The following is a 114046-nucleotide window of genomic DNA, read 5'->3' as shown; positions in this document are numbered from 1 at the left end:
GATCTGAAGCTGCGCGGCGAAGGCGAAGTTCTCGGGACCCGTCAGTCAGGTACGCCGGGCTTTCGCATCGCCAGTCTCGAGGCGCATGCCGATCTCCTGGAGATCGCCCGCAAGGACGCGGCCTATCTGATCGAGCGCGATCCGGAATTGACGAGCGAACGCGGCGAGGCAGTGCGCACCCTGCTCTATCTCTTCCGTCGAGACGAAGCGATCCGGTTCCTCAGAGCCGGTTAGTCGACCTTGGATATCGCCTTCGGCTTGGGACGGACGACCGGCAAATGTTCCGGGGCGACGAGGCCGCCTGATATCAGGAATTTGGCGGCATCCTCCGGGTTCATGTCAAGCATAACGATCTTCTCGCGCGGCACGAAGATGAGAAAGCCCGCCGTCGGCACCGGTGTTGGCGGCAGGAAGACCGCGACCATATCCTCACCCATCGCGTTGAACTTCGAACCAATCTCGCCCTTGGCATCGGTGGCGATGAAGACGAGCGCCCAAAGGCCTGGGCCAGGATATTCGATCAGGCCGACCTTCTTGAAGGAATTCGACTGTTCCTTCAGCACCGTTTCGAAGATCTGCTTCACGCTTCTGTAGATAGTGCGCACCAGCGGCATGCGCTGAACGATAGATTCGCCGAAGCGGACGATGCTCTGACCGATGAGGTTCTTGCCGAGGAAGCCAACGATCGTGATGATAATCACCGCGGTCAACAGACCGAAGCCGGGAATGGCGAAATTTATGTAGCTTTCCGGATTCCAGCGCGCCGGGATATAGGGCCGCACCCAGCTGTCAGACCAGTGGATGAAGGTCCAGGTCAGCCAGATGGTGATCGCGATCGGGGCACAGATGATAAGGCCGGCGAGAAAATTATTCCTCAGCCGCATTGCGACCGGCACTCGGGGAGCCTTCTCGGTCATCTTTTCTGATGAACTCCGTTTCAGTCTTTAGACAGTCCGGTTCACCCGGCCCTCCCCCTGTGTCCGCAGGCACAAAACTGCCAGAATTCGGCTTATCATACAATATATTTCGGCCTCTCAGGACTTACTCCACAGTCACCGATTTTGCGAGGTTGCGCGGCTGGTCGACGTCCGTGCCCATGAAGACCGCCGTGTGGTAAGCGAGCAGCTGGATCGGCAGCGAGAAGATCATCGGCGAGATGATTTCATCGACATTCGGAAGCGTGATCGTCGCCATCGTCGGCAGTTTCGAAGCAGCCGCACCGTTCTCGTCGGTGATGAAGATGATTCGGCCGCCGCGGGCTGCGACTTCCTGCATGTTGGAGACCGTCTTCTCGAAGAAACGGTCATAGGGTGCGATGACGATGACGGGCATGTTTTCGTCGATCAGCGCGATCGGTCCATGCTTCAACTCGCCGGCGGCATAACCTTCGGCATGGATATAGGAGATTTCCTTGAGCTTCAGCGCGCCTTCCATGGCGAGCGGGAAGCTGGTGCCGCGGCCGAGATAGAGCACGTCCTTGCACTTTGAGAGTTCGCGGGACAGGCCTTCCATCTGCGGCTGGATGAGATTGAGGACGCGGCTCATGATGCGCGGCATTTCCGCAAGATGGCGTACCATCGCCTTCTCGTCGTCGGCGCTGATCGTGCCGCGCGCACGGCCGGCGCCGATTGCCAGCGAAGCAAGCACGGCAAGCTGGCAGGTGAAGGCCTTGGTGGAGGCAACGCCGATTTCCGGCCCGGCCATGATCGGGAAGACGGCGTCGGATTCGCGGGCGATGGTCGATTCCCGCACGTTGACGACGGCGCCGATCTTCAAACCGTTGTCTTTGCAGTAGCGGAGTGATGCCAGCGTATCGGCGGTCTCGCCCGACTGCGAAATGAAGAGGGCCGCCTGCGAAGGCTGCAGCGGCATTTCGCGGTAACGGAACTCCGAAGCGACATCGATTTCGACCGGCAGGCGCGCATAACGTTCGAACCAATATTTGCCGATCAGGCCAGCGAGATAGGCCGTGCCGCAGGCCGATATTGCAAGACCGGTCGCCGCCTTGAAGTCGATGGCGGATGCATTCGGGCTGATCGTGTTGGCAGCGAAATCCACATAGTGGCTGAGCGCATGGGAGATGACCTCGGGCTGCTCGTAGATTTCCTTTTCCATGAAGTGGCGGTGATTGCCCTTGTCAACCACATAAGCGGTCGCCTGGGAGATCTGCCGTGGACGCTTGACCACCTTGCCGGAGAAATCGAGTACGGTCGCGCCCTCGCGGTTGATGATCGCCCAGTCGCCATCGACGAGATAGGTGATCTCGTTGGTGAATGGCGATAGCGCAATGGCATCCGAGCCCAGGAACATTTCGCCCTTGCCGTAACCGATGGCCAGCGGCGGGCCGGAGCGGGCCGCCATGATCGTGCCGGGGTCATTCTTCAGCATGACCGCCAGCGCATAGGCGCCGGTGACGCGGTTCAGCATCTTCAGCATGGCTTCGCGCGGGGAAAGACCCTCGCGCAGATATTTCGCCATCAGGTGGGCGACGACTTCCGTATCGGTCTGGCTTTGAAAGGCCGCGCCCTCTTGGCTCAGCTCGTCGCGCAGCTCGGAGAAGTTCTCGATGATGCCATTGTGGACAACGGCGACGCCTTCGACGAAATGCGGATGGGCGTTGGTCTCGTTCGGCACACCATGGGTTGCCCAGCGCGTATGGGCGATGCCGGTCGTTCCGGGCAGCGGCTCGCTGTCGAGACGCTTTTCGAGATTGAAGAGCTTGCCCTCTGCGCGGCGGCGATCCATTACGCCTTCATGGATCGTGGCAACGCCGGCGGAATCGTAGCCGCGATATTCCAGCCGCTTCAGCGCATCGACGAGACGGCCCGCAACCGGCGCATTTCCGACGATCCCCACAATTCCGCACATGCAAACTTCCCCTCACGCCTCATTGGTGAGGCCAGTCCTAGCGATTCCCGCTTATTTCTCAATTGATATCGCGGTCACTTTCGATTTCCGCACGTTACGGAAGAAGGCTCAGCCCTTGGCCTTCTTCGCCGCCTTGATGGCGAGCGCCCGTTCACGCAGCAGCTTTGCCCGCTCGGGCTTGATCTCCTGGCGGGCACGACCGAAGGCGAGCGCGTCGGCCGGCACATCCGCCGTGATGACACTGCCCGAGGCGATATAGGCACTGTCGCCGATAGTCACCGGCGCGACGAGAGAGGAATTCGAGCCGATGAAGGCATCCTTGCCGATGACAGTCTCGAACTTGTTCACGCCGTCATAATTGCAGGTGATCGTGCCGGCACCGATATTGGTGCCGGAGCCGATGACGGCATCACCGATATAGGTCAGGTGATTGACCTTGGCGCCCTCGCCGATCTTGCCGTTCTTGACCTCGCAGAAATTGCCGACCTTGGAGCCAACAGAGAGATCGGCACCTGGCCGCAGACGCGCAAACGGACCGACCGTTGCACCTTCGCTGACATGGGCGCCCTCGATATGCGAGAAGGCATGAACGACCGCGCCGCTATCGATGACGGCGCCGGGACCGAAGACGACGTTCGGCTCGACCAAGGCATCCTGGCCGATGACCGTGTCGTAAGAGAGGAAGACCGTCTCCGGGGCGATCATCGTAACACCCGAGAGCATAAGCTCGTGGCGGCGGCGCTCCTGCCAGAAACGTTCGATTGCAGCGAGTTCAGCACGGTTGTTGCAGCCGGCCATCTCGACTTCAGGCGCATCGACGGCAGTGACGCGGCCACCGAGCGAGCGGGCGATCTCGACAAGATCCGTCAGATAATATTCGCCCTTGGCATTGCTGTTGCCGATGCGTGACAGAAGGTCGAGCGCCTTGCGGCCGTTGATCGCCATCAGGCCGCTATTGCACCACTTGACGGTGCGCTCGGCATCGGTCGCGTCCTTTTCCTCGCGGATGGCGATCAGTTCGCCGTCCTTGACGAGCAAGCGTCCGTATCCGGTCGGACGATCCGTATGGAAACCAATCACGACGATGTCACTGCCTTCGGCAATCGCCTTGCGAGCCTCGAGCAGCGGACCAGCCGTCTGAAGCGGCACATCACCGTAAGTCACAAGGATATCGTCATAGCCTTCGGCAATCGCCTCGCGGGCGGCGAGAACAGCGTGGCCGGTACCGAGACGCTGTTCCTGAATATAGGATTTGATCGTCACGCCGCCTATATCGGCGGCCCTCGCCACTTTCTCAGCATCGCGGCCGACGACGAGGGCCACGGATGAAACGCCTGTCGCGGCCACGGCATCGACGACATGGGCGATCATCGGCCGGCCGGCGACCTCATGAAGCACCTTCGACTTTGCGGATTTCATTCGCGTGCTGTCGCCGGCGGCGAGAATGACGGCAAGGCAGGTGCGTTCCATGGGCAGACTCCGAGAATCCATTGCTAGTCGGCTGTTCTGCCGCTCATAGCAGCAAGGCGAGGCTTCAAAAAGACGAAATCGGCAGGGAGACGATGGGCTCGGAGAGCGCGGAGAAGGCCTCGTGGACGTGATCCCTGCCCTCGACGATGACATCTTCCATCGCCTTGCGTGCCGCTGCGGCATTGCCTGCGGCGATGGCATCGACGATGCGCATGTGGGTTTCGGCGATGTTGGCGAAACCGTTCTGCGAGGGCGGCGTGCTCATGCGGAACATGCCGACAAGTGCCGCCTCGATGAGCCCACCGAGCGTGCGCATGAAGGGATTGTGAGATACCTCGGAAACGGCGAGATGGAAGCGCAGGTCGGCAAGTGCCAGACTGTCGGACGTGTGGCCGCTTGCGGCCATGTCGAGCGCCAGACCGCGCAGCAATTCGATATCGGCCGCGTTTGCGCGCTCGGCCACGAGACCGGCGGCAAATGGTTCGAAAGCCAGGCGGATATCGTAGAGCTGCAGGAGGAATTCTTCGCTCACACCGTTGGCGAAATGCCAGGAGATGATTTCGGTGTCGAACATGTTCCAGAAGTTCTTTTCCGTCACACGCGTGCCGACACGCGCCTTTGCAACGACCATGCCCTTGGCGGCAAGCGTCTTCATCGTTTCACGCAGCACCGTGCGTGAGACCTTGAAGCGCTGCGCCAGCTCTCCATCTCCAGGCAAAATCGTGCCGACAGGATAGATGCCGGCAACGATTGAACGGCCGAGTTCGTCGACGACATGCGCGTGGCTTGTTCGGGTTCTTCGCCCTGCCTTACGGGTTTCAAGCTGTCTGTTGCGCAATCCGTTACTCCTCCTAGCCATATCTCCTGTTCAGACTGGAAAGGAAAAGGATGGCCTTCTGCATTACCATGAATGCAAAAAGCAGCAGGCCAATCAGGATTTTCGTCCACCAGCTCGACAGCGTACCGTCGAAGGTGATGTAAGTCTGAATGAGCCCCTGGATCAGCAGACCGATGAAGGTCCCTGCCACGAATCCCGCTCCTCCTGTCAGCAGCGTCCCTCCGATGACGACTGCCGCGATGGCATCCAGTTCGACGCCCACCGCCGCAAGAGAATATCCGGCAGAGGTGTATAGGGAAAAAACGATTCCGGATAGGCCCGCCAGGAAACCCGACAATGCGTAGATCTGGATCGTCGTGCGCGCCACCGGAACGCCCATCAATTGCGCCGTCTGCACGCCGCCGCCCAGCGCATAGACATTGGTCCCGAAGCGGGTGCGGTGGGCGATGAAGATGCCGGTTGCGAAGACGACCAGCATGATGCCGCCGATCAGCGTCAGGCGTCCACCGCCCGGCAGACGGTAGTAGAGGCTGGTCAGCGTCGAATAATATTCGTGATCGATCGGAATGCTGTCGATCGACAGGACATAGGCCATGCCGCGAGCAAGGAACATCCCGGCAAGGGTCACGATGAAGGGTGGCATCTGCAGGAAGTGGATGATCATGCCCATGACCGCACCGAAGGCCGTGGTGATGATGAGAACGATTGCGAAGGCCGCCAGCGGATGAATGCTGGTGTTCTGCAGGACCACGGCCAGAAAGACGCCAGTGAAGGCGATGACGGACCCGATCGACAGATCGATGCCACCGGAGATGATGACGAAGGTCATGCCGACGGCGGCAATGCCGAGAAATGCGTTATCCGTCAGCAGGTTGCCGATGACGCGTGTCGACAGCATGTTCGGATATTGCAGCGTGCAGACCGCATAGGCGAGCACGAAGATGACGATCGTTGCAAGGAGCGGCAAATATTTGGAATTCATTTGTGCCCTCCTGCGTCCGTCCGGCGAGTGAAGAAGCTGGCGAGCGATTGCATGGCCGGCGACTGGATGACCAGGATGACAATGATGATGACCGCCTTGATGATGAGGTTGAACTCCGGCGGAAAGCCGGAAAGCAGGATACCGGTATTGACCGCCTGGATGATCATCGCGCCGATCAGCGAACCGATGATGCTGAAGCGGCCGCCGAGCAACGAATTGCCGCCGACGACCACGGCAAGGATGGCATCGAGCTCCAGCCAGAGGCCGGCATTGTTGGCGTCCGCCCCCTTGATGTCGGCGGCGACGATGATGCCGGCGATGGACGCGCAGAGGCCGCTCAGCATATAGACCGCCATCAGCAGCACCGGCGTCTGTACGCCTGAAAGCGTGCTCGCGCGCCTGTTGATGCCGACTGCCTCGATCAGCATGCCGAGCGCCGTGCGGCGAACCAGCAGGATGACCAGCAGGGCGGCGATCAGCCAGATGACGACGGGCATGGGCAGGAAGGCGAAGGAGCCGCTGCCGAGAAAGATCAGCCCGTCATCGTTGAAGGTCATGATGACACCTTCGGTGATGAGCTGGGCTATCCCGCGGCCGGCGACCATCAAAACAAGGGTCGCAATGATCGGCTGGATGTTGAGGACGGCAACGAGAAAGCCGTTCCAGAAGCCGCAGAGCAGGCCGATGATAACGGTAAGCGCCAGAGTATAGGCAAGCGAATTTCCTTCGACGATCGACGAGGCCGCGACGGCACCGCAGATCGCGATCACGGCGCCGACCGAAAGGTCGATGCCCTTGGTGGCGATGACGAGGGTCATGCCAATCGCCAGCAGCGCCACGGGCGCGCCGCGATTGAGCACATCGATGATGCTCCCATAGAGCCGGCCGTTTTGAACAATCACATCAAGAAACTGCGGGAAGAAGCTGAAATTCAAAAGAAGAACAACCAAAAGCGCAATCAATTGCGGCGCAAGACGAGAGCCCAGCACCTTCAGCGAGGCAGTCATGCATCCTCCGTTCGTTTGTCGGCGGCAGCAATGGCGTCGACGATGCCGGCGGCGGTAATGCGCTCACCGGTCAATTCAGCGATATGTTCGCGATCACGCAGCACGATGACGCGCGAACTGTAGGCGACCAGTTCCTCCAGTTCCGAGGAAATGACGATCAGCGACATGCCCCTGGCGCACAATTGCTCGATCAGTTTGATGATCTCGGCATGGGCGCCGACATCGATGCCGCGGGTCGGTTCGTCCAGGATCAGGAAATCCGGATTTGTGGCGAGCCAGCGGGCAAGGATCGCCTTCTGCTGATTGCCGCCCGACAGCAGCCGGATGGGTTTTTCGCGGTCGGTCGTGCGGATATCGAGCGCCTTGATATATTCGTCGGCAATCGCATTCTGTTCTGCGCGCGAAAGCGGCCGTGCCCAGCCTCGGCGGGCCTGGAGGGCAAGGGCGATGTTCTCGCGGATCGACAGGTCGCCGATGATCCCATCCGTCTTGCGGTCCTCCGGGCAAAAGCCGAAACCCTTGCCGATCGCCGCACGCGGGCTTGACAGCGTCACCGGCGATCCATCGATCCTGGCGACGCCGCTGTCGGCGCTTTCGATACCGAACATGAGTTCGGCGGTCTCTGTGCGCCCGGAGCCCAGAAGTCCGGCAATGCCGACGACTTCGCCGACACGGACCTCGAGATCGAAGGGCTTCACCTTGCCGCGTTTCCCAAAGCCCTCGAAAGTATATTTGACCTCGCCGGCGGCAATGGTGCGTTCTTTGGCGGCATGTTCCGTCTGCGCGAGTTCACGCCCGAGCATCATGGCGATCAGGTTCTGCCGTGGCAGTTCAGCTGCCTCGTGCGTACCGACGAGCCGGCCATTGCGCAGCACGGTGATGCGGTCGCTGACGGCATAAACCTGTTCAAGGAAATGGGTAATAAAGACAATGCCTAATCCGCGCTTCTTCAAGTCATTTATGACGCCAAAAAGCATTTCGACTTCATGCGTATCGAGACTTGCCGTTGGCTCATCGAGAATGAGTACCTTGCCGGAGAGGTCGACGGCCCGAGCGATCGCCACGATCTGCTGGACGGCGACCGAGAATCGGTCGAGCTGCGCGGTTACATCGATATCGAGGCCATAGCCTGCCAGAAGTTCGCGGGCATTCCGGTTCATGGTGCGGGCATCGATCATGCCGAAGCGCTTCGGCTGGCGGCCGAGGAAAAGGTTTTCCGCAACGCTGAGATTGGAAAGGAGGTTGACCTCCTGGTAGACGGTGCCGATGCCGAGCTTCTGGGCGGCCAGCGTATCGGCCGGATCGATCTCGTGACCTTCCAGCGTCAGGCTTCCGCCGTCGCGGCGATAGGCACCTGTAATGCACTTGATGAGCGTCGATTTGCCGGCGCCGTTTTCGCCGAGAAGCGCATGCACCTCGCCGCGGCGCAGCGTGAAATCCACCTTGTCCAGGGCAATGGCGCCGGGGAAGAATTTCGATATGCCGGAGGCTGCGAGAATATTCTCGAAATTGTGAACCATGAGGGTTGCTGTTTCCTGATATTGCGCCTTAAGCCTGTACCAAAAACGGGCATGACGCCCTGCTGATACCGGCAGTTCCGCACCGGTCCATGATGGACCGGTGCGGTTCCAGCTGCAATCAGTAACCCTGACCCTTCTTCTCTTCATAGACCTTCATCGGGTCGTCGGCAGGCGTGTAGAGCTTGGACTCGGTCTGGATCCACTTCGGCGGAGCCTTCTTGTCCTTCAGATAGGCATCGAGCGCATCGAAGGCCGGACCTGCCATGTTCGGCGTCAGCTCAACCGTGGCATTGGACTCACCCTCGGACATGGCCTTGAAGATATCCGGCACGGCGTCGATGGAGACGACGAGGATATCCTTGCCGGGCTTCAGGCCAGCTTCCTTGATCGCCTGGATGGCGCCGACGGCCATGTCGTCGTTATGGGCGTAGAGAGCGCAGATATCCTTGCCGCCATTTTCCGCCTTGAGGAAGCTTTCCATGACTTCCTTGCCCTTGGTGCGGGTGAAGTCACCGGTCTGGCTGCGAACGATCTTCAGGTTGTCGTGACCGGCAAGAGCCTCTTCGAAGCCCTTCTTGCGAGCGATGGCCGGCGACGAACCAGTCGTGCCCTGCAGCTCGACGACATTGCACTTCTTGTCGCCGACGGTCTTGACCAGGAAGTCGCCGGCGACCTTGCCTTCATGGACCAGGTCGGAAGTAACAGCTGTCAGATAGAGATCGTCGGGAGCCTTGATGGTACGGTCGAGAAGGATAACCGGAATCTTGGCTTCCTTGGCTTCCTTCAGAACGTCGTCCCAGCCGGTTTCGACGACAGGAGCAACGAGAATGGCATCGACGCCCTGTGCAATGAAGGAACGAAGAGCCTTGATCTGGTTTTCCTGTTTCTGCTGTGCATCGGCAAACTTGAGATCGATGCCGCGCTTTTTGGCCTGTTCCTTCGTCACGGTCGTTTCAGCCGCGCGCCAGCCCGATTCCGAGCCGATCTGCGAGAAGCCGACGGTCAAGCCGGCAGCCGAAGCCGAACCGAACATGCAGGCAGCCAAAATCGTGGCACTCAAAAGTGCAGTCTTCAATTTCATGATGTCCTCCCAATGCCGCGTCTCGCGGCGCAGGATCAAAAAATCATATAGTAATACTTTTGTAAATGAGCATTTTAGTATGCACTGCAGCAAAAAAGGCGCCCTTTTCAAGGCGCCTTTTCGCAACTGCGAGTTACAAACTCTGCTTATTGCGCCGGCAGCTTGTCGTCCACGCCTTCGATGTAGAAGTTCATGCCGAGCAGCGTGCCGTCATCGGCCTTCTCGCCGGCCTTCAGCCAGGGCGTGCCGTCCTGCTTGTTGATCGGACCGGTGAAGGGATGCAGTTCGCCGGACTTGATCTTGGCCTCGGTTTCCTCAGCCATCTTCTTTACGTCGTCAGGCATATTCGTGTAGGGCCCCATCTTGAGGATACCGTCCTTCAGGCCGTCCCAGCTCTGCTCGGACTTCCAGGTGCCATCCAGAAGCGCGTGAACACGCTTGGAGTAGTAGTTGCCCCAGGTATCGACGATTGCCGTCAGCTGCGCTTTCGGGCCGGCTGCGATCATGTCCGATGCCTGACCGAAAGCGTGGATGCCGCGTTCTTCGGCAACCTGCATTGGTGCGGTCGTGTCGGTATGCTGCGTCAGCACGTCGACACCCTGGTCGATCATGGCCTTGGCAGCGTCGGCTTCCTTGCCCGGGTCGAACCAGGTGTTGACCCAGATGACCTTGAGCTTGAAGCTCGGGTCGATCGACCTGGCGCCCTGCTCGAAGGAGTTGATGCCCATTACGACTTCCGGGATCGGGAAGGAGGCGATGTAGGCGGCGCCGTGGTTCTTCGAGGTTTTGGCAGCGATCTGGCCGAGGATGTAGCGACCTTCATAGAAACGCGAGTTGTAGGTCGCGAGATTCGGGCCGGATTTGTAACCGGTGCCGTGCTCGAACTTGACCTTCGGGAACTTGGCAGCGACCTTCACAGTCGCATCCATGAAGCCGAAAGACGTGGTGAAAATCAGCTGGCAGCCGGAGCGGGCAAGGCGCTCGATGGCGCGCTCGGCATCCGGGCCTTCCGGAACGTTTTCGAGATAAGGCGTCTCGATCTTGTCGCCGAATTCGGCCTGGACCTGCTGGCGGCCGACATCGTGCGCCTGCGAATAACCGCCGTCATTGTGTGCCCCTACATAGACGAAGCAGACCTTCGTCTTATCTGCTGCCGCGGCAGCAGAGGAAATGCCAATCACGGCTGCTGCCGATGCGGCAAGTGTGAGTGCGAACTTCTTCATGATGACCCCTGTTGGTTTGAAGTTATTCCGGAAACCCGTCCGTGTTCTTGTTTTATCGCTCCGGTACGAAAGCTTTTCCAAGCGACGCGGGCGTATTGATCAACGTCGTGCGTCGATTATGAGAAATGATGATGAGAACCACAATAGTCGCAGCATAGGGCAGCATCGAGAGGAACTGCGCGGGGATGCCGAGACCGAAGGCCTGCGCGTGAAGCTGCAGGATCGTGACCGCGCCGAACAGATAGCCACCGGCAAAAACCCGCCACGGACGCCAGGAGGCAAAGACGACAAGCGCCAACGTGATCCAGCCGCGGCCGGCCGACATGTTCTCCACCCATTGCGGCGTATAGACGAGCGAAAGCTGCGCACCGGCGAGACCCGCGCAGGCACCGCCGAACATGACGGCCAGATAGCGCGTGCGGATGACGTGAATGCCAAGCGCGTGGGCCGAGCCGTGACTATCGCCGATCGCCCGGAGCTTCAGGCCAGTTCGGCTCTTGAACAAGAACCAGCTGACGCCGAGGAGCAATGCGATCGACAGATAGAAGATAAGGTCCTGCTTGAAGAGCACCGGGCCGATAACCGGAATACCGGACAGGAGCGGAATGTCGATCTCCTCCAGCCGGATACCCGGTACGCTGACATAGGGCTCGCCGAGTTGGCCGGAGACGCCAAGGCCGAGAAGGGTCAGCGCCAGGCCGGTTGCCACTTGGTTTGCCACCAATGTCAGCGTCAGGAAGGCAAAGAGCAACGAAAACAGCCCGCCCGCGACGATGCCGCAGATGATGCCGACATAGGGAGAGCCCGAGATCTGCGCACCGGCGAAGGCGGCGACAGCGCCCATAATCATCATGCCCTCGACACCGAGATTGAGGACGCCGGAGCGCTCCGTCACGAGTTCGCCGAGTGCGGCGATGACGAGCGGCGTGGAGGCGGTAATGACCGTCAGAAGAATGGCTTCGAAGATGCTCATGCCACGCCACCCCTGACCCGCGACCAGACGATGCGGATTTTGTAATAGATCAGCGTGTCACAGGAGAGCACGAAGAAGAGGATCAGCCCCTGAAAGACACGCGTGACCTTGTCCGAAACACCGATCGAAAGCTGCGCCGCCTCACCACCCAGATAGGTCAATGCCAGCACCAGACCCGAAGCGATGATGCCGAGCGGATTGAGGCGGCCGAGGAAAGCGACGATGATGGCGGTGAAGCCATAGCCCGGCGAAATCGCCGGCTGCAGGTGGCCGATGGAACCCGAAACCTCGCAGATGCCGGCAAGGCCTGCCAGCGCGCCGGAAAAGAGGAAGCTGAACCAGATCATCTTCTTCGATGAGAAGCCTGCAAAGCGCCCTGCTCGTTCCGACTGGCCGAGCACGACGATCTCGAAGCCCTTCAGCGTAAAGCGCATCATGAACCAGACGAGCACCGCCGCAATAATGGCGAAGATGAAGGCCCAATGGGCGCGTCCCGATTCCTCCCAGATCGCCGGCACAATCGCTTCCGGCGCGAAATCGCGCGAGACAGGGAAGTTAAAGCCTTTGGGATCACGCCATGCGCCCCGGATCAGCCAGTCGAGAAACAGCTGGGCGATATAGACCAGCATCAGCGAGGTCAGGATCTCGTTGGTATTGAAATGCGCCTTCAGGAGCGCCGGAATGGCAGCAAACAGCGCGCCGCCGAGCGCGCCCAGGATCAGCATCAATGGCAGGACGAGCGGCGAATGCCAATCATAGAAGACGATCGGAATATATGAGCCGGTGATCGCGCCGATGGTGAACTGGCCTTCGGCGCCGATATTCCAGTTGTTGGAGCGATAACAGACCGCGAGACCGACGGCGATCAGGATCAGCGGTGCGGCCTTGACTGCCAATTCATGCAGCGACCACACTTCCAGAAGCGGCTCGAGGAAGAAGGCGTCGAGCGCTTCGACCGGATCCTTGCCGAGCATGGCGAACATGATAGCGCCAAATATCAGCGTCAGGATGAGAGCGAGAAGCGGTGAAACGAAGGCATAGAGTTTCGAGACCTGCGGGCGCTTTTCAAGCTCAATGCGCATGAGCAGCCTCCGCAGCATGCTTGCCTTCATGCAGCCCGCCCATCAGCAGACCGATCTTCTCGCGCGTGAGTTCACCAGCCGCATAAGGCTTCGAAAGACGTCCCTCGGAAATGACCGCGATATCAGTCGCGACTTCGAAGATCTCGTCGAGATCCTGGCTGATGACGACGACGGCCGAACCCGCCTTTGCCAGGTCCACCAATGCCTGACGGATGCGGCTTGCGGCACCAGCGTCCACGCCCCAGGTCGGCTGATTGACGACGAGAACGGAGGGCTGACGATCAAGCTCGCGGCCGACGATGAATTTCTGCAGGTTGCCGCCGGAGAGCGAGCCTGCGGCGGGGTCATCTCCGCTCTTGCGCACGTCCATGGCTTCCGAAATGCGACGTGCGGCAGATTTTACTGCGCCGTAGCGGATGATGCCGAGGATGCCGAGGAAGGCTTTGCGGTCGGACTGGCTGCGGGCCAGCACCAGATTATCGGAGAGTTTCATGGTGGAAACGGCCGCATGGCCATGCCGCTCTTCCGGCACGAAGCCGGCACCGAGCAGGCGGCGCGCGGTAATGCCCTGCGCTCCGACCGGCTTCTTGCGGATCACGATCGCTTCGGCCGAGCTGACAGGATATTCGCCTGACAGCGCATCGAAGAGTTCGCTCTGTCCATTGCCCGCAACGCCGGCGATCGCGAGGATCTCGCCCGACCGTACCGTCATGGAGACACCGCGCAGCGGCATGGCAAAGGGCGTGCGTGCAGCGACGGAAAGGTTCGAGACCGCAAGCTGCACATCACCCTTGTCACTGCGCTCGGGATGCGTGACGGAAGCTACCTCGCTGCCGACCATCATGCGGGCGAGAGAGGCTGGCGTCTCCTGCTTCGGATCGCAGGCGCCGGTTACGCGGCCATGACGCAGCACGGTGGCGCGATCACAGATGCGCTGCACTTCTTCCAGTCGGTGGCTGATATAGAGAACGGAGCGACCCTCGGCGCGCAGCTTGAAGAGGGTTTCGAAGAGCTTGTCGGCCTCCTGCGGCGTCAGCACCGATGTCGGCTCGTCGAGGATAATAAGCTTCGGGTTCTGCAGTAGAGCGCGAACGATCTCGATCCGCTGGCGCTCACCGACCGAGAGATCGGCGACATGGGCGTGCGGATCGAGCGGCAGGCCATAGGCCTGCGACAGCGCCCTCGCCTCTTCGGCGATCCTGCCGATCGGAATGCTGTCATCAAGCGAAAGCGCGATGTTTTCCGCAACGGTCAGCGCCTCAAACAGCGAGAAATGCTGGAAGACCATGCCAATGCCGAGCTTCCGGGCCTCGCCCGGCGAGGTGATCGTGACCGGCCTGCCCTCCCAGAGGATATGCCCGTCCGTCGGCTCCAGAACGCCGAACAGCATCTTGACCAGTGTCGATTTGCCTGCGCCATTTTCGCCGAGGAGCGCATGAATTTCGCCCGGCGCTATATCGAGATCGATTTCATTGCAGGCGGCAAAGCTACCGAAGAATTTCGTCAGCTTCTGGACCGATAATAACGTACCGGAAGCCGGCACATTCAATGGCGACACGTTCCCCTCATTTCTTCTGCCGACCGGTCCGTTCGGATCTCATGGAATCAGCAGCGTCGTTCCGGTTGTTCTTCTTGTTTCCAGATCTGCGTGGGCCCGCCCAACCTCACGCAGCGGATAGGTTTGGTTGATATTGATACGCACTTTGTTGCTGCGCACAACATCAAATAGATGGTTTGCACAATCGGTTAGCTCCTGACGTGAGGCGATATAGGTGAAGAGCGTCGGCCGCGTGGCATAGAGCGAGCCCCTCTGCGCGAGATGCGCCATGGTAAAATTCTCGATCGCGCCCGAGGATTGGCCAAACGACGCGAAGAGCCCGCGCGGCTTGAGGCAATCCAGTGATTGCGGGAAAGTGTCGCGGCCGATCGAGTCATAGACCACGTCGACACCCTTGCCACCGGTTATCTCTCGCACGCGCTCTGCGAAGTTCTCGGTCTTGTAATTGATGACATGATCATAGCCATGTTCGAGCGCCAGCTGAACCTTGTCGGCGGATCCTGCCGTGCCGATAACGGTCGCACCGAGCGCCTTCGCCCACTGGCCGGCGATGAGGCCGACGCCGCCGGCTGCGGCATGAAACAGTAGCACGGTCCCAGGGCTGACCTTGAAGGTTCGGTTCAACAGATATTCCGCCGTCATGCCCTTCAGCATCATGGCAGCGGCCGTTTCCAGGCTGATGCCGTCAGGCACCTTTACCAGATGTTTCGTCTCGATATTGCGTTCCGCGCTATAGGCGCCATCGGCACTGGCATAAGCGACGCGGTCGCCCAAGGCGAAATCGGCTGCGCCGGGGCCGACGGATGTGACGACGCCGGCGCCTTCCTTGCCGGTCACGAAGGGCAGATGCGGCGCCTTGTAGGTGCCGTCGCGGAAATAGACATCGATGAAATTCAGTCCGACCGCTTGCTGGCGGATCTGCACCTGCCCCTCAGAAGGCGGCGGCAGATCGATATCGACATATTCGAAAACCTCGGGACCACCGTTTCTGGAGAAAGAAACCGCTTTCGTCTTTGTCATCTCAGTCTACCTCATTTACGTCCAAGCGCCGGGAAGAATTGGAGCACGGCACCGATAACGTAAAGATAGATCCCGCTCACGATGAAGAGAACGACCGCCCATTGCGGCATGTCGAAATACTTCAGCAGCGAATAGGCACCGAGTGCCGACCACAGCAGAAAGACGCCGAGGTTCAAAGGGCGCAGACGCTGGACCCGTACGGGGTGCAGGAAGTTGATCGGCAGGAAAGTCAGGATCACGGAGACGGTGACGACGATAAAGGCGGTCATTTCGCTCGCATGCATGACGAAGAGCGTGAAGACCACCATATTCCAGACGACGGGGAAGCCCGAAAAGAAATACTCCTCCGTCTTCATGCCCATATCGGCATAATAGATGGCGCTGGAAACGACGATCATGCCGGCGGCGGCGAAGGACCAGGGCTCGCCGATCATGCCGCTCTGATAGAGCGCAAAGGCCGGCAGCAGCACATAGGTCACGTAATCGATGATATTGTCGAGTGTGTCACCGGACCAGTTGGGCAGGACTTCCTTGACGCGCACCTTTCGGGCGATCGGCCCATCGATGCCATCGACCAGGAGTGCCAGGCCCAGCCACCAGAACATATCGACGAAACGATGCTCGGCGGCGGCCACCACACCGAGAAAGGCAAGGAAGGAACCGGACGCCGTCAGTATATGGACGGAAAATGCGCGCATTTCCGCGTAAGGAACGCGCTTGTAATTGAAGATTTTCATGTTCCCCCGTGACCACCTGTCGCGCCCCGCGCCGCGGCGGGCGTCGTTTTTCGCCTAATATGCATCCTTTGAATAGCTTAGCCAGCGCAAAAGCGACAGTTCATCACAGGCCAAGAATCCTGACCGTGACATGCATATTTCGCTCCCCAGCCGTGCGATGGAATGGATTGCCTTTAATTCAGCGAGGTTTTGTAATATCTGCCTCGCATGCCGATGATCATCCTGCGAACGACGAGCCCGATATCGAAATGAACGCTCCTGCAAAGACCGAAGAATTCGCCTCCGCCATTCCCGCCGGCGTTTACGCCGAGACGGTGCTGAGCGTGACGCATTACACTGACCGGCTCTTCCGTTTCACGATGACTCGGCCAGATGGCTTCCGTTTCCGTTCGGGCGAATTCGCGATGATCGGCCTGATGGTCGAAGGCAAGCCGGTCTTCCGCGCCTATTCGATCGCAAGCCCGGCCTGGGCCGAGGAGCTGGAATTCTTCTCCATCAAGGTGCCGGATGGCCCACTGACCTCGCATCTGCAGCTCATCAAGCCGGGCGACCAGGTGCTGATGCGCAAGAAGCCGACGGGCACGCTGGTTCTCGACGCGCTCACCCCGGGCAAACGCCTCTACATGTTCTCGACCGGCACCGGCGTCGCACCGTTCGCGAGCCTCATCCGCGATCCGGAAACCTACGAGAAGTTTGACGAGGTCATCCTCACGCATACGACACGCGAGATTTCCGAGCTGAAATATGGCTTCGATCTCGTCCACGAGATCCAGAATGACGAGCTCCTTAAGGAAGTCGTCGGCGACAAGCTGCGCCACTATGCGACCGTCACCCGCGAAGATTTCGAATATCGCGGCCGCATCACCGACCTGATTTCCTCGGGCAAGCTCTTCACCGATCTCGGCGTGCCGCCGATCGATCCGGCAATCGACCGCGGCATGATCTGCGGTTCCTCCGCCATGCTGAAGGACACAAAGGAGCTTCTGGAAAAGGCCGGTCTCGAAGAAGGCGCCAACAGCAAGCCCGCCGAATTCGTGATCGAACGCGCCTTCGTCGGCTGAAGCCAGAAAATAGATTTCCAGGTAACGGCTCCAGAAACGGGGCCGTTTCTATTTCTGGCTCAGATAATCGATCAGATCGGCCATGGCCTCGCGCGCCTGCTCGACCTCACCCTGATGAATGGCCCTGATGACCGCGACGTGAAGGGAGATGGAGCGATCCATCCGTTCCGGATTGGCGGTCGCATACCACAGGCGGCGGGAATGGGTCTGGACCGGCCCCAATGCTGAAGTCATAAAACTGTTCGGGCAGGCATCCTCGAGGATCTCGTCAAAGGCCTTGTCCGCTGCGAAAAAGCGCGCCACATCGCCGCTGACAGCGCATTCCTCCATGGTGCGGGCACAGGCGGCAAGCCGGGTCCTCTGCTCCTCATTCGCAGCATCAGCAACAAGCGCTGCCGCGGCCGGCTCCAGCTTGCGGCGCACCTGCATGACATTGGCATGATCTTCAGTATGGATTTCGGCGATCTGCAGGCCGACGCGCGGCTTCACTACGATCAGCCCCTGCCAGGCAAGCTTCTGGATCGCTTCGCGGACCGGTGTGCGGCCATGGCCAGCAAGATCGATGAGCTGTTTTTCCGTTACCAATGCACCCGGCGCCAAAGCCAGTGTCACGATAGCGTGCTCCAGCGCCAGATAGGCGAGATGGCTGAGCGATTCCTGCATGCGGGCGAATCCCAGACTGATATATCAATACTGGCACGGTTAAATGTCAAAGACAAGTTATCCTGATATATCAAGGTCATGCAGTAGGCGAAAGCACTCCCTTATTCGTGACGCAGCGCCTCGATGGGATTGAGCCGTGCTGCACGTCTGGCCGGAAAGAAGCCGAAGATCATGCCGATCGCCGCCGAGAAGACGAAGGCAATGAAGATGATGAGCGGGCTGACCACGAAGGGCACATTAAGGAAGCTGACCGTACCGTATGCAAGTGTCAGCCCCAGCATGATGCCGGCTATGCCGCCGAAGAGTGACAGGGCGACGGCCTCGACGAGGAATTGCGTCAGCACCTGATTTTCAAGTGCGCCGATCGCAAGGCGGATACCGATCTCGCGCGTGCGCTCTGTCACCGATACCAGCATGATGTTCATGATGCCAATACCGCCGACAAGCAGGCTGACGGCGGCGACCGCGCCGAGCAGGCCGGTCAGCAACGTCGTCGTACCGGTCATGGCCTCGGCGATCTGCGTCATGTCATTGACGTTGAAATCATCCTGACGGCCGGGGATGATCTTGCGGCGTTCGCGCAACAGGTTTTCGACATCGGCTTGCACCTTTGATGTCGAGACGCCGTCACGCGCGGAGATGAGGATCGTCGGCACATTGGAGCTGCCGCTGATGCGTCGCTGGAACACCTTGACAGGCATGATGACGGCATCGTCCTGGTCGTTGCCCATGCCGGACTGGCCGCGCTTTGCCAGGACGCCGATGACCGGGCAGGAAACCTTGCCGACACGGATCAGCTGGCCGGTCGGATCGGCGGCGCCGAAAAGCTGCTCGCGCACGGTCTCGCCGATGATGCAGCGCGACTGGCCGCGCTCTTCTGCCGGCGTGAAATTGCGGCCAAGCGCCAGATCCCAGTCCTGTGCGATGAAATAGTCGTTGGTCGTGCCATAAACCGTGGTGGAATGGTTCTGCCCGCCGAAGATGACCGTCGCCGTCGACTGATTGGACGGCGCCACCGCCCGCAGACCGGAGACCTGATCGCGGATCGCCTCGACATCTTTCAGCGTGAAGCGCCGCGCCTCAGAGCTGGCGCGGCCGGGGCCAAACTGACCGGGGCGCACGAAGAGCATGTTGGTGCCGAGGCGTGAAAGCTCGGTCGAAACCTGCGCCGTCGTGCCATTGCCGATGGTGACAAGCGCGATGACGGCGGCAACGCCGATGACGACGCCGAGCACGGTCAGGAAGGAACGCAGAAGATTGCGGCTGATGGCGCGCAGCGCCAGCTTCAGCGTCTCAAAGAACATGTTCCGCCCTCCGCTGATGCTCGACCTCGGTTTCCAGCTTGCCGTCGACGAAGCGCAGCAGGCGTCCGGCATAGGCGGCGATGTCAGGCTCGTGCGTGACCATGACGATGGTAATGCCCTGTTCACGGTTCAGCCGCGTCATCAGATCCATGATCTCCATGCTGGTCTTGGTGTCGAGGTTGCCGGTCGGCTCGTCAGCAAGCAGCAGCGCTGGTTCGGTGACGATGGCGCGGGCGATCGCCACGCGCTGCTGCTGACCGCCGGAGAGTTCCTGCGTCTTGTGGTTTTCCCTGCCCGACAGGCCGACGAGGCCGAGCGCCTCCCTCGCCCGCCTGCGCCTCTCGCCGACCGCCATGCCGCGATAGATCAGCGGCAGTTCGACATTCTCGACTGCAGATGTGCGCGACAACAGGTTGAAGCCCTGGAAGACGAAGCCCAGCATATGGCGGCGCAGCAACGTTAGTTGGCTGCGGTCGAAGCCGCCTGTCGAAATGCCCTGGAAAACATAGTCGCCCGAGGTCGGGACATCGAGGCAGCCGAGAATATTCATCGCCGTCGACTTGCCGGAACCGGACGGTCCCATGATCGCGACGAATTCATGCTCGCGGATCGAAAGGTCTACGCGGTCGAGCGCGCGGATAGCCGCAGCGCCCTCACCGTAGATTTTCGAGACTTGCCTGAATTCGAGAAGCGGCGGGCATTCCATCATCGACCCCCGTCAATTCGTCCGTGCCGCGGCATCGGTGATGATTGCATCCTTTTCGGTGAGTTCGCCCGATGTGACCTGGGTGAACTGGCCATCGGAGGAGCCGACCTGGATCACGACGGGCGCGGGGTGGCCGCCGCGCAGCACCCAGACGCGGCGCTGCGTGCCGGTGAGCTTGGAATCACCACCGCCGCCACTGCGGGGCAGACGCGGCGGACGGAACAGGCTGAAGATGCCGCGACCACCGCGCCCTTCCACTTGCGGCGGCGCATAACGGAGGGCCGCATTCGGCACCATCAGGGTATCCTTGACGGCCTCGACGGTGATATCCGATGTCGCCGTCATGCCGGGGCGTAGCAGCAAGTCGGCATTGTCGACCGAGAGGACCGCCTTGTAGGTGACGACATTGTTGACCACTTCGGAAGCAAAGCGGATCTGCTCAATCACGGCCGGGAAGGTGCGGCCGGGATAGGCATCGACAGTGAAAGTCGCCTTCTGGCCGACGGCGATCTGGCCGACATCAGCCTCATCGACATCCACTTGCAACTCCATCTTCTTGAGATCGCCGGCAATTGTGAAAAGCACGGGCGCCGAAAGCGAGGCAGCAACGGTCGCACCCGGATCGACGGAGCGGGTGAGGATCACGCCATCGATCGGCGAGACGATCTTCGCCTTGCCGAGATTGACCTCGGCAAGCTGCAGGTCCGCCTCTGAGGCCAGGACCTCGGCCTCATTGATATCCTTGGCGGCGACTGCCGAGTCATATTTGTAGGTCGCATCGTCGAGGCTCTGCTGGGTGGAGACGTTACTTTTCACGAGGCTCTTCAGGCGGTCGAGCGAGGTCGCAGCCGATTCCAGATCTGCATTCGCCTTGACCACGTTGGCCTTTGCCGAGTTGAGCTTGGCACGCGAACTCTTCACATCGGCTTCCAGCTTGTTGGTATCGAGGACGGCCAGAACATCGCCTGCCTCGACGGTGCTGTTATAGTCGACATTGACGTCACGCATGGTACCCGACAATTCGCTCGATATATCAACCTGCTGGGTCGGCTGGACGGAACCGGTGGCGGTGACGAGCACTGTGAGGTCGCCGTGCTTGATCGGCTGGGTCGTGTAGGTGATTTCGGCACGGCCTCGGCCCGCATAGAAATAGGCGGCAGCGGCGGCAGCCAGGATCACGAGCACCAGAACGATCAGGCGTCCGCGCCAGCGACGGCCCTTGCTCTGCCGGCCGGCGACCAGCACGGCAGCCAGATCGGCATTTGCGCCTGTTACAGAACCGGTCTCTTTGCCAGCCTCCAAATTGTCCATCTAATCCTCGATGTATGCTTCGCCGTATCAGCCCCGCTTCAGGCCGAGATAATCATGCCGAAGATGAACCCAACATTACCGATGCCCTGACGATGGCACGGAAATGCGGCTGAATAACATGAAATATTCGTAAGGAAACAGCTGGATGGCGCAGTCAGCGAAAGCTGTTCGGCAACAAGCCCGCGGGCTCGACGCGAATAATTCAGGGTTGCATCTGGCGCAGCGATTTCGGTGCCGCTTTCGGTCAATCTAGAGTGATCCGCGGCTCTGGAAAGGCCACGGATCGTCCAAGCTCTAACGTGCAGGCAGAATTGCGGCGCCGCCTGCCGCCTGGACCGCGAGGCTGCCCATGGCAATACCTTCGCGCAGGCAGATATCGGCGCTCGCGCCGCCAAGCCAGGCATGGATGAGCCCGGCATTGAAGGCGTCCCCCGCACCGGTCGTATCCACGACGTTGACGGTGGGGGCATTCTGATGGAGGCGCAGATCTCCGGCCGCGAAATAAGCTCCGCCGGCGCCAGCCTTCAACGCCACCGCCGGGAAGCGCTCGGCGAGCCTATCCAGCGCTACGTCCGGATCGGAGTATCCGGTGATGGCAACGGCTTCCTCGACATTCGGAAGGAAGAGATCGACGCCCTCGCAGCGATCGAGGAAATCGTGCTGGTAGATCAGCGTCTCGTCCCAGCTCGGATCGAGCGATACGGTGAGACCGTTCTCCCTCGCCTTTGCGATCAGACCGGGGATTTCCGCCAACGTGGCAAATTCGGCGATGTGCAGATGACGCGCCTCGTTCCAGGCAAGCGCCTCACCGAGCGTAGCCGGCTCCGCGCCGCCGGCACGACGGGACAGAAAGGCCCGCTCCTCGCCATTGTTGATCGCGACCGTGACCTGTGGACCGGCATCAGCCGCCCGGTCGAGAAAGCGAAGGTCGACGCCGCTCGCTTGCAGTTCCGCGATCAGGCCGTTCGAAAGCCCATCGGTGCCGAGACGGGAGAGCAGAGCCGTCTTGCGGCCGATATGGGCTGAATAAGCGGCCATGATGAAAGCGCCACCGCCTGCTGCAATACGCAAGTCATCGGCAAAGAGCTCACGCCCGAGCACAGGCATGGTCTCCAGTCCTGTGAAGATCAGGTCGCAATAGATCCGGCCGATGCTGAGCACCGCGGATCGCATGTCATTATCAGATGTCATTGGCGCCCGAGGGCCTTTTCCGTTTTTGCATCGAAAACATAGAGAGCACCGGGGGCTGCATGGGCATTCACGGTGCTGCCGACGGCCGGTATCACCTTACCGGGGGCGGTTGCAATCACGGACGTGCCCGCCACATCGAAATGCACTAGCGTTTCGGCGCCGAGCGGCTCGACGGCCGTCACCATGCCTGAGAGCGAAAGGACGCCCGTGCCTTCGCTGATAACCAGATCATGCGGACGCACGCCGACCAGATGCGGACCGCCCTGCCCGATGCGCAAGCCATCGGCCGCAGCCGTGCCCGGCAGAAGGTTCATCGACGGGCTGCCGATGAAGCGTGCGGTAAACACGTCAGCAGGGTTCTCATAGATATCCATCGGCGTTCCCGCCTGCAGGATGTGGCCGTCTTTCATGACGACGATCCGGTCAGCCATGGTCATGGCCTCGACCTGATCATGGGTGACATAGACGATCGTCGTGCCCAAGCGCTGGTGCAAGCGTTTAATCTCGATGCGCATCTGGGTGCGCAGCTGGGCGTCGAGGTTTGACAACGGTTCGTCGAAAAGGAAGGCAGAGGGATTGCGCACCATAGCGCGGCCGATCGCGACACGCTGGCGCTGGCCGCCGGATAGTGCCGCCGGGCGACGGGCGAGATAATCCGTCAATCCGAGGATCTGCGCCGTCTCGTCGATGCGCTTGTCCTTATCCGCCTGCGAAAGCTTGGAGGTGTAGAGACCGAAGCCGATATTCTGGCGTACACTCATATGCGGATAGATGGCGTAATTCTGGAACACCATGGCGATGTTGCGCTGTTTCGGCTCGCGCTCGTTCACCACCTCACCGCCGATCTTCAGCGTGCCTCCGGAAATGTCTTCAAGGCCGGCGATCATGCGCAGCGTCGTCGACTTGCCGCAGCCGGACGGGCCGACGAAGACAACGAATTCACCGTCAGCGATCGCGAGATCAATCCCGTGAACGACATCCAGCTTGCCGTAGCGTTTGACGAGCCCCTGCAGTTCAATATTTGCCATCAGGCCGTCCCCATCAATGCCGTGAATCTGGTTTGAAGTTCCTGAGCAGCGGCGGCTTCGCGCGCTGCATTTTCCTGCGCTTGTCTGGCGAATGCGGCAGCCTTTTCCTGGTAGGCTGCAAGCGCATCCGCCATCGGTGCCGGCGCGGGACCGCCGAAGCGGGCGCGGACGGCAACGAAATGTTCCGGCGAGACGATCTCGGCAAATTGCGCCTTGGCGATACCCGGTTTGCGGCCGGCCAGTTCCTCGAAAGCTGCGAGGAAAGGCTCGTAACCGTCATCCGAAAGACCACCGCCCTTCGCGACCACCGCGCGGGCCACCGTTGCGGCAATTTCATGCGCCTGCCGGAAGGAGAGGCCTTCCAGACGCACCAGCGAATCCGCCAGTTCGGTAATGGTAATGCAGGAGCGGCGGATATTGTCTGCCACGCGCTCGGGATCGATGCTGATCTGGGCGACGAAGGCGGCGAGCAGGTCGAGCACGCGACCGGCGGAATGGAACGCTTCGTAGCCCATTCCCTGCGTCTCACCCTCGCTGTCGTTCATGTCGGTAAAGGGCGTGTTGTGCATAACGTCGAGCACCGTGCGGGCGCGGCCGAAGGTCTGGCTCGCCAGATGGCGCATATGCTCGATCGGCACCGGATTGCGCTTCTGCGGCATGATGGAGGAGATCTGCACCAGCGCGTTCGGCACATAGATCTGGCCGACCTCAAAACTCGTCCAGAACTGCAGGTCCTGGATCAGCCGGCCGAGATGCAGGAACATCAGCTCGATGGCGCTGTAGGTCGAAGTCGTATAGTCGACGGCTGCGATGCAGCTGTAGGAATTGCGTAGCGGCGCGGCAAAGCCGAGCAGTTCGGCGACGCGAGCGCGATCGATCGGGAAGCCCGACGTAGTGATCGCCGCAGCGCCCATGGGGCTGAGGTTGACGATCTCACGGGCTTCGGCAAAGCGCTCGATATCGCGGATCAGCACCTCAATCGCCGCCGAAAGATAATGGCCGAAGGTGGTCGGCTGTGCCGGCTGACCGTGGGTATAGGCGACAATCAGCGTCTCCTTCTCCCAATCGGCGGTCGCGATCATCGCATCGAGCAGCTTGCGTGCCTTGACCATTAGGGCGTCGATGCGCCCCTTCAGGCCGAGCTTGAACAGCGTATGGTCGATATCGTTGCGTGAGCGCGCCGTATGCAGGCGGCCGGCGACGTCGACGCCGATGCGGGCTTTCAGCTCCTTCTCGATCAGAAAGAAGAAGTCTTCCACCTCGCCGGTATAGACGAGCTTTTCCGGATCAATGTCGCGATCGATTGCTTCGAGTGCAGCGGCGATCTTGCTGGCCTGTTCGCGATCGAGAATGCCGGTCTCGACCAGCATGACGAGATGAGCACGGTCAATCCGGCGGAAGCCATCGACATGATGCGTCTTGGCGCCGTCGAAGAGCGGCTTCAGCACGGTTTCTTTATAGACCGGATCAGGAAAGACGCTCCTGTCGGCAAGGCGTGGATTGGTTTTGGTCATGTTCTATCCCTTCAGACCGGCCAGCATCACGCCGCGCACGATGTAGCGCTGCAGCACCAGGAAGACGAGCAGCGTCGGCAATGTCGCGAGTGCTGCACCGGTCATGATCATTTCCCATTGGATGGATTGCTCGACGGCAAAGCTCGAGAGGCCCACCGGCAGCGTGTAGAGTTCGCGGCTGGTGGTGACGATCAGCGGCCAGAAGAAGGCCGTCCAGTTGCCAAGGAAGGTGAAGATCGCGAGCGCCGAGAGGGCCGGTGTCACCAGCGGCATCGCCACTTTCCACCAGATCTGGAATTCGTTCAGGCCGTCGATACGGGCGGCTTCCAGAAAATCGTTCGGGACCGTCTCGAAGAACTGCTTCATCAGGAAGGTGCCAAAGGCAGTCATCATGCCCGGGAACATGATGCCCCAGTAGCTGTCCAGCCAGCCGAGTTGCGCCGACATCAGATACCAGGGAATGACGAGCATTTCCGTCGGGATCATCAGGGTCGAGAGGATCGCCAGGAAGATCAGGTAGCGACCACGGAATTCGAACTTGGCGAGCGTATAGCCGACAAGGCTGTCGAAGAAGACGTTCGAGAGCGTCACCGTGCAGGCAACGATCGTCGAGTTCAGGAACCAGCGCATGAAGCGGCCGTCCGAGAGAACGGTGATGTAGTTCTGCAGCGTCGGTTCGGCCGGGATGAGGCGCAGGTCGTAGACCTGGCCTGCTGTCTTCAGCGATGTCGAGAACATGAAGAGCAGCGGCGAGACCATGATCAGGCCACCGATGAAAAGCAGCGTCCAGATGAGGATGGCGCCGGGGCGGATATTGGCTTTCGGTAGCGGTGCCGTGGTGTTCGTGGTCACGGCACTCATTTGCGCTCCCTCAGGATCCAGAGCTGCAACAGGGATACACAGAGCAGGATGGCGAAAAGCACCACGGTTTGAGCTGCCGCATAACCCATGTTGTAGGATGAAAAGGCCGTCTGATAGATCATGAGAACCAGAGGCTTGGTCGATCCGAGCGGGCCGCCGGGATCGTTGGTTGTCATGTTGTAGACCTGGTCGAAGATGCGCAGGAAGCCGATCGAGGAGAAGACGACGAGGAAGACGGTCGTCGGCTTCAAAAGCGGCAGCGTGATCTTCCAGAGGATCGGCCATTCACCGAGACCATCGATCTTCGCAGCCTCGTAGAAGGTGCTCGGGATGGCGCGAAGTCCGGCCATGAAGATGATGATCTGGAAGCCGAGGCCGGCCCAGATCGAAGTCACCATGATCGAAGGCAGTGCTTGATCGACGGAGCGGATGAATTGCTGCTGCGGCAGGCCGATCATGCCGAGCACATCGTTGATGACGCCGATCGGAGCTGGCTGGTAGAACCAGCGCCATACCCAGGCCATGGCGGCTGCCGTCGTCAGAAACGGCAGGAAATAGAGCGCGCGGATCAGCCCGTGCAGGAAGCGCACGCGATCCAGGAAGAAGGCCACGACGAAGGCAACCACGAGGCTGACCGGCGTGCCGACGATAAGGTAGGTGAAGGTGTTGCGGAAAACCTTCCAGAACTGTGGGTCGTTATAAAGCTTCACATAATTGGTGACGCCGATGAATTTCGGCGGTTTCATCAGGTTCCAATTGGTGAAGGACAGGTAGAAGGCCTGCAGCGTCGGATAGAAGCGGATCACGCAGTAAAACAGGATCGGCAGGGCAAGGAAGGTCCAGACCCAGACGAGGCGCTTCTGGCGCATCGTCAGCCGATCCCAGAAAGATCCGGCGGGACGGCGCAAAGCCGCCCCTTCCGTATTTGCGGGTGCGGAGCTCATGGCCGTCCCTTATTTGCTCTTGGCATTGTCGATGATTTCCTGCTCGGCCGTTGCGGCCTGGGCAATGGAATCCTCGGGCGACTGTCCCTCGAGCAGAACGCGATTGACCATGTCGATGGCGTTCTGGCGCTGGCCGGCTTCATCCACGAAGAGCGAGGTATGCGAATAAGCGAGCGCCTTCAGGAACGGCGCGTAGATCGGGTTCTTGAGGTTTTCGTCGGTCAGTGCAGCTTCGCGGCGTGCCGGCAGTTCGCCAACCGTGCCGAGCCAGATCTTCATGGCTTCCGGCGAGGTCACGTAAGCCAGGAACTTCTTGGAAGCCTCAAGCTTTTCGCCCGAGACCTTGGCGCCAATACCGTTGGCGAAATAGCTCGCATAGTTGGAACGCAACCCGTCGGCATTGGCCGGAAGTTCGGTGACGCCCCATTCGAAATCCTTGATGCTGCCAAAGGAGCCGAGGCGGAAGGTGCCGTCGATCGTCATCGCCGCCTTGCCGCCGCGGAAGGCTGCCTGGCCTTCATCCATGAAACCGGTCTGGCCGACCTTTTTTTCGGTCTGCAGGCTGGTGTAGAATTTCAGCGCCTTGATGCCGGCATCGCTATTGTAGGTCACCTTGGAATAGTCGGCAGTATAGGGCTCGCCGCCAAACTGGCGGATCAGCACTTCACGCCACCACTGGTGATCCTGGCCGCCCATGTCGAGCGTCGTGCCTTCGACGGCAATGTTGCCGGCGGCATCGCGCTTGACGGTCTTTTCAGCGGCGGCGACGAATTCATCGATGGTCTGCGGCGGCTTGTTCGGGTCGAGACCAGCTTCCTGGAAGAGCTTCTTGTTATAGAAGAGCGCCAGCGAACGGACGGCGGTCGGCAGGCCGTAATAGTCGTCACCGCGCTTCATGGCTGATACGATCGGGAAGAAGTCCTTCTCGATCTGGTCATGCGGGAAAGCGTCTGTTGGCAGCGGCTGCAGTAGTCCACCGGCGATGAACTGGTCGAGCCAGCCATAGAAGAGCTGCATCACATCAGGACCATTGCCGGCGAGATTGGCGGCAACGACGCGCGTCTGGTAGTCAGCATAGGGGAAGGTCGTCTGCTTGACGGTAATGTCGGGATTGGCCTTCTCGAAATTGGCGATCAGCTGGTCCATCGCCTTGACGCGCGTATCGTAGACATACTGCCAATATTCGATTTCGACCGCCTGAGCGCTGTTAACCGCAACCATGCTGATGCCGGCAAAAAGCCCGGCCAATAAGATTCCGCGACGCATATTATCCCTCCATTGCCGAGCCGGCCTTCGAACCGCTCGCGCTCATTTGGTTCCCCAGGGCATCCCGCACATCGGCGGCGTCCCGATTTGATTGGCTCGGGAAGATGGAACTGAGGCTCCTCTTCCTCGGCATCGCACTGCGACCCTTTCAGGCTGGTTCGGGCGGAGGGTTTTGTCAATAAGATAATTTAGTTTAATTATTCTATTGCTCCTTTCATGATATCGGCGCTATCCATATCGGCAGAGACGAGGGCGGCGAGATGACACGGCAATCCGGCAAGCAGCAGATCGCGATGGGCAAGAACCCCGAGCGCAGCCGCGACCATAATCGCCGTGTCGTGCTCGATGTCGTGCGCATGCATGGTTCGCTCGGCCGCATGCATATCGCCAAGCTGACGCACCTGACTGCGCAGGCGGTGGCCAATATCGTCGACGAGCTCGTCAGCGAAGAGCTGCTGATGGAGATCGGCCGCTTGCGTTCCGGCCGCGGCCAGCCGCCGATCCAGTTTGCCGTCAACCCTGATGGAGCCGTCACGATCGGCGTCGAAATCGCTGCCGACCATATGGTTACGACGGTACTCGACCTTTCCGGCAAGGTGCGTTCCGAGACCATCATGCCGGTGGAGAATACGAGCCCGGAACATATCGTTCCGCTCTTTACCGGCGAGGTGAAGAAGGTCCGCAAGCACTTCCCGTCCAAGCTTCTCGGCATCGGTGTGGTCATGCCTGGCCCCTTCGAGATCGAAGGCATGAGCTCGGTCGGCCCGACCACCCTGCCCGGCTGGAGCAGCATCAATCCGGCTGCATTGCTCAGCGAAGCGAGCGGCGAGACCGTTATCGTCGAAAACGATGCGAATGCTGCCGCCGTCGGCGAGCGGCTGTTCGGTGCGGGCCGCGCCATTTCCAATTTCTGCATGATCTATTTCGGCGTCGGCGTCGGCCTCGGGCTGATCCATGACGGCGCACCTTTCCGTGGCGCCTTCGGTAATGCCGGCGAAATCGGCCATGTGGTCGTTGCCCCGCGCGGAAAACCTTGCCCGTGCGGCCAGCGCGGCTGCCTGGAACGTTATGCATCCCTGCATGCGCTGAAGGAGAAGCTCATCGAGGCGGGCTATGAGAATGCTGATTTTGCGGCGATCGAAGTGCTGCACCGGGACGGCAATCCCGTCGTGAAGGAGTGGATCGCGGAGACCGCTGACTATCTCTCGCCGATGGTGGCAATGCTGGAAAACGTTCTCGATCCGGAGACCGTCATCCTCGGCGGTGCGCTCCCCGATGCCGTCATCGATGAGATCGTCGCGGCCATGCAGACCCTTCCCGTTTCTGTTGCCAGTCGGCGCACGCGCGCCTTGCCGCGCGTCATTCGCGGCCAGACGGGCCAGTTGACGGCCGCACTTGGCGCAGCGGCGCTGCCGCTCTTCGAAGCCGTCACCCCCAAACTCGACATTTCACCGACCGCCGTCGCCGATAACGCAGCTTAAGATGCGCGCCGCCGGTCTGTCCCAATGGAGGAACCATGCTGACCGATCGAGATCGTATTGAGAAACAGAAGCGGAGCCTTTCGCTCACGCGGCTGCACCGGGCCCTGTCCCGCCTGACCTCGACCGTCACCATGATGAATACCGGCGCGCATCCCGATGACGAGCATAACGGCCTGCTCGCCTATCTGCGCCTCGGCCTCGGCATGCGCGTCATCGTCGCCTGCTCGACGCGCGGCGAAGGCGGGCAGAATGCGCTCGGACCGGAACGGCTCGGCGCGCTCGGCATCATGCGAAGCCGCGAGATGGAAGAGGCTGCCTACGAACTCGACGCCGATGTCCACTGGCTCGGCCACGGCCCTGATGATCCGATCCATGATTTCGGCTTTTCCAAGAATGGCGACTGGACATTCGACCGGTGGGGCGAAAAGCGCATCGTCGAGCGGCTAGTGCGGGCCTATCGCACGGAGCGTCCCGATATCGTGCTGCCGACCTTTCTCGACGTACCGGGTCAGCATGGGCACCACCGCGCGATGACGCGGGCGGCGGAAGCCGCTGTCGGACTTGCCGCTGATCCCTCGGCTTTTCCCGAACATTTCGACGAGGGTCTGTCGCCATGGCAGGTCGCGAAATTCTATCTGCCGGCATGGTCAGGCGGCGGGGATACCTATGATGACGAAGTGCCGCCGCCGGTTATGACATTGCCGCTCGAAGCCACTGATCTCGAACCTGTCAGCGGCGTCAGCTACGACCATATCGGCGAATGGTCGCGGTATTACCATGCCTCACAAGGCATGGGCCGCTGGTACGATATCGGCGATACCGAATGGCCACTGCATCTGAAGCTCAGCGCGCAGGGTTCCGTCGCGGAGGCGTCCACCCTTGATTCGCTTCCCTCGACACTCGCCGATCTCGCCCGCGAAACGGAGCTGCCGCAAAGTGTCGTCGATGCGGTGATGCGCGCGGATGGCGCAATCGGCAAGGCGATCGAGCGCTTTCCGGAACGATCCGCCATCGTCGATGCGCTGCTACAGGCGGCACATCAAGTTGAAAAGGCGCTTGAGGAAGCGCCTGACGCCTTCCTCGAAACGCACGGGCATCGTCTGCAGCGCAAGCTCGTGGAAATCGATGCCGCACTTTGCGAAGCCGAACAGGTCTTCGTCCGGGCGGTTGCCGAACCCGCCGCGCTTTCGCCTGGAGCAACCGGCACGCTGATCCTTCATCTCAGCGGCAATGCCGGAACCGCTGTTGTCGACGCCAGCATCAGATTGCCCGCAGGCATTTCGGCGAGCGTCAAGGAAACCTCGCCGAAGCAGATTGTGTATGCGCTGACAGCAACCGCGGATGCGCCGCTCACGCGGCAATATCAGCCGGGATGGTCGAGCCTCGGCGGCAACGGCAATGCCTTCGTCGAGGTAAGGGCACAGGTCGGAAGCCGTTCAGTCACGGTGACCGTCGATCTTGAGGAGCCGCTTACAGTCGCGCCGCAACACTCGCTGAACCTTCAGCCCAATGCTTTCATCATTCCCGTAGATGGCGAGAGGCCGGAGCTGGCGATCAAGGCTGCGTCTGCAGGACGTGTCAGCTTTTCCGCGCCGGCCGGCTGGGCGATCAAGGAGGCTGATGGCGCGCTTACGCTTTCCCCTCCTACCTCGATAAGGCCTGGCCTCTTCGCCATCACGCCGCTCGTGGACGGGCAGCCGGCGATGCGCATCTCGCCGATCGCCTATCCGCATATCGGCCGCACCAGCTTTCGCGAACCGGAACTGCTGCGCGTTTTGGCGCTCGACCTCAAACTGCCTGATGGCGCCAAGATCGGCTATGTCGGCGGCGGTGCCGATCGCGTCGGGCTCTGGCTTGGCCGCATGGGGCTCGATGTCACTGAACTCGATGCGCAGGCCCTGTCCGGCGATCTCTCGCGCTTTACGACCATCGTCGTCGGCATCTTCGCCTTCGGCAGCCGCAAGGATCTGGCAGCTGCAACCGCCCGCCTGCATCGCTTCGTGGAAGATGGCGGCCACCTGCTGACGCTCTATCATCGCCCGAGCGATGGCTGGCAGCCGGATGCCACGCCGCCGAAGCGGATCGATATCGGCTCGCCCTCCGTCCGTTGGCGCGTGACCGATCCGGCAGCAGAGGTGACCGTGCAGGAGCCGGAGCATCCACTACTTAAGGGGCCGAACAGGATCACATCCGTGGACTGGGATGGCTGGGACAAGGAGCGCGGCCTCTATTTCGCCGCCCGCTGGGACGAGGCCTATGTGCCGCTGCTTGCCATGCATGACCCCGAGGAACAACCACTCAAGGGCGCATTGATTTCGGCTGAAATCGGCAAGGGGCGGCATACACATACGAGCCTCGTGCTGCATCATCAGCTCGACAAGCTGACATCAGGTGCCTTCCGGCTGATCGCCAATCTCGTCCAGCCCGCCTGAGGCAACAGGAATGGATGCATCCATAGCAGCCAGGGACAGCCGCTTCGGCATTGTCTGGCTGCTTTCCGACACGACACTGGTGACCGGCATGACGGTGCTGGTCAAGATGCAGGGCGCGTCTTATCCGGCGATCCAGCTCGTCTTCATCCGCGCGCTGATCGGGCTCATACTCATCGCGCCGATGATCTGGCGGCATCGCCGGCAGCTTGCCAATTCCAGGGATCCGCTGCGAAACATCATGCGCATCAGCTGCAATGCCGTTGCGCTGACCAGTAACTTCGTCGCGCTCACCATGCTGCCGCTGGTGCTGGTCAATGCGCTCGGATTCACGCGGCCGCTGATTTCGATGCTGATGGCCGTCGTCATGCTCGGCGAAAGGGTCGGCCGGTGGCGATGGATCGGCGCTGTCGTCGCCTTTGTCGGCGTGCTGATCACGTTGGCGCCGGATACATTCGCCTGGAATCTCGGGCTGTTGGCAGTGCTCCTCTCGATCACCTTCGGGGCGTTGGCGACGATCCAGACTCGGATGCTGCATTACGAAAACACGACTGTGATGATGGTCTTCTATACGGCCGGCCTGACCCTCATCACCTTCATTCCGGCGCTTTTCGTCTGGCAACCGGTACGCAGTGAGGATTGGCCCGCCCTGCTCGGAATCGGCCTGCTGGCGCAGATCGGGCAATTCTGCTTCCTGCGCGCCTATCAGATCGCCAGCGCCAGTCTGCTTGCACCGTTCGGTTATCTGTCAATCGTCTTTGCAACGGCGAGCGGCTATGTCTTCTTTGGTGAGGTGCCCGAATTGCGCACGCTCATCGGCATAATCGTCATCATCGCAACCTTGCAGGCAGTCGCCTTCCTGGAACAGCGCCGAGGCTAACGCAGCGTCGACGGATAGGGAAAGCGTGGTGATGACGCTCACCGCAGCCGGCTCAGCATAATCCAAGGCACGGATTGGATATAATCTCGACCGCCATGGCAGTTTTTCGATGTTTTGGTTTATGTCCTCAAAGTCGCACGAAGTACCATATTCGCGAAGAACGCTTACCCACTCGCCTGATCAGATCGCGTGGATTGCTTCGGCAGGCGGTTTTGGGCAACATCGCATGCGCGCAAGAAATGCGCCAAAATGCACAAATAAGAAGATTTTTTCAGTTGACCGCGATAGGTCACCTGCATATGTTCCGCGCACTTCCGGCCGGGGTGCTTCGCACCGCGGAGAGTGAGAGCGTAGCTCAGCCGGTAGAGCAACTGACTTTTAATCAGTAGGTCTCGGGTTCGAACCCCGACGCTCTCACCATAATTTCCTAATGAAATCAAATCTGTAGAGATAGCAACCGGCACAGATTGTTGACGCCTATTGCCCAGTCTTTCCGGCACGTGGCGAGCGTTTACGGAATACGATTGGCGCAAGCCACATCGGGAATTTGCCGAGTTGGCAGGCGGTGGGCTGGCCGCCTTCCAGTCGAATCACGACGAATCCGCGACACTGCCGCTCGCTGTTTCATGCTCACGCCTAGGCCAGCAGCCGCTAACTCCTGTGATTTCTCTGAAAGTTTGGTCATGTCCTTCTCTCTGGCAACGCGGCACAGGCACGCCCGGTTGATGAACGGCTCGCTCTTCTCTGAGGCTAGGCGGGTTGCTTGGGCTTTCTTGACGTTCGCATACAAGGCAGGCATTCGCTGGCCAATCAAGCGGCGTCGGTGTAAAGCACGTGCCATGGCCCTAGATCCTCAGAAGGCATTTACAGATTACAGTGCGGCGGACTGCAGCGTGCAGTTCTGGACCGCCAACGCACCGGCCGTGCAATTCACCTCTCTGGAAGCCGCTGTCAGGTTCGCAAAAGACCATGGCGGCAGATGGGAAGAGATTGAGATAACTGTCCATCTGCCGCGTGAAGACATCGTCTTCGCCACCGGAAAGGTGCATCAGCTAATTGATGCTTTGCCAGGTGACGCCCGGGAAAAGCGGTAGCCAGGTCGATCAGTGGCAAATCGGAACCGTACTGCGCATGTACCGGCCGCGTTGTAGGGGCTGCCGAGGGGCACAAGTCCACTGATCCCATCTCCTCACAGCGAGGCGTTTTCATTGATTAATTTCGCTCACAATGATAATAAATCCCATCGACAGAGCGTATCGGGCGATATTTTCACAATGGGCAATTTTGATCATTTAACCGGCCGACAGTTGGCGGCCGCCCGTGTTTTACTGGGGATTGGTCAGGTTGAGCTGGCCAGCAGGTCAAATGTATCAGCACCGACCCTGCGACGCATGGAAGCCAGCGAGGGCGCTGTCGAGGGCATGCGCAATAACGTCGCTTCAGTCGTTGCGGTATTACAAGCCGCCGGCGTCACCTTTCTTGATGGGAACTATTCCGGTTCAGGCGGCCCAGGTGTGCGCCTGACGCAGCCTGCCGGTGCGTCGATCGACGTCAAAGAACGCGAGACTATTCAGTATCGCGAGTTTTATGAGAATGATGCACCTCCTGGTGCTGGAGGTTAAAATGGCGAAAACACCCAAAGAACCAAAGCTCGAGCATTCCGATTTCTCCGGCGAGTTCGAAGATGACGGCGTAACCGTGCTCGTCGATATACATCGGCCGGCGGGCACCAATGGCGATTGGACTCTCGAGGTCATTTCGCAAACCGAGGTCGTGACGACCTGGGAAGATGCATTCGCGACGGATCTGGAAGCTTGGGAAGAGTTCCTGGCCACCGCAGAACGAGATGGCGTGCGAAGCTTTCTCGATGAGGATGAGCCGCTGGTGCATTGATGGGATCGACCCGTTCCCTGGCCTCTCCTCGCGGCCTACCAATCCGTGCACTGCCACATTGAGGAGACCTTTAAGCTTCCGGCACTGGTGCCGGTAGCGAGTTTCTCAACGCGAATTCGCGATGCTCACCGTCAGTAGCTGCAGGAGCGACCATCCCTGGGCCTGAAGCCATCTGCACAGGCGCGATTCATCGAATCTCCCGGCACGTAGCCTGAAGCGGAGCCGTATGAATTCGGGGGAGTTGCGCACGCGGTGAGCAGCGAGATGCCGATCAGCGCTCCGGCTGCTACCAATGCCCGAAATCTGCTCATCAATATTTCTCCTCGGTGGATGTTCCGGCGTCAATCTCTCACGCTAGAGCGCCGTGCGTCTATTCGGACGTACAAAGGACGCTCTAACACTTTGAATCTACGCATCAGGCTTTCCGAAAATCGATTCCGATTTTCGGGCCGGATGCTGTAGCGCATACCAGCACCAAGCAGTCATCGCAACTAAACGACATCACAAGCTTGCTCTCGGCCGCCGTAGCCAACAGGCCGGATAGAGTAGCGAGAGATCCGGCGTCGGCCTCGTATGTCCGCCGGCCGGACCTCCCGGCATTCGCAGTGGGGTGCCTGCAAATGCCGGGCAATACCACCGGTCATGCCCGAGTCGATCCATTCACAGAGCCAAAGATGGTTTGCGCGCGGTTAATATCCACATGCCCTGTCCCGTGTTGGGATGGACGGAGCTGCGTCAAGGCCTGCGGCAATTTGGAGATCCTGCCGGCTGCGCTCAGCGCAAAAAGGTGATTGGCAATCACCCCTTTGCGGCGCTAGGAACATCGCTCAGACTGCTGCCGGAGAGAATGCGTGTCGATTGCCGATATTTCCCTTTGGAGCGCGCTGCTTGCCGGAGCGCTTTCCTTCCTGTCGCCTTGCGTGCTTCCACTCGTTCCGCCTTATCTCTGCTATATGGCGGGCATTTCGGTCGAGCAGTTCCGCGGCGGCGGCACGGTTGCCGCGGCACCGGATGTGCGGCGCGGCGTGCTCTTTTCGGCGCTTTTCTTCACGCTCGGCTTTGCGACCGTCTTCGTGGCGCTCGGCGCCGGCGCCTCGACCATCGGCATGGTGCTGCGCCAGCACCTCGATCTGCTTTCCAAGATCGGCGGCCTGATCATCATCGTCATGGGGCTGAATTTTCTCGGGCTTTTCCGAATCGGCCTCTTGGCGCGGGAAGCCCGTTTCCAGGGCAATGGCAAGCCGGCGACGCTGACAGGCGCCTATATCATGGGACTTGCCTTCGCGTTCGGCTGGACGCCCTGCATCGGGCCCGTGCTCGGGGCAATCCTCGGCGTTGCCGCATCGCGTGAAACGGTCGGCTCAGGTGCGGGTTTGCTTGCCGTCTATTCGCTCGGCCTTGCCGTGCCCTTCTGGATCGCTGCCGGCTTTTCCGGGGCCTTCATGCGCTTCCTGTCGCGCTTCCGCCGGCATCTCGGCACGGTGGAGAAGATCATGGGCGTCTTCCTTGTGCTGACGGGGCTTGCCTTCCTGCTTGGCTGGGTCAGCAATGTCGCGATCTGGTTCCAGCAGACCTTCCCAATCCTGATGCAAATCGGCTGAGCGCCAGGCTCAGCCGATACATTGCAACAAATCAGGCTTTCTTCCGGCTCAGCCGTTCCTTGATCGCATCCGGAATATCGCGGAGGCCGTGCCCCGGTTCGATGCCTTCGCGCATGACGATATTGCGCAGCGGCGGAATGGCTGAGAGGACATGCAGGCCTGCGGCGCGCAGAACCTGTACCGGCAAGAAATCGGAGAGCAGCGAACGATTCAGAAGATCGACGCTTGCGGTGCGCGTCATGATATCGGCACGGCGTTTACGGTCGAAGCTTGTGCCGGCATCGGCGGCGACAGGCAATTCCGCGCGCGCGCAGAGAAGATCGGTCAGCGCCATGATATCGCGAAGGCTGAGATTCAGGCCTTGGGCTCCGATCGGCGGGAAGACGTGTGCGGCCTCGCCGATCAGTGCGATCCGGCCCTTGCCGAAACGATGCGCCATCATGCCCGACAGCGGCCAGATCTGAACGCCCTCCTCGACAGTGACTTTGCCAAGTAGGGACTGCATGCGCTCTTCCACGACATTGCCGAGTTCGGCGAGCGACAGCTCGACGCGGGCTGCGGCATCCGAGGGATTCTGTACCCAGACGAGGCTGGAGCGGTTGCCCGGCAGCGGCACCTGGGTGAAGGGGCCGTGCTCCGTGTGGAACTCTGTGGAGATATTCTGGTGCGGCAGCGTGTGCGCGAAGTTCAGCACCATCGCCGATTGTGGGTAAGACCAAGTGCGCACATCGATGCCGGCCGTCTCCCGCAGCTTCGATTTGCGGCCATCAGCACCGATAGCAAAATCGGCACTGATCTCTTCTCCGCCTGCGAGCGTGATCGTTACAGATTCCGGAGCGATCCCGATCGTCTCGGCCATGTCGCTGAAACGGCTGATATTGCCCTCAGCGGCCACCGCAGCTTCGAGCACATCCATCAATGCCTTGTTCGGGAAATTATAGCCGAAGGCATCCAGCCCGACTTCGGCGGAGCGGAAGGTCGTCGGCGGCGCACGCAGCAGACGGTTGGTGCCGTCGATGATGCGCATGCTGGTGAGTGGTGCGGCTGCCGGGCGAAGCTTTTCCCAAAGTGTCAGGCGATCCAGAAAGCGAATCGACTGGTCCATCAACGCCGTCGTGCGGCGATCTTCCTTGGGGGATGGAGGGGCGACCAGCGCCACGTTGCGACCGCCGCGCGCCAGGGCGACTGCGGCGATCATGCCGGCGAGACCGCCGCCGATCACCGCCACTTCGAATTTACTCATGCTATCGTTCCGTCATCAAAAAGACGGCAGAACCGGCAGCCTCAGGCGGCCGGCTTTGCCTGACGGCGCCAACTATAGCCCTTGCCGGCTTCGGCGTCACGCACCGCCGGCTGATAATGATGCGGAATGGACGGCAGGCGCTTTTCCGACAGGCGGCAGATCGCCGTCTCGTTGGTAACGGCGAAACTATCGATGCCGACGCGCAGCATCAGCGGCACCTGGTCGATCAACACGTCGCCAACGGCGCGCAGCTCGTTGGTGTAACCGAGGCGCTGGCGCAGAAGCGAAGCATGGCTGAAGGCACGGCCATCGTTGAAGGCCGGGAATGCGACAGCCACGATCTCCAGACGATAAAGATAGGGTTCGAGCTTCAAGACATCGTCCGCCGGCCTGATGACCACGCCCAAGCCGACATCATTGCTCTCGTCAGCCTTGGCGATCAGCTCGTCGAGTGTCAGCAGCGGCTTCTGATTGCCCGCCGCCTTCACCTCGTCGGTCTCGATCACCCAGGGATCGTTCTCGATAAAACCGGTTTCTCTCCAGATCTTCGTCATCATCCCCTCCTTATGCCGCTTCCGCTGCCGAGCCGTAGAGCGCTTCCTTGAAAGGCTGCGGGCCGACGCGGCGGTAGGCGGTGAGGAAGATTTCCGAGGGATCGAGACGCAGGCGGAGATAGGTATCGACGATCGTTTCGATCGCATCCGTCACCTTGTCCGGCTCGAAGCCGCGGCCGATGATTTCGCCGATCGAGGTGTGCTCGTCGCCGGAACCGCCCAGCGTGATCTGGTAGAGTTCGGCACCCTTCTTTTCCACGCCCAGAAGGCCGATATGGCCGACATGGTGATGGCCACAGGCATTGATGCAGCCGGAGATCTTGATCTTCAGCTCGCCGATCTCAGCCTGACGCGCCGCATCGCCGAAGCGGCGGGAGATTTCCTGCGCGAGCGGAATGGAGCGCGCATTGGCGAGCGCGCAATAGTCGAGCCCCGGACAGGCAATGATATCGGTGATCAGGCCGGCATTGGCTTCAGCCAGATTAATCGCCACGAGCCCACGATAGACGGCTTCGAGGTCGGCGAGCGCCACATGCGGCAGGATGAGGTTCTGCTCGTGGCTGACGCGGATTTCGTCGAAAGCATATTCTTCGGCGATATCGGCGATCGCATCCATCTGCGAGTCCGACGCATCACCCGGAATGCCACCGATCGGCTTCAGCGAGATCGTCACCATGCCGTAATCGGGGTTCTTGTGCGGCTGGACATTCTGCTGAACCCAGCGGGCGAAAGCCGGATCGGCCTTCTTCCAGCGGGCAAGGTTTTCCCAACCCTCGGCACGTTGCGGCAGGGCCGGCGGCGCGAAATAGGCGGTGATGGCCTGCACGTCCTGTTCCGGCAGCTTCAGCTCGGAATCCTTCAGCTGTGCGAATTCGACTTCGACCTGACGGGCAAGCTCTTCTGCGCCGGTCTCGTGAACGAGGATCTTGATGCGGGCCTTGTACTTGTTGTCGCGGCGGCCATGCAGGTTATAAACGCGCATGACTGCGGTCGTGTAGGACAAGAGATCCTCTTCCGGCAGGAAGTCGCGGATCAGCTTGGCAACCATCGGCGTGCGGCCCTGACCGCCACCGACATAGACGGCAAAGCCGATTTCGCCCTTGTCGTTCTTCTTCAGATGCAGACCGATGTCGTGGACCTGGATGGCAGCGCGGTCGCGCTCGGCACCGGTGACGGCGATCTTGAACTTGCGCGGCAGGAAGGAGAATTCCGGATGAACGGAAGACCACTGGCGCAGGATTTCGGCATAGGGACGCGGATCGGCGACTTCATCGGCGGCGGCACCGGCAAAATGGTCGGCCGTCACGTTGCGGATGCAGTTGCCCGAGGTCTGCATGGCGTGCATTTCGACCGTCGCGAGCTCGGCCAGCACATCAGGCATATCCGACAGCTTCGGCCAGTTGAACTGCAGGTTCTGGCGCGTGGTGAAGTGGCCATAACCGCGGTCATAGGTGCGCGCGATATGGGCGAGCATACGCAGCTGGCGCGAGCTCAGCGTGCCATAGGGAATGGCGATGCGAAGCATGTAGGCATGAAGCTGCAGATAAACACCATTCATCAGGCGCAGCGGCTTGAATGCGTCCTCGGCCAGTTCGCCGGAAAGGCGGCGCTGAACCTGATCGCGAAACTGCTCGACGCGCTCGGCGACAAAGGCGTGGTCAAATTCGTCGTAACGGTACATCGTCTTCCTCAGACTGCAATGAATTCTGGATCGGCCGGCTTGTAGCCAGGCGCATATTCCATGGTCGGGCCTTGGGCGCGAATGCGCTCGCGCAGACGCAGCGGCCAGAGCTGGCCGTTGGTTTCCTGAACTTCGACGACAGCAACGTCAACGACCTTGTTGTCGGCATAGGATTTCTTGCCGATCTCCTCAAGGGCAGCGACGGCTTCGGCATGGCGGGCGACGAGCGCCTCCTGCAACGAGGTCACCCATTCGCCATTGGCGTTCAGCCAGACGGCAATGCCGTCGCCCAAGCGGTTGGCGGTCAGAACCTTGTCTACCATGTCAGCTCCTTGCAAGTTCATCGAACCGGATGCGTTCACGCACCAGCGGTTCGGACAGTTCGAAATTGGCGCCTGCGACCGCATCGCCGATAATGACCATGACCGGTCCCGTCAACTCGTCACGGTGCTGCAGGTCGGGAAGATCGCGCAGGATTCCGTGCAACAGGCGGCGATCCGGACGGCTGGCATTTTCGATGACAGCGACTGTGGTTTCCGACGGAATGCCGGCCTGCATCAGACGTTCGGCAACAGAGGCCGCGACGGTGCGGCCCATATAGACAGCGATCGTGGCGCCCGACACGGCAAGGCTCGCCCAATCCGGCAGAACGTCGCCGGTCAGATCATGTCCGGTCGTAAAGACCAGCGAAGAGGCAACGCCGCGCAGCGTCAGCGGCAGTTCGAAATCGGCAGCAGCGGCAAAGGCGGAGGTGATGCCGGGCACGATCTCATAGGAGATGCCGGCGGCGCGTAGCGCTGCCATCTCTTCCCCTGCCCGGCCATAGACCAGCGGATCGCCGCTCTTCAGGCGCACGACGCGTTTTCCCTGACGACCGAGATCGACCAAGAGATCGTTGATCTCTTCCTGGGACTTCGAATGGCAGCCCTTGCGCTTGCCGACCGAAAGACGCTCGGCATCGCGGCGGCCCATATCGACGATCGCCTGCGGCACGAGCGCGTCATAGACGATGACATCGGCCTCCATCATCACGCGCTGGGCGCGCAAGGTCAGGAGATCTTCGGCACCGGGACCGGCGCCGACCAGCCAAACATGGCCTTCAACGCGATCCAGCGAGCGCAACAGACCATTGGCGGCGCGGCGGGCCTGCGGCAGGTTGCCGTTGGCGACAGCATCGGCGACCGGGCCGGAAAAGAAACGACGCCAGAAGATGCGGCGGGAAACGCCCCGGGGAACGAGGTGTTCGACAGCCTTGCGATAGCTGGTCGCAAGAGCGGCGAGACGGCCGAGCGAGGGCGACAGGAGCTGATCGATCTGGGCGCGGATCATCTGCGCCAGCACCGGCCCTGCCCCTTCGGTACCGATCGCAACGGCAACAGGCGCACGATTAACGAGAGCGGGCGTGTAGAAATCGCAATAATCGGGCTGGTCGACGGCATTGGCCGGGATCTTCGCGGCGCGCGCGGCATCGACGATACGACGATCCTGTTCGGCGTCACCGGTTGCCGCAAACACCAATATGGCACCCTCGACCTGTTCGGGCGCAAAAGCTGCGCGGACAGTCTCGATGCCGTTGGCAATCAGAAAAGCGTGGTAATCGGCTTCAGGGCGATCCGCATGCGCGACAATGCGCGCCTGCGTGTTCAAGAGCAGGCGGACCTTGGCGAAAGCTTCGTCGCCATTGCCGAAAACGGCCGCAGTCCGACCTTCCACGCGAAAGAAGGCGGGAAATACCGAAAGCTGTTCAGTCCTGGGAGGCATTCTCAATCCACTTCGAAGTTCTCCGAATATGCATTCTCCGGACAGGCGAATGAAGAAACAGAATTCCAAAGGCCGGCCAGTCGCGTATTCTTTTACCCGCTTGATCAATGATTTGAGAAAACTGACCCGTGCGGCGCAAAAACCACATATCTTGAGCGGTTCGCGCAGCTTTTCGCCCAAAGGATGAAGCGATAAAGCCTGTGGCAAAGTCCCCGGCGCTGGACTTATGCATTCCGCTTCATTCCGCGGGGCGATAGGATGAGCCAAACAGGAGATTTTCATGCCGGAAAAGACAATCGCCTCCCGCCTTCTGCAGGTCATGGAGGATAACATCCTGCCGATGACGGAACTTGGGGTCGCTTCCGGCAACAAGGTGTTCGGGGCAGCGATCCTGCGCAAATCCGATCTTGCGCTCGTCGTCACTGAGACCAATAACGAGCTCGAAAATCCGCTCTGGCACGGCGAAGTGCATACGCTAAAGCGCTTTTACGAGCTCAACGACAAGCCGGCGACGAAAGACCTGATCTTTCTCTCCACGCACGAACCCTGCACCATGTGCATGTCGGCGATCACCTGGGCCGGCTTCGATAATTTCTATTATTTCTTCAGCCACGAGGATTCGCGCGACAGCTTTGCCATCCCGCACGATCTCAAGATCCTGAAGGAAGTCTTCGGGCTCGAGCCGGGCGGCTACAGGCGGCAAAACGCTTTCTGGAAGAGCTTTGCGATCGCCGATCTCGTCGAGACCGAGGATGCTGCGCTGAAGGCCGAACTCAAGGCGCAGACAGAGCGGATCAAATCGCGCTACGCCGCGCTCTCCGACACCTATCAGGCCACCAAGAGCGCCAACGACATTCCGCTGAGCTGAGAGACCATGGAACCTTCGAAAGACATTTCGCGCCTGATCGAGATCATGGCCGCGCTTCGCGATCCCGAGACCGGCTGCCCGTGGGACATTGAGCAGAATTTCGAGACCATTAAGCCCTATACGGTCGAGGAAGCCTACGAGGTTGCCGACGCGATCGAGCGCAAGGATATGGACGATCTCTGCGACGAACTCGGCGACCTGCTGCTGCAAGTGGTCTTTCATTCGCGCATGGCCGAAGAAGCCGGCGAGTTTTCCTTCGGCGATGTGGTGGAAGCCATTACCCGCAAGATGATCCGTCGCCACCCGCATGTCTTTGCCCGTTCGGATGCGGATACGCCCGACGCCGTGAAGAAGCAGTGGGACGAGATCAAGCAAGCAGAGAAGCGCGAGCGCGCCGAACGTCGGGCGCGGCGCGGCATCACGGAAGATTTCAAGGCGGGTTTCCTCGGCTCGGTGCAACGCAGCTTTCCAGCGCTGACGGAAGCGTTGAAGCTTCAGGAACGTGCCGCCAAGGTTGGGTTCGACTGGTCAGCACCCGAACCGATTCTCGACAAGATCGAGGAGGAGGTCGATGAGCTGCGCGTTGCGCTGCGTGAGGGCGATAAGTCAAAGGTCAGCGACGAACTCGGCGACCTGATCTTCGCCGTCGTCAATATCGGCAGGCACGTGAAGGCGGATCCGGAACAGGCGCTTCGTGGCACGAATACGAAGTTCCGGCGCCGATTCAATCATATCGAGATGGTTCTTGATGCAGAAGGTGAGAGCCTGGAGGCGGCTAGTCTGGAACGGATGGAAGAGATCTGGCAGGCGGCCAAGGCGATCGAGCGGGCTGTCGTAGCCGGGGCGGAGTGAAACTCCGCTCAAACGCGATTACCGTTCCCAGTCTTCCTTTGCAGGCTTCGGACCATTGCCGATCCGGCGCTCAAGCTCGGTAGCCTCCGTCTCGGATAGACGCAGGTCCAATGTCACGGAGCCATCCTCATTGTCCTCGCGGCTGTCGACGATAGCGTGATCGTAAAGCCAGGGCAGCAGCGCCAGCTTGTCGACCGGCAACGTGACAGTCGTTTCCGTCATGACACCGGACAAACGACGGCTGATTTCATCCATCAACCTGTCCACGCCCTCACCGCTGATAGCGGAAACGGCAATGACATTCTTCATGCCGGAGGACTTCTGCACCATGGCGTCATGGGCTTCGGGTTCCAGCCGGTCGATCTTGTTCCAGACTTCGAGAATGCGGCGCTCGCCTTCGGCCTCGTCGATGCCGAGGTCATTCAGGATGCGCAGCACGTCCGCGCTCTGGGCCTGATTGTCTACGTCAGACATGTCGCGGACATGCAGGACAAGATCGGCTTCCAGCACCTCTTCCAAGGTCGCGCGGAAAGCGGCGACCAGATGGGTCGGCAGGTCGGAGATGAAACCGACGGTATCGGACAGGATGACGGTGCGGCCATGCGGCAGTTTCATTCGGCGCAGTGTCGGATCCAGCGTCGCGAAGAGCATGTCTTCGGCGAGAACCCCAGCCCCGGTAATGCGATTGAAGAGCGTCGATTTGCCGGCGTTGGTATAGCCAACGAGCGCCACGATCGGGTGCGGCACCTTCCTGCGCTTGGCGCGGTGCAGCTGGCGTGTGCGCACCACCTGCTCCAGCTCGCGCTCGAGCTTGATGATGCGGTCCTGCAGCAGGCGTCGGTCGGCTTCGATCTGGGTTTCACCCGGACCGCCCATGAAGCCGCCACCGCCGCGCTGGCGTTCAAGGTGGGTCCAGCTTCGGACCAGCCGGCCCTTCTGATAGTTCAGATGCGCAAGATCGACCTGCAGCGTGCCTTCCTTGGTCGAGGCGCGGCGGCCGAAGATTTCGAGGATCAGGCCCGTCCGGTCGATGACCTTGGCGTTCCATTCCTTTTCGAGATTACGCTGCTGCACCGGCGTCAGCGGATGATCGACAATGACGAGCCCTGAATCACGCTCATCGAGCTGGTTCTTGATCTCTTCGATCTTGCCGGTGCCGAGCAAAGTTGCCGGGCGCGGATCGTTGACCGGCACGATGGAAGCGTTGACGACATCGAGGTCGATCGCCTGGGCGAGGCCCGTCGCTTCGTCGAGACGGCTTTCGGGAGTGCGGGTCGATGCCGATTCGGTCTGCCCACCCCGCGAACGCGACTTCAGCACGGGGACGACGACGGTCGCGCGCATGTCATCCCTGTGCTTGGCTGCCTCAGGGATGATGGAATCGTTCTTTGTATCGCGTGTCGAGATGACGGCTGGCCTTGGCTAGGACGCTGCTTCTTCGCTTTCGAACATCTGCATTGGCTGACCAGGCATGATGGTCGAGATCGCGTGTTTATACACGAGCTGCGAATGGCCGTCACGGCGAAGCAAAACACAGAAATTGTCAAAGGAAGTGACAACGCCCGTGAGTTTGACGCCGTTAATTAGAAAGATTGTCAGGGAAATCTTTTGCTTGCGTACAGTATTGAGAAATAAGTCCTGCAGATTCTGAGAACGTTCCGCCATCGCGCCGCTTCTTTCTTTATTGCCGACCTGATCAAGCCGGTAGAATATCAATCAACCTCACCAGCAAGGCAGGTGGCACCCTCATTCCACCTGTCCAGCAAATCTTGGTATCAAATCGTAATCTTTTCCGCAACGTCGAAAAAGGCTTCCCGAATATTCTGCGAGAGGCTTCCGGGATGACCATTCGCGATTGCGTGTCCATCAATGGAAACCACTGGAAAACAAATGCTTGTGGCCGCGGTAATGAAGACCTCGCGAGCGGCCATCATCTCCGAAACGGAGAACTTTCGCTCGACGATTTTAACCCCCAATTTGGCCGCGACATCGATCAGAGTTGTGCGGGTGATGCCACGCAGGATGCCATGTTCGGCAGGCCGCGTTACCAGTGTACCGTCCGCATCGACGATCCAGACGTTGGTTGCAGCCCCCTCCTTCACCATGCCATCGGCATCGACGTAAATCGCTTCCTGGGCACCGGCTTCCTTCGCCTGCTGACGGGCAAGCGCATTCGACAGCAGCCCGACCGTCTTGATGTCGACACGGTCCCAGCGATTATCGGGAACGGTGATCGCCTTGATGCCAGCAGCATTCTTCTTGGCAATGACAGACGGGTCGCTGCTCTTGGCCGTCACGACGATCGATGGCGGCGTGCCTTCGGCGGGGAACACATGATCTCGGCGGGCAACGCCGCGCGTCACCTGCAGGTAGAAAAGGCCATTGCGGACGTGGTTGCGGCGCAGCGTCTCGCGAATCACCTGCGTCAGCGCCGCACGGCTCATCGGCCAGGCGATGCGCAATTCACTGAGCGAACGGTCGAGACGGTTCAGATGCCGGGTCAGGTCGACGATCAAGCCGTGACGGACTTCGCAGACTTCATAGACGCCATCCGCGAACTGATAGCCGCGATCCTCTACATGCACCATGGCGTTGGAATCCGGCACGTAGCGTCCATTCACATAGGCAATTCTTGGCATCGAAAACCTGCTTGGGGAAAAAGAAGAACCGGCGCAACTTGAGCCCGCGCCGGAAAAAAATCAGACGCCGAGCGACTTCAGCTTGCGGTGCAACGCTGAGCGTTCCATGCCGACGAATTCCGCCGTGCGCGAGATGTTGCCGCCGAAGCGGTTGATCTGGGCGATCAGGTAATCCTTCTCGAACATCTCGCGGGCTTCGCGCAGCGGCAGTGTCATGATGTGGTAGTCGTTCTTGGCTGAGACCTTCGGCAGCATGTCACCGAGATCGGTCGGTAGCATGTCTGCGGTGATCGGCGCATCCGGACCGTCGGTGCGGGCAAGGATCATCAGCCGCTCGATATTGTTGCGCAGCTGACGGATATTGCCCGGCCAGTCATGGGCCTGCAGCACAGCCATGGCGTCATCGCCGATGCGGCGCGGCCGGATGCCCGCCTGTTCGGAAATCTGGCGCATGAGTTGGTCGACGAGGAATGGAATGTCCTCACGGCGCTCGGCAAGCTGCGGCACGCGCACCGGCACCACCGCCAGGCGATGATAGAGATCCTCGCGGAACCAGCCTTCGGCGATGCGGCTTTCCAGATTGTAGGCGGTCGAGGAGATGATACGCACATCGACCTTCACGCGCTTGGAGCCGCCGACACGCTCGAATTGCTGGTCGACCAGCACGCGCAGGATCTTATTCTGCGTCTCACGCGGCATTTCGCCGACTTCGTCGAGATAGAGAATACCGCGATGAGCCTCTTCCAGCGCGCCGATCTTGCGCGCCTGCCCCGGTGCGCCTTCGGTGCCGAACAGCGCCACTTCCATGCGGTCAGGCGTGATGTTGGCGGCATTGAGCGCCACGAAGGGGCCGTTGGCGCGCGTCGACTTCTTATGGATCATACGCGCCACCAGCTCCTTGCCGGAGCCGGATGCGCCGAAGATCATGATGCGGCTATTGGTGGGCGCGACCTTTTCGATCGTCTGGCGCAGCTGCGAAACGGCGATCGAGGTGCCGATCAGCTCCAGCGCATCACCGGCGCGGCGCTTCAGCTCGACGTTTTCGCGCTTCAGCTTGGAATTTTCCAGCGCGCGCTCGGCGATCAGGATCAGGCGGTCGGCCTTGAAAGGCTTTTCGATGAAGTCGAAGGCGCCGCGCTTGATGGCGGAAACAGCCGTCTCGATATTGCCGTGGCCGGAAATCATCACCACGGGAAGCTCGGGATGGCGCGTCCTGATCTCGTCGAGAAGCGAAAGACCGTCGAGCTTGCTGCCCTGCATCCAGATATCGAGGAAGACAAGACGCGGCACGCGATCGGAAATTGCCGCCAGCGCGCTGTCGCTGTCATGCGCCATGCGGGTTTCGTGGCCTTCATCCGACAGGATACCGGCAACGATCTCGCGAATGTCATGCTCATCGTCGACGACGAGAATATCAGAGGCCATAAACGCTTTCCTTGTCACTGGCTGACGGGGTAGCGGCCACATCCCGGCGTGGCAGATGCACGCGGATCATGGCCCCTCTTCCCTGGTCAAAATCTGCGGGTGCATCGTGCAGTTCGAGCTGCCCGCCATGTTCTTCGATGATCTTCTTGACAATGGCGAGGCCGAGGCCGGTGCCCTTCTCGCGCATCGTCATATAGGGTTCCAGAATGCTGTGGCGGTTCTCCACAGGCAGGCCGCGGCCATTGTCGACGATATCGACGGTAAAGCGGTCGCGCGCCTCATCCAGAGAGGCGCGGACGAGGATCTTGCGCGCTTCGCGTTCCTCGCTCGGCACGGCCTCGATTGCTTCCACAGCGTTCTTGATGAGATTACCGAAGGCCTGACCCAGCATGCGGCTGTCGAACATGCCTTCCAGCCGCTCCTCGCCGAGTTCCTGCTGGAAGGCGATATGGTTGTTGCCCATCTCGCGCAGGAAGATTGCGTCGTGAAGGATAGCGCGCAGATCGCTCGGTTCCTTCGTCGGCTTCGGCATGCGGGCAAAGGCGGAGAATTCATCGACCATGCGACCGATATCGCCGACCTGGCGGATGATCGTGTCCGTGCACTGGTCGAAAACGGCGCGATCGTTCTCGTCGATCTGCTTGCCGTAACGACGTTGGATACGCTCGGCCGACAGCTGGATCGGCGTCAGCGGATTTTTGATTTCGTGAGCGATGCGGCGGGCGACATCGCCCCAGGCGGTGGAGCGTTGCGCAATGACGAGATCGGTGATGTCATCGAGCGTGATGACGTAGGATTCACTCAGATCGCGCACTTCCTCGCGCGTCACCTGGACGCTCAGCGTGCGCACCGTACCGCCGCGCACCAGCGCGATCTGCTTGCGGAAGTCGCCGCGATAGCGAGAGGCGGCTTCCGTCAGCACCTGATCCACTTCGGGTGCTACTTCCGACAGCCGCTTGCCAAGCAATTCATCGGCATGCAGCGCCATCAGCGCCTCGGCTGAACTGTTGACGATGGTGATGCGCCGGTCCTGCTCAACGCCGATGACGGCGGCGGTGACACCCGAGAGCACGGCTTCGATGAAGCGGCGGCGATCGTCCACCTCGTCCTTCGCCTCGAGGATCTCGTCGCGCTGCGTGCGGATTTCCGAGATCATCTTGTTGAAGGTGCGCGACAGGCTGGCAACGTCGCCATCGACAGCGTGAACGGGCACGACGATATCCATGTTGCCGGATGCGACGCTATCGGCAGCAGTAATCAGCAGGCGGATCGGCCGCACGATACGGTCGGCCACTGCAATCGCGGTCCAGATCGCCGCGAGCAGCACGATCAGAGCAAAGCCGATGTAGAGCACTGCAAAGGCGATCTGCAGCGAGACGCGGCCGGCTTCCATCGAACGGTATTCGGTGGCGTTCTCCTCCATCATGCGCATGGCATTCATGACCTTGGGGTCGACTGCGCGCACCGTGTAGAGGAAGGTTCCGGGGATTGACTCGAGCCTGATGATGGCGCCGACAAGGTTGGTCACACCGGGCGGGATCAGCGTCGGCTGGCCGGCGGCCGCCTTTTCCAGCGCATCCTGCGGGATGGCGGGCAGCGGTTTTTCCGTGGCGATGTCTGCCTGGACGATGACCGAGCCATCGCGCTCGACAAGGAAGGCGCCGAGCAGGCCGCGGCCCCTTGCCTGACGGGTCATCAGCTCGCCGAAGCCGGTCTTGTCCAGGCTGTAGAGCGCGCGGTTACGCTCGAGATCGTTTGCCATCGAAACCGTCTGCCCCTGCAGATAGCTGGCGTTTTCCAGCATGTAGGCCTGGCCGATATTGCGGGACGAACTGACGATCGCCTGGGTTCGGAGCGCAAACCAGCGGTCGAGGCCTGCGTTCAGCGTGATACTGGCAAAGATCGCAACAAGGATCGCCGGCGTGATCGCGACGATCGAGAAGAGCACGACGATCCGGATGTGCAGGCGCGCAGCGGCGCGGCCTCGCGTGCGGGCCTTGAAAAGCCGCGCAACTTCGCGACCGATCAGCGCGATCAGGCCGAGGACGAAAAAGGAATTGATGACGACGGAGCCGATGACGACGTGAGAGGTCGGGGCAATCGGCGTCACGCCGAGCAGCACGAAGAGCGTGACGGTTGCGCAGACCAACGCGCCCCCGGCAAGCACCAGACCGGGTACGGCAAACAGGGCACGACGATCGGTCACCGTTGTCACCGCCTCGTTCGCCGTTTCCGGCGATGCCCCTTCTTCGTCCATTCAGCCTCTCTTCGAACGGCAGTGCCGTCGCGCCCAACGAGAAGCCCAACCAACGCCGGCTTGCGAAAAACCGGCGTTCAAACGACTCGATCGTGGGCGAATGTCCAAACCCTATGCGTGACCTTTAAGCAACGCATTGTGGCGAAAATGCAACGCACCTTGCCACAATGTCAAGGTCGAAGGTCAGGCCGTACGCGAGCTTCTGTAGACGGAAACGCCGAGTTCGCGGATCTTTTTGCGCAGCGTATTGCGGTTCAGACCCAGCAAATCGGCAGCCTTGATCTGGTTGCCACGGGTAGCCGTCAATGCCGCAAGTATTAACGGATATTCCATTTCCGTCAGCACGCGGTCGTACAGGCCGGGCGGTGGCAGGTTTTCGCCGAAACTGGCGAAATAGCTACGCATATTCTCTTCGACCGCCTGGGCAATCGTCATCGAACCGCTGCGGATCGGACCCTTGTCGATCGGGCTATCGGGAACATCGGAGCGAAGCTCGGCGTCGATGATTTCGCGGGTGATGACATCCTGTGGATAAAGCGCCATCAGGCGGCGGATGAGGTTTTCCAGCTCGCGCACGTTGCCCGGCCAGGCATAGGCCTTCATCAGTTCCAGCGCTTCCTGATCGAAACGCTTGGAGCCGAGGCCTTCCTTTTCGGCCTGCTGGACGAAATGGCGGACGAGATCGGGAATATCCTCCGCACGGTCGCGCAGCGGCGGCAGGCGCAGCGGCACGACATTGAGGCGGTAGTAGAGGTCTTCGCGGAAGAGGCCCTGATTGATCGCCTGCTTCAGATCCTTGTTGGTCGCGGCAACGATTCGCACATCGGTGCGGATCGGCGTGCGGCCGCCGACGGTCGTATATTCGCCCTGCTGCAGAACACGCAGAAGACGCGTCTGGGCATCCATCGGCATGTCGCCGATTTCATCGAGGAAAAGCGTACCGCCTTCGGCCTGTTCGAAACGGCCGGTGGAGCGGGTCTGTGCGCCGGTAAAGGCGCCCTTCTCGTGGCCAAAGAGCTCGGACTCGATAAGGTCACGCGGGATGGCCGCCATGTTGATGGCGACGAAGGGGCCGTTGCGGCGCTTGCCGTAATCATGCAGCGCGCGGGCGACGAGCTCCTTGCCAGTGCCGGATTCGCCAGTGATCATCAGCGTCAGGTCCGTCAGCATGAGACGAGCGAGAACGCGGTAGATTTCCTGCATTGCCGCCGAGCGGCCGACGAGCGGCATGCCGTCCTGTGTGTCGTCGTCGAGCTTGGCCGGCTTTCTCTTCGGTTCGGCGAGCGCCCGGCTGATGATACCGATCAGCTCCGTCAGGTCGAAGGGCTTCGGCAGGTAGTCATAGGCGCCCTTTTCCGACGCCTTGATCGCCGTCATGAAGGTGTTCTGCGCGCTCATGACGAGAACGGGCAGGTCCGGCCGCGCCTTCTTGATGCGGGGCAGAAGGTCGAAGGCATTCTCATCCGGCATGACGACGTCGGTCACGACGAGATCGCCCTCGCCGGCCGAAACCCAACGCCACAGCGTTGCGGCATTGGAAGTAATGCGCACATCATAACCGGCGCGGCTCAAGGCCTGATTGAGCACCGTGCGGATGGCCGCATCATCATCGGCAACGAGGATCGTGGCTGTCATCGATTGGGTCCTGTCGAGCTTGCAATAGCGGCGTCATCAAGCGAGGCATCCTTTGAGGCCGGCATGAGGACGCGGAAAATCGTGCGGTTGTTCTGGGTGTCGCATTCGATGATGCCGCCATGATCGCCGATGATCTTGGCAACCAGGGCGAGGCCGAGACCGCTGCCATTCGGCTTGGTGGTGATGAAGGGATCGAAGAGATGCGGCAAGAGGTCCGTCGGCACGCCGGGACCATTGTCGATGACGCAGAATTCCAGCGGCAGCGAGATTTTCTCGCGCGTGCCGGCGACCGAAAGACGGATGCCCGGACGATAGGCCGTCGTCAGGATGATCTCGCCATCCGGCCGGTCACCGACGGCTTCGGCAGCGTTCTTCACCAGATTGAGGAAAACCTGCACGAGCTGGTCGCGATTGGCGTAGACGGCCGGCAGCGAGGGGTCGTAATTCTCGGTCACGCGGATATTGCGGGCGAAACCTGCCTTGGCAACGGCCTTCACATGATCGAGCACGGAATGGATATTGACCGGCACACGGTCGACCGGGCGCTCGTCGGAAAAGACTTCCATGCGATCGACCAGCGAGACGATGCGATCCGTCTCGTCGCAGATCAGCCGCGTCAGGGCGCGGTCGTCATCAATGACGGACTGTTCGAGAAGCTGGGCAGCGCCACGGATACCGGAGAGCGGGTTCTTGATCTCATGTGCGAGCATGGACGCAAGACCCGTGACCGAGCGGGCAGCCGCGCGATGTGTCAGCTGCCGGTCGATCTTGTCGGCCATCGACCGCTCCTGGAAGACGACAACGACCGAGCCCGGCTCCGCAATGACAGGCGCAACATAGAGATCGACGAGCTTGTCCTGGCCCAGGCGCGGCGAGCTCAAATCGACGCGGTATTCGTTGACCGGCGCCTTGCGTTCGCGCACCTGATCGATCAGCGCCAGAAGCGGGCTGCCGAAGGGAATAAAGGTCGAGATGCGGTAGCGGGAGAGATGCGCCGCGCTGGCGCCAAAGAAGGCCTCGGCTTCCCAGTTCGCAAAAGCGATGAAACCACCCTCATCCACCATGACGACGGGGTTCTGGATGGCGTTCAGTACCGCCATTGCCATAGCGTTGACCGGATTCTCGGGAGAGGCTGTGCCGTCCGTGCTCATGCCGCCTCCCGCCGCTCTACCGCACCTGCCGCTATCGCATCATCGAAGCGGGCAATCACATCATCAGGATCACGGGATGTCATGATCGCAGCCTTTTGCTCGCCCGGAAGATCCGGCGCGAAGCGCTCCAGATACCATCCGAGATGTTTACGGGCGTGCCTGACGGCAACGGCCTCGCCGTAAAATTCCAGCATCATACGATAGTGCTCGACGGCAATGGCCGCGATCTCCCCACGCTCGGGTTCACGTGCACCTGCCAGAACACCGGCATGCCATGGCCTGCCCTGGCTGCCGCGGCCGATCATGACAGCATCGGCGCCCGAGCGGCGCAGGATCTCCTGCGCATCCTCAGCTGTTTCAACATCGCCATTGGCGACCAGCGGCACGGAAATGACATCGCGCACGAGACGGATGGCATCCCAGTCCGCCCTGCCCTCATAGAACTGCATGCGGGTGCGGCCGTGGATGGTGATGAGCTGGACGCCAGTCTCCTCGGCGCGTTTGGCAATATGTGGTGCGTTGATGGAATTCTCGTCCCAGCCGAGGCGCATTTTCAGCGTGACGGGGATATCGACTGCCTTGACGGTCGCCTCGATGAGCTCAAGCGCATGATCCGGATCGCGCATCAGCGCCGAACCGGAATAACCGCCGATGACCTTCTTGGCCGGGCAGCCCATGTTGATGTCGATGATATCGGCGCCATGATGGGCGGCGATCTTGGCGGCTTCGGCCATCCAGTGCGCCTCACGACCGGCGAGCTGCACCATATGCGGGCGGAAACCGGCAGCCCGCAGGCGCGCCCAGGATTCGGCGGTATCATTCACCAGTTCCCGGCTTGCTACCATTTCGGTGACAACGAGGCCCGCACCATGGCGCCAGGCAAGTTCGCGGAACGGCATATCCGTGACACCCGACATCGGCGCAAGCACAACGCGGTTCCGCACGGACACGGGTCCGATTCGGAAAGGCGCTGCGAGGTCCTTGGAAATCAAATGATTATCTTTCAGGCACACCATGTAACTGCATTATTTTTAGCCATAGTTCTACGGCTTGCCAAGAGGGTCGAGACCGAATTGATATTTTTTGGGCAAATGCTGGAAAAGGTCCGAGCAAGACGATAGAGCAACTGACATCCATTCCGCATATTTCAGGGATTTATGCTGCAAATGCATACTAAGCAACCGATATCGGCTGGAATTGTCGTCGTTGCGGCAGGCCGCGGCGAACGCGCCGGATCACACGAGGAAGGCCCCAAGCAATACCGGATGATCGGCGGCAAGCCGGTTATCGTTCATACGCTTGAAAACTTCATGACATGGGAAGCGGCAACGCACATCGTCGTCGTCATCCACCCCGATGACGAAGCCCTCTTTGCCAGAGCATCCCGGCACGTCATCTCCGCAACGCCGATCGAGACGGTTCATGGCGGCGCGACCCGACAGCAGTCGGTGCTGGCCGGCCTGCGACACCTTAAGGATAAGGGCATCAGCCATGTGCTGATCCACGACGCGGTGCGCCCTTTCGTCGATCACCTGCTTCTAGACCGGATCGCCGATACGCTTTCGGCCGGCGCGCCCGCGGTTCTTCCGGCAACGCCGGTCGCTGACACGCTGAAGCAGGCCGGAAGCGACGGGATCGTGGTCAAGACCATCCCGCGCGATCAGCTCTATGCGGCCCAGACGCCGCAATCCTTCGATTTCGCCACCATTCTCGAAGCGCATGAGAAGGCAGCCGCCAGCGGCAGGACGGATTTCACCGACGATGCATCAATCGCCGAATGGCTCGATATTCCTGTAACCATCGTCGAGGGCGCACCGACCAACGTCAAGCTGACAGTCAGAAGCGATATAGCCATGGCCGACGATAAACTCTCAAACGCCCGTATCCCGGATGTGCGCACTGGCAACGGTTATGACGTGCATCAGCTCGAGCCCGGCGACGGCGTGACGCTCTGCGGCGTCTTCATTCCGCATGACCAGAAGCTCAAAGGCCATTCGGATGCCGATGTGGCGCTGCATGCGCTGACAGATGCGCTGCTGGCGACTTGCGGCGCCGGCGATATCGGCGATCATTTCCCGCCGTCCGATCCGCAATGGAAGGGTGCCCCTTCCCGCATCTTCATCGAACATGCCGCAAAGATCGTGCGCGATCATGGCGGCACCATCACCAATGCGGACGTCTCGCTGATTGCAGAGGCGCCGAAGGTCGGGCCGCATCGCGAAGCAATGCGCGCCAATCTTTCGGAATTCCTCGGCATCGACATCGAGCGCTGCTCGGTGAAAGCCACCACCAACGAGACGATCGGTTTCGTCGGCCGCCGTGAAGGGATCGCCGCGATCGCAACGGCAACCGTTGTCTATGGAGGCAGGAAGCAATGAGCCTGTTTCCCGCAGATATCACTTCGATGGCGGAAAACATCATCCACAATTTCACGGCTGCGGGTCTGATGGTATCGACGGCAGAGTCCTGCACCGGCGGACTGATTGCCGGCGCGCTCACGGAAATTTCGGGATCATCCGCTGTCGTCGACCGTGGCTTCGTGACCTATACGAACGTGGCCAAGATGCAGATGCTCGGCGTGCAGGAAGAGACGCTCATCCGTTTCGGCGCGGTTTCAGAGGAGACAGCCCGGCAGATGGTGCATGGCGCCCTCTTCCGCTCGCGCGCCGACCTTGCGGTCGCTGTGACAGGCATCGCCGGGCCCAGCGGCGGATCCCCGGAAAAGCCAGTCGGGCTGGTGCATCTTGCGGCGAAATCACGTTCGGGTAAGCTCATCCATCGTAAGATGCTTTACGGCGACATTGGCCGCACGGAAATCCGCCTGTCAACAATCCGGACGGCACTTCAAATGGTTATTGAAATTGCGTGATATTGAGTGAAGGAACAAAGCGCAGGAATTTCAGTTTCTGCCGCGTGTAGGCAAGAGCCGGTTTTGAAGGAACGGTCAAATGAGATACTTGGCATGCATCGGTGTCGTCTTGAGCCTCGCCTGCGTTTCGGCGGCTGAAGCACCATCCAACTATCAGGTTTATGGTGGCGTGCGGGTGGATTCGGATCCCGTTCTGCTACGCAAATACGACCATGCGCTCCGCCGCTGCCAGCCGGAAGCGCTGGGCTATCGCGGATCGCCTGATACCACCAGCCTGATCTACAACGCGGCGCTCAGGGGCTGCCTCTATCGCTACAGCTTCATCGACCGTGGCTCCTACGCCTATCCTGCGACGCTGATCTTCGACCATTTCTTCGATCGCTGACTATCAGCCGTAGATCGTTGCCGCCCGTTTTTCGAAGGCGTCCGTGAACATGCGGAAAGCCCTGTCGAACATTGACCCCATGAGCGCGCCGAGAATGCGGCTCTTGAACTCATAGTCGATGAAAAAATCGACCGTACAGCCGCCGCCTTCCGCCTCGACGAACCGCCAGCGGTTGTCGAGGTAGCGGAACGGGCCGTCGATATATTTGACGTCGATGACGCGCTCGGCCCTGTTGAGCAGGACCTGGGTCGTGAAGGTTTCGCGGATCGCCTTGTAGCCGACCGTCATGTCGGCGATCAGCAGTTCCTTGCCGTCGCGCTCCTTGCGGTTCTTCACCGACAGGGCTTCGCAGAGCGGCAGAAATTCCGGATAATGTTCGACATCTGACACCAGGTCGAACATCTGGTCGGGCGTGTGCGGGACAGGGCGATGCGTTTCGAATTGCGGCATGAAGCGCAGTTAAGCCGGGACACCGAGAAGATCAAGAAGCGCTCGCATCTGGCGGCGGGATTTCACCTGCAAAACGGGCACATGCGGTCCGTGGGCGGCAATGGCTGATGTCACGCGCGGCGAGAATTTCTTCTCGAAGGTCCAGATGAACTCCAGAAATTGCCAATCGACTTTCTCGATGCAGCCGGGTGCCATTTCCGGGCGTGTGCGGCCGATGTGCTTCAGCCAGCGGGTCACAACTCCCCAGACGCAAAGCAGGCGCGGCATCCGCACCCAGATGACGATATCGGTGCGCGGCAGGCGGATATCGAAAGTGGACGGATTGGTGCCATCCATGATCCAGCGCTCGCGGGCAATCCTTTCGACGATCCGCTGGCGCTGCTCCTCCCTGCTGCGTTCCACCCAGCCCGGCAGCCAGAGGATATCGCGGTCGATCGAGAGTTAGGTCAGGTCGAAATGGTTCGCCAGTTTCTGAGCAAGCGTCGACTTGCCGCCGCCCGAGCAGCCGATGACCAAGATGCGTCTCGCGTCGCGAATCTGCCCGGCGGCAAAGGCGTCCTCGACATAGTTGATTGCCTCGTCCGATTGCCGTTCCATTGCGAGTTCCTTCTTACTCGTTCACAGCCGGCAGTCTGGAGAGCAATTCGTCGCTCTCTTGGAAGGACTTGAGCGTCAGAACCGGGATGTCGCGGCCATGGCTTGCCAGCATCGCCGCGAATTTCGGCGCTTCCCGCTTTTCGAACGTCCAGATGTATTTCAGGAATTGCAAGTCGATCCGCTCAGGGCATCCCGGTGCCATGTCCGGTCGGGTCCGACCGCGATATTTCCACCAACGCCCGAGCACGCTGCGCACGGAAACGCTGCGCGCCGGGCGGCGCCAGAGCACCATATCGGCGCGCGCCAGACGGATCGGCAATGTGCTTGGGTTGTTGCCGTCCATGATCCAGCGTTCGCCCGCAACGGCATCGCGGATACGCTGAACGGATTCCTCCCGCGGACGCAGCGTCCAGCCGGGCAGCCAGAAGATGTCGCGGTCCATAGAGACGTAAGTCAGTCCGAATCGCCGTGCGAGCGCCTGGGCAAGCGTCGACTTGCCGGTGCCGGAGCAGCCGAAGACCAGGATGCGCTCGGCACGGGGAATAATGGTGGCAGCTTCGGCAATGGAGACTGCACGCACGGATTCAGGCGACGTCGTCACTTGATGCATGGCAAACTCGCTTTCGACAGGATCGCCTTCGCGGACCGATCTGTTGCGAAGAGCGGCGTGCTGGCTAGCTGCTTCGCGTGACCTGATGATGACAATGACGCGAACAAAGAAAAACCGCGGCGAAAATCACCGCGGTCCTATTAAACACATGTGGCAAGCTCTTACTCGGCAGCCATCAGCAGCTTCTTCTCACGCGCAGCCTTCAGGCGGGCGAAGTCGTCGCCGGCGTGATGCGAGGAGCGCGTCAGCGGGCTGGAAGCGACCATCAGGAAGCCCTTAGTGTAAGCGACCGTCTCGTAGGACTTGAACTCTTCCGGAGTGACGAAGCTCTCGACCTTGTGGTGCTTGCGGGTCGGCTGCAGGTACTGGCCGATCGTCAGGAAGTCGACATCGGCGGTGCGCAGATCGTCCATGAGCTGGAGAACCTCGTTCCGCTCCTCACCGAGGCCGACCATGATACCGGATTTGGTGAACATGGTGGGATCGAGCTCCTTCACGCGCTGCAGCAGGCGGATGGAATGGAAGTAGCGGGCGCCCGGGCGAACCGTCAGATAGTTGCCGGCAACCGTTTCCATATTGTGGTTGAAGACGTCGGGCTTGGCAGCGACGACGCGTTCCAGCGCGCCAGGCTTCTTCAGGAAGTCGGGCGTCAGGATTTCGATCGTCGTCATCGGCGAAGCGGCGCGGATTGCCCAGATGACCTTTTCGAAATGCTCGGCGCCGCCATCTTCCAGATCGTCGCGGTCGACGGAGGTGATGACGACGTGGCTCAGGCCCATCTGCTTCACGGCCTTGGCGACATTCTCAGGTTCCGCCATGTCGAGCGCGTTCGGCTTGCCGGTCGCTACGTTGCAGAAGGCGCAGGCGCGCGTACAGATCTCGCCCATGATCATGAAGGTGGCGTGCTTCTTGTCCCAGCACTCGCCGATATTCGGGCAGCCCGCCTCTTCGCAGACCGTGACGAGCTTGTGCTCCTTCACGATCGAGCGGGTTTCGGCGTAGCCTTTCGAGGTCGGCGCCTTCACACGAATCCAGTCCGGCTTGCGCAGGACTTCCGTATCCGGGCGATGCGCCTTTTCCGGATGGCGTACGCGCTTTGCGTCTGGATTGATCGTGTCGAGAATGGTGACCATGTCAGTTCAACTTTCCGCCGCCCCATGCGGCCCGGATTGTCATATTGCGCATCGTTCGTTTATTCAAATCTTTCGATCTGAAGAAATGCGCCCTGTCTTCGCACTTTATCTTCGAACCAGTCGCGCGAAGAATATCAGCAGGCAGGCGCCAATGAAGCCCGTCACGAAGTAGCCGAACCGTCCGCCGGCAACCTCGATATGGAACTGTGCCAGGATGGCGGTGGCGACGACCGAGCCGACAATGCCGAGCAAAATGTTCAGCAATATGCCGTAACGCGCTTCCATCAGCTTGCCCGCGAGCCAGCCCGCAAGTCCACCGATAATGATTGCCGAAATCCAGCCGACGCCTTCCATCCCGTGTTTCTGCCCTACGCTATCGCCCTTGCAATCAGCACCACGACAATGGCGCCGACGGTGGCGTGGATGATCTGAACCACCAATGCATTTTCAATGCCCAGAGAAATCCCCAGTGCATTGAACAAAAACCCGCCCACGAACGCGCCGATGATGCCGCTGAGCAGGCACCGTATCAACCCACCCCCACCGACGACCAAGCTTGCGAGAAAACCCGCGACCAGACCGATCAGCAGAAAGATGAGAAGCGACTGCGTGCTCATAGACATGATGATTTCCTTTCGTTTTTTCCACCCCGGGAGGGAATGGATTTTCCATCCCGGGCGATGGCGTTTCGCCACGCCGGGATAGAGGGCGCAAAAGGAAATTATCAAGCGTTCAGAACGCGGCCGTAAGCATCGAGCACGCTTTCCTTCATCGTCTCCGAAATGGTCGGATGCGGGAAGATCGTATGCATCAGTTCTTCTTCCGTCGTCTCCAGGTTCATGGCGACCACGAAGCCCTGGATGAGTTCAGTGACTTCGGCGCCGACCATGTGGGCGCCGAGCAGTTCACCGGTCTTCTTGTCGAAGATCGTCTTGACCAGACCCTGGTCTTCGCCGAGCGCGACAGCCTTGCCGTTGGCGCTGAAAGGGAAGCGGCCAACGCGGATATCGCGGCCCAACTCCTTGGCCTTAGCCTCGGTCAGGCCGACAGATGCGACCTGCGGATTGCAGTAGGTGCAGCCCGGGATCTTGAGCTTGTCCATCGGATGAACGTTCGGCAGGCCGGCAATCTTCTCGACACAGACGACGCCTTCATGCTCGGCCTTGTGGGCCAGCAGCGGCGGGCCGGCAACGTCGCCGATCGCGTAGATGCCAGGCACATTGGTCCTGCCATAGCCGTCGATGACGATGAAGCCACGATCGGTCTTCACGCCGACAGCCTCGAGGCCGATGCCTTCGACATTGGCCTGCACGCCGACGGCCGAAATCATGCGGTCTGCAGTGATCGTTTCCGTCGTTCCGTCTTTCTTCTCGATGGTGGCAGTGATCGAATTTGCGCCCTTCTCCACCTTGGCGACCTTGGCCTCCAGATGGATCTTCATGCCCTGACGCTCGAACTGCTTCTTGGCTAGAGCGGAGATTTCCGCATCCTCGACCGGCATGACCTGGCTCATGATTTCGACGACGGTGACGTCGACGCCCATGGTGCGATAGAAGCTTGCAAATTCAATGCCGATCGCGCCCGAGCCCATGACGAGCAGAGACTTCGGCAGTTCGTCGGCCTTCATTGCCTCGAAATAGGTCCAGATCAGCTTGCCATCCGGCTCGATGCCCGGCAGGGCACGCGGACGAGCGCCGGTCGCAACGATGATGTGCTTGGCAGTATAGGTGCCTTCGCCGAGCGCGTTCTTCGGCACCGGACCCATCGGCTCCATCGGCTTTTTCGTCGTCTTGGAAACCACGATCTCGCCGGGCTTGGTGATCTTTGCCTCACCCCAGATGACATCAACCTTGTTCTTCTTGAACAGGAAGCCGACGCCGTTGTTCATGCGATGCGCAATACCGCGCGAACGGGTGACGATCGCCTTGATATCGGGCTTGATCGTGCCATCCAGCACCAGTCCGTAATCCTTGCCGTGCTGGGCGGTATGCAGGACGTCAGCCGAGCGCAGCAGCGCCTTGGTCGGAATGCAGCCCCAGTTGGAGCAAATGCCGGCGAGATGTTCGCGCTCGACGCAGGCGACCTTGAGGCCGAGCTGCGCGGCGCGAATGGCGGCGATATAGCCGCCGGGACCGGAACCGATGACGATGACGTCGTAGGATTGAGCCATTGCTTTCCTGCCTTTGTTACGCTCCCGCTCGGGTCATGAGAACCCATGCGTGCTTTTTGCTGTTATCGAAGAGCGGCACGGCATTCATGCGCGCCGCTTCCGAAAATCCGTTTCTTCTGTAAAGCGACAGAGCCGCTTCGTTACTATCCGACGTGATCAAGCTGACCGGCAGCCCGTCCGCCCTTGCGAGCTGATCTTCCAGAAGCCTCTTGCCGATGCCGATACCGCGCATATGGCGATAGACCGCGAGACTGCCAATGAACCAGTGTCCGATCACCGATCTCTGCATCGCCAGCATCGGCTCTATGGCCGGATGCCGCGCTTCGAGATCACGTATGCCTTCATCCACCTCATAACCGATCGCCATTCCGGCGATCTCGTCATAGGCCTCGCCGATGACGGCGTTCTTCCAGCCGCCGAGCGCCTCGTCGCTCATCTTCAGCCGGCCCCGCTCCAGCGGTGTATCGCTCATGCCGCTTGCGACATCGGCAAACCAGAGCCACGAGGCAAAGCCGTGAGAAGCAATATCCGCCAGGATCGCCAGTTCCGACGCATCTCGGCGGGAGGCCCGTCGGAGAGCGAGAAAGGCAGTCATCGTCAGAGGCCCAGCATCATCCGCACGATGGGCTCAAGGCCGCGACCGAGCGCACGCGTATTCTCCGCATCGAGGTGAATACCGTCGATCGGCGTCGTCTTGGCGACGGAATTGCCGTCGAAGAAGCCGCAGCCGAGTTCATCAGCGAGATCACGGTAAAGCGTCGGAAGCTTTGCCGATTCCTCGATGCCACCGGGGAACGATGCCGCGAAGGGCACATTGCCCGTCGCGCAGATTGCCGGCGGCGCCACGATCAGGATCTCCGGCCCATCGAATTCGAAGGGCCAGGCATGATTGCGGATCAGCCGCACCAGACGGCCGATGCCCTGGCACGCGGCAAAGGCCGAGCCGGCAACGACCGGCTTCATGTCGTTGGTGCCGAGCAGCAGGATAACGAGATCGAGCGGCGCATGCGTCTGCAGAACAGTCGGCAGAATGCGTGCGCCATTGCGATCGCAATCGGCAAGATGGTCGTCAAAGGCGGTGGTGCGGCCGTTCAGGCCTTCCGCGATGACGCGAACTCCGCTTCCGAGCGTTGCCTGAAGCACGCTCGGCCAGCGGTTTTCGTAGGCATGACGGCCGATCGTGACGGCGTCATAGCCCCAAGTCAGCGAGTCACCATAGCAAAGAACAGTCTTCGTCATGTCCGCCCTCCCGCGTCCTGCTTAGACCAGCATGCCCATCGGATTTTCGATGTAGCCCTTGAAGGCCTGCAGCAACTCAGCACCGAGAGCACCGTCAACGCAACGATGGTCAGTCGAGAGCGTCACGGTCATGACCGTAGCAATCGCCATTTCGCCCTTCTTGACGATGACGCGCTGCTCCCCCGCGCCGACTGCGAGGATGGTCGCATGCGGCGGGTTGATGACGGCTGCGAAGTTCTTCACGCCCATCATGCCCATGTTGGAGACCGAGGTCGTGCCGCCCTGATATTCCTCAGGCTTCAGCTTGCGATCTTTCGCGCGCTTGCCGAGATCGCGCATCTCGTTGGAGATGGTCGACAGCGTCTTCTCCTCAGCCTTGCGGACGATCGGGGTGATCAGGCCGCCAGGGATCGAGACAGCCACGCCGACATCGGCATGCTTGTGCTTGACCATGGCATTTTCGGTCCAGGAGACGTTGGCATCCGGAATGTCGCGCAGTGCCAAAGCCATGGCCTTGATGACCATGTCGTTGACCGAAAGCTTGTAGGCCGGAGCGCCGTCCTTGCGGGGAGCGGCGTCGTTCAGCTGGGCACGCAGCGCCATCAGCGCGTCGAGTTCGCAATCGACCGAAACGTAGAAGTGCGGAACGGTCTGCTTGGATTCGACGAGGCGACGGGCAATCGTCTTGCGCATCCCGTCATGCGGCACGAGCTCGTAGGAGCCCGGCTCGAAGAGCTTGAGCACGGCTTCATCCGAAGCGCCCTTCGGAGCGGCAGCGGCCGGAGCCGGTGCAGCAGCCTGCGGGGCAGCAACAGCAGCCGGAGCAGCCTTGGCGCCACCACCGGCAGCAGCAGCTTCGACATCACTCTTGACGACACGGCCATGCGGGCCGGTGCCGGCAACGGCAGAAATATCGATACCGGCTTCCTTGGCGAGACGGCGGGCAAGCGGCGACGAGAATGTGCGCGCGCCAGCCGAGGAGGTGGCAGCCGGGGCAGCGGCCGGAGCCACCGGTGCCGGAGCGGGTGCTGCCTCAGCCTTCGGTGCTTCGGCTGGTGCCGGAGCAGCAGCAGCCTTCGGCGCCGGAGCGGCGGAGCCGGCACCGCTCGCGGCGGCGGCGACATCTTCGCCATCGGCGGCGAGAACGGCGATCAGGGCGTTGACCTTCACGCCTTCGCTGCCGGCCGGAACGACGAGCTTGGCAACAGTGCCTTCGTCGATGGCTTCGACTTCCATCGTCGCCTTGTCGGTTTCGATCTCGGCGATCACATCGCCGGACTTGACCTTATCGCCTTCCTTGACCAGCCACTTGGCCAGATTGCCTTCTTCCATGGTCGGAGAGAGGGCGGGCATCGTGATATTGATCGGCATCGAAAGGCCCTCCCCTTATTTGTAGCAAACGGCTTTCACCGCATCGACCACTTCGCCGACATTCGGAAGCGCGAGCTTCTCGAGATTGGCGGCGTAAGGCATCGGAACGTCCTTGCCGGCAATCGTCAGGACCGGCGCATCGAGGTAATCGAAGGCCTGCTGCATGACGCGGGTGGCGATTTCGGTGCCGACGGAGTTCTGCGGATAACCTTCTTCGACGGTGACCAGACGGCCTGTCTTCTTGACCGATTCGATCACGGTCGGAAGATCCATCGGGCGAAGCGTGCGCAGATCGATCAGTTCGACATCGATGCCGAGCTTTTCGAGTTCAGCAACCGCCTTCGTCGCATAGGTCATGCCGATGCCGAAGGAGACGACGGTGACATCCTTGCCCGGGCGGTGGATGCGGGCCTTGCCGATCGGCAGAACGAAATTATCGAGCTTCGGTACATCGAAATGCTGACCGTAGAGAATTTCGTTTTCGAGGAAGACGACCGGGTTCGGGTCACGGATCGCGGCCTTGAGCAGACCCTTGGCGTCGGATGCCGTGTAGGGCATGACAACCTTCAGGCCGGGGATCGCGCTATACCAGGCGGCGTAATCCTGGCTGTGCTGGGCGCCGACGCGGGCAGCAGCACCGTTCGGGCCGCGGAAAACGATCGGGGCACCCATCTGGCCGCCCGACATATAGAGCGTCTTGGCAGCCGAGTTGATGATCTGGTCGATCGCCTGCATGGCGAAGTTGAAGGTCATGAACTCGACGATCGGCTTCAGGCCGGCCATGGCAGCACCGACGCCGACGCCGGCGAAGCCGTGTTCGGTGATCGGCGTGTCGATAACGCGGCGAGCGCCGAATTCCTGCAGAAGACCCTGGGTGACCTTGTAGGCGCCCTGGTATTCGGCAACTTCCTCGCCCATGACGAAGACGTTGTCATCGGCGCGCATTTCTTCGGCCATGGCGTCACGAAGGGCTTCGCGCACCGTCATCGACACCATCTCGGTACCGGCGGGAATTTCCGGGTCGTTCGGCACAAAAGACTTGGGCTCGGCCGGTACCGGAGCAGCAGCTGCCGCCGGCTTTTCTTCCTGGGCAGCAGGCGCCGCGACGGCCGGAGCCGGCTGAGCGGCAGCCGGAGCGGCGGAAATCGCGTCGGCGGATTCGCCGTCCTGCAGCAGGATGGCGATCTTGGCATTCACCTTGACGTTTTCGGTGCCTGCCGGAACCAGCAGCTTACCGATGACGCCTTCATCGACGGCTTCGACTTCCATCGTCGCCTTGTCGGTTTCGATTTCAGCAATCACGTCACCGGACGTGACCTTGTCGCCTTCATTCTTGAGCCACTTGGACAGCGTGCCTTCTTCCATCGTCGGAGAGAGGGCGGGCATGAGGATATCGATAGGCATGGGTTCCCTCCCCGATTAGAGCAGAATGTCGGTGTAGAGCTCGGATGCATCCGGCTCCGGATCGGCCTGGGCGAAATCGGCACTGTCGGCGACGATATCGCGGACTTCCTTGTCGATCGCCTTCAGATCGTCTTCGGTCGCCCAGCCCTTTTCCATCACGCGCAGGCGAACCTGCTCGATCGGGTCCTGCTCCGAGCGCATCTTCTGCACTTCTTCCTTGGTGCGGTACTTCGCCGGGTCCGACATGGAGTGGCCGCGGTAGCGATAGGTCAGCATTTCAAGGATGATCGGGCCCTTGCCCGAGCGGCAGTGCTCGAGCGCCTCATCGGCAGCAGCTTTGACGGCGCGAACGTCCATGCCGTCAACCTGGACGCCCGGGATACCGAAGCCGGAACCGCGAAGCGAATAGTTCGACTGAGCCGTCGCGCGAGCCGTCGACGTGCCCATGGCATAACGGTTGTTTTCGACGATGTAGATGATCGGCAGCTTCCAGAGAGCAGCCATGTTGAAGCTCTCGTAGACCTGACCCTGGTTGGCAGCACCGTCGCCGAAATAGGCAATCGAGACAGAGTTGTTGCCGCGATACCGGTTGGCGAAGGCGAGACCGGTGCCGAGCGACACCTGCGCGCCGACGATGCCGTGACCGCCGTAGAAATGCTTCTCCTTGGAGAACATGTGCATCGAACCGCCCTTCCCGTGGGAATAGCCGTTGCGACGCCCCGTCAGCTCAGCCATGACGCCGCGTGCTTCCATGCCGGTGGCCAGCATATGACCGTGGTCGCGATAGGCGGTGATGACCTGATCGCCTTCCTTCTGCGCCATCTGCATGCCGACAACGACAGCTTCCTGGCCGATGTAAAGGTGACAGAAACCACCGATGAAGCCCATGCCGTAAAGCTGGCCCGCCTTCTCCTCGAAACGGCGGATGAGCAGCATCTCGCGATAGGCCTTCAGCTCCTCGTCGCGATCGAAATCGGCGATAGGACCACCGTTCGATGCCTTGGCTGCGGATTTCGCACTGTTTTTGCGGCTGGAAACGGTCGCGGTTTTGCGCAACGCCATTCAACCCTCCCTATGGGTTTATCGGTTCTCAGGTGGCGCGTACCATAGGGAAGAAAAATGACCACAGCAATGCCATAATTGCATGGCTCATATTCGCAGGTAAATTATTGATAAATAACAGGAATTTTTGATTAACCAAAATTCGGTTAATTGCGGTAGTGATTGTAAATGACAATCTCATCCGCGCGCGACATGTTGAGCTGATATCGCGCCTTTTCGTCGAGCATATCCTTGTCCAGCGAGCCGTCACTCAGGAGCGCTACCTGCGCCTCCAGATGCTCACGCTTAACCTTCAGCACAGCCAATTCCTTCTCACGCGCGACACGCTGACGCTCGAACGCCTCCGTCGCACGCAGACCATAGTCACCGTGAATGCAATGATAACCGAAATAGGAAAGGAAGGCGACCGTCATGGCCGGAATGACGAAGCGGCCAGTCTTTCTCTTCTTATGATGCTTTGTCCACATACACGCATGCTCTAACGCATTACCAATCGTTTCAATTTACCGCGCAGAGATTAACCGTTCGTTGACTCAAAGCCCATCACGGGCAGACTCAACAAAAAACCCGCGCCGGAGCGCGGGTTCCAAATGACTGATTTATCAGTTCGTATTAGCCGCGGATGATGGAGCGGCCGGCATACTGAGCCTGCGGGCCGAGACCTTCTTCGATGCGGATCAGCTGGTTGTATTTGGCAAGGCGATCCGAGCGCGACAGCGAGCCGGTCTTGATCTGGCCGCAGTTGGTGGCAACTGCGAGATCGGCGATCGTGGAATCTTCTGTTTCGCCCGAGCGGTGCGACATCACGGCAGTGTAGGCCGCCTTGTGCGCGGTGTTGACGGCATCGAGCGTTTCCGTCAGCGAGCCGATCTGGTTAACCTTGACGAGGATCGAGTTGGCGACGCCCATGCGGATACCGTCGCGCAGGCGAGCCGAGTTGGTGACGAAAAGGTCATCGCCGACGAGCTGGCACTTCTTGCCGACGAGATCGGTCAGTGTCTTCCAGCCTTCCCAATCGTCTTCTGCCATGCCGTCTTCGACGGAAATGATCGGGTACTTGCCGACGAGTTCGGCGAGGTATTCGGCCATTGCGCCCGGTTCGAGCGTGCGACCTTCGCCCTCCATCACATACTTGCCGTCCTTGAAGAATTCCGTCGAGGCGCAATCGAGGCCGAGATAGATGTCCTCGCCCGGCTTGTAGCCGGCTTTCTCAACCGACTTCATGATGAAGTCGAGGGCTTCCGGAGCGCTCTTCAGGCCCGGGGCAAAACCGCCTTCGTCGCCGACATTAGTGTTGTGGCCCTGGGCGGCGAGTTCCTTGCGCAGCGTATGGAAGACTTCCGAGCCCATGCGGACAGCTTCACGGATCGAGTCTGCGCCAACCGGCAGGATCATGAATTCCTGGAAATCGATCGGGTTGTCGGCATGTGCGCCACCGTTGATGATGTTCATCATAGGAACCGGTAGCAGGCTGGCCGAAGCGCCACCAACATAACGGTAGAGCGGCAGGCCGGAAGCCTCCGCGGCGGCCTTGGCAACAGCGAGCGAAACGCCGAGGATGGCGTTGGCCCCGAGGCGCGACTTGTTCGGCGTACCGTCGAGCTCGATCATGATCTTGTCGATCTGGATCTGGTTTTCAGCGTCGATGCCGCCGATGGCGTCGAAGATCTCGGTGTTGGCGGCTTCGACGGCCTTTTCGACACCCTTGCCGAGGTAACGCTTGCCGCCGTCACGTAGTTCGACGGCTTCATGCGCGCCGGTCGAGGCACCCGAGGGAACAGCCGCACGGCCCATGCTGCCGTCTTCGAGATAGACATCGACTTCGACGGTGGGGTTACCACGGCTATCGAGAATCTCGCGGGCGATGATATCGGTAATTGCAGTCATGGTTTTTTCCTGCTCGGTGGGTGGATAAATCGTTTGAAACCGTCTTAATCGAAGGTGCGCAAATTACAATGCCGCAATTTTGCACGTTCGGGCAGCGCATCAGACGTGGCCTATAGCACAATCATGTCAGGGTTTTGAAGGGAACGGCAGTCGCCGGCCAGCATATCCCATCCATCGAAAGACGATAAACTGTTTATCCGGGCGGAATGTTGGCAAGCCACCATCGTTGGCAGCAACCCACGGCTGAAAATTCCTGCAACAGCCCCAATTTTGGACGGCTTCCCGCCCTTTGATTTCAGCCTTCGGTAACCATCCCGGTTTAATTTTGAAAGCTTGGGAGAGGCCCTCAAAAGTCAGTCGTTCCGGCCACTCAGGCAAATACGGAACGGCTGGAATGAACAGCTGTGGCGCCCTCAAAAAACAACCAGTACGGGATTTTATCGACTCTCTTGGCGGCATTTCATATGAGGCACAGATGAAACTCAATATTGCACGCAGCCTTGCCATTTTCGGTGCCGTTGTCATCCTCGGACTGGTGACCTCCATCGGCTTGCAGAATTACGCTTTCAACATGCTTCGCGTGAACGGACTGATGTATAAGCAGATCATCTATGGCAAGGATCTCGTCGCCGATATTCTCCCGCCGCCGCTCTATGTCATCGAACCCTATATGCTTGCGCTCGAAGCCGTCGAGCAGCCGGCCTCGGCAACGGCCAATATCGAACGCATCCGAACGGTTCTGAAGCCGGCTTATGAAGACCGCCGCAAATATTGGTCAGAAACGCCGCTCAGCGCCGATCTCAAGCGCAAACTTCTCGATGACGTTCTCGTCAGGGGCGACGCCTTCTGGCAAGTCATGGATGAGGAGGCGGTGCCTGCAATACTCAAGGGCGACAAGGCCGCCGTCGAACCGGCGCTCCTCAAGCTTGCAACGAATTTTCATGTTCACGAAAAGGCCGTGAACGAGCTCGTGGCGATGGCGAACGCCTTCCAGGCTGATGCCGAAAAGCAGGCGGCCGAACAGACGGAACTGCTCTCCGCCGTTACGCTATCTGCCGCTGCGCTTTCCTTCGTGCTCATCGTTGCCGGGCTCTACATGTTCCGCCGGCGCGCGATCGTGCCGCTATCGGCGATGCGCGACTACATGGCGGTCCTCGCGAGCGGCGACTATTCCCGCGAAGTTCCCTATGTCAGACGATCCGACGAAATCGGAGAAATGGCGCGCGCGGTCACGGTCTTTCGCGAATCGGCAGAAGAACGGAACGCCATCCGCGCGCACCAGGACGAGGAACGGCAGGCACAGATGCGCCGCAATGCCGAACTCGACGCATCGAAGAGCGTGGAGAATGCCACACGCCAGCGCGTCATCGAAAGCCTGAGTGCCGGCCTGGAGCGGCTTTCGCGCGGCGACCTGACCGTGCGTCTCAACGAGCAGTTCGCCAACACTTATGAAAAGCTTCGCGAGACCTTCAATACCAGCATCATCATTCTTTCCGATGCCATGAAGGACATTTATGCCGCCACGAATACGGTCGGCGACAGTTCGCGCGAAATCGCACTTAGCACCAATGATCTGGCACAGCGCACCGAGAACCAGGCCGCCTCGCTCGAACAGGCGGCTTCGGCGCTGGATCAGATCACGGTCACGGTGAAGACCTCATCGGAGCGAGCCCAGGAAGCCAATGCGATGATGTCGGCAACGAAGGAGAGTGCGGCACGTTCCGCCGAGATTGTTTGCGAAGCGGTGACCGCCATGGAGAAGATCGAGGAATCAGCGGTCAGGATCGGCGATATTATCAACGCCATCGATGAGATCGCCTTTCAGACCAATCTTTTGGCGCTCAACGCGGGCGTCGAGGCAGCACGCGCCGGAGACGCAGGGAAAGGCTTTGCCGTCGTAGCTCAGGAAGTCCGCGAGCTCGCCGGCCGCTCCGCCAATCTCGCCAAGGAGATCAAGCTTCTCGTCGAGACGTCGTCGCGGCAGGTTTCCGCAGGCGTGGCACTTGTCAACCGCACCGGCGAGGCACTCGGCGATATCGACCGCCAGGTGCTGCAGGTGACGGCACTAATCGAAGCGATCGTGCGCTCGTCTTCGGAACAGTCGGTCGCGCTCGTCGAGGTCAACGCTGCCGTCAACCGTATGGATCAGGTGACACAGCAGAATGCGGCGATGGTCGAGGAGACGAACGCCGCCTGCCAGGAACTCGGCAACGAGGCGTCCCATCTCGGGCGCATGCTCTCCCGCTTCGCATTGGAGGAAAGGCGCCCGCCCCGCGCGGCAGCCTGATGCTGCCTGTCGTTCAGGCGGCCTTGGCGATCGCGTCGAAGGCGAGAAGCTTCTCGAGAAGCCGTGGCATGTCCTTGAGATAGACCATGTTCGGCCCGTCGCAGGGCGCGTTATCCGGATCCTGATGGGTTTCGATAAAGACCCCGGCGACGCCGACGGCCACGGCTGCACGGGCCAGCGTCTCCACGAACTGCCGCTCTCCGCCGGAGGTTCCCCCCTGCCCGCCGGGCTGCTGGACTGAATGCGTGGCGTCGAAAATAACGGGGGCGCCGGTTGCTGCCATGATCGGCAGGGAACGCATGTCGGAGACCAGCGTATTATAACCGAAGGAAGCGCCGCGCTCGCACAGCAAGATGTTCGGATTGCCGCTCTGATTGAGCTTGCCGAGCACGTTCTTCATGTCCCAGGGCGCCAGGAACTGGCCCTTCTTGACGTTGATAACGCGGCCGGTCTTTGCCGCAGCCACCAGGAGATCCGTCTGACGAGACAGGAAGGCCGGTATCTGCAGGATGTCGACAACCTTGCCCACTTCAGCGCACTGTTCTTCAGTGTGGATGTCGGTCAGAACCGGAATGCCGAGTTCCTTCTTTAGATCGGCAAAAACCTCCAGCCCCTTCTCAAGGCCGACACCGCGTTTGCTCGACAGGGAAGAGCGGTTCGCCTTGTCGAACGAGGTCTTATAGACGAGCCCGATGCCGAGCTTGGTGCACAGTTCCTTCAACGTGCCGGCAACCATGAACGCATGGTCGCGACTTTCCATTTCGCAAGCGCCGGCAATCAGCGACAGACGTGCAGCATTGGAGAAGGTGACCTTGCCGGCGCCTTCGCCGACCGTCACAACGGAGTTCGTAGTAGAGCTCATGATGTTTCCTCGAAAGCGAAGAGCACGCCCTGACCGGGCGCGGGCTTCACCAGAATACGGTTGCCCTTGCGTGTATAGGTCACCCCGTTAGCAGCCAAATGCGCTTCTGTCACGGCCAGATCGCCAACCGCAAAGAGGATTGCCCGGCCGCGCAGGCCGCGATCGATATCCGGCGTCGCCAGATCGAAATAGGCCTCCAGCCCCTGCGGGGTCATCAGGCTGATCTTTGCGTTTCCGGTAAGCACCTCCAGCCCGAAACTCGTATCGCCAGCAGAAGCGGCTTTTGCCGCCGAGCGAACGAAGTCGCCGAAGGCTGTCGGCTCGGGGGCTGCGAGCGCGATCTCGGCAATGCCTGTCACGCCATTGGCGTGGGTCTCCAGCACGTTGCGGTCGGCAGGAAGCGGGTTGATGCGCTCGACAGCGAAGAGAAAGAAATCCGGTGCCCGGAGGTCGGCAGCGAAGGCGAGCCGGAAGCCGGCAATGCTCTCCGTGCCATCCGGCATTTTCACAGGGCGTTCGAACTGCAGCACAGAACCGGCACTGATGCTGCCCTTCACGAATCGAGCATGTTCGTGCTTTGCATCCGCGGTGGCGAAGGCGATGGCGGACAGTCCCTCGCTGCCGCAGCGGAAGCGGAAAGCCTGATCGCGAGCCGTGAAGACATTGCCCTCACGTGCCGTCACCTCGCTCTCCTCGACGCTCGCGACACCGAGCGGCTCGATATAGGTTTTGTCGGCAAAGAAAACACAGGCATTCTCCGTGCCGAAGGGATGGCGGGCATCAGGCGCGACGGTAAAGCCCAGCTTGCCCAGCCTTTCGCGGGCTAGGTCGATATCGGTAACCGGCAAAACGAGATGATCGATCGGAAGCGTGTCTTGGCTCATCGGTTCTTCTCCCAGCAGTGACAAGGAGATGTGCTTCAGCAGGTCTCGTGAAACAAGGCCAGACAGGCCTAAGGGCGATAAAAATCAAATTCTCGACAGATTGAACAGAAGTTTTACGAAAATTTAGCTACTTGCGGAACACATATGGAACATATAGTGTCCGTTCTGGATTTGTTTCAAGACTGGGGAGACGCCATGCTCACGCGCAAACAACAGGAACTCCTTCTTTTCATTCATGAAAGGATGAAGGAGTCAGGCGTTCCACCGTCTTTCGACGAGATGAAGGACGCACTGGATCTGGCCTCGAAATCCGGTATTCACCGGCTGATCACGGCGCTCGAAGAACGCGGCTTCATTCGCCGGCTTCCGAACCGGGCGCGCGCGCTCGAAGTCATCAAACTGCCGGAAGCCTACAGCCCAAGCCTGCAGCCTCGGCGCGGCTTTTCACCGAGCGTCATCGAGGGCAGCCTCGGCAAGCCCCAGCCCGTGGCGCCTCCTGCCTCGGCGAAGCCAGCACCCGCTGCCGATAACGGCAATGCGGTCTCCGTTCCTGTCATGGGCCGCATCGCCGCCGGTGTTCCGATCTCGGCAATCCAGAACAATACGCATGACATCACCGTTCCCGCCGATATGCTTGGCTCCGGTGAACATTATGCGCTGGAAGTTCGCGGCGACTCGATGATCGAAGCCGGCATCTTCGATGGCGACACGGTCATCATCCGCAATGGCAGCACAGCCAATCCGGGTGATATCGTCGTCGCGCTCGTCGATGACGAGGAAGCAACGCTCAAGCGTTTCCGCCGCAAGGGCGCATCGATTGCGCTCGAGGCAGCAAACCCTGCTTACGAGACCCGCATCTTTCCGCCGGATCGCGTCAAGGTCCAGGGCAAGCTCGTCGGCCTCATTCGCCGCTATCACTGACCGGTGACAGATTGGCGTCTGCGAATGTGTTACTGCGCCAATCATAGGCGCGGTGGCGCATCCAGGGTCGCCCCAATGTGTCGAATGCGGTTGCGACCTCAACTCCCTTATCGGTGAATCGAAGTTCGACAGAACCTGTCTTGCGCAGCGTCTCGCCGGTAAAGAGCAGCGCGCCGGAACGACAGCGGTCGAAGCGCAATCGGACGGGGGTCACGACAATGTCGGCCGTATCGCAGGCTGGTCCGAGATAGGCAGCATTTTCGATGACGGTCAGTTTCTTCCCATTGACGAGCAAAGTGGTGCACCAGGCGCCCTTCAGGCAGGAGAAGCGTGACGGCGGGCTAATGGCGACTGCCTGTCTCATTGCCTCTCTGGCTTCATTCTGTTGGTCGGGTGACAGTTGCAGTCTTTGACCATCAGGCGCAGTGGGCGCCTTGGCAGCTTGAAGCATAACCGGCTTCTGATGCTCTTCGACGGCAAGGGCCCTCTGCCATTGTTCGAAGATGAAGGCGGGCGGCTTTTCACGGTTCGAAGCCATCGCCTCTCCATCGACTATAGCGACCAGGCCGCCATCTTCGGAGATAGCGATATCGGGCATCGCCTCCGATGGAAGAAGAACAACAGCGAGCGTCGAGACCGCGACAATTGCCGTTCCCATGTGCCGCAGCCGGGTTCTGAGCAGGGTCAGCAGCAGAAATCCGAAAACGGCGGTCGGGAAATACCAGCCGGGCAAGCGGCCTACATCTATGTTGCCGCCCCACCCCGCTACTGCCTTTGCGATGGTGATCACCAGATCAAGCCCGAAGCCTGCCACCGGCCATAGCCAGCCGTCCAGACCAAACGGCATCAGCAGCATTGCCAGCATCCCGGCCGGCATGACGATGAAGGTGATGACCGGCATGGCCGCGAGATTTGCCGGCAGGCCATAGGCAGTCAGCCGGTGGAAATGCTCGATCGAAAACAGCGCCGTCGAGAAACCACCGATCAGCGACGTCAGGAAAACGCCACCGAAGAAGCCACCAACCATGAAGAAGGGCTTCATGATCGGCAGCTTGGCAAAGGCATTCTCCCGCATCGGCCGCCCCTTCCAGAGGTCGTAGCCGGCGACCAGTGCAAGTGTTGCGGCAAAGGACATCTGGAAACTCGGCCCCAGCACCTCCGATGGCGAGACCGCGAGGATCACGAGAGCGGATAGCGCCACGTTTCTGAGACTGATCGACGGCCGGTCGAAGAAGACCGCAACCAGCATAATCGCCATCATGATGAAGGCACGTTCGGCGGAAACGGCAAAACCCGAGATCAAATAGTAGGCCGTCACCGCAGCAAGCGCACCGGCCGCCGCGATCTTCTTGGTTGGCCACGCCTGGGCAATGCCGGGAAAAAGGCTGAGAATGACGCGCAGCCCGACAAAGAAGATGCCAGCGGAAAGCGCCATGTTGAGGCCGGAGATCGCGATGATATGCGCAAGGCCGGACTGCCGCAGCGCCTCCGTCGTTTCATCCGAGATCGCCCGTCTCTCGTCCGTGACAAGGGAGGCGGCAAAGGCGCCGGTGTCGCCTGGTAGTGTGGAGCGGATCCGATCGCCGATGCCGCTTCTCAGGCGGTAGAGCGACTCCAGAATGGCCTCACCGACCAAACTCGCTCGCTCCGGCTGTTCCGCAACCCTCTTCGGTGCTCCGTAGAAGAAGCCGTTGGCACCAATGCCGTTAAAATAGGCACTGAAGGCAAAATCATTGAGGTGGGGGAGCGCCGGTCCCGCCGGAGGCGTGAGACGCGCCCTGCCCTCGATGACGTCGCCGAGTTCGAACGGCTGGGTGGCTCCGCGGACCAGCACGGAGATGCGTTCGGGCGGACGCTTGATCTCAGGAGCATCCGTACCGGTGACGTCAAGAATATAACGCCAGCGCCCTTGGCCATCGCCTTCTCGGCGTTCGATCCGGCCGGTCACCGTTGTCGTTACGGCTGAATCGAGGATCAGGGTCTTTGCCCGCCATGTTTCGATCTGCGCGGAGAGCATTCCACCGGCAAAAAGAAGTAGAGCAAGCAGCGTCGCCTGCAGTTTCGTCCGGGCATAACCGCAGAGCGCAACGGCAATAAGGAGAACAAGCAGGCAGAGACCGAGCGACACGGCCGGAAAGTCCGAGGCCGCAAGAAACCAGGTCGCGGCACCTGCACCAAGGAAGACCGGAGAGAAGAGGATGAGGAGACCGTGGCCGGCCTCTTCGGTGGCCATACGCATCGACGACCCGACGTATCGGTTCGCAACAGTCACCAATCGCCATCGAAATGGGATCGCAACCTGGGTCCGAGCCGATTGCGTCACAATGGCGCGCGGGGCAATGCCAGCAAAATCCATCTTTTCATCAATGGATTGCTCTTGTCGTTCTCTTGTCTCTAACCCTGCCATAATCGCCTGGACCCGCCCCCGGATACCGGCAGAATGCAACCTGAAATCAAAACGAGCAAACAATAATCGATTGAAATAAGACGAAAATTCGCGGGAGCAAAAAGTCCAGTCAAATCATGGTGTTCTGATATGCATTTAGCTCATCGCTGCACTGCCTAAAAGATGATGCCGCGATGCACAAAATGGCATCACGGTAACTTGGCATTAGCTTCGCGATCATATAGCTATCGCTTAGGACGCTTAACCCTTATGGCGCTTTTGCGGCGCCACCGCCACCCCGGAGGATCAGCATGACGGATCAAAGCGCTACAATCAAAATCGGTGACAAATCAGTCGATCTCGCCGTGCGAAAAGGCACGGTTGGACCCGACGTCATCGACATCGGTGCCCTCTACAAGAACACGGCTTCCTTCACCTACGATCCCGGGTTTACGTCGACTGCATCCTGTGAATCGAAGATCACCTATATCGACGGCGACGAAGGCGTTCTGCTGCATCGCGGCTACCCGATCGAGCAGCTTGCCGAGCATGGCGACTTCCTGGAAGCCTGCTACCTGCTGCTCTACGGCGAATTGCCAACCGCCGCCCAGAAGAAGGACTTCGACTATCGTGTCACGCACCACACCATGGTGCATGAGCAGATGAGCCGCTTCTTCACCGGCTTCCGTCGCGACGCCCATCCGATGGCCGTCATGTGCGGCTGCGTCGGCGCGCTTTCGGCCTTCTATCACGACTCCACCGATATCACCGATCCGCACCAGCGCATGGTCGCCAGCCTGCGCATGATCGCCAAGATGCCGACGCTCGCAGCGATGGCCTATAAGTACCATATCGGCCAGCCCTTCGTTTACCCGAAGAACGATCTGGACTACGCGTCCAACTTCCTGCGCATGTGCTTTGCTGTTCCCTGCGAGGAATATGTCGTCAATCCGGTGCTCGCACGCGCCATGGACCGTATCTTCATCCTCCATGCCGATCACGAGCAGAACGCCTCGACCTCGACGGTCCGTCTCGCCGGCTCCTCGGGTGCGAACCCGTTCGCCTGCATCGCCGCCGGCATCGCCTGCCTCTGGGGGCCCGCTCACGGCGGCGCCAACGAAGCAGCCCTCAACATGCTGACGGAAATCGGCACTGTCGACCGCATTCCGGAATATATCGCCCGCGCCAAGGATAAGAACGATCCGTTCCGCCTGATGGGCTTTGGTCACCGCGTCTACAAGAACTACGATCCGCGCGCCAAGATTATGCAGAAGACCACGCATGAAGTTCTCGGCGAACTCGGCATCAAGGACGATCCGCTTCTCGAAGTCGCCATGGAGCTGGAGCGCATCGCTCTGACCGACTCATACTTCATAGAGAAGAAGCTCTACCCGAACATCGACTTCTACTCCGGCATTACGCTGAAGGCCCTGGGCTTCCCCACGACCATGTTCACCGTGCTCTTCGCTCTGGCTCGTACCGTCGGCTGGATCGCACAGTGGAACGAAATGATCGAGGATCCGGAACAGCGCATCGGCCGTCCGCGCCAGCTCTATATCGGCGAACCTAAGCGCGACTACGTACCGGTTTCCAAGCGCTGAGCGCTGACTTCGAAGCAAAAAGAAAACCCGGTCAGGAGTGGCCGGGTTTTTTGTTGGTTAGAACATCGAGCAATATCTGTGCTGCATGCTCTCCAGGCGGCTTTTCTGTCTGCATGCGCTGCCAGATGAGCTCGTAGCCTTCCTTCATCGCCTTGAGCTGGTAGGTGTCGGCTGACAGCCTCTCCATCCAGCGCGCGAGGCTTGCGCCGCGAACGATATCGTTCAGATATTCCGGCACGACCGCGTAGTCGGCGATCAGATTGGGCAGTGCGCCGCTCCAGGTCTTGATGTCTGACGTCAGCATGCGCATGATCCAGTCGACCTTGTAAGCGGAAACGACGGGTACATCAGCCAGCGCCAGTTCCAGGATCACCGTGCCGGACGCTGCCATGGCCGCATCGGCTTCGGCGAAGGCCTTCCATTTCGCTTTGGCACCCACAACGATTTCCGGCTTTATCTTCCATCCCGCCGTCATTTCGCGCACAAACGCTTCCTTGTGCGGCACAGTCGGAAGCATGAAGCGTATCGGTCCATTGCGGGCGACGAGCTCATTGGCGGCGGCTTCGAAATAAGGCAGAAGCTTCTTGATCTCGGAGGAACGCGAGCCGGGAAGAAGCAGGATCGCACCGTTGCCGGGCTGCCGGCCAGCGCGCAGGCGCCGGGTCTCCAGGAGCGCTGCGTCCGCAACCAGACGGTGACCCACATAGGTTGTCGCCGGCCCGTTGAGACGCTGCATCACCGCCGGCTCGAAAGGAAGTACGGCCAGCACATGGTCGACATAGGCGAGCATGCGCTGGGCGCGATATTCCTTCCAGGCCCAGACACTGGGACAGACATAGTTGACGACTGGGAGGTCCGGCAGCGCCTTGCGCACGCGCTTGGCGACGCGATGGGTAAAGTCCGGGCTGTCGATGATGAGCAGGATATCGGGTTTGGACGCCATGATCGCCGCTACCGTCTGCCGGATGAGAGACCAGAGCTTCGGCAGCTTCGCCAGCACCTGGGTAATGCCCATGATGGAAAGCTCGGAGAAATCGAAGAGCGATTTCAATCCCTGGCTCTGCAACCCCTCACCGCCGACGCCGACGAGTTCGATCGGCCCAGAATGGATCCTCTTTAGCGCGGCAATGAGATCGGCACCTAAGAGATCGCCGGAGACTTCGCCCGCTATGACGGCAATCTTCAGCGGTCTGTCGCTCATTGAAGCCCCCATCCCGGCAAGCCCTTGTCGATACCACAGACAAAAAGACCGTTTTCGTCTGCCACTTTAATGAGTGCGGCGCGATCAAGCACCAGCGCCCGGCCGGCTTCGATGGCCACTCCTGCAAGCCCGGCAGCTTTGGCGTTGAGCACGGTGGACACACCAATCGCCGGCAGGTCGGCGCGAATATCCTGCTGCGGCTTACTGAGCTTGACCAGCACACCGCGCCGGCGCGGCGATATGCGGCCTGCTGCTCTGAGGTTCGCCACGCGGTCAAGCATGCCGTCCGTGCCCTCAACGCCCTCAACAGCAACGACGCGTCCGCCGATCGATACAGCGCCCTGCCCGATATCCAGACTGCCAAGCACATCAGCCGCCTTGCCTGCGCGCTCTATGTCACGACGATCCTCTTCATTGGGCGAAACAGCGCCCAGCGGGCCTGCGGTTGCCAGCAGATCCGGTGCAATCTCATGGGCGCCGACGACACGCAGACCTCGCCCTTCTATCAGCTTGATGACCATCTTCAGAACGGTATCGTCGCCCCCCGAAAGCAGCGTACGGATGGCGGCGGGCACCTTCGTCAGAATACGCAGCGTCGGCCGCACCTCGCGCCATTCCGGTCGCCGACGGACGCTGCCCGACATGACGACACGGCTCACTCCATACCGCTTGAAAAGCCGATCGAGCGAAGCGAAATCACCGATACCGATCGTGGCGTGGTCGAAACCGTCCCAACGACGGTCGCCCTCATCCTTCAGTATAACGATAACTGGATTTTCGCCGGCCGAACGCGCAGCTTCGGCGACATACGACGGCAGAAGGCCGCCGCCGGCAATGATCGCTAGCCGGCCTTCAGCGGTATCGCCAGCGGAAGCCACAGATCAGCCCTTCTGTCCCCGGCTCGGCGAAGACAACGCGCGATCGCTTTCGGCCGCGATGAAATCGAGGATCTCGACCACCTGCTCGCAATCGGCATATTCGTCGCGGATTTGGGCTGCATTCTCGCGGATCGAGCCGGCACCCTCGAAGATCGCCTTATAGGCACGGCGAACCGTGTGAATGACGGCGCGATCAACGCCGGCGCGCGTCATGCCGACGACGTTGAGGCCACTCAAAATGCCTGGATTGCCGTTCAGCATGCCGTAGGGAATGACATCGTAACTCACGGCCGAGAGACCGCCGACAAAGGCATATTTGCCGACTCGCGTGAACTGGTGCACTGCGGCGCCGCCGCTGATGATTGCGTGATCGCCAACCGAGACATGGCCAGCCAGCATGACATTATTCGACATGATGACATGGTTGCCGACCCGGCAATCATGGGCGACATGCGAGTAGGCCAGGAAAAGGCTGTTGTCGCCAATTACCGTCGAACCGCCGTGTTCGACGGTGCCGGTGTTCATCGTAACGCCCTCGCGAATAGTGCAGTTGCGGCCGATGATCAGCGACGTATCGACGGCGCTGTGACGGGCGCTTTGAGAGTCGCCACCGATGACTGCCGAAGGAAATATACGCGTACCGGCGCCGACGGTCGTCAGACCGAGAACCACGACGTGGCTGATCAGTTCGACATTATCGTGAAGCGTGACCTTGGGGCCAACATGGCAAAACGGGCCGACAACCACGCCTTCACCGACCGTGGCGCCGTCTTCGACCACGGCCATCGGATGGATTCTGGCGCTTTCGGCGATCATGCTCATGCGTTGTCCTTACGTACGATCATCGCGCCGATATCGGCCTCAGCGACGAGTGCACCGTCGACCTTCGCATCGCAATGGAATTTCCAGATATTGCCGCGCTGCTTGATTTTCTGCACGTGATATTCAACGCGGTCGCCCGGCACGACCGGCTTGCGGAAGCGGGCATTGTCGATCGTCATGAAGTAGACGAGGTTGCCGGTCTGGCCTTCCTTCTTGGCGCAGATAGCGCCTGCCGTCTGTGCCATACCTTCGACCAGCAATACGCCCGGCATGATAGGCGCGTCAGGGAAATGGCCAGTAAAATGCGGTTCGTTGACCGTCACATTCTTGATGCCGACGGCGGCATTGTCGCCATCGATATTGACGATCTTGTCGACCATCAAAAACGGATAGCGGTGCGGCAGCAGCTTCATGATTTCCATGATGTCTGCCGAAGAAAGCGTGGCGGCTGTTGCTTCAGTCATTCTTGCCTCCCTTTTTTCCGCGAGCCCCTGATTTTGCCATGAGCTGTGCAACATATTTCAGATAGTCATTTAGAGGACGTGCCGGTATTCCGCCATAGCGGCCGCCAGCAGCAAGATCGGTCATGACACCGCTTTTTGCAGCGATCTGAGCGCCATCGCCAATGGTGATATGTCCCTTGAGGCCAACCTGTCCACCGATCTGCACACCATCGCCGATGATGGTGCTGCCGGCCATGCCGACCTGCGAAACGACGGCGCAATGGCGACCGATACGGACGTTGTGGCCGATCTGCACCTGATTGTCGATCTTGGTTCCCTCGCCGATGACAGTGTCGTCCATGGCACCGCGATCGATCGTCGTATTGGCGCCGATCTCGACATTGTCCTGAATGATCACCCGGCCAATCTGCACGATCTTGATCATTCCGCGCGGACCGGGCGCGTAACCGAACCCATCCTGACCGATACGAGCGCCGTTGTGAATGATGACGCCATTGCCAAGGAGTGCGCACAGAATGCTCACACCAGTTGCGATGGAGCAATTACGGCCAATCTTGACGTTGGGACCGATGATCGACTGAGCGCCGATGCGCGTGCCCTCGCCGATCTCCGCGCCGGGGCCGATGATCGCCATCGGCTCGACAATCACGCCCCTCTCAAGCCGCGCGGTCGGATCAACGACAGCGCTCGGCGCGATTTCCGTCTCGCCGGATGAAAACGTCACCGGCTTTAGCGCTGCGGGATAAAGATACCCGCCGGCCATTGCAAAGGCGGCATGCGGATTGGAGGAAATCACCACAGGAATATGCGGCGGCACCAGTTGAGCCAGTGCCTTGTCGCAAATCACGGCTGAAGCCTTGCAGGTCAGGAACTCGTCACGGTTACGGCGAGAGAGGATATAACAGATATCCCCTGCCTGCGCTCTGGCTATAGGAGAGACAGAGCGGATGATGACATCGCCATGATCGGAATTGGCAAGTTCTGCCCCAAGAAATTGCGCCAACTCAACAAGTTTCACGCCTTCATGGGGCAGAAAAAAAGTATTTTGCTCCATCGGCAAAACTCCAGAACGGAATTGAAATTTACAGTTCCGGACTGCCGATATCAGAATTGGTTGTTAATGCCAAACTTGAAGCGCTGAGTCTTGTCGAAGTCTTCCTTCACGACCGGGATCGCGTAGTCGACGCGGAGCGCGCCGAACGGCGACTGCCAGATCAGACCGACACCGACCGAAGCACGCAAGGACGAACCATCACCTTCTTCGGTATCCGCACCGAGAAGCTCGACGTCGTTGCCGAACAGCGTGCCGGCATCTGCGAAGACTGCGCCGCGCAGGTTGAAGTCACGCGGGAAGCCCGGCATCGGGAACGTCGCTTCGGCAGAAGCGGTGAAGTAAGTCGTACCACCGAGCGGATCGTCCGGGTTGGTAATGCGCGGGCCGATACCCTTGTTCTCGAAGCCGCGAATATCGGAATTGGTCAGCGTGAACTGATCGAAGACGTTCAGGTGGTCACCGAAGCCGACAACGTAACCCGCCGAAGCCGAGAGCGAACCGATGATATCAGCATCGTCAGCGAGCAGATGGTAGTAACGGGCCTTACCGTAGATCTTGTAGTACTGAGAGTCGCCGCCGAGGCCGGCGATTTCCTGTGTCGCAGTAGCGTAGATACCTTCACGCGGCAGGACGGTATCGTCGAGCGTATTGTAGGTCAGCGTCTGCGATATGGAGGACCGCGTCCACGGGCTTTCGTTGACCAGGTTTTGATAGGTAGCGGACAAATCGTCCAGACTGCTTCCGCTGGAATCGTACTTCATCTGCTTGTAATTATAGCGGAACGTCGTCGCCAGATCTTCGGTGATCGGCGCCGTTACGCGTAGAACACCGCTGGTTTCCTCGTAATCGTAGTTGTCGTTGCTCGACGTCTCACTGTGATTGACGTCGAAACCGGCAGCAAGGCGATAACCGAGGAAGTAAGGCTCGGTGAAGTTAATACCGTAAGCGCGCGAGCCTTCCTGACCGCCACCGGCCGAAACGCGGATATACTGGCCGCGGCCGAGGAAATTCTTTTCTTCGATCGAAGCTTCGAGCAACAGGCCGTCGCCGCCGGCCGCATAACCGGCACCGATACCGAACGAACCGGTCGACTGATCCTGTACGTCGACAACGATAACGACGCGATCAGGCGAGCTGCCCGGCTGGGTCGAAATGTTGACTGAGGAGAAGTAGCCGAGCGCTTCAAGACGGCGCTTTGCGCGGGTGATCATCTGTTGATTGAAGGCGTCGCCTTCGCTGAGATCGAACTCGCGGCGAATAACGTAATCGCGCGTGCGGCTGTTGCCGCGGATTTCGATACGCTCGACATAGGCGCGCTCGCCCTGGTCGACGAGGTATTCGACGCCGATCGTATTGTTGTTCAGATCGCGGTTGCCGCGCGGCGTGACGCGCGCGAAAGGATAACCGGCCGAAGCAACCTGATCCGAAATCGCCTCGATGGACTTCTGGACTTCTTTGGCGTTGTAGACCTGGCCTTCATGGGTTCTGACCAGCCCCTGCAGCTGCTGGGCATCAACACCTTCGACGGTCGACTGAACGCTGACCGCGCCGAAATCATAACGCGGGCCTTCCTCGATGTTGAAGGTCAGCGTGTACTTGTTCGTCGCTTCGTCGAAAGCGGCATCGGAAGAAACGATGCGCATGTCGGCATAACCGCGATTGTAATAGAACTGGCGCAGCGCGTCTTCATCAGCGTGCAGCTTGTCTTCGTTGTAGACGTCCTTGCGGGTCAGGAACGAGAGAAAGTTCGAACGCTTGGTCTGGATGACCGCGGCGAGACGGCCGGCACTGTAGGCCTGGTTGCCGACGAAATTGATGGCGTCGATCTTGGTGCGGTCGCCTTCATTGATGACGAAAGCGAGATTGACGCGGCCTTCGCCGAGCGGGACGACCTGCGTGGTCACTTCGACTTCGCTGCGGCCGGTAGCGGCATAGGCTTCCTTGATCGCCGCGATATCAGACTGGATCTGCGCATCGCTATAAGGACCAGCGGCATGCGTCTTGACGACAGCTGCCAGCTTGTCGTCCTTGACCTTGCGGTTGCCGTTGAAGACGACCTGATTGACGAGCTGCGCTTCCTGAACGTTGACGACGAGGGTGCTGCCGGAAACCGAAATCTTGACGTCGGAGAAGTAACCGGTGCCGTAAAGCTGCTTTACGGAGTCGTCGATATCGGTGTTGGAGAAGCTTTTGCCGGGAGTAATGGTGATGTTCGACCGGACGGCCTCAGCACCGACGCGGCTTGCACCGTGTACGTCGATCCGCTGAATGACGGCAGCTTCCGCAGCCGTAGCCGAAACGAAAGTCAAAGCACCTGCGCCAGAAGCAACAACACTAGCAGACAGCGCAATCGCCGATACTGCGTTCAAAAACCTTGAACCAGCCTTCATTTCACCCATTACCTTTTTTCCCTCGTCTCCGGCCCCAGGGGACCCCCCGATTCCGGCCACGTGTGTCGTTTTACCCGCTTTTGACATACAAGCAAGGGAGCTCGTTAATTTCTGTTTACTTCATTTCGAAGCGTGACCCATTCGCCACTACAGCTTTGAAACATCGTAAATAAACAGTAATTTTCCCTATCTTTTTACGCGCTAGCCAATGAGCGCGCTAATGTCATTCCAGGTGGCAAAAACCATTAATGTAAGCACCATGGCCAGGCCAATGCGAAACGCAATTTCCTGAGCCGAAGAACCCAGCGGTCTTCCCCTAACCGCTTCCACCGCATAGAACATCAGGTGGCCGCCATCAAGTACCGGAACCGGCATCAAATTCAGCAATCCAATCGAAACTGACAAAACCGCGGCAAGCTGCAGCAACGCGCCTATTCCAAGCGTAGCCATCTGGCCCGAAGCTTGCGCCACGCGGATCGGACCACCCAATTGGTCTGCTTTCATCGATCCATTGAGCAAATTGCCGATATATTTGAAGGTGCCCGTCACGATATGCCACGTCTGCGTCACGCCTTCATTCAGCGCCTGAAGCGGCGTATAGGTCTGCAGACGGAAGTGGCCAACCTCTTCGTTCGTAACGATCCCGATCAGGCCAACCTCGATCTTGTTACCGAACTGGTCGGTGATATCGGTGCGCTGCGGCACCATCGGCAGGTCCATCTTCTCGCCGTTACGCTCGATGGTCACGACGATGTTCTGGTTCGGACGGATGCTGACATAACGCCGCACGTCGTCGAAGGTCTGAACCTTGGTGCCATCGATTGAGACGAGCAGGTCGCCCGGCAGCACGCCGGCTGCCGCGGCAGCACTGTCCGGCTTCACTTCGGCGACAACGGGATCGGACACCGTGCGACCGTAGACCGCGAAAAGGACCGTGAAGATGGCAATGGCAAGGATGAAGTTGGCAATCGGGCCGGCTGCAACAGTTGCGGCGCGCTTCCAAAGCTTTGCACCGGCGAAGGAACGTTCTCGCTCCTCATCCGTCATCGCGGCGAGCCTGTCCGTATCCGGCTTGCTGGAAGCATCCTCATCGCCGAAAAAACGAACATAACCGCCGAGCGGGATCGCCGATATCTTCCACCGCGTTCCGTGGCGATCGGTGAAACCGACAATCTCCGGACCGAAGCCGACGGAAAAGGCGAGGATCCGGATACCGCTCCAGCGCCCGACCAGATAATGGCCCATCTCATGCACGAAGACGAGCAGCGACAGCACGATGACGAAGGGGACGATGTAGCCCGTCAAAAAACCGAATATGCCGGCCACCGCTTCCATGACTTCCTTCTTCTATCTGGCCGTATTGATCAAAGGCCGAACAATGCCGCACCGAGCGACGTCGTTCCGCCGCCCTTTATCAGCGAAAAAAGGCCAGCAAGCAAGAACGCTGAAAAACAGGCAAAAATCAGTCCATCGACACGATCCATGACGCCGCCATGCCCCGGAATGAGACGGCTGGAGTCCTTCACGCCGAATTTTCGCTTGATGAAGCTTTCGAAAAGATCGCCTGACTGGCTGAAGACGGACAGGACGAGCGCGATCACTGCGGCGCGATCCAGGGCTTCCGGAATCAAAAAATGGACAATGACGGCTCCGGCGATGACGGCTGAAATGGCGCCACCGACTGCGCCCGACCAGGTCTTGCCGGGCGATATGCGCGGAGCAAGCTTTGGACCGCCAAGCGCGCGCCCAACGAAATAGGCGAGAATATCGGTCGCCCAGACCACGGCGAAGATGAAGAGCATCGCGTAGAGGCCAAGCGTTTCATCGCCGCGGATCGCCGCAAGCGCCAATCCGGTGCCGCCGGCATATAAAAGCCCCGGAGCGAACCAGCGGCTGGCACGATGCAGGAAGATCATGGCAATGCCGACCGCAGTCAGGGCAATCAGCATTCCGAACGCATATTCGAACGCACCCGCCAGTACGAGCAGGGCAACCAGCGCCTCGCCCACCCAGCCGAGCACGTTGGTCACCGGGTCGCGCACGATCCCTGTCATCGTCGACCATTCGTAATAGATCAGAAGCGCGATCGCCGCCGCCACGGTGCGGAAGATAAAGCCGCCATACCACGTGGCGGCAAGAACGATGATTGCGAGAATCAGGCCTGAAACGATGCGGAGCTTCAGTTCCTGCTTCATCAGGTGTTCACTGCAGCAGCCTGCGCGGAAAGACCGCCGAAGCGGCGATCGCGCGAGGCAAACTTCTCGAGTGCCGACAGGAAAAGCTCGCGGTTGAAATCCGGCCAGTATTCCGGCAGGAAGACAAATTCCGAATAGGCGGCCTGCCACAACAGGAAATTGGACAGTCGCTCTTCGCCGCTGGTACGGATGATGAGATCAGGGTCCGGGATGCCGGCTGTATCGAGCCGGGCGTCGATCAGCGCAGGGGTAATATCCTGCGATCTGAGGCGCCCCTCCTCCACATCCTTGGCGAGGCTCATCATGGCGCGGGCGATCTCATCGCGAGAACCATAGTTGAAGGCGATGACGAGTGTCAGCGCCGTATTGGCCTTGGTCGTCTCCTCGGCTTCCAGCAGAAGCTTGAGGATATCGCTGCGCAAGTTGACGCGGTCGCCGATCACCCTGATGCGCACATTCTGCCGATGAAGCTCGGCCAGGTCACTGCGGATGAAGGCCTTCAGCAGGCCAAGAAGGTCAGTGACCTCGGCCTCCGGGCGACGCCAGTTCTCCGAGGAGAAGGCAAAGAGCGTCAGGTATTTGATGCCAAGATCGCCGGCAGTGCGCACGGTCTGGCGAACGGTCTCGACCGCCCTGCGGTGTCCCATCGTCCGCGGCAGGCCGCGCTGCTTTGCCCAACGACCGTTGCCATCCATGATGATGGCAACATGTTCTGGCGCAGTCAAAAATGAGGTTTCCGACATTTTCCGTCCGGTCTTTCTTGGCAAGGACGCAAGTATACTAGACCTGCATGATTTCCTTTTCTTTCTCGCCAAGCAAGCGGTCGATTTCCAAAATCGTCTCGTCCGTCATTTTCTGAACGCGTTCCGACTGTGCCCGGCTTTCGTCCTGGCCGATTACGCCATCCTTTTCGGCTTTCTTAAGGCCGTCCATGCCGTCTCGGCGAACATGGCGAATCGCAACCTTGCTCTTTTCGGCATAGTCATGGGCGACCTTGACGAGAGACTTGCGGCGCTCTTCGTTGAGTTCCGGCAGCGGAATGCGAAGGTTCTGGCCGTCGACGATCGGGTTCAGGCCGAGATTCGATTCGCGAATCGAACGATCCACGGCGCCGACCATGCTCTTGTCCCAGACGGATACCGTCAACATGCGCGGCTCCGGAACAGTGATGTTGGCGACCTGGTTCAGCGGCATGCGCGAACCATAGGCTTCAACCGTCACCGGGTCGAGAATGTTGGCCGAAGCGCGGCCCGTACGCAGCGATGCAATGTCGCTCTTGAACGCGGAAATGGCACCATCCATGCGGCGCTTCAGTTCCTTGATATCGATACCTTCACTCATGTCTATGCTCCCGTATCAGAAGATTTGCGCCGGCAACCGCGCAGCTCCCTATCAGTTGTCGGATACGATGGTCTTGAGACCACCACCCGTCAAGATTTCAGCGAAACGTCCCTTCTCGTGGATCGAGAAAACAACGATCGGAATGGAATTCTCGCGTGCGAGCGCAACAGCGGCGACGTCCATAACGGCGAGGCCCCGGTCGAGAACCTCCTTGTGGGTCAGATGGTCGAAACGCGTCGCCTCCGGATCTTTCTTCGGATCGGCGGTATAGATGCCGTCTACCTGTGTACCCTTGAAGATCGCCTGGGCACCCATTTCGGCAGCGCGCAGCGCTGCAGCAGAATCGGTGGTGAAGAAGGGATTGCCGGTTCCGCCGGCAAAGATCACCACCCTGCCGAGCGACAGGTGATACAGCGTGGCGCGCTGAGAGAAACTTTCGCAGATTTCCGGCATGGAAATGGCCGACAGAACCACCGTGTCAATGTTGAGCTTGCGCAGCGAGGTTGCGAGCGCGAGCGCATTGATGACGGTGCCGAGCATGCCCATGTGGTCGCCGGTGACGCGGTCGCCGCCCTTGGACGCAACCGCCACGCCGCGGAAAATGTTACCGCCGCCGATGACGACGCCGACCTCGACGCCCATCTGCCGTGCATCGGCAATGTCGGACGCGATGCGATCCGCCACCGCAACGTCGATCCCGAAGCCTTGGCTTCCCATCATGGCTTCCCCGGAAGCCTTGAGTAGAACACGTTTATAGATTGGTTCCGACGTCATGTTGGCTCCTCGTATATTGCCGCAATTGCCCGATACACGAAGGGCACCGCGTTGTCACGCGATGCCCTTCGGTTTTCCCAAATATGGCAGCAAGATCAGCCCTTGGCGACAGCGGCGACTTCGGCTGCAAAGTCAGTTTCTTCCTTCTCGACACCTTCGCCGAGGAGCAGACGAGCCATACCGACGACTTCGATCGGGGCGCCGGCTTCCTTTTCGGCTGCTTTGATCGCAGCGCCGACCGTCAGGTCCGGGTTGATAACGAAAGACTGCGAGAGAAGAGCCACTTCCTCGAAGAACTTGCGCATGCGGCCTTCGACCATCTTCTCGATGATGGCTTCCGGCTTGCCGGATTCGCGGGACTGCTCGATGAAGACGTTGCGTTCGCGCTCGGCGACTGCGGCATCGACTTCTTCGGCGCGGATCGCCAGCGGGTTGGTAGCAGCAATATGCATGGCAACCTGGCGGCCGATCGACGTCAGAACGGCCTTGTCGCCGACCGACTTCAGAGCAACGAGAACGCCGAGCTTGCCGATGCCGTCGCCGGCAGCGTTGTGGATGTAGGTCGCGACAACGCCGTGCTCGACTTCCAGCTTGGCCGCACGACGAAGCGTCATGTTCTCGCCGATGGTCGCGATTGCTTCCTTGACGGTGTCGGCGACCGGCTTGCCGGATGCCGGATAGGTCGCAGCCGAAATGGCTTCGACCGTACCGTCCGTGGACAGCGCAACTTCGGCGATGCCGCGTGCGAGATCCTGGAAGGCATCGTTACGGGCAACGAAGTCGGTTTCGGAATTGAGTTCGATGACAACGGCCTTGTGACCGGCGCCGGCGATGGCGACCAGACCTTCAGCAGCGGCGCGGCCGGACTTCTTGTCGGCCTTGGAGATGCCCTTGGCGCGCAGCCAGTCGATCGCGGCTTCGATGTCGCCGTTGGTCTCGGTCAGTGCCTTCTTGCAGTCCATCATGCCTGCGCCGGACTTTTCGCGCAGTTCCTTCACCAGTGCAGCCGTAATCTCGGTCATAAGTTTCCTCTTGTCGGTTCAAGCGGTGCCCGCAGTTTGCGGCGCGGCACCGGATTGAGGCACGAAATGTACCTGTATGTATGACAGCGTTATGAAGACGCGTCACAACAGAATTCATTGAGGCAAAAGCAGTCACAGCTTCCGCCTGAAAAGGGCAAGGCCGCCCAACTTCAAAGAGTCGCGAGCGGCCTTTCCCAATCTTTGCAAGCTTTGGCGGAGCTTTGCTCCGCCTGCTTTTATCAGGCTTCGGTCGCCTCATCGAGCGCCGGCTCGAACGGAGCTTCCGCAGAAGCGCCGAGGTCGCGGCCCGATCCGCTCTGCTGACGGGCAATACCGTCGATGGCAGCGCGGGCGATCAGGTCGCAGTAGAGAGCGATGGCGCGCGAAGCGTCGTCGTTGCCAGGGATCGGATAGTCGATCAGGTCTGGATCGCAGTTCGAGTCTATGATGGCGACGACCGGGATGCCGAGGCGCTTGGCTTCGTCGATCGCGATCTTTTCCTTGTTGGTGTCGATGATGAACATCAGGTCCGGCGTGCCGCCCATGTCCTTGATACCGCCAAGGGCCTTATCGAGCTTTTCGCGCTCGCGCTCGAGGGTCAGGCGCTCCTTCTTGGAGTAGCCAGACTGCTCGGACGACAGGATTTCGTCGAGCTTGCGCAGGCGCTGGATCGAGTTGGAGATCGTCTTCCAGTTCGTCATCATGCCGCCGAGCCAACGCGAGTTGACGTAGTACTGGGCAGAACGCTTGGCCGAGTCAGCGATCAGCTCGGAAGCCTGACGCTTGGTGCCGACGAAGAGAACGCGGCCGCCACGAGCAACGGTGTCGGACACGACCTGCAGGGCGCGCGACAGCATCGGAACGGTCTGGGCCAGGTCGATGATGTGGATGTTGTTACGATCGCCGAAAATGTACGGCTTCATCTTCGGGTTCCAGCGGTGAGTCTGGTGACCGAAGTGGACGCCGGCTTCCAGAAGCTGGCGCATAGAAAAATCAGGCAATGCCATGCCTTGTTACTCCTTTTCCGGTTGAACCTCCGCAAGGCGAACAGCATCCTCTTCGAAGATGCCACCGGGCGGAAAAGCCGGATTTCTCCCGGACGATCCCATGCCTTACGTGTGGAATGCGCGTGGCCTTACATTCGATTTCCTGCAAAAGCAAGGCTTGCGCCAAAAAATCTGACGAGAACGGACGAATGAGCCGCGCCTGCAATATATACGCGTTGCCGGCTCAGCTTGCCAGCATGTTCAGCAGCGACAGCATCACGCCGGCGTCCGGGATCGGCAGCACGGCATCGATCTCGGCCGGCAACTGGCCGGCAATCGGCCCTTTGGTATCACCGGTCGCCGTGCCGAGCGGCCCGCGAAAGCCGTGTTTGGTCCAGGCGAGCTCCTGCAGGCGGGCGCTCGTCAGCGCCTCGATCAGGCGTTCGGCCGTTTCGTCGACGACGATCAGCGGATGGGCCGAATAGACCGTCGGGCGCGGATAGAGGACGACGGGCTTGGCGCCCGGCCCCGACTGGATGCGGCTCCATCGGTCGGCATCGGCGAGCGCCCATTCGACGAGTTGATTCTCATAACCGACAATCATCGGTTCGCCGCCGAGGCCGCCTGCCAGATACTGGTCGAACAGCTTGCCTGACGATGGCGACTTGAAACCCATACTGCGGAAGATCGACTGCACCTTGCCGCCGTATTGGGCGAGATCGTCTGATGTCGCGACATTGCCGCTGAAGAGGCTGAGCGCGAGGCCCGAGAACATGAAGCCCGAATTCGACCGGTTCGGATCGGTGGAGACGATGCGCGCCCGGCCGTAGAGCGCATTGACGCCAAGTTTCGACCAATCCGTCCCGGCAAGGATGGCATCAAGCAGCGCCTTCAGGTCGAGCTGGTGATGGCCGTTGATTACCGTCACGAGGCCCGATTTGATCAGCCCGTCCACGACCGGCTGCCACGTGTAGACGACGACAGGCGTGTTCAGCATGACCCTGTCATCGCGGATCTTCACGCCGCTCTGACGGGCGATATCCACCATGATGGAGGAGGACGGCCAAAGAAATTGCGGGTTTTGCGAAAGCAAGGCCCGCTCGCGCACCATTTCGACCGAGCCGGCGACGCGACTGTCGATCGAAAGGCCGTAGCCCTTGATAGCGTCAACGACATCGGGATCGGCAAGGAAAGCCTCCTTTTCGCCACCGATGAAGCCGAACAGCTTTGTGCGCGTACCCAGCAGGCCCTGCAGTTCCGGCCTGTCGCGGACGGCGAAATAGCCGCCCGTGCCGGCAATACCGGTGGCGAGCAGTCCAACTCCAAAGGCGCGGCGGGAAAGGGCCATCAGCGTCCGAAATCCTCTTTGAGCGATGCCTGGATGAGGCGCAGGTCGGTATCGAGCGTGCCAAGCTCAGCATCGACAAGGCTGTCGGCATAATGAACGAAGGCATCCTCGAGCTTCACCAGCACGGCGTGGACATCCTCCAACTGCTTGACGTCAGGCGCGCGTTTCGCCTCGATTACCGCAAAGCCCTCGGCAACTTCGGCCGCACGCGGCAGATAGTAGCTGAGGAAACGGCGTACGGAATTGGCACTTTCCGGCCTCGCCTCCACCTTGCGGAAGACATCGGCGGCGATTTCCGCCAGGTGGCGTACGCGCGCCGCCGTCTGCTTGTCGGTGATATCGTCCGCGGCCGTCTCCAGCCTTTGTGCGGCGGGCACAGCCCCTTCCAGCAATTCTCTCGCGAAGGCAACGCGACCGCGGCCGATCACCTTGATATCGAGACCTTCGAAAAGCCTGCGTGGCGCCAGCAGGAAAACGAGGCCGGCAAAAACTAGGAGGCCGATGACAGCGGCAATCCAGAACGGCATGCCGGCAGCAAAAGTCAGAATGGGGACGAGAATGGCCGTCACCACTCCCGCCACGATCCAGTTACCATCATTGCCGAGCCAGTTACCCATGGCGGCCCTAGTTGTAACCGCGTGCGGTGCGGAACGCTGCCGCAAGGTCCGAGCGTCCGTCGAAGACGCGTGCCGCCGTCGCTGCCGCCAGACTGTCGAGCTGGGTCTTGTCCGCATCGCCGAAGGTAATGCCGAAGATCGGCACGCGTGGTTCCATCGCGTTCCAATCGCCCATGAAGGCCGCACTTTGGTCATCGGATCTGCCGTCGGTCATGATGATGATCGCCGGCAAATAATTGGACAGGTCCGCGGTTTTCGCCATCTGCTGAAGCGCCCTTTCGGCGCAGGCATACATGTTGGTGCCGCCGCCGGCATGCTGGCCGGCAACTGCATTGAGAAGCCCCTGCTGCTCCATCGTGTCACCCGAAGCCGAAAAGATATCGCGGACATTGGCATCGAAGGGAATGACGAAGATGCGGTCGGCCGGCGACCATTGCACCAGCACCTTGCTTGCCTCCTCGGGCGTGAACAGGAAACGCATCGCCTGCTGCAGGCTGTTCTCGCCGTCCCCCTGCATGGAGCCCGAAAAATCGAGGCAGAGCGCCGTCAGCGACGGTTTGCGGAGTGCTGCCTGATACAGGGTTAGCGCCTGGCGGATCACTGTTGGTTCCGGCATGCGGATCGCGGTCACCAGTTTGGCTGGATCGAAATTCCAGCTCGGCTCCGGCTCAGCGGTGACGCTGCCGAGCGGCAGGCGGCGACCGGTTTCGGCAATCTTCTTCTGAACATCGGGTGAGCGCAGATAGGCGAGCAGGTCCTTGAAGAAGGTCTGAACCTCGGGACCGCGACCGTGATCGATAAAGCCGATCGGCGAATCCGCCATCGCGACGCCATCGGCAGGATAGATGGCGTAAAGCGGTTCCTTGCCCATGCCCGTGAGCTTGTCGTTGGTTTCCTTGATGACTGCCTCATAATTCCACATGGCATCGTAGGTCGTGCCCTTGCTGGCGGAATCCGTATAGAGGTCGGCAAGCCAGCCCGAGGAGCCGGAGGAGCGCGCAACACCGGCAAGCAGGCTTCGAACGGTGTCCTGAACCGTCTTGTCATCGAGATCGCCGGGCTCGATCACAGGCTTGTTGCCGAGCGCACTGGAGAGCATGGCGAGATAGGCGCTGGCACCGGAATTCGATTGTGTCGCCGATGTCATCAGGAACTTCAGCGAGCCGCTGTTCACCGCTGCCAAGATATCCTTCATGAAGACATCCTTGCCGACCCAGCCGAGCTGCTCGGCCTTCGACTTGCGTACGCCGAGAATGACGGGCGTCTGCGCCACCGACGTCAGGTCCTTGATCCTGCGTTTGGTATCGAACATGTCGACCCAGACGTTGGAAGCGGGCCAGACAGCGTCCTGCTCGACACCCTGATCGCTTTGCAGCGCGAGGCCGATATCGAGCGTGCCCTCATATTTGAAGGAGCAAGTCGCGTGCTTCTCCTTGCAGAATTCCTCGACGATCGGCTGCAGCACGGTGTTTTCCGAGCCGGAAACGATCGAGAAATTCGGACCGCTGCTGAAAGCATCGCAGCCTGCCAACGCCGCGAGACCAGATAGCGCCAGTGCGCAGAGGAATGATCGGATCATGGTTTTGCCGGTCACGCCTGGGTCATCGCCTTCTTGAGGTCGATCGTCAGTTGTTCCATCTGCTGCTCGGCTTGAGCCCGCTTCTTGCGGCCCTCTTCCTGCACGCGCAGCACGCCGGTGACGGTATCGATCAGATCCTGATTGGCCTTGGCAAGCGTCTCCATATCGACGATGCCGCGCTGCGACTGCTGCTCGATGGCGATCGCCTGATCCTTCATCATTTCCGAGGCCTGGCGGATCATGTCATTGGTGGCGTCGGTCACCGACTTCTGCAGGTCGAGGGCCGATTTCTGCAGTGTGAGCCCGAGGAGGATGACCATCTTCTGCTTCCAGGCAGGCACCGTCAGCGCCGAGGTTGCCTGCAGATTCTCGATCAGTGTTTCGTCGCCGGCCTGGACGATACGGATCTGCGGAAGCTGCTGAATGCCGAGCTGGCGGGCCTGCTGCAGATAGAAGATGCGCTTTTCCAAGCGGTCGAGCGCCTGGAGGCTGTCCTGATAGGTCTGGGCTTCCAGCATGCCGCCACCGGGGCCGGAGACTGCGGCGTCGGCTGCGCTCTTCAACTTCGGCAGCTCGATCGAGCGGAAGTGCTCGGCGAAGTTCTTGCCCGCCTGCACATAGGCATCGAGCTTTACGATCGACTGTTTCGTCTCTTCATGCAGGTCGTCGAGCAGGGCGATGTCGCGGCGCAGCGTATCCTTGTGGCGGTCGAGTTCCAGGCCGATGCGGTCGATCTGGCCGGCGACGTCCTCGAATTCCTCCTTGAAGCGCTCGAGACGCGCCTTGGCGGAGAGGAACATGCGGCTCAGGAAGCCCTTATCCTTGAGGGACGCGGGATCGAGGCTCTTGGATTTCAGGATGATGTCGGTCAAAAGCTTGCCGACATCGCCGAGATCCTTGTTGCGCACCTCGCGCAGGATCCTGTCGGCATAGTCACTGACGGCCTGCTGTGCGCGGTCGCCGTAAACGGATATTCCGGCGCGGTCTGTAATACTGATGGTGTCGGTAATGCGGGCGACTTCCGCAGGATCGGCGGCAACGGCCGACAGGGAAGCATTCTGAACCGTTGCGAGATCGGTGTCGGCCATTGGGGTCGTCTTTCTCGGCTTGTGGTGCAATTGGTCTTACGAATTGCAAACCCATTTTTGCGGCAAATGGGTCATCCACTTTCGAGGCTGGGAAACTCGGCATCCACGCAATACCCGCCCCGCACGACTCATTTGCGAGGTCGCAGTTTAGCGGCACTAGAAATAAGCTTTTATGACAGCCGCTTAAGCTTGCGGCGAATGCCGCCTTACTGGCAGACCGGCGCGGCCTTCTTGTCGAGAAGCTCGAGCTTGGCAAGCTTGCCGGTCAGGACGAAATCGCCGTAATCCATCGTCAGATCCCGCGTAATGCCGTTCTCATAGAGCTTGAACGACATGCGGTAGACCGGCAGGGTGTCGGATTTGGCATTCTCGTTGAAATAGGAGATCGTCACGGGCCAGAAGGCGGCCTTGGCGAACTCGCCGGCATTGCCTGCATCAGCCTCATTCGTGACCGGAGTCTCCTGCTTACCCACGATCGTCGTTGTCACCAGGGATTTGTCGCCATCGTCGGAGCCGTCGAAGACGCGAGCCTCGAAGAAGCGCTTGCCATCCTTGGCGTTCTGAATGACGTCGAGCATGTGCTCGGTCGGAAAGCGGCTTTCCTCGAGTTGCAGCTCACGGCTTGCCGGCTGCGTGAGGTCGACCTTCACGCCTTCCGGCTTATCTTGAGCCGCGCCGTTGACTTCCTTGTCGAGCTGATCGTCGGTGAAAGACTTGGTATCGAAGGTGAACTTGCCATCCTTCAGGCTCTCGAACGTCTTGGTCTGCTGGTCGCTGACGCGCACGTTGTCGCCGGTGTCGATCTGGGTGACGAAGCGGAAATTCGTGGTAAAGCCTTCGCAGTAATTGCCGTCGAACTCATAGACCATGCGGCCATACATGGAGGAGATGCCGGAGCGCTCCGAAGCGTCCTTCAGTTCCAGGTCGTAGATGGCGCGGTGAGCGACGAGCCCGGTTGCGATCGCAGCGCTCGTCGCCGGCGCGGCCGCCCAGGCATTGGCGGAAACGCTTGCGAGAAGAAGAGCGGCAAGTGACGATCGGAACATTCATTAACTCCTGTTGGACTCGTCCGCGATGTTATAAGAACGCTTTCGGCCAAATCGAGGCTCGAAACTGTCACATTAAAGATTCTAGTCTTGATGCATTCTTTTTGAAGAATTGACAACAAAAGCGGAGACGAAAATGTCCGATGTAATCGCAACGCGCCTGTCGGAAATGGGGATAACCCTGCCCGAGGCAGCAGCACCCGCCGCCAATTATGTCCCCTATGTCATCAGCGGCAACCTTCTCTATATTTCCGGCCAGCTGCCGCTCGAAGGCGGTAAGGTTGCCGTCTCCGGCCACCTCGGCAAGACTGTCGATGTTGCCACTGGCCAGCGTGCCGCAGAGCTTTGCGCCATCAACATTCTTGCTCAGGCAAAGGCAGCGCTCGGCGGCAATCTCGGCCGCATCCGCCGCGTCATCAAGCTCAACGGCTTCGTCGCGTCGGCGCCTGATTTTGTCGAGCAGCACCTCGTTATCAACGGCGCCTCGAACTTGATCGCCGGCGTGCTCGGCGAAGCCGGCAAACATGCCCGCGCTGCCGTCGGCATGGCAGCCTTGCCGCTCAATGCAGCAGTCGAAATCGATGCTATCATGGAAATCGCATAATGACGAATGCCGCCTGGATCAAAGAGCTGCCGGTTGCGCACCGCGGCTACCACGACCTCAACAATGTCGTCTGGGAAAACACGCTCTCGGCTTTTTCACGGGCCGTCGAAGCGGGCTTCGCCATCGAATGCGACCTGCATTACGCCTCGGATGCCGTGCCGGTCATCTTCCATGATGAAGATCTGGAACGCCTCTGCAACCTCAAGGGCGACGTGCGGGAACGGACCTCCCAGGAGCTCGGGCTGATCGCCGTCGGCGGCACGAAGGACAAAGTGCCAACGCTGAAGCAGCTTCTCGCACTCGTGCAGGGCAAGGTGCCGCTGGTGCTGGAACTCAAGGGCCGCGAAGCCGACGACGAGGGCTTTGCCGAAGCCGTTCTCGACGTACTCGAGGGCTATGAGGGCAAGGTTGCGCTGATGAGCTTCGACCATTGGCTGCTGAAGGATCTCAAGGAGCTCAATGCGCCCTACCCGATCGGGCTGACGGCCAACGGCAATACGCCGGAGGAACATGCAGAGCATGATAAGGCGATGGCGATCGGCCTCGATTTCATTTCCTACTACTATGCCGACCTGCCGAACCCGTTCATCACCGACCAGCGCGACAAGGACGTTCCGGTCATCACCTGGACGGTGCGTGATGAACAGGCTCGCAAGCAGACTTTCGAGAACGCCGATCAAATGACTTTCGAAGGCTTCGATCCGCGCGCGGCAGTTTGACGCTCGCTTTTTCGACAAGATCGTGCGCAGACTGGGAGGGAGCCAGCTCCCTCCCCCAACGGCTTCGCATTTGCTTCATGACAGACGAATCGTCAGACGAACTTTCCATCCGCATCGAGCGATCATTCACCGCAATTTCCCCCGACCGCTGGTCCAGGCTTTCGGGAGCATCGAAGACGTGCGACAGCGTCGCCTATAATCCCTTCGTCTCGCATGCCTTTCTCTCGTCGCTGGAAGAATCCGGCTCTGCCACTGCGCAGACCGGCTGGCTCGGCCATCACATGCTTCTGGAGACGGACAAGGGTGAACTGGTCGGCGCCTTGCCCGGCTATCTCAAGAACCACAGTCAGGGCGAATATGTCTTCGATCATGGCTGGGCCGACGCTTTTGAACGGGCCGGCGGCAGTTATTATCCGAAGCTGCAGTGCTCTATCCCCTTCACGCCCGCGACCGGCCCGCGCCTGCTCGTGGCCCAAGGATTTGCAAGACTGCCAATTCAGAATGCCATGGCGGAAAGCCTCAAGGAAGTCGTCCGCCGCCTCGATATTTCCTCGGCCCATGTCACCTTCGTGCCCGAGGACGAGATGCCGGTCTTCGAGACCGACGGCTACCTGCACCGCACGGACAAGCAGTTCCATTTCATCAATGAAGGCTATGCCAACCACGACGCGTTCCTGGAAACGCTTGCCTCTCGCAAGCGCAAGGCACTGCGCAAGGAGCGTCGGACGGCGGTTGAGAACGGCATCACCATCGACTGGCTGACCGGCAAGGACCTGACCGAAAAAATCTGGGACCAGTTCTTCGCCTTCTACATGGATACCGGCGGCCGCAAATGGGGCCGGCCTTATCTGACGCGCAAATTCTATTCGCTGATCGGCGAGCGTATGGCCGACGACATCCTGCTCGTCATGGCAAAGCGTGACGGTCGCTATGTGGCAGGCGCGATCAATTTCATCGGCGGTGATACGCTCTACGGGCGGCACTGGGGCTGCATCGAAGATCACCCCTTCCTGCATTTCGAGGTCTGCTATCATCAGGCCATCGATTTTGCGCTGGAAAAGGGCCTCAAGAAGGTAGAGGCCGGCGCCCAGGGCGAACATAAGCTTGCCCGCGGCTACCTGCCGGTGACGACGCATTCCGCCCACTATATCGCTCACGCGGGATTGCGGCGCGCCGTTGCCGACTATCTCAAGCGCGAGCGGGAGGATGTCGAATATATGAATGAGATGCTTGCCGAACACACTCCCTTCCGCAAAGGCGAACGGTTGCAGGAGGATTGACGCGCTTGGCTCCGGCGCGCTACGCGATCAAGGGAAACACGAGGAGATTTCGCCATGACCAGCGCTGCCTATGACGACAACAATATCTTCGCCAAGATCCTGCGCGGCGAGATCCCGTCGCATCGCGTCTACGAGGACGACAAGACCGTTGTCTTCATGGATGTGATGCCGCAAGCGCCGGGCCATGTTCTGGTCCTGCCGAAGGCACCTTCCCGCAATATCTTCGATGCCGACCCCGCCTCCCTTTCCCATACGATCACCGTCGTCCAGAAAGTCGCCAATGCCGTCAAGGAAGCCTTCGACGCAGATGGTGTGTTCATCGCCCAGTTCAACGAGCCGGCAGCAGGTCAGACCGTTTTCCACCTGCATTTCCATGTCATCCCGCGGCATGAGGGCGTGGCACTCAAGCCGCATTCCGGCAAGATGGAGGATGGCGTGGTGCTCGCTGCCAACGCGGAGAAGATCAAAGCGGAACTCGCGTAACGGAAACGCCGCCTTATTTTTCGGAATACTAAATTACTTCATCGATTTAGGAGGAAATCATGATTCGCCACACCGTCGCATTCCGCCTGAAGCACGCTGCAGGCTCTGCCGAAGAAAAGGCTTTTCTCGATGAGGCGCTGACGCTCAAGCAGATCCCAAGCGTCAGAAATTTCGAGCAACTTCGCCAGACGAGCCCGAAGAACGATTTCACCTTCGGCTTCGCGATGGAGTTCGACGACCAGGCCGGTTACGACGCCTATAATGTCCACCCGCTGCATGTCGCCTTCGTGCGCGACCGTTGGATACCCGAGGTCGCAGACTTCCTCGAGATCGACTACGCGAAGCTCTGACATCCTGAAGCGTGTCGCTGCTACGCTTTAGGTCTTTTCTTGCCCATATCGTTATCGCAAACCACTACACGCTTTCGCGCGACATGCTTCAAGGCAAACAAAAAGGCCGCTTCTCAGCGGCCTTTTTCATTGTCCGTCGTAAGCTTACTTCTTGCGTGGAACCTTGGGAACCGTCGAGCCCTTCTTGGGCGCGTCGCGGACTTCAGGCTCAGGCTGCGGCACGGTCTTGGCCTTCGCCTTCTTGACCGGCTTGGTCTTCAGCTCGCCATCATCCTCATCGACCGCTCCCGGATGAACCAGCTCGGCTTCCGGCTTCGGCTTGATAGGTGCCGTTTCCGGAACGGCTTCCAGAATGAGGCCTGGCTTGCCATCTTCCTTCGGGCCGACGGTGACGTTGACGACGCCGCCCTTCTTCAGCTTGCCGAAGAGGATTTCGTTCGCCAGCGGCTTCTTGATGGCATCCTGGATCACGCGGGCAAGCGGGCGGGCGCCCATCTTCTCGTCGTAACCCTTTTCGGACAGCCAGGCGATCGCATCCTCGTGCAGGTCGAAGGTGACGTTGCGTTCAGAGAGCTGAGCTTCCAGCTGCATGATGAACTTCTGCACGACCTTGTGGATGACGGCCGTCGGCAGCGCCGCGAACGGAATGATCGCGTCGAGACGGTTGCGGAATTCCGGCGTGAACAGGCGGGTCAGAGCCTCTTCGTCTTCGCCGGTGCGCTTGGACGAACCGAAGCCGATGGCGGCCTTGGCCATTTCCGAAGCGCCCGCATTGGTCGTCATGATCAGGATGACGTTACGGAAGTCGATCTTCTTGCCGTTATGGTCAGTCAGCGTACCGTGGTCCATGACCTGCAGCAGGATATTATAGATATCCGGATGCGCCTTTTCGATTTCGTCGAGCAGGACCACGCAATGCGGATGCTGGTCGACGCCATCGGTCAAGAGGCCGCCCTGGTCGAAGCCGACATAGCCGGGAGGTGCGCCGAGCAGACGGGAAACCGTATGCCGCTCCATGTATTCCGACATATCGAAGCGCAGAATCTCGACACCCAGTGAGGCAGCAAGCTGCTTGGCGACTTCCGTCTTGCCGACGCCGGTGGGACCGGAGAAGACATAGGCACCGATCGGCTTGTTCGGCTCGCGCAAGCCGGCACGGGCCAGCTTGATCGAGGTGGACAGGGCTTCGATCGCCACATCCTGACCATAGACGACCGAGCGCAGTTCCTGCTCAAGGTTGGCAAGAACGGCTTCATCATCCTTCGAGACGGTCTTCGCCGGGATGCGGGCCATCGTCGCAATCGTCGCTTCGATCTCCTTTTCGGTGATCAACTTGCGGCGCCTGGACGGCGGCAGCAGCATCTGGGCGGCACCGGTCTCGTCGATGACGTCGATCGCCTTATCCGGCAGCTTGCGGTCCGAAATGTAACGGGCCGAGAGCTCGACGGCGGTCTTGATCGCCTCGTTCGAGTAACGCAGGTGGTGGTATTCTTCGAAATAGGGCTTCAGACCCTTCATGATCTCGATCGCATCGTCGATCGACGGTTCATTGACGTCGATCTTCTGGAAGCGGCGGACCAGAGCCCGATCCTTTTCGAAGAACTGGCGGTATTCCTTGTAGGTGGTCGAACCGATGCAGCGGATCGCACCCGAAGACAGAGCCGGCTTCAGGAGGTTCGATGCATCCATGGCCCCGCCCGACGTTGCACCCGCACCGATGACGGTGTGGATTTCGTCGATGAAGAGCACGGCGCCCGGATATTCTTCCAGTTCCTTGACGACCTGCTTCAGGCGCTCTTCGAAGTCGCCGCGATAGCGGGTGCCGGCAAGCAGCGTGCCCATATCGAGCGAGAAGATCGTGGCATCGGCCAGAGCTTCCGGCACCTTGCCTTCGACGATGCGCTTGGCAAGGCCTTCGGCAATCGCCGTTTTACCGACGCCGGGGTCACCGACATAGAGCGGGTTGTTCTTGGAGCGGCGGCACAGGATCTGGATGGTCCGGTTCACCTCGGCGTGACGGCCGATCAACGGGTCGATCTTGCCGCCCTTGGCCTTCTCGTTGAGGTTTACGCAGTAAGCCTTCAGTGCATCCTGCTGCTTCTTCGGCCCGCTTTCTTCCTCGTTGCCGCCGCGTGCGGTCGGCTTGGATTCGGACTCGTCCTCAGCGCCGCGCGGCGGACGGCTTTCGGATACGCCGGGGCGCTTGCCGATGCCGTGGGAGATATAGTTGACGGCGTCGTAGCGGGTCATTTCCTGCTCCTGCAGGAAATAGGCAGCATGACTTTCGCGCTCGGCGAAGATCGCGACGAGCACGTTGGCGCCGGTCACTTCCTCGCGGCCGGAAGACTGGACATGGATCACCGCGCGCTGAATGACGCGCTGGAAGCCGGATGTCGGCTTGGAGTCCTCGTCATAACCGGTGACCAGGTTGGAGAGTTCGTTATCGACATATTCCAGGAGCGTTTTACGGAGCGCGTCGAGGTCGACATTGCAGGCACCCATGACCGCAGCCGCATCGGCATCGTCGATCAGGGCGAGCAGCAGATGCTCGAGCGTCGCATATTCATGGTGCCGCTCGTTGGCAAAGGTCAGTGCCTGATGGAGCGCCTTCTCAAGACTAGGCGAAAATGTTGGCACGTTCAGTTCCTCACTTCTTTTCCATGACGCATTGCAGCGGATGCTGGTGCTGCCGGGCAAAGTCCATCACCTGGCTCACCTTGGTTTCCGCTACCTCGTATGTGAATATTCCGCATTCGCCGACGCCGTGGTTATGGACATGCAGCATGATGCGGGTGGCACTTTCCCGATCCTTCTGAAAAAAACGCTCCAGGATATGGATGACGAATTCCATTGGGGTGTAGTCGTCATTCAAAAGCAGTACGCGATAGAGATTAGGCTTCTTGGTCTTCGGCTTGGTGCGCGTGATGACCGAGGTTCGATTTCCGTTATCCCCGTTCCTTTCGCTGTCGTTTTGCATCCGGATCGGTCTGGCGATCATTGTCATTCATTCCTCAATCAATCCGGCAGGCAGCATGGGAGGGGTGCTTTCCCGACGAATATCTGAAACCCTAAGGTAGTTCATAATAGAGCGATTTTAAGCCCCTTGTTTCCGACTGCAATCACAATTCCGCAGGACTTGACGCAAAGGCCAAAAAAGTCTGCGTAAAAACCAGGGCGCGCTTCGGGAAACAAAAAAGACCGGCCGCAAATGCGGTGCCGGTCTTTGATTTTCAATAGGCGGCGCGCAACACGCCACAAGATTTATGCGGCGGCGGGGGCTACCGGAGTGGCTTTCGAGACCTTGGCGGCAACGGCGGCCATCGGTGCTTCGTAGGGCTTATAAGCATTTTTGGCGAGGTCGGCATACATTTCGCCGAGCTTGGTCGCTTCGGAAACGAAAGCCTCATAGGAAGACTTCGCATAATTGGTCTGCAATTCGAAGGCCGCCTCGAAGCTCTTTAGGCCCGACAGCGTCTCGAAATGGGTGACGGCATCCTGGAAGGACTTCTTGGAATATTCGGCCGCCTCGGAGGCAATCGCCTGGAAACCCTTGGCAGTATCGGAATAGCTCTTGAGCATCGAATCTACGGCTTCCTTGCTCTTCCGGTTTGTATCGTCGAAATTGAACATGACCATCCTCCAATTGGCAGTTGCAAGCAGAGGGTAGCTGCAACGCACAAAGAGTCAAGTAGTCTTGTGCATCGCAAAACACCCAATGGTTGCACCCGCTGTCAGCGCTAAAGACCGGATTTTTGGGCACGTTCGTCTTTTATTGATTTTGCTAAAATATATCAGGCGACTGCAACCGCAGGGTTAGCAGAAATTTTAGTGAACCAGCGTATTTGGCGATCGGCGCAAACAAAAAAAGCCATGCATCGGCTGGCGATGCATGGCTTTCAATCGATGTGACGGCGATCAGAGATCGACGTCGAGAATTGCCATCGAGAAATTGTAGGAACGGTCGCCGTCCTCGTCATCGATGTAGATGACACCCAGAAATTCTTCGCCAATGTAGACTTCCGCGGAGTCGTTCTTGCGCGGACGCGCCTTCACCACGATCTGCGGGTTCAGCGTGCGTTTGAAATAGGCGTCGAGCTTCTTGATTTCTTCAGGCTTCACTCTTTTGATCTCCGTAAGCGATCTCGGTTGGCCGCTTCTTGCACAGGTAAAGCTGCGCTGTAAAGGTCGCGAGCTCGAGTTAGCAGTGACTGTCTTCACCGGGATCTAGGCGTTTTTCCGCATTTTTCAAATGAAGGCTCAGATATCGGCGCCGATAACCTGATCCATTACGCGGGCAGGCTCGGAACAGCCCGCTTCACCGACGACCTTGGCGGGCACGCCCGCCACCGTGGTCTTTGGCGGCACCGCCTTCAGGACGACGGAGCCGGCAGCGACGCGCGAGCAGAAGCCGATCTCGATATTGCCGAGGATCTTGGCGCCTGCGCCGATCATTACGCCCGTGCCGATCTTCGGGTGACGATCGGCCCCTTCCTTGCCGGTGCCGCCGAGCGTCACACCATGCAGGATGGAGACGTTGTCGCCGATGACAGCCGTTTCGCCGACGACGAGGCCGGTCGCGTGGTCGAGGAAGATGCCCTTGCCGATGCGAGCTGCCGGATTGATGTCCGTCTGAAAGACGCTGGAGGAGCGGCTCTGCAAGTAAAGCGCGAAGTCGCGCCGGCCGCGGTTGAGCAGCCAATGCGCCAGCCGGTGAGTCTGCAGCGCGTGGAAGCCCTTGAAGTACAGAACGGCTTCCATGAAGCGCAGGCAAGCGGGGTCACGATCATAGACTGCCTGGATATCCACGCGCAGGATCGAGCTCCATTCCGGCCAGTCCTCGAGCATTTCCTCAAAGGTCTGGCGCAGCAAGTTTGCCTGCATGTCGGGATGGTCGAGGCGCTCGCAGATACGGTGAATGACGCATTCTTCGAGCGAGCGATGGTTGATGACCGTCGAATAGAGGAAGGCCGCCAGCACCGGATCGCTTTCCGCAGCGAGGCGCGCTTCTTCTCGCAGGCTGTCCCAGATTGGGTCCATCACCTTTAGAGGATGGGCTCCCTCCAGCGTGCGGATATCCGTCTTAGCGACCATTTCCGGCCTCCTCATTTCCCGTTGGAATGCGATTATATAGAGGAAAACGCCGATAACATAAATGGGTGCCCGCGGCACACCGGTTAAGCGTGTTTTTCTTTGAAATCACGTTTATGTCACCTGCCGGCGACATCAGCCGGCGGCGACCTTTGCGTAGAATTCCAGGACAGCCTTCTTGAACACCCGGTCACCCACGGCGAGCATGTGGTCGCGGCCGGGAATATCGAGTGCTTCGGCGTCAGGCATCAGCGCCGCAAGCTCCTGGGGAGAACCGGCAATATCGTCTTTCGTTCCAACCCCGATCAGGGTGGGCGCATCGATCTTGCCCATGTCGGCGCGGGCAACCAGATCGCGCGAACCCTTGATACAGGCGGCAAGCGCCTCACGGTCACTCTTCGTCTGCTCGGCAAAGGCGCGGAACATCTGGCCGCGCTGATGGGTGACGTCGGCAAGCGACGGTGCAAGCAGCGCATCGGCGATCGGGTCCCAATCGCCCACCCCATCCGTCATCCCGATACCGAGGCCGCCGAGCACCAGCGAGCGGACGCGGTGTGGATGGGCAAGCGCCGCAAAGACGGAGATGCGGGCGCCCATGGAGTAGCCCATCAGATTGGCCTCGGGAATCCCGAGATGATCAAGCAGCGCGATCGCGTCACCAGCCATGAACCACGGCCTGTAAGCTTCGGCATCGCGCGGCTTGTCGCTGGCGCCATGCCCCCTGTTGTCGATGGCAATGACACGGTAGCCGGCATCACCCAGGGTCTTCAGCCAGCCCGGATGAACCCAGTTGACGTTCGCCGACGAGGCAAAGCCATGGATCAGCAGCACCGGCGGGCCGGAGGGATCACCCTCGTCGAAGAAAGCGAGTTTCAGTCCGTCATGGGTGAAGCTTGAAAATGCAGGCGTATTCAGGTTCATCGGGCCGTCCTTATTTGGCGCGACCATAGTCGAGCCGCCTTTGAGCGTGAAGCCAAAAACTCGCATTGGAGCCATGCTTTGGCACTACACTTTTCCTTCGAAGGCCTATAAGGTCCGCGCAGAATATCAAAGCATTCGGAGACAGACATGGCCGGCCACAGCATTCCCCACTTCCAGAACGACGGCGGTCACCGCGTTATCGAAGTCGGCGTCAAGGAATTCATGTGCACCGGCGCATCCGCTCCCTTCGACCATCCGCATATCTTCATCGATATGGGCGACGACAACGAGAAGGTCTGCTCCTATTGCTCGACCCTCTATCGCTACAATGCTTCGCTGAAGTCCAACCAGACCAACCCGCCCGGCTGCGTCTTCCACGTCAAGGCGGCGTAATTTCTCTCCTCTTTAGATCGGATATCCCATGCCGGTCGAACATGCCGCCATTATCGGCGCCGGAATTGCCGGCCTGACGGCTGCTCTGGCACTCGCAAGACGTGGTATCAGTTCCGATATTTTCGAACAGGCGCCCGAGCTTGCCGAGGTGGGTGCCGGCCTGCAGATCTCTCCCAATGCATCGCGCGTGCTTGCCGAACTCGGTGTGCTCGACGGGCTGACCAGCCTCTGGCTCGAGCCGCAATCCATCCGGCTGATCTCGGGCAGTTCGCTGCGCGAGCTTGCAGCCGTCCCGGCCGGGAGTTTCGCCAGGAACCGCTGGGGAGCACCTTACGGCGTCATGCATCGCAAGACGCTTCAGAAGGCCCTGTTGGATGCGGTCAGCGCCAATCCGCTCTGCCAACTCGGTCTCGGAACACGTTTCGAATCGGACTTGCCACCGGGCCGGCGCCCGGCCGATGTCATCATCGGCGCCGATGGCGTCTGGTCCAGGCTGAGGCAGGCAATACCAGGCGCCCCTGCCCCGCAATTCTCCGGAAATGTCGCCTTTCGTTTCACGATCGCAGAGGCAGAGGCGCCGGGCTTTCTGGACCGCACCAGCGTCTCGGCCCTGCTCGGCTCATCGGCGCATATGGTCTGCTATCCGCTGAAGGAAACCGGCGGCTTCAACATGGTGGCGATTACCGCCGGCAATATTGCGCCGCAGGCCTGGCAAGGCGAGCCGACACAGGCTCAGCAAGAGCTTCTGCAGTCACGCTTCCGTCGCTGGCATCCTGTTATTGCCGGTTTGCTCGGGCGGCGCAGCGACATCACCTTCTGGCCGCTTTTCGAGGCAACGCCGGGCAAATGGCAGGACGGTGACAAGATCGTGCTGATCGGCGATGCGGCACATGCCATGATGCCCTTTGCGGCACAGGGCGCAGCGATGGCGATCGAGGATGCATTCGAGCTCGCAGCCTTCCTCGCCACCCGCCCGGTTTCCGAAGCCATCTCGCTCTTCGAACGGCATCGCATGCCGCGGATCGCCAAGCTCCGCCAGCGCGGCGCCTTCAACCGTTTTGCCTATCATGCAAGCGGACCGATCCGTCTCGGCCGGGATATCGTGCTGTCGCTGAAACCGCCGCAAAGCCTCGCGGCGGATCTCGACTGGATTTACGGCTATCGCCCAGTTGGCTGATCAGACGGCGTTTGCCGCAGCAAAGCCCCGCTCGATATCAGCCTTGAGATCAACGACATCTTCCAGACCGATCTGCAGGCGAATGACCGGACCTTCGGGCGGGGCCCTGGCGATCTCTCGGTCCGAAAGATTGACCAGTATGGCAAGGCTTTCGTAGCCGCCCCAGGAATAGCCCAGTCCGAAATAAGAGAGCGCATCGAGGAAGGCATGTGCCTTCGGCTTGACCTTTTGCGGATCGTCAACCTTCAGCACGAAGGAGAAGATGCCGCTGGCACCCTTGAAGTCGCGCTTCCATATATGGTGCGACGGGAAGCTCGGCAGGGCCGGATGCAGGACGCGGGCAACCTCTTCGCGGTTTTCGAGCCACGTGGCGATTGCCAGCGCGCTCTCGTAGTGGCGCTCCAGCCGGATCCCCATGGTGCGCAGGCCACGCAGGATCTGATAGGAATCATCCGGCGCGCCACAAAGGCCGAGTGTGCCATGCGTTTCGATCAGCCGCGGCCAGTGCTCGGCATTGGCGGAGATGGTTCCCATCAGAATGTCGGAATGGCCCGACGGATATTTGGTCGAGGCATGGATGGATACGTCGACGCCAAAGTCCAGCGGGCGGAAATAGAGAGGTGTGGCCCAGGTGTTGTCCATCAGCACGACGGCGCCGTGTTTGTGCGCCACAGCCGCGATGGCCGGGATATCCTGCATCTCGAAAGTATTGGAGCCTGGGGCTTCGGTCAGCACGACCGTGGTGTTCGGCTTGAAGAGAGTCTCGATGGCCGCGCCGATCGCCGGATCGAAATAGTCGACCTCGACACCCATTCGCTTCAGGATCGTGTTACAGAAATGGCGCGTCGGACCGTAGACGGAATCGACGACCAGCACGTGATCGCCCGACGCGACATAGGCCAGGATGGCGACTGTGACGGCAGCGAGACCGGAGGGCACCAGCACGGTGCCGGCCGAGCCTTCGAGCGCATTGATCGCCTCGGCAAGGGCGTCGGTCGTCGGCGTGCCGCGGGTGCCGTAAGTGTATTTCTTGTTGCGCGTCTCCATGGACTTGGCGTCGGGAAAGAGCACCGTGGACGCGCGCACCACCGGCGGATTGACGAAACCGTGATAATCCGCGGGGTCGTAGCCGATATGGGAAAGACGGGTATTGATGCCGGCGCCCGGCAGGAGACTGTCTAGATCTTTCATGTGGGAAATGGCCTTCTGGCGAGGGTATGCAAAGGCCGAACTCTTGAACCCCGTCGCCATCAGGGTCAACCCCTACAACTTGACGTGATGGCCTCGCCCCGCCAAGCCACCGGCCTTTACTTCGCGATTTCCGCGCTATTTTTTTCCTCAAGCTAGAGCCCAATTTCTAGCCAAGTGCCTAGAGACGCAGCGCAATCTACCAAAATGCTGAATTTTGCCGCAATTATTAGCCGCGACACTTGACCATAGTGACATTTGCGACTGTGATAGACCCACTCGCGCCGGGAGGGTTGCGGGAAGCGGGGAGGTACATGGGCTAGTTCAATCCGGCCACTCCCCGAAAAGATAAAGATAAGACAACGGAAAAAGGTTGGGAAAAATGAAGTACAAGCTCCTGTCCGCAGCAGCCGGCGCAGCAGTTTTCGCTCTTGGCGCTTCGGCCGCTTCGGCCACTACTCTCGGAGACGTAAAGGCAAAAGGTTTTGTCCAGTGCGGCGTCAACACCGGTCTTGCCGGCTTTGCTGCACCTGATGCGTCCGGCAACTGGTCGGGCTTCGACGTCGACTTCTGCCGCGCGGTTTCCGCTGCGGTCTTCGGCGATCCGACCAAGGTGAAGTTCACGCCGCTTAGCGCCGCGAACCGCTTCCCGGCCCTGCAGTCCGGCGAAGTCGACGTTCTGGCCCGCAACACGACCTGGACGATCAACCGTGATACGGCTCTCGGCCTGAACTTCCGCTTCGTCAACTACTATGACGGCCAGGGCTTCATGGTTCGCAAGAGCCTGAACGTGAAGTCGGCTCTGGAACTCTCCGGCGCATCCGTCTGCGTGCAGTCAGGCACCACGACCGAGCTCAATCTCGCCGACTACTTCAAGGCCAACAACCTCCAGTACAATCCGGTCGTCTTCGAGAAACTGGATGAGGTCAACGCCGCTTATGACTCCGGCCGTTGCGACGTCTACACGACTGACCAATCGGGCCTCTACTCGCTGCGCCTGACGCTGAAGAACCCGGACGAGCACATGATCCTGCCGGAAATCATTTCCAAGGAGCCTCTCGCCCCGGCCGTTCGCCAGGGTGACGACCAGTGGTTCGATGTCGTCAGCTGGGTCGGCTACGCGATGATCAACGCCGAAGAATTCGGTATCACGCAGGCCAATGTCGACGACATGAAGAATTCGCCGAACCCGGATATCAAGCGCTTCCTCGGCGTTGAAGCCGACACGAAGATCGGTACCGATCTCGGCCTGACCAATGACTGGGCCTACAACATCATCAAGACCGTCGGCAATTATGGCGAAGTCTTCGAAAAGAACATCGGCCAGGGGAGCCCGCTGAAGATCTCGCGCGGCCTCAACGCTCTCTGGAACAAGGGCGGCATTCAGTACGCTCCGCCGGTTCGTTAATCGGCACTACGCATGAAAAGCCGGAAAGGCGGATAACCGCCTTTCCCTCCTCCTATAAAAAAGCTCCGAAAAGGAGCGCATAACGTGGGGAATTGGCCAGGCATGACGCATCAGGTTGCGGATTCAACATCTTTGCCCAGGAGCGGCTGGAGCTTCCAGTCTGCCCTCTATGACCCGACAGTTCGGGGCATCTTCTTCCAAGTCCTTACCATTGTCTTGCTGGTCGCGCTGATCTGGTCGATTGCTCACAATACGGCAGTCAATTTGGCGCGCGCCAACATTGCATCGGGTTTCGGCTTTCTGAACGGACGCGCCGGCTTCGAAGTCGGCCAGTCGCTGATCCCGTATTCGAGTGATTCGACCTATGGCCGTGCGCTGCTCGTCGGCCTTCTGAATACTATCCTGATCGCCGTTACCGGCATCATCACTGCAACGATTATCGGCTTCGTTGTCGGTATCGGCCGTCTGTCGCGGAACTGGCTGATTGCCAAGCTCTGCACGGTCTATGTGGAAGTCTTCCGCAACATCCCGCCGCTGCTGGTGATCTTCTTCTGGTATTCGGGCGTCCTGGCGATTCTGCCCAATGCCCGTGACTCGCTGCATCTGCCTCTCGGATCATATCTGAACAATCGCGGCCTCGCCTTCCCCAAGCCGATCTTCGGCGACGGTTTCTGGCTGGTCGGCGTTGCCTTCGCTGTCGCGATCATCGCCACTATTATCACCGCACGGTGGGCGCATCGTCGGCAGGCAGCGACAGGTCAGCCGTTCCACACGATCTGGGTTTCGATCGGCCTCATCGTCGGCCTGCCGCTCATTGCCTTCCTGCTCGCAGGCACACCGCTGTCTTTTGATTTCCCGGTCGCCGGCAAGTTCAATCTGACCGGCGGTTCCGTGGTCGGCCCGGAATTCATGTCGCTTTTCCTGGCGCTTTCCTTCTACACGGCGGCCTTCATCGCCGAGATCGTGCGCTCAGGTATCCGCGGCGTGCCCAAAGGACAGACGGAGGCAGCAGCTGCACTCGGCCTGCATCCTTCGGCAATCACCCGGCTGGTCGTCATTCCGCAGGCGTTCCGCATCATCATTCCGCCTCTGAGCAGTCAGTATCTGAACCTCACCAAGAACTCGTCGCTGGCAATCGCCATCGGTTTTGCCGATCTCGTCGCCGTCGGCAGCACGACGCTGAACCAGACGGGCCAGTCCGTCGAGGTGATCCTGATCTGGGCGGTCATCTACCTCAGCCTCAGCATCGTGACCTCTCTGCTCATGAACTGGTTCAATGCCAAGATGGCGTTGGTGGAGAGATAAGATGAGCGACAGTTTCGTCAGAACCACTATACTCGCACCGGAGCCGCCTCCGGCTGGAGAAAAGGGCGCGGCAGCCTGGATACGCCGCAACCTGCTTGCGACACCCAAGGATATCATCCTCACTCTTCTGGCAGCGACCTTCCTCGCCTGGGCTCTACCGCATGCCGTTAACTGGCTGTTCGTGCAGGCGGTCTGGACAGGTCCGGACCGCACCTTCTGCGCAACGACAGTCCAGGGCGGCATTCAGCCGGATGGCTGGAGCGGTGCCTGCTGGGCCTTCGTCAATGCCAAGTTCGACCAATTCATCTACGGACGCTATCCACTCGACGAGCGCTGGCGGCCGACACTGGTCGGCATTCTCTTCGTACTCCTGCTCGTCCCGATGCTCATCCCATCTGTGCCGCGCAAGGGGCTGAATGCGATCCTGCTCTTCGTCGTGCTGCCGATCGTCTCCTTCGTCCTGCTTTATGGTGGCTTCGGCCTCGAAATCGTCGACACGCCGCTCTGGGGCGGGCTGATGGTGACGCTGGTGCTCTCTTTCGTCGGCATCGTCGTCTCCTTCCCGGTCGGTATTCTCCTGGCGCTCGGCAGACGCTCGCATATGCCTGTCATCCGGATGGTGAGCATCATTTTCATCGAGGTCGTGCGTGGCGTGCCGCTGATCACGGTTCTCTTCATGGCAAGCGTCGTGTTGCCGCTTTTCCTGCCCGCTGGCTGGACGGTGGACAAACTGCTGCGAGCGATCGTGGGTGTATCGATCTTTGCCTCCGCCTATATGGCTGAGGTCATTCGCGGCGGCCTGCAGGCCATTCCGAAGGGCCAGTTCGAGGGTGCGGATTCGCTTGGCCTCGGCTACTGGCAGAAGATGCGGCTGATCATCATGCCGCAAGCGATCAAGCTCGTGATCCCCGGCATCGTCAACACCTTCATCGGCATGTTCAAGGATACGTCGCTGGTATCGATCATCAGCATGTTCGACTTGCTCGGCATCGTTCGCCTCAACTTCACCGATGCCAATTGGGCAACCGCTGTGACGCCGCTGTCCGGGCTGATTTTCGCCGGCTTCACCTTCTGGCTTTTCTGCTTCGGCATGTCGCGCTATTCAGCATTCATGGAACGCCATCTCGACACCGGCCACAAACGATAAGAATAGGAACCCGCAATGGCAGAGCCTCTCACCAAGAAATTGACCGTGTCGGCGACCGATGTGGCCGTCGAGATCATCAACATGAACAAGTGGTACGGTGACTTCCACGTTCTTCGCGACATCAACCTCAAGGTCATGCGCGGCGAGCGCATCGTCATCGCCGGCCCCTCGGGTTCAGGCAAGTCGACGATGATCCGCTGCATCAACCGTCTGGAAGAGCACCAGAAGGGCCGGATCGTCGTTGACGGCACGGAACTGACCAACGACCTGAAGAAGATCGACGAAGTGCGCCGCGAAGTCGGCATGGTGTTCCAGCACTTCAACCTCTTCCCGCATCTGACGATTCTGGAAAACTGCACGCTGGCGCCGATCTGGGTGCGCAAAATGCCGAAAAAGCAGGCCGAGGAAGTGGCGATGCACTTCCTGAAGCGCGTGAAGATCCCCGAACAGGCCAACAAATATCCGGGCCAGTTGTCGGGCGGTCAGCAGCAGCGCGTGGCGATTGCCCGCTCGCTTTGCATGAACCCGAAGATCATGCTGTTCGACGAGCCGACCTCGGCGCTCGATCCGGAAATGATCAAGGAAGTATTGGATACGATGGTCGGCCTTGCCGAAGAAGGCATGACCATGCTGTGCGTCACCCACGAAATGGGCTTTGCCCGCCAGGTCGCGAACCGCGTGATCTTCATGGACCAGGGCCAGATCGTCGAGCAGAATTCGCCGGCCGAATTCTTTGACAATCCGCAGCATGAGCGCACCAAGCTGTTCCTCAGCCAAATCCTGCACTAAATCAGACAGATATAACATTCAAAACCCGCCGGCTGATTACCGGCGGGTTTTTCATGCGTTCTAGCGGGAAGCCGCAGAGCGCAGCAGGCCGCACAGCCCTGCGAGGCCAGAATCATAGCCGCTGGAAACGGATATATCGCGGCAGCGAACAAGCATCTTCCTCTGGTCATTGACGGACATTTCCCGGAAGCGCTGGAGCACCACTGTCGGCGTGAGGCTGCCGGACCCTACCCCGTACCGTCGCCGGAACTCGCGCCTCCACCCTGTGCTAGCGACTCCGACACCAAGGCCGAGATTCAAGCCATTCGGCCCGAAAAGCGCAGGGCCTGTTCCATCACCACCGCCGATGCTGGCATTGACGTTTATGCCGCTGCCCGAATTGCCGAGGGCGACGCTCATTGGATTAGCCCGTGCGAATTAAACGCGGTCAGGTTCCAAATGTTTCAGGGAAGCTGCCGAGAGAAAATCATGGTTAAAATACCCTAAAATTTACTAGATTCGTGCGTTTCAACTTGGGACAAATACCACCTTTGGATGAGGCGACTGGCCTCTCGGCCAGTCGCAAATGCCCAGTGCGATCGTCCTCACGTCAGTTGCGGCCGTCGTTCGGCCGTGACTTTCGTGCCTCGGAACTGCTAGAAGAGGCCGTCTTGCCATCGGGCTGCTGGCCGAAATAGGTTCCGCCGAGATGTCCCCCGGCACTGGTGTTCTCCACCTGCCGCTCTGTTTTCTTGCGGATGTCGTCTGCATTGGTCTTGCTCATTCTGATCTCCATTGTTTGAAAAATGGACATCTGGACAACCGATGCAGGCCGATAGGGTTCCATAAAAGATGGGCGCGGCAGCTTGGCGCAGGCGACTGTCGGAACCAAAATGACGGCGAAGACTTTCCTGCCTTGGTTATGACAAAGCCGACGTTATATCCTTCCAGCGATATTCACAGGAGACGAAAATGAAAAAGATACTCGCGACCACAATCGCCGCAGCCTCGTTGCTCCAGGCCTTTGCCATGAGCGCCAGCGCGGCGGACCTGGTACGGACGGAGCCGCCGGTGGCTCCCGATGTAAGCGGGGGCGTGAAGATCGGTTACCTCGATTGCGAGATCGGCGGCGGCGTCGGCTATGTGCTCGGTTCTTCCAAGCAGATCGATTGCGTCTTCCAGCCGACGAGCCGTGGCGAATCGCCTGAACATTACAGCGGTGCTTTGCGCAAGTTCGGCGTGGATCTCGGTTTCACCACGCGTGGTCGTCTGCTTTGGGCCGTCTTCGCACCGACAGCCGGTTACCACCGCGGCTCGCTGGCCGGCCTCTACCAGGGTGCGACCGCTGAAGCCACGCTTGTCGGCGGCCTCGGCACCAACGTCCTCTTTGGCGGCACTTCCGGTTCGATCCATCTTCAGACGATCAGCGTCACGGGCCAGCTTGGCCTCAATGTTGCCGCGACAGGCACGTCCATGACGCTGTCGCCCGAGGGTTAAGGCAGCAAGAGCCAATAAAACAAAGGCCGGCGGCGCATCGTCATATCCGATGCGCCGCCGGCTTGTTGTTGTTACCGATTCTAATGCTGCACTTGGCCACGAACAGAGTTCATAGTCATGTCGCGATATCTAGAAAATTCTGTGCCCGACCCGAGAGATAGGTGACGTTTCGTACCGGAGACATGGGTAACACTTTTCGCTTTTTGCGGGAGGTGTTGATGCTGTGGAGAGAGACTT

General features: G+C 59.9%; 110 protein-coding genes, 1 tRNA gene and 1 pseudogene (1 of these 112 cut by a window edge). 31 read left to right on the top strand and 81 right to left on the bottom strand.

What is annotated here, in order from left to right:
- Window positions 1-234, top strand: the final stretch of a protein-coding gene (gene recG / locus J2X71_RS34630; RefSeq protein WP_310389615.1) for an ATP-dependent DNA helicase RecG. The gene continues 1872 nt to the left of window position 1, outside the view; only the last 234 of its 2106 coding nucleotides appear in the window; the start codon falls outside the window, past its left edge; the stop codon is at window positions 232-234.
- Here recG and J2X71_RS34625 read toward each other — a convergent pair.
- From J2X71_RS34625 to pcsA, 14 genes are all read right to left on the bottom strand, one after another.
- A complete protein-coding gene (locus J2X71_RS34625) occupies window positions 231-917 on the bottom strand; it encodes a DUF502 domain-containing protein (RefSeq protein WP_007811942.1) in 687 nt (228 codons plus the stop codon). The genes recG and J2X71_RS34625 overlap by 4 nt on opposite strands.
- A 124-nt stretch (window positions 918-1041) precedes the next feature.
- The gene (glmS, locus tag J2X71_RS34620; protein WP_310389612.1) at window positions 1042-2868 is read right to left on the bottom strand and encodes a glutamine--fructose-6-phosphate transaminase (isomerizing); all 1827 of its coding nucleotides are present in this window, start codon (window positions 2866-2868) and stop codon (window positions 1042-1044) included.
- A 108-nt stretch (window positions 2869-2976) separates the two neighbouring features.
- The gene (gene glmU, locus J2X71_RS34615; protein WP_310389610.1) at window positions 2977-4338 is read right to left on the bottom strand and encodes a bifunctional UDP-N-acetylglucosamine diphosphorylase/glucosamine-1-phosphate N-acetyltransferase GlmU; all 1362 of its coding nucleotides are present in this window, start codon (window positions 4336-4338) and stop codon (window positions 2977-2979) included.
- A 64-nt stretch (window positions 4339-4402) separates the two neighbouring features.
- Window positions 4403-5197 (bottom strand): FadR/GntR family transcriptional regulator, encoded by a 795-nt coding sequence (locus J2X71_RS34610; protein ID WP_405049785.1) that lies wholly within the window; start codon window positions 5195-5197, stop codon window positions 4403-4405.
- Window positions 5190-6158: a galactofuranose ABC transporter, permease protein YjfF gene (gene yjfF, locus J2X71_RS34605; RefSeq protein WP_037106090.1), complete on the bottom strand. Its 969-nt coding sequence runs from the start codon at window positions 6156-6158 to the stop codon at window positions 5190-5192. Before yjfF ends, J2X71_RS34610 begins: the two co-directional genes overlap by 8 nt.
- A complete protein-coding gene (locus tag J2X71_RS34600; RefSeq protein ID WP_113319902.1) occupies window positions 6155-7165 on the bottom strand; it encodes an ABC transporter permease in 1011 nt (336 codons plus the stop codon). Before J2X71_RS34600 ends, yjfF begins: the two co-directional genes overlap by 4 nt.
- Window positions 7162-8685 carry a galactofuranose ABC transporter, ATP-binding protein YtfR gene (gene ytfR, locus J2X71_RS34595; RefSeq protein ID WP_310389606.1) on the bottom strand — a complete coding sequence of 508 codons (1524 nt, stop codon included), beginning with the start codon at window positions 8683-8685 and terminating at the stop codon, window positions 7162-7164. The genes J2X71_RS34600 and ytfR overlap by 4 nt, the downstream gene beginning before the upstream one ends.
- Before the next feature lie 118 nt (window positions 8686-8803).
- Window positions 8804-9766 carry a galactofuranose ABC transporter, galactofuranose-binding protein YtfQ gene (gene ytfQ, locus J2X71_RS34590; protein WP_310389604.1) on the bottom strand — a complete coding sequence of 321 codons (963 nt, stop codon included), beginning with the start codon at window positions 9764-9766 and terminating at the stop codon, window positions 8804-8806.
- A gap of 146 nt (window positions 9767-9912) precedes the next feature.
- Window positions 9913-10989, bottom strand: coding sequence for a BMP family ABC transporter substrate-binding protein (locus J2X71_RS34585; RefSeq protein ID WP_310389602.1), 1077 nt, complete (start codon window positions 10987-10989; stop codon window positions 9913-9915).
- Between the two features lie 52 nt (window positions 10990-11041).
- Complete coding sequence (locus tag J2X71_RS34580; protein ID WP_113319898.1) at window positions 11042-11962, bottom strand: ABC transporter permease; 921 nt, start codon at window positions 11960-11962, stop codon at window positions 11042-11044.
- Window positions 11959-13044, bottom strand: a complete 1086-nt coding sequence (locus J2X71_RS34575; protein ID WP_310389598.1) for an ABC transporter permease — start codon at window positions 13042-13044, stop codon at window positions 11959-11961. The genes J2X71_RS34580 and J2X71_RS34575 overlap by 4 nt, the downstream gene beginning before the upstream one ends.
- On the bottom strand, window positions 13034-14602 hold the full coding sequence (locus J2X71_RS34570) for an ABC transporter ATP-binding protein (RefSeq protein WP_310389595.1): 1569 nt from the start codon (window positions 14600-14602) through the stop codon (window positions 13034-13036). Before J2X71_RS34570 ends, J2X71_RS34575 begins: the two co-directional genes overlap by 11 nt.
- Before the next feature lie 39 nt (window positions 14603-14641).
- Entirely contained in the window at window positions 14642-15622 is a 981-nt protein-coding gene (locus J2X71_RS34565; RefSeq protein WP_310389593.1) for a quinone oxidoreductase, read from the bottom strand.
- Between the two features lie 11 nt (window positions 15623-15633).
- Entirely contained in the window at window positions 15634-16359 is a 726-nt protein-coding gene (gene pcsA, locus J2X71_RS34560; RefSeq protein ID WP_113319895.1) for a phosphatidylcholine synthase, read from the bottom strand.
- 248 nt (window positions 16360-16607) lie between these two features.
- On the opposite strand from pcsA, the gene J2X71_RS34555 reads away from it, so the two are divergent.
- Window positions 16608-17420 carry a ferredoxin--NADP reductase gene (locus J2X71_RS34555; RefSeq protein WP_113319894.1) on the top strand — a complete coding sequence of 271 codons (813 nt, stop codon included), beginning with the start codon at window positions 16608-16610 and terminating at the stop codon, window positions 17418-17420.
- Window positions 17421-17468: 48 nt separating this feature from the next.
- On the opposite strand, the gene J2X71_RS34550 is transcribed toward J2X71_RS34555, so the two are convergent.
- The 10 genes from J2X71_RS34550 to J2X71_RS34505 all read right to left on the bottom strand — a co-directional run bounded on the left by J2X71_RS34550 (window position 17469) and on the right by J2X71_RS34505 (window position 28208).
- Entirely contained in the window at window positions 17469-18083 is a 615-nt protein-coding gene (locus J2X71_RS34550) for a GntR family transcriptional regulator (protein WP_310389590.1), read from the bottom strand.
- Between the two features lie 101 nt (window positions 18084-18184).
- Complete coding sequence (locus J2X71_RS34545) at window positions 18185-19387, bottom strand: ABC transporter permease (RefSeq protein ID WP_310389588.1); 1203 nt, start codon at window positions 19385-19387, stop codon at window positions 18185-18187.
- Window positions 19377-20093, bottom strand: coding sequence for an ABC transporter ATP-binding protein (locus J2X71_RS34540; protein WP_310389677.1), 717 nt, complete (start codon window positions 20091-20093; stop codon window positions 19377-19379). Before J2X71_RS34540 ends, J2X71_RS34545 begins: the two co-directional genes overlap by 11 nt.
- 12 nt (window positions 20094-20105) lie before the next feature.
- A complete protein-coding gene (locus tag J2X71_RS34535) occupies window positions 20106-21404 on the bottom strand; it encodes an efflux RND transporter periplasmic adaptor subunit (protein WP_310389586.1) in 1299 nt (432 codons plus the stop codon).
- A gap of 294 nt (window positions 21405-21698) precedes the next feature.
- Window positions 21699-22595 (bottom strand): PfkB family carbohydrate kinase, encoded by an 897-nt coding sequence (locus J2X71_RS34530; RefSeq protein WP_310389584.1) that lies wholly within the window; start codon window positions 22593-22595, stop codon window positions 21699-21701.
- Window positions 22592-23623: a sn-glycerol-3-phosphate ABC transporter ATP-binding protein UgpC gene (locus tag J2X71_RS34525; protein WP_310389582.1), complete on the bottom strand. Its 1032-nt coding sequence runs from the start codon at window positions 23621-23623 to the stop codon at window positions 22592-22594. Before J2X71_RS34525 ends, J2X71_RS34530 begins: the two co-directional genes overlap by 4 nt.
- Entirely contained in the window at window positions 23623-25137 is a 1515-nt protein-coding gene (gene argH / locus J2X71_RS34520; protein ID WP_310389580.1) for an argininosuccinate lyase, read from the bottom strand. The genes J2X71_RS34525 and argH overlap by 1 nt, the downstream gene beginning before the upstream one ends.
- Window positions 25138-25140: 3 nt before the next feature.
- Window positions 25141-25998: a carbohydrate ABC transporter permease gene (locus J2X71_RS34515; RefSeq protein WP_310389578.1), complete on the bottom strand. Its 858-nt coding sequence runs from the start codon at window positions 25996-25998 to the stop codon at window positions 25141-25143.
- The gene (locus tag J2X71_RS34510) at window positions 25995-26867 is read right to left on the bottom strand and encodes a sugar ABC transporter permease (protein WP_310389675.1); all 873 of its coding nucleotides are present in this window, start codon (window positions 26865-26867) and stop codon (window positions 25995-25997) included. Before J2X71_RS34510 ends, J2X71_RS34515 begins: the two co-directional genes overlap by 4 nt.
- An 84-nt stretch (window positions 26868-26951) precedes the next feature.
- On the bottom strand, window positions 26952-28208 hold the full coding sequence (locus J2X71_RS34505) for an extracellular solute-binding protein (RefSeq protein ID WP_310389577.1): 1257 nt from the start codon (window positions 28206-28208) through the stop codon (window positions 26952-26954).
- A 260-nt stretch (window positions 28209-28468) separates the two neighbouring features.
- Here J2X71_RS34505 and J2X71_RS34500 point away from each other — a divergent pair, with 260 nt between their 5' ends.
- The 7 genes from J2X71_RS34500 to J2X71_RS34470 all read left to right on the top strand — a co-directional run bounded on the left by J2X71_RS34500 (window position 28469) and on the right by J2X71_RS34470 (window position 34891).
- Window positions 28469-29689, top strand: a complete 1221-nt coding sequence (locus J2X71_RS34500; protein WP_310389576.1) for an ROK family protein — start codon at window positions 28469-28471, stop codon at window positions 29687-29689.
- Window positions 29690-29724: 35 nt separating this feature from the next.
- Window positions 29725-32121 carry a PIG-L family deacetylase gene (locus J2X71_RS34495; RefSeq protein WP_310389574.1) on the top strand — a complete coding sequence of 799 codons (2397 nt, stop codon included), beginning with the start codon at window positions 29725-29727 and terminating at the stop codon, window positions 32119-32121.
- A 10-nt stretch (window positions 32122-32131) separates the two neighbouring features.
- Window positions 32132-32998 (top strand): DMT family transporter, encoded by an 867-nt coding sequence (locus tag J2X71_RS34490; RefSeq protein ID WP_310389572.1) that lies wholly within the window; start codon window positions 32132-32134, stop codon window positions 32996-32998.
- A 344-nt stretch (window positions 32999-33342) separates the two neighbouring features.
- Window positions 33343-33418: transfer RNA gene (locus J2X71_RS34485), tRNA-Lys, on the top strand.
- Between the two features lie 419 nt (window positions 33419-33837).
- A complete protein-coding gene (locus J2X71_RS34480; RefSeq protein ID WP_007826740.1) occupies window positions 33838-34092 on the top strand; it encodes a hypothetical protein in 255 nt (84 codons plus the stop codon).
- A 114-nt stretch (window positions 34093-34206) separates the two neighbouring features.
- Window positions 34207-34620 (top strand): helix-turn-helix transcriptional regulator, encoded by a 414-nt coding sequence (locus tag J2X71_RS34475; RefSeq protein WP_310389569.1) that lies wholly within the window; start codon window positions 34207-34209, stop codon window positions 34618-34620.
- A gap of 1 nt (window position 34621) precedes the next feature.
- Window positions 34622-34891: a hypothetical protein gene (locus tag J2X71_RS34470; protein WP_007826745.1), complete on the top strand. Its 270-nt coding sequence runs from the start codon at window positions 34622-34624 to the stop codon at window positions 34889-34891.
- Between the two features lie 131 nt (window positions 34892-35022).
- Here the strand turns inward: J2X71_RS34470 and J2X71_RS34465 are convergent, their stop codons facing one another.
- Window positions 35023-35202, bottom strand: a complete 180-nt coding sequence (locus J2X71_RS34465) for a hypothetical protein (RefSeq protein WP_113183065.1) — start codon at window positions 35200-35202, stop codon at window positions 35023-35025.
- Window positions 35203-35742: 540 nt separating this feature from the next.
- On the opposite strand from J2X71_RS34465, the gene J2X71_RS34460 reads away from it, so the two are divergent.
- Window positions 35743-36492 (top strand): cytochrome c biogenesis CcdA family protein, encoded by a 750-nt coding sequence (locus J2X71_RS34460; RefSeq protein WP_007822496.1) that lies wholly within the window; start codon window positions 35743-35745, stop codon window positions 36490-36492.
- A 31-nt stretch (window positions 36493-36523) separates the two neighbouring features.
- Here J2X71_RS34460 and J2X71_RS34455 read toward each other — a convergent pair whose 3' ends face one another.
- Genes J2X71_RS34455 through cysG form a run of 5 tightly spaced genes read right to left on the bottom strand, consistent with a single transcriptional unit; the run spans window position 36524 to window position 41731 of the window.
- The gene (locus J2X71_RS34455) at window positions 36524-37735 is read right to left on the bottom strand and encodes a UbiH/UbiF family hydroxylase (protein ID WP_310389564.1); all 1212 of its coding nucleotides are present in this window, start codon (window positions 37733-37735) and stop codon (window positions 36524-36526) included.
- A gap of 41 nt (window positions 37736-37776) precedes the next feature.
- On the bottom strand, window positions 37777-38289 hold the full coding sequence (locus J2X71_RS34450; protein ID WP_310389673.1) for a DUF934 domain-containing protein: 513 nt from the start codon (window positions 38287-38289) through the stop codon (window positions 37777-37779).
- 10 nt (window positions 38290-38299) lie between these two features.
- Window positions 38300-39970 (bottom strand): nitrite/sulfite reductase, encoded by a 1671-nt coding sequence (locus J2X71_RS34445; RefSeq protein ID WP_310389561.1) that lies wholly within the window; start codon window positions 39968-39970, stop codon window positions 38300-38302.
- 8 nt (window positions 39971-39978) lie between these two features.
- Complete coding sequence (locus tag J2X71_RS34440) at window positions 39979-40293, bottom strand: DUF2849 domain-containing protein (RefSeq protein ID WP_113183069.1); 315 nt, start codon at window positions 40291-40293, stop codon at window positions 39979-39981.
- Window position 40294: 1 nt separating this feature from the next.
- Window positions 40295-41731, bottom strand: coding sequence for a siroheme synthase CysG (gene cysG / locus J2X71_RS34435; protein WP_310389556.1), 1437 nt, complete (start codon window positions 41729-41731; stop codon window positions 40295-40297).
- 49 nt (window positions 41732-41780) lie between these two features.
- Here cysG and J2X71_RS34430 point away from each other — a divergent pair, with 49 nt between their 5' ends.
- From J2X71_RS34430 to mazG, 3 genes are all read left to right on the top strand, one after another.
- Window positions 41781-41918: a hypothetical protein gene (locus J2X71_RS34430; protein ID WP_162748161.1), complete on the top strand. Its 138-nt coding sequence runs from the start codon at window positions 41781-41783 to the stop codon at window positions 41916-41918.
- Between the two features lie 93 nt (window positions 41919-42011).
- The gene (locus J2X71_RS34425; RefSeq protein ID WP_113325285.1) at window positions 42012-42599 is read left to right on the top strand and encodes a nucleoside deaminase; all 588 of its coding nucleotides are present in this window, start codon (window positions 42012-42014) and stop codon (window positions 42597-42599) included.
- A 6-nt stretch (window positions 42600-42605) separates the two neighbouring features.
- Window positions 42606-43451, top strand: a complete 846-nt coding sequence (gene mazG, locus J2X71_RS34420; protein WP_310389554.1) for a nucleoside triphosphate pyrophosphohydrolase — start codon at window positions 42606-42608, stop codon at window positions 43449-43451.
- 18 nt (window positions 43452-43469) lie between these two features.
- Here mazG and hflX read toward each other — a convergent pair whose 3' ends face one another.
- The 8 genes from hflX to dusB form a co-directional block, all read right to left on the bottom strand.
- Window positions 43470-44795 carry a GTPase HflX gene (gene hflX / locus J2X71_RS34415; protein WP_310389553.1) on the bottom strand — a complete coding sequence of 442 codons (1326 nt, stop codon included), beginning with the start codon at window positions 44793-44795 and terminating at the stop codon, window positions 43470-43472.
- Window positions 44796-44873: 78 nt separating this feature from the next.
- Window positions 44874-45116 (bottom strand): RNA chaperone Hfq, encoded by a 243-nt coding sequence (gene hfq, locus J2X71_RS34410; RefSeq protein WP_003539403.1) that lies wholly within the window; start codon window positions 45114-45116, stop codon window positions 44874-44876.
- Window positions 45117-45226: 110 nt separating this feature from the next.
- Entirely contained in the window at window positions 45227-46090 is an 864-nt protein-coding gene (locus J2X71_RS34405) for a D-amino-acid transaminase (protein WP_310389551.1), read from the bottom strand.
- Window positions 46091-46150: 60 nt separating this feature from the next.
- A complete protein-coding gene (locus J2X71_RS34400; RefSeq protein ID WP_310389549.1) occupies window positions 46151-47515 on the bottom strand; it encodes a sigma-54 dependent transcriptional regulator in 1365 nt (454 codons plus the stop codon).
- A complete protein-coding gene (locus tag J2X71_RS34395; protein ID WP_310389547.1) occupies window positions 47505-49772 on the bottom strand; it encodes a PAS domain-containing sensor histidine kinase in 2268 nt (755 codons plus the stop codon). The genes J2X71_RS34400 and J2X71_RS34395 overlap by 11 nt, the downstream gene beginning before the upstream one ends.
- Window positions 49773-49955: 183 nt before the next feature.
- Window positions 49956-51407, bottom strand: a complete 1452-nt coding sequence (gene ntrC / locus J2X71_RS34390; RefSeq protein ID WP_007822475.1) for a nitrogen regulation protein NR(I) — start codon at window positions 51405-51407, stop codon at window positions 49956-49958.
- Window positions 51404-52558, bottom strand: a complete 1155-nt coding sequence (locus J2X71_RS34385; RefSeq protein WP_310389545.1) for a nitrogen regulation protein NR(II) — start codon at window positions 52556-52558, stop codon at window positions 51404-51406. The genes ntrC and J2X71_RS34385 overlap by 4 nt, the downstream gene beginning before the upstream one ends.
- On the bottom strand, window positions 52555-53574 hold the full coding sequence (gene dusB, locus J2X71_RS34380) for a tRNA dihydrouridine synthase DusB (RefSeq protein WP_310389543.1): 1020 nt from the start codon (window positions 53572-53574) through the stop codon (window positions 52555-52557). The genes J2X71_RS34385 and dusB overlap by 4 nt, the downstream gene beginning before the upstream one ends.
- A gap of 141 nt (window positions 53575-53715) precedes the next feature.
- Between dusB and J2X71_RS34375 the strand changes: the two genes are divergently transcribed.
- From J2X71_RS34375 to J2X71_RS34365, 3 genes are all read left to right on the top strand, one after another.
- Window positions 53716-54936: a bifunctional 2-C-methyl-D-erythritol 4-phosphate cytidylyltransferase/2-C-methyl-D-erythritol 2,4-cyclodiphosphate synthase gene (locus J2X71_RS34375; RefSeq protein WP_310389541.1), complete on the top strand. Its 1221-nt coding sequence runs from the start codon at window positions 53716-53718 to the stop codon at window positions 54934-54936.
- Entirely contained in the window at window positions 54933-55427 is a 495-nt protein-coding gene (locus J2X71_RS34370; protein WP_310389539.1) for a CinA family protein, read from the top strand. Before J2X71_RS34375 ends, J2X71_RS34370 begins: the two co-directional genes overlap by 4 nt.
- A gap of 79 nt (window positions 55428-55506) precedes the next feature.
- The gene (locus J2X71_RS34365) at window positions 55507-55812 is read left to right on the top strand and encodes a hypothetical protein (RefSeq protein WP_310389538.1); all 306 of its coding nucleotides are present in this window, start codon (window positions 55507-55509) and stop codon (window positions 55810-55812) included.
- 3 nt (window positions 55813-55815) lie between these two features.
- Here J2X71_RS34365 and J2X71_RS34360 read toward each other — a convergent pair whose 3' ends face one another.
- From J2X71_RS34360 to eno, 14 genes and pseudogenes are all read right to left on the bottom strand, one after another.
- Window positions 55816-56262 carry a type II toxin-antitoxin system RatA family toxin gene (locus J2X71_RS34360; RefSeq protein ID WP_007822465.1) on the bottom strand — a complete coding sequence of 149 codons (447 nt, stop codon included), beginning with the start codon at window positions 56260-56262 and terminating at the stop codon, window positions 55816-55818.
- 9 nt (window positions 56263-56271) lie between these two features.
- Window positions 56272-56859: pseudogene (locus tag J2X71_RS34355) on the bottom strand (AAA family ATPase).
- 13 nt (window positions 56860-56872) lie between these two features.
- On the bottom strand, window positions 56873-57469 hold the full coding sequence (locus J2X71_RS34350; RefSeq protein ID WP_310389535.1) for an AAA family ATPase: 597 nt from the start codon (window positions 57467-57469) through the stop codon (window positions 56873-56875).
- 161 nt (window positions 57470-57630) lie between these two features.
- Window positions 57631-58602 (bottom strand): lipoyl synthase, encoded by a 972-nt coding sequence (gene lipA / locus J2X71_RS34345; protein ID WP_113325298.1) that lies wholly within the window; start codon window positions 58600-58602, stop codon window positions 57631-57633.
- A gap of 105 nt (window positions 58603-58707) precedes the next feature.
- The gene (locus J2X71_RS34340; RefSeq protein WP_310389531.1) at window positions 58708-58956 is read right to left on the bottom strand and encodes a GlsB/YeaQ/YmgE family stress response membrane protein; all 249 of its coding nucleotides are present in this window, start codon (window positions 58954-58956) and stop codon (window positions 58708-58710) included.
- Between the two features lie 14 nt (window positions 58957-58970).
- A complete protein-coding gene (locus J2X71_RS34335; RefSeq protein WP_113295616.1) occupies window positions 58971-59225 on the bottom strand; it encodes a GlsB/YeaQ/YmgE family stress response membrane protein in 255 nt (84 codons plus the stop codon).
- A 101-nt stretch (window positions 59226-59326) separates the two neighbouring features.
- Window positions 59327-60772, bottom strand: a complete 1446-nt coding sequence (lpdA, locus tag J2X71_RS34330) for a dihydrolipoyl dehydrogenase (RefSeq protein ID WP_310389526.1) — start codon at window positions 60770-60772, stop codon at window positions 59327-59329.
- 16 nt (window positions 60773-60788) lie between these two features.
- Window positions 60789-61367 carry a GNAT family N-acetyltransferase gene (locus J2X71_RS34325; protein ID WP_310389525.1) on the bottom strand — a complete coding sequence of 193 codons (579 nt, stop codon included), beginning with the start codon at window positions 61365-61367 and terminating at the stop codon, window positions 60789-60791.
- Between the two features lie 2 nt (window positions 61368-61369).
- On the bottom strand, window positions 61370-62011 hold the full coding sequence (locus J2X71_RS34320; RefSeq protein ID WP_310389523.1) for an SGNH/GDSL hydrolase family protein: 642 nt from the start codon (window positions 62009-62011) through the stop codon (window positions 61370-61372).
- 21 nt (window positions 62012-62032) lie between these two features.
- Window positions 62033-63382, bottom strand: coding sequence for a pyruvate dehydrogenase complex dihydrolipoamide acetyltransferase (locus J2X71_RS34315; RefSeq protein ID WP_310389521.1), 1350 nt, complete (start codon window positions 63380-63382; stop codon window positions 62033-62035).
- A 15-nt stretch (window positions 63383-63397) separates the two neighbouring features.
- Window positions 63398-64786 carry a pyruvate dehydrogenase complex E1 component subunit beta gene (locus J2X71_RS34310; protein ID WP_310389519.1) on the bottom strand — a complete coding sequence of 463 codons (1389 nt, stop codon included), beginning with the start codon at window positions 64784-64786 and terminating at the stop codon, window positions 63398-63400.
- A 15-nt stretch (window positions 64787-64801) separates the two neighbouring features.
- Window positions 64802-65848: a pyruvate dehydrogenase (acetyl-transferring) E1 component subunit alpha gene (gene pdhA, locus J2X71_RS34305; RefSeq protein ID WP_113322839.1), complete on the bottom strand. Its 1047-nt coding sequence runs from the start codon at window positions 65846-65848 to the stop codon at window positions 64802-64804.
- A 146-nt stretch (window positions 65849-65994) separates the two neighbouring features.
- The gene (locus J2X71_RS34300) at window positions 65995-66315 is read right to left on the bottom strand and encodes a septum formation initiator family protein (protein ID WP_007822443.1); all 321 of its coding nucleotides are present in this window, start codon (window positions 66313-66315) and stop codon (window positions 65995-65997) included.
- A 145-nt stretch (window positions 66316-66460) separates the two neighbouring features.
- A complete protein-coding gene (eno, locus tag J2X71_RS34295) occupies window positions 66461-67735 on the bottom strand; it encodes a phosphopyruvate hydratase (RefSeq protein ID WP_037106212.1) in 1275 nt (424 codons plus the stop codon).
- Between the two features lie 475 nt (window positions 67736-68210).
- Here eno and J2X71_RS34290 point away from each other — a divergent pair, with 475 nt between their 5' ends.
- On the top strand, window positions 68211-70022 hold the full coding sequence (locus J2X71_RS34290; RefSeq protein WP_310389516.1) for a methyl-accepting chemotaxis protein: 1812 nt from the start codon (window positions 68211-68213) through the stop codon (window positions 70020-70022).
- Window positions 70023-70035: 13 nt separating this feature from the next.
- On the opposite strand, the gene kdsA is transcribed toward J2X71_RS34290, so the two are convergent.
- Together kdsA and J2X71_RS34280 are read right to left on the bottom strand one after the other, a co-directional pair.
- Entirely contained in the window at window positions 70036-70884 is an 849-nt protein-coding gene (gene kdsA, locus J2X71_RS34285) for a 3-deoxy-8-phosphooctulonate synthase (RefSeq protein ID WP_310389514.1), read from the bottom strand.
- Window positions 70881-71768, bottom strand: a complete 888-nt coding sequence (locus J2X71_RS34280; RefSeq protein WP_310389511.1) for a VOC family protein — start codon at window positions 71766-71768, stop codon at window positions 70881-70883. The genes kdsA and J2X71_RS34280 overlap by 4 nt, the downstream gene beginning before the upstream one ends.
- Window positions 71769-71963: 195 nt before the next feature.
- On the opposite strand from J2X71_RS34280, the gene lexA reads away from it, so the two are divergent.
- Entirely contained in the window at window positions 71964-72689 is a 726-nt protein-coding gene (gene lexA / locus J2X71_RS34275; protein WP_007822432.1) for a transcriptional repressor LexA, read from the top strand.
- Here lexA and J2X71_RS34270 read toward each other — a convergent pair.
- Window positions 72670-75096 carry a ComEC/Rec2 family competence protein gene (locus J2X71_RS34270; RefSeq protein ID WP_405049784.1) on the bottom strand — a complete coding sequence of 809 codons (2427 nt, stop codon included), beginning with the start codon at window positions 75094-75096 and terminating at the stop codon, window positions 72670-72672. The two genes, lexA and J2X71_RS34270, sit on opposite strands and share 20 nt — an antisense overlap.
- 290 nt (window positions 75097-75386) lie before the next feature.
- Here J2X71_RS34270 and gltA point away from each other — a divergent pair, with 290 nt between their 5' ends.
- Window positions 75387-76676: a citrate synthase gene (gene gltA / locus J2X71_RS34265; RefSeq protein WP_007822430.1), complete on the top strand. Its 1290-nt coding sequence runs from the start codon at window positions 75387-75389 to the stop codon at window positions 76674-76676.
- A 31-nt stretch (window positions 76677-76707) separates the two neighbouring features.
- On the opposite strand, the gene lpxB is transcribed toward gltA, so the two are convergent.
- The 18 genes from lpxB to J2X71_RS34175 form a co-directional block, all read right to left on the bottom strand.
- Window positions 76708-77877 carry a lipid-A-disaccharide synthase gene (gene lpxB, locus J2X71_RS34260; protein WP_310389507.1) on the bottom strand — a complete coding sequence of 390 codons (1170 nt, stop codon included), beginning with the start codon at window positions 77875-77877 and terminating at the stop codon, window positions 76708-76710.
- Window positions 77874-78755, bottom strand: coding sequence for an LpxI family protein (locus J2X71_RS34255; protein WP_310389505.1), 882 nt, complete (start codon window positions 78753-78755; stop codon window positions 77874-77876). Before J2X71_RS34255 ends, lpxB begins: the two co-directional genes overlap by 4 nt.
- Window positions 78756-78758: 3 nt before the next feature.
- On the bottom strand, window positions 78759-79577 hold the full coding sequence (gene lpxA, locus J2X71_RS34250) for an acyl-ACP--UDP-N-acetylglucosamine O-acyltransferase (protein WP_310389504.1): 819 nt from the start codon (window positions 79575-79577) through the stop codon (window positions 78759-78761).
- The gene (gene fabZ / locus J2X71_RS34245; RefSeq protein WP_037106230.1) at window positions 79574-80041 is read right to left on the bottom strand and encodes a 3-hydroxyacyl-ACP dehydratase FabZ; all 468 of its coding nucleotides are present in this window, start codon (window positions 80039-80041) and stop codon (window positions 79574-79576) included. Before fabZ ends, lpxA begins: the two co-directional genes overlap by 4 nt.
- Window positions 80034-81095 carry a UDP-3-O-(3-hydroxymyristoyl)glucosamine N-acyltransferase gene (gene lpxD / locus J2X71_RS34240; protein WP_310389501.1) on the bottom strand — a complete coding sequence of 354 codons (1062 nt, stop codon included), beginning with the start codon at window positions 81093-81095 and terminating at the stop codon, window positions 80034-80036. The genes fabZ and lpxD overlap by 8 nt, the downstream gene beginning before the upstream one ends.
- Window positions 81096-81145: 50 nt before the next feature.
- A complete protein-coding gene (bamA, locus tag J2X71_RS34235) occupies window positions 81146-83485 on the bottom strand; it encodes an outer membrane protein assembly factor BamA (protein ID WP_310389671.1) in 2340 nt (779 codons plus the stop codon).
- A 201-nt stretch (window positions 83486-83686) separates the two neighbouring features.
- Window positions 83687-84820, bottom strand: coding sequence for an RIP metalloprotease RseP (gene rseP, locus J2X71_RS34230; RefSeq protein ID WP_310389500.1), 1134 nt, complete (start codon window positions 84818-84820; stop codon window positions 83687-83689).
- A gap of 29 nt (window positions 84821-84849) precedes the next feature.
- Window positions 84850-85680, bottom strand: coding sequence for a phosphatidate cytidylyltransferase (locus J2X71_RS34225; RefSeq protein WP_310389498.1), 831 nt, complete (start codon window positions 85678-85680; stop codon window positions 84850-84852).
- Window positions 85680-86423 (bottom strand): isoprenyl transferase, encoded by a 744-nt coding sequence (locus J2X71_RS34220; RefSeq protein ID WP_310389496.1) that lies wholly within the window; start codon window positions 86421-86423, stop codon window positions 85680-85682. Before J2X71_RS34220 ends, J2X71_RS34225 begins: the two co-directional genes overlap by 1 nt.
- Before the next feature lie 37 nt (window positions 86424-86460).
- A complete protein-coding gene (gene frr, locus J2X71_RS34215) occupies window positions 86461-87021 on the bottom strand; it encodes a ribosome recycling factor (protein ID WP_113322813.1) in 561 nt (186 codons plus the stop codon).
- A 51-nt stretch (window positions 87022-87072) separates the two neighbouring features.
- Entirely contained in the window at window positions 87073-87795 is a 723-nt protein-coding gene (pyrH, locus tag J2X71_RS34210; RefSeq protein WP_007822401.1) for a UMP kinase, read from the bottom strand.
- 95 nt (window positions 87796-87890) lie between these two features.
- Entirely contained in the window at window positions 87891-88817 is a 927-nt protein-coding gene (gene tsf / locus J2X71_RS34205; protein ID WP_113322811.1) for a translation elongation factor Ts, read from the bottom strand.
- A 239-nt stretch (window positions 88818-89056) separates the two neighbouring features.
- Window positions 89057-89824: a 30S ribosomal protein S2 gene (rpsB, locus tag J2X71_RS34200; RefSeq protein ID WP_113322809.1), complete on the bottom strand. Its 768-nt coding sequence runs from the start codon at window positions 89822-89824 to the stop codon at window positions 89057-89059.
- A 223-nt stretch (window positions 89825-90047) separates the two neighbouring features.
- Window positions 90048-91151: a substrate-binding domain-containing protein gene (locus J2X71_RS34195; protein ID WP_310389491.1), complete on the bottom strand. Its 1104-nt coding sequence runs from the start codon at window positions 91149-91151 to the stop codon at window positions 90048-90050.
- A complete protein-coding gene (locus tag J2X71_RS34190) occupies window positions 91151-91768 on the bottom strand; it encodes a 5-bromo-4-chloroindolyl phosphate hydrolysis family protein (protein WP_310389489.1) in 618 nt (205 codons plus the stop codon). Before J2X71_RS34190 ends, J2X71_RS34195 begins: the two co-directional genes overlap by 1 nt.
- A gap of 7 nt (window positions 91769-91775) precedes the next feature.
- Window positions 91776-93347 carry a substrate-binding domain-containing protein gene (locus J2X71_RS34185; RefSeq protein WP_310389487.1) on the bottom strand — a complete coding sequence of 524 codons (1572 nt, stop codon included), beginning with the start codon at window positions 93345-93347 and terminating at the stop codon, window positions 91776-91778.
- Between the two features lie 11 nt (window positions 93348-93358).
- Window positions 93359-94435, bottom strand: coding sequence for a toxic anion resistance protein (locus tag J2X71_RS34180; protein ID WP_310389485.1), 1077 nt, complete (start codon window positions 94433-94435; stop codon window positions 93359-93361).
- 206 nt (window positions 94436-94641) lie between these two features.
- Entirely contained in the window at window positions 94642-95481 is an 840-nt protein-coding gene (locus J2X71_RS34175) for a cell envelope integrity EipB family protein (RefSeq protein ID WP_310389484.1), read from the bottom strand.
- Between the two features lie 136 nt (window positions 95482-95617).
- On the opposite strand from J2X71_RS34175, the gene J2X71_RS34170 reads away from it, so the two are divergent.
- The 5 genes from J2X71_RS34170 to J2X71_RS34150 all read left to right on the top strand — a co-directional run bounded on the left by J2X71_RS34170 (window position 95618) and on the right by J2X71_RS34150 (window position 98917).
- On the top strand, window positions 95618-96085 hold the full coding sequence (locus J2X71_RS34170) for a RidA family protein (protein ID WP_310389482.1): 468 nt from the start codon (window positions 95618-95620) through the stop codon (window positions 96083-96085).
- On the top strand, window positions 96085-96804 hold the full coding sequence (locus J2X71_RS34165) for a glycerophosphodiester phosphodiesterase (protein ID WP_310389480.1): 720 nt from the start codon (window positions 96085-96087) through the stop codon (window positions 96802-96804). Before J2X71_RS34170 ends, J2X71_RS34165 begins: the two co-directional genes overlap by 1 nt.
- Window positions 96805-96881: 77 nt before the next feature.
- Window positions 96882-98084: a GNAT family N-acetyltransferase gene (locus tag J2X71_RS34160; protein WP_310389478.1), complete on the top strand. Its 1203-nt coding sequence runs from the start codon at window positions 96882-96884 to the stop codon at window positions 98082-98084.
- A 54-nt stretch (window positions 98085-98138) separates the two neighbouring features.
- The gene (locus tag J2X71_RS34155; RefSeq protein WP_310389476.1) at window positions 98139-98567 is read left to right on the top strand and encodes an HIT family protein; all 429 of its coding nucleotides are present in this window, start codon (window positions 98139-98141) and stop codon (window positions 98565-98567) included.
- A gap of 59 nt (window positions 98568-98626) precedes the next feature.
- Entirely contained in the window at window positions 98627-98917 is a 291-nt protein-coding gene (locus J2X71_RS34150; protein ID WP_310389474.1) for a Dabb family protein, read from the top strand.
- Window positions 98918-99061: 144 nt separating this feature from the next.
- Here the strand turns inward: J2X71_RS34150 and clpA are convergent, their stop codons facing one another.
- From clpA to J2X71_RS34120, 6 genes are all read right to left on the bottom strand, one after another.
- Window positions 99062-101554, bottom strand: a complete 2493-nt coding sequence (clpA, locus tag J2X71_RS34145) for an ATP-dependent Clp protease ATP-binding subunit ClpA (protein WP_310389472.1) — start codon at window positions 101552-101554, stop codon at window positions 99062-99064.
- Window positions 101555-101564: 10 nt separating this feature from the next.
- Entirely contained in the window at window positions 101565-101915 is a 351-nt protein-coding gene (gene clpS / locus J2X71_RS34140; protein WP_037072724.1) for an ATP-dependent Clp protease adapter ClpS, read from the bottom strand.
- A 263-nt stretch (window positions 101916-102178) separates the two neighbouring features.
- Entirely contained in the window at window positions 102179-102547 is a 369-nt protein-coding gene (locus tag J2X71_RS34135) for a phasin family protein (RefSeq protein WP_310389468.1), read from the bottom strand.
- A 285-nt stretch (window positions 102548-102832) separates the two neighbouring features.
- Complete coding sequence (locus J2X71_RS34130) at window positions 102833-103036, bottom strand: DUF3126 family protein (RefSeq protein WP_007827403.1); 204 nt, start codon at window positions 103034-103036, stop codon at window positions 102833-102835.
- A 138-nt stretch (window positions 103037-103174) separates the two neighbouring features.
- Window positions 103175-104008 (bottom strand): serine O-acetyltransferase, encoded by an 834-nt coding sequence (gene cysE / locus J2X71_RS34125; protein WP_007827405.1) that lies wholly within the window; start codon window positions 104006-104008, stop codon window positions 103175-103177.
- A 132-nt stretch (window positions 104009-104140) separates the two neighbouring features.
- Window positions 104141-104926 carry an alpha/beta hydrolase gene (locus J2X71_RS34120; protein WP_310389465.1) on the bottom strand — a complete coding sequence of 262 codons (786 nt, stop codon included), beginning with the start codon at window positions 104924-104926 and terminating at the stop codon, window positions 104141-104143.
- A 147-nt stretch (window positions 104927-105073) separates the two neighbouring features.
- Here J2X71_RS34120 and J2X71_RS34115 point away from each other — a divergent pair, with 147 nt between their 5' ends.
- Both J2X71_RS34115 and J2X71_RS34110 read left to right on the top strand, forming a co-directional pair.
- Window positions 105074-105319 (top strand): zinc-finger domain-containing protein, encoded by a 246-nt coding sequence (locus tag J2X71_RS34115; RefSeq protein ID WP_007827409.1) that lies wholly within the window; start codon window positions 105074-105076, stop codon window positions 105317-105319.
- A gap of 28 nt (window positions 105320-105347) precedes the next feature.
- The gene (locus tag J2X71_RS34110) at window positions 105348-106496 is read left to right on the top strand and encodes an FAD-dependent monooxygenase (protein WP_310389462.1); all 1149 of its coding nucleotides are present in this window, start codon (window positions 105348-105350) and stop codon (window positions 106494-106496) included.
- Here J2X71_RS34110 and J2X71_RS34105 read toward each other — a convergent pair whose 3' ends face one another.
- Window positions 106497-107687 carry a cystathionine beta-lyase gene (locus tag J2X71_RS34105; RefSeq protein ID WP_310389460.1) on the bottom strand — a complete coding sequence of 397 codons (1191 nt, stop codon included), beginning with the start codon at window positions 107685-107687 and terminating at the stop codon, window positions 106497-106499.
- A 379-nt stretch (window positions 107688-108066) separates the two neighbouring features.
- On the opposite strand from J2X71_RS34105, the gene J2X71_RS34100 reads away from it, so the two are divergent.
- The 4 genes from J2X71_RS34100 to J2X71_RS34085 all read left to right on the top strand — a co-directional run bounded on the left by J2X71_RS34100 (window position 108067) and on the right by J2X71_RS34085 (window position 112333).
- Window positions 108067-109092 carry an amino acid ABC transporter substrate-binding protein gene (locus tag J2X71_RS34100; protein ID WP_113322785.1) on the top strand — a complete coding sequence of 342 codons (1026 nt, stop codon included), beginning with the start codon at window positions 108067-108069 and terminating at the stop codon, window positions 109090-109092.
- Between the two features lie 102 nt (window positions 109093-109194).
- Window positions 109195-110397, top strand: a complete 1203-nt coding sequence (locus tag J2X71_RS34095) for an amino acid ABC transporter permease (protein ID WP_310389457.1) — start codon at window positions 109195-109197, stop codon at window positions 110395-110397.
- Between the two features lies 1 nt (window position 110398).
- The gene (locus tag J2X71_RS34090) at window positions 110399-111544 is read left to right on the top strand and encodes an amino acid ABC transporter permease (protein ID WP_113322781.1); all 1146 of its coding nucleotides are present in this window, start codon (window positions 110399-110401) and stop codon (window positions 111542-111544) included.
- Window positions 111545-111559: 15 nt separating this feature from the next.
- The gene (locus J2X71_RS34085) at window positions 111560-112333 is read left to right on the top strand and encodes an amino acid ABC transporter ATP-binding protein (RefSeq protein WP_007827421.1); all 774 of its coding nucleotides are present in this window, start codon (window positions 111560-111562) and stop codon (window positions 112331-112333) included.
- A gap of 589 nt (window positions 112334-112922) precedes the next feature.
- Here J2X71_RS34085 and J2X71_RS34080 read toward each other — a convergent pair.
- Window positions 112923-113096, bottom strand: a complete 174-nt coding sequence (locus tag J2X71_RS34080; protein ID WP_310389453.1) for a hypothetical protein — start codon at window positions 113094-113096, stop codon at window positions 112923-112925.
- Between the two features lie 188 nt (window positions 113097-113284).
- Between J2X71_RS34080 and J2X71_RS34075 the strand changes: the two genes are divergently transcribed.
- Complete coding sequence (locus J2X71_RS34075; protein WP_007827426.1) at window positions 113285-113809, top strand: DUF992 domain-containing protein; 525 nt, start codon at window positions 113285-113287, stop codon at window positions 113807-113809.
- The last annotated feature ends 237 nt before the right edge of the window (window positions 113810-114046 follow it).

This window comes from Rhizobium sp. 1399 (assembly GCF_031455475.1).
GTDB lineage: Bacteria > Pseudomonadota > Alphaproteobacteria > Rhizobiales > Rhizobiaceae > Rhizobium.
The sequence above is the reverse complement of the archived record's forward strand: the minus strand, read 5'-3'. Positions and strand labels throughout refer to the sequence as shown.

Bases quoted from the DNA above. Each gene is read 5' to 3' on its own strand.
- hflX (WP_310389553.1), bottom strand. From the start codon at position 44,795: ATGCGCGCGACCGTCGTCGTCCCCGTGCTGAAGTCGCGTTCGCGGGGT.
- pdhA (WP_113322839.1), bottom strand. From the start codon at position 65,848: ATGGCGTTGCGCAAAACCGCGACCGTTTCCAGCCGCAAAAACAGTGCG.
- lipA (WP_113325298.1), bottom strand. From the start codon at position 58,602: ATGGTCACCATTCTCGACACGATCAATCCAGACGCAAAGCGCGTACGC.
- J2X71_RS34550 (WP_310389590.1), bottom strand. From the start codon at position 18,083: ATGCAGGAATCGCTCAGCCATCTCGCCTATCTGGCGCTGGAGCACGCT.
- frr (WP_113322813.1), bottom strand. From the start codon at position 87,021: ATGAGTGAAGGTATCGATATCAAGGAACTGAAGCGCCGCATGGATGGT.
- ytfR (WP_310389606.1), bottom strand. From the start codon at position 8,685: ATGGTTCACAATTTCGAGAATATTCTCGCAGCCTCCGGCATATCGAAA.
- J2X71_RS34545 (WP_310389588.1), bottom strand. From the start codon at position 19,387: ATGTTCTTTGAGACGCTGAAGCTGGCGCTGCGCGCCATCAGCCGCAAT.
- ytfQ (WP_310389604.1), bottom strand. From the start codon at position 9,766: ATGAAATTGAAGACTGCACTTTTGAGTGCCACGATTTTGGCTGCCTGC.
- hfq (WP_003539403.1), bottom strand. From the start codon at position 45,116: ATGGCGGAACGTTCTCAGAATCTGCAGGACTTATTTCTCAATACTGTA.
- J2X71_RS34430 (WP_162748161.1), top strand. From the start codon at position 41,781: ATGAAGAAACAGAATTCCAAAGGCCGGCCAGTCGCGTATTCTTTTACC.
- pyrH (WP_007822401.1), bottom strand. From the start codon at position 87,795: ATGACGTCGGAACCAATCTATAAACGTGTTCTACTCAAGGCTTCCGGG.
- J2X71_RS34135 (WP_310389468.1), bottom strand. From the start codon at position 102,547: ATGTTCAATTTCGACGATACAAACCGGAAGAGCAAGGAAGCCGTAGAT.
- J2X71_RS34290 (WP_310389516.1), top strand. From the start codon at position 68,211: ATGAAACTCAATATTGCACGCAGCCTTGCCATTTTCGGTGCCGTTGTC.
- J2X71_RS34280 (WP_310389511.1), bottom strand. From the start codon at position 71,768: ATGAGCCAAGACACGCTTCCGATCGATCATCTCGTTTTGCCGGTTACC.
- J2X71_RS34495 (WP_310389574.1), top strand. From the start codon at position 29,725: ATGCTGACCGATCGAGATCGTATTGAGAAACAGAAGCGGAGCCTTTCG.
- J2X71_RS34625 (WP_007811942.1), bottom strand. From the start codon at position 917: ATGACCGAGAAGGCTCCCCGAGTGCCGGTCGCAATGCGGCTGAGGAAT.
- J2X71_RS34540 (WP_310389677.1), bottom strand. From the start codon at position 20,093: ATGGAATGCCCGCCGCTTCTCGAATTCAGGCAAGTCTCGAAAATCTAC.
- gltA (WP_007822430.1), top strand. From the start codon at position 75,387: ATGACGGATCAAAGCGCTACAATCAAAATCGGTGACAAATCAGTCGAT.
- yjfF (WP_037106090.1), bottom strand. From the start codon at position 6,158: ATGAATTCCAAATATTTGCCGCTCCTTGCAACGATCGTCATCTTCGTG.
- J2X71_RS34195 (WP_310389491.1), bottom strand. From the start codon at position 91,151: ATGGCCCTTTCCCGCCGCGCCTTTGGAGTTGGACTGCTCGCCACCGGT.
- J2X71_RS34220 (WP_310389496.1), bottom strand. From the start codon at position 86,423: ATGTCGGAAACCTCATTTTTGACTGCGCCAGAACATGTTGCCATCATC.
- ntrC (WP_007822475.1), bottom strand. From the start codon at position 51,407: ATGACAGCCACGATCCTCGTTGCCGATGATGATGCGGCCATCCGCACG.
- J2X71_RS34580 (WP_113319898.1), bottom strand. From the start codon at position 11,962: ATGAGCATCTTCGAAGCCATTCTTCTGACGGTCATTACCGCCTCCACG.
- J2X71_RS34095 (WP_310389457.1), top strand. From the start codon at position 109,195: ATGACGCATCAGGTTGCGGATTCAACATCTTTGCCCAGGAGCGGCTGG.
- J2X71_RS34470 (WP_007826745.1), top strand. From the start codon at position 34,622: ATGGCGAAAACACCCAAAGAACCAAAGCTCGAGCATTCCGATTTCTCC.
- J2X71_RS34530 (WP_310389584.1), bottom strand. From the start codon at position 22,595: ATGACATCTGATAATGACATGCGATCCGCGGTGCTCAGCATCGGCCGG.
- J2X71_RS34425 (WP_113325285.1), top strand. From the start codon at position 42,012: ATGCCGGAAAAGACAATCGCCTCCCGCCTTCTGCAGGTCATGGAGGAT.
- J2X71_RS34450 (WP_310389673.1), bottom strand. From the start codon at position 38,289: ATGACGAAGATCTGGAGAGAAACCGGTTTTATCGAGAACGATCCCTGG.
- J2X71_RS34480 (WP_007826740.1), top strand. From the start codon at position 33,838: ATGGCCCTAGATCCTCAGAAGGCATTTACAGATTACAGTGCGGCGGAC.
- J2X71_RS34175 (WP_310389484.1), bottom strand. From the start codon at position 95,481: ATGTTCCGATCGTCACTTGCCGCTCTTCTTCTCGCAAGCGTTTCCGCC.
- J2X71_RS34445 (WP_310389561.1), bottom strand. From the start codon at position 39,970: ATGTACCGTTACGACGAATTTGACCACGCCTTTGTCGCCGAGCGCGTC.
- rpsB (WP_113322809.1), bottom strand. From the start codon at position 89,824: ATGGCATTGCCTGATTTTTCTATGCGCCAGCTTCTGGAAGCCGGCGTC.
- J2X71_RS34310 (WP_310389519.1), bottom strand. From the start codon at position 64,786: ATGCCTATCGATATCCTCATGCCCGCCCTCTCTCCGACGATGGAAGAA.
- J2X71_RS34375 (WP_310389541.1), top strand. From the start codon at position 53,716: ATGCTGCAAATGCATACTAAGCAACCGATATCGGCTGGAATTGTCGTC.
- lpxA (WP_310389504.1), bottom strand. From the start codon at position 79,577: ATGAGCATGATCGCCGAAAGCGCCAGAATCCATCCGATGGCCGTGGTC.
- J2X71_RS34325 (WP_310389525.1), bottom strand. From the start codon at position 61,367: ATGACTGCCTTTCTCGCTCTCCGACGGGCCTCCCGCCGAGATGCGTCG.
- J2X71_RS34185 (WP_310389487.1), bottom strand. From the start codon at position 93,347: ATGATCCGATCATTCCTCTGCGCACTGGCGCTATCTGGTCTCGCGGCG.
- J2X71_RS34120 (WP_310389465.1), bottom strand. From the start codon at position 104,926: ATGAACCTGAATACGCCTGCATTTTCAAGCTTCACCCATGACGGACTG.
- J2X71_RS34455 (WP_310389564.1), bottom strand. From the start codon at position 37,735: ATGAGTAAATTCGAAGTGGCGGTGATCGGCGGCGGTCTCGCCGGCATG.
- J2X71_RS34075 (WP_007827426.1), top strand. From the start codon at position 113,285: ATGAAAAAGATACTCGCGACCACAATCGCCGCAGCCTCGTTGCTCCAG.
- J2X71_RS34270 (WP_405049784.1), bottom strand. From the start codon at position 75,096: ATGGCAGGGTTAGAGACAAGAGAACGACAAGAGCAATCCATTGATGAA.
- dusB (WP_310389543.1), bottom strand. From the start codon at position 53,574: ATGGTGTGCCTGAAAGATAATCATTTGATTTCCAAGGACCTCGCAGCG.
- J2X71_RS34370 (WP_310389539.1), top strand. From the start codon at position 54,933: ATGAGCCTGTTTCCCGCAGATATCACTTCGATGGCGGAAAACATCATC.
- lexA (WP_007822432.1), top strand. From the start codon at position 71,964: ATGCTCACGCGCAAACAACAGGAACTCCTTCTTTTCATTCATGAAAGG.
- J2X71_RS34160 (WP_310389478.1), top strand. From the start codon at position 96,882: ATGACAGACGAATCGTCAGACGAACTTTCCATCCGCATCGAGCGATCA.
- J2X71_RS34100 (WP_113322785.1), top strand. From the start codon at position 108,067: ATGAAGTACAAGCTCCTGTCCGCAGCAGCCGGCGCAGCAGTTTTCGCT.
- argH (WP_310389580.1), bottom strand. From the start codon at position 25,137: ATGACCAAAACCAATCCACGCCTTGCCGACAGGAGCGTCTTTCCTGAT.
- eno (WP_037106212.1), bottom strand. From the start codon at position 67,735: ATGACTGCAATTACCGATATCATCGCCCGCGAGATTCTCGATAGCCGT.
- J2X71_RS34440 (WP_113183069.1), bottom strand. From the start codon at position 40,293: ATGGTAGACAAGGTTCTGACCGCCAACCGCTTGGGCGACGGCATTGCC.
- J2X71_RS34085 (WP_007827421.1), top strand. From the start codon at position 111,560: ATGGCAGAGCCTCTCACCAAGAAATTGACCGTGTCGGCGACCGATGTG.
- J2X71_RS34115 (WP_007827409.1), top strand. From the start codon at position 105,074: ATGGCCGGCCACAGCATTCCCCACTTCCAGAACGACGGCGGTCACCGC.
- J2X71_RS34555 (WP_113319894.1), top strand. From the start codon at position 16,608: ATGAACGCTCCTGCAAAGACCGAAGAATTCGCCTCCGCCATTCCCGCC.
- glmS (WP_310389612.1), bottom strand. From the start codon at position 2,868: ATGTGCGGAATTGTGGGGATCGTCGGAAATGCGCCGGTTGCGGGCCGT.
- tsf (WP_113322811.1), bottom strand. From the start codon at position 88,817: ATGACCGAGATTACGGCTGCACTGGTGAAGGAACTGCGCGAAAAGTCC.
- lpdA (WP_310389526.1), bottom strand. From the start codon at position 60,772: ATGGCTCAATCCTACGACGTCATCGTCATCGGTTCCGGTCCCGGCGGC.
- J2X71_RS34335 (WP_113295616.1), bottom strand. From the start codon at position 59,225: ATGTCTATGAGCACGCAGTCGCTTCTCATCTTTCTGCTGATCGGTCTG.
- glmU (WP_310389610.1), bottom strand. From the start codon at position 4,338: ATGGAACGCACCTGCCTTGCCGTCATTCTCGCCGCCGGCGACAGCACG.
- cysG (WP_310389556.1), bottom strand. From the start codon at position 41,731: ATGCCTCCCAGGACTGAACAGCTTTCGGTATTTCCCGCCTTCTTTCGC.
- J2X71_RS34465 (WP_113183065.1), bottom strand. From the start codon at position 35,202: ATGAGCAGATTTCGGGCATTGGTAGCAGCCGGAGCGCTGATCGGCATC.
- mazG (WP_310389554.1), top strand. From the start codon at position 42,606: ATGGAACCTTCGAAAGACATTTCGCGCCTGATCGAGATCATGGCCGCG.
- cysE (WP_007827405.1), bottom strand. From the start codon at position 104,008: ATGGTCGCTAAGACGGATATCCGCACGCTGGAGGGAGCCCATCCTCTA.
- J2X71_RS34525 (WP_310389582.1), bottom strand. From the start codon at position 23,623: ATGGCAAATATTGAACTGCAGGGGCTCGTCAAACGCTACGGCAAGCTG.
- J2X71_RS34315 (WP_310389521.1), bottom strand. From the start codon at position 63,382: ATGCCGATCAATATCACGATGCCCGCCCTCTCTCCGACCATGGAAGAA.
- J2X71_RS34320 (WP_310389523.1), bottom strand. From the start codon at position 62,011: ATGACGAAGACTGTTCTTTGCTATGGTGACTCGCTGACTTGGGGCTAT.
- J2X71_RS34110 (WP_310389462.1), top strand. From the start codon at position 105,348: ATGCCGGTCGAACATGCCGCCATTATCGGCGCCGGAATTGCCGGCCTG.
- J2X71_RS34405 (WP_310389551.1), bottom strand. From the start codon at position 46,090: ATGCCAAGAATTGCCTATGTGAATGGACGCTACGTGCCGGATTCCAAC.
- J2X71_RS34170 (WP_310389482.1), top strand. From the start codon at position 95,618: ATGTCCGATGTAATCGCAACGCGCCTGTCGGAAATGGGGATAACCCTG.
- J2X71_RS34150 (WP_310389474.1), top strand. From the start codon at position 98,627: ATGATTCGCCACACCGTCGCATTCCGCCTGAAGCACGCTGCAGGCTCT.
- bamA (WP_310389671.1), bottom strand. From the start codon at position 83,485: ATGAAGGCTGGTTCAAGGTTTTTGAACGCAGTATCGGCGATTGCGCTG.
- rseP (WP_310389500.1), bottom strand. From the start codon at position 84,820: ATGGAAGCGGTGGCCGGCATATTCGGTTTTTTGACGGGCTACATCGTC.
- J2X71_RS34350 (WP_310389535.1), bottom strand. From the start codon at position 57,469: ATGCATCAAGTGACGACGTCGCCTGAATCCGTGCGTGCAGTCTCCATT.
- J2X71_RS34365 (WP_310389538.1), top strand. From the start codon at position 55,507: ATGAGATACTTGGCATGCATCGGTGTCGTCTTGAGCCTCGCCTGCGTT.
- J2X71_RS34105 (WP_310389460.1), bottom strand. From the start codon at position 107,687: ATGAAAGATCTAGACAGTCTCCTGCCGGGCGCCGGCATCAATACCCGT.
- J2X71_RS34225 (WP_310389498.1), bottom strand. From the start codon at position 85,680: ATGAAGCAGGAACTGAAGCTCCGCATCGTTTCAGGCCTGATTCTCGCA.
- J2X71_RS34585 (WP_310389602.1), bottom strand. From the start codon at position 10,989: ATGAAGAAGTTCGCACTCACACTTGCCGCATCGGCAGCAGCCGTGATT.
- J2X71_RS34510 (WP_310389675.1), bottom strand. From the start codon at position 26,867: ATGCGCCAGAAGCGCCTCGTCTGGGTCTGGACCTTCCTTGCCCTGCCG.
- J2X71_RS34180 (WP_310389485.1), bottom strand. From the start codon at position 94,435: ATGGCCGACACCGATCTCGCAACGGTTCAGAATGCTTCCCTGTCGGCC.
- J2X71_RS34080 (WP_310389453.1), bottom strand. From the start codon at position 113,096: ATGAGCAAGACCAATGCAGACGACATCCGCAAGAAAACAGAGCGGCAG.
- lpxD (WP_310389501.1), bottom strand. From the start codon at position 81,095: ATGGAGCAAAATACTTTTTTTCTGCCCCATGAAGGCGTGAAACTTGTT.
- J2X71_RS34400 (WP_310389549.1), bottom strand. From the start codon at position 47,515: ATGGCCTCTGATATTCTCGTCGTCGACGATGAGCATGACATTCGCGAG.
- J2X71_RS34600 (WP_113319902.1), bottom strand. From the start codon at position 7,165: ATGACTGCCTCGCTGAAGGTGCTGGGCTCTCGTCTTGCGCCGCAATTG.
- J2X71_RS34190 (WP_310389489.1), bottom strand. From the start codon at position 91,768: ATGGGTAACTGGCTCGGCAATGATGGTAACTGGATCGTGGCGGGAGTG.
- clpS (WP_037072724.1), bottom strand. From the start codon at position 101,915: ATGATCGCCAGACCGATCCGGATGCAAAACGACAGCGAAAGGAACGGG.
- J2X71_RS34395 (WP_310389547.1), bottom strand. From the start codon at position 49,772: ATGGACGAAGAAGGGGCATCGCCGGAAACGGCGAACGAGGCGGTGACA.
- fabZ (WP_037106230.1), bottom strand. From the start codon at position 80,041: ATGACTGAAGCAACAGCCGCCACGCTTTCTTCGGCAGACATCATGGAA.
- J2X71_RS34155 (WP_310389476.1), top strand. From the start codon at position 98,139: ATGACCAGCGCTGCCTATGACGACAACAATATCTTCGCCAAGATCCTG.
- J2X71_RS34385 (WP_310389545.1), bottom strand. From the start codon at position 52,558: ATGAGCACGGACGGCACAGCCTCTCCCGAGAATCCGGTCAACGCTATG.
- kdsA (WP_310389514.1), bottom strand. From the start codon at position 70,884: ATGAGCTCTACTACGAACTCCGTTGTGACGGTCGGCGAAGGCGCCGGC.
- J2X71_RS34505 (WP_310389577.1), bottom strand. From the start codon at position 28,208: ATGCGTCGCGGAATCTTATTGGCCGGGCTTTTTGCCGGCATCAGCATG.
- J2X71_RS34515 (WP_310389578.1), bottom strand. From the start codon at position 25,998: ATGAGTGCCGTGACCACGAACACCACGGCACCGCTACCGAAAGCCAAT.
- pcsA (WP_113319895.1), bottom strand. From the start codon at position 16,359: ATGAAAATCTTCAATTACAAGCGCGTTCCTTACGCGGAAATGCGCGCA.
- J2X71_RS34300 (WP_007822443.1), bottom strand. From the start codon at position 66,315: ATGTGGACAAAGCATCATAAGAAGAGAAAGACTGGCCGCTTCGTCATT.
- J2X71_RS34340 (WP_310389531.1), bottom strand. From the start codon at position 58,956: ATGGAAGGCGTCGGCTGGATTTCGGCAATCATTATCGGTGGACTTGCG.
- J2X71_RS34360 (WP_007822465.1), bottom strand. From the start codon at position 56,262: ATGCCGCAATTCGAAACGCATCGCCCTGTCCCGCACACGCCCGACCAG.
- J2X71_RS34165 (WP_310389480.1), top strand. From the start codon at position 96,085: ATGACGAATGCCGCCTGGATCAAAGAGCTGCCGGTTGCGCACCGCGGC.
- J2X71_RS34565 (WP_310389593.1), bottom strand. From the start codon at position 15,622: ATGACAAAGACGAAAGCGGTTTCTTTCTCCAGAAACGGTGGTCCCGAG.
- J2X71_RS34090 (WP_113322781.1), top strand. From the start codon at position 110,399: ATGAGCGACAGTTTCGTCAGAACCACTATACTCGCACCGGAGCCGCCT.
- J2X71_RS34610 (WP_405049785.1), bottom strand. From the start codon at position 5,197: ATGGCTAGGAGGAGTAACGGATTGCGCAACAGACAGCTTGAAACCCGT.
- J2X71_RS34500 (WP_310389576.1), top strand. From the start codon at position 28,469: ATGACACGGCAATCCGGCAAGCAGCAGATCGCGATGGGCAAGAACCCC.
- J2X71_RS34535 (WP_310389586.1), bottom strand. From the start codon at position 21,404: ATGGACAATTTGGAGGCTGGCAAAGAGACCGGTTCTGTAACAGGCGCA.
- lpxB (WP_310389507.1), bottom strand. From the start codon at position 77,877: ATGAGCGACAGACCGCTGAAGATTGCCGTCATAGCGGGCGAAGTCTCC.
- J2X71_RS34575 (WP_310389598.1), bottom strand. From the start codon at position 13,044: ATGCGCATTGAGCTTGAAAAGCGCCCGCAGGTCTCGAAACTCTATGCC.
- J2X71_RS34490 (WP_310389572.1), top strand. From the start codon at position 32,132: ATGGATGCATCCATAGCAGCCAGGGACAGCCGCTTCGGCATTGTCTGG.